This is a genomic window from Rhizobium sp. Leaf371, from assembly GCF_001424045.1.
Classification (GTDB): domain Bacteria; phylum Pseudomonadota; class Alphaproteobacteria; order Rhizobiales; family Rhizobiaceae; genus Ferranicluibacter.
The window spans coordinates 453,496-542,661 of record NZ_LMQB01000012.1 but is presented as its reverse complement, the minus strand read 5'-3'; the positions used below and the strand labels follow the sequence as shown (position 1 = coordinate 542,661).

Below are 89,166 nucleotides of genomic sequence, written 5' to 3'. Positions count from 1 at the left end.
CCTGGCAAGGCGGCGGCAAGCCGCGCCGTGACTGCCGGACGCGCTCTCGGGTGAAGCCGAGGGAATCCTCTTCGAGACGGCCGGGCTGCGGGAAAAACCACCGAACGAGGCGCTGGAAGATGTCATCTTCCAACTTCTACTCCACGCGGCAGCTTCCAGCGCCTCGTCCGAACTGTTTTCCCCCACGGCGCGTCCCGCGTGCGTGGTTCTCCGCGCGTCGGGGCGGATCGCTTTACTGGATTAACTGGGACGACACGCCGCACCGGCGCGATTTTGCCTCGCTCTGCGGCCATGCTAGAAGACGCGCCACAACCGGAGGGCTCCCGGGTGATGTTGCGGATTGAACGGCGCGCCTGAACGGTCCCGCCGTTTCGGATTCTCAGAAACCGCCGCCCATTCCCTGCCCCACCACCCGCCCTTTGTCTCAGGGCCGCAAGCATTGGAAAGATCCCTCTCATGACCGACAAGACCGACATCGTGGACCTCGTCACCGGACATCGCCGCATGCGCCGCAATCGCAAGGCGGACTGGACGCGGCGGATGGTGCGGGAGAACCAGGTGACGGTGGACGACCTGATATGGCCGATCTTCCTCGTGCCCGGCACCAATGTCGTGGAGCCGATCGCCGCCATGCCGGGCGTCATGCGCCTCAGCGTCGACAAGGCGGTGGAGGCGGCGCGCGAGGCGGCCGATCTCGGCATACCCGCGCTCGCCACCTTCCCCAATGTCGAGATGGCGCTGCGCGACGACACCGGCTCCAACAGCCTCGAGGCCAACAATCTGATCAACCTGGCGACGAGGGCCATCAAGGCGGCGGTGCCCGGCATCGGTCTCATCACCGACGTGGCGCTCGATCCCTTCACCAGCCACGGCCATGACGGCATTCTGCGCCAGGGCGAGATCGTCAACGACGAGACCGTGTCCCAGATCGCCCGCGCGGCGGTGATGCAGGCCGATGCCGGCGCGGATATCATCGCGCCCTCCGACATGATGGACGGCCGCATCGGCGTCATCCGCCAGGCGCTCGATGCGGCCGGCCACCAGAATGTCGGCATCATGGCCTATGCCACCAAGTTCGCCTCGGCCTTTTACGGTCCCTACCGCGAAGCCATCGGCACCAGCGGGCTCCTGAAGGGCGACAAGAAGACCTATTACATCGACCCCGCCAACGGCACCGAAGCCCTGCGCGATGCCGCCCTCGACGTGGAGGAAGGCGCCGACATGATGATGGTCAAGCCCGGCCTGCCCTATATCGACATCTGCTGGCGCATGAAGGAGGCCTTCGGGCTGCCGGTCTTTGCCTATCAGGTCTCCGGCGAGTATGCGATGATCAAGGCCGCCGGCGCCAATGGCTGGATCGACGAGGAGCGCGTCATGATGGAAACCCTGCTCGCCTTCAAACGCGCCGGCTGCGACGGCATCCTGAGCTATTTCGCGCTCGACGTGGCCCGATTGCTGGCCCGCAAGGGATAGGCCCCATGACGGACGCGACCGACCCCACCCTGTCCTTTTACGACCGCGAAGCCGAAGCCTATGCCGAATGGTCGGGCCGGGATCGCGACGGCGAGGCTCTGGAGAGCTTCATGGGGCTGCTCGGCAAGGGCGCCCGGGTGCTGGAGCTCGGCTGCGGCGGCGGCCATGACAGCCGTCGGCTCCTCGATCGCGGCTTCGATGTCCTGCCGACGGACGGCGCGCCGGAGATGGCGCGGCAGGCGGAGCGACGCCTCGGACGGCCGGTCCGGGTCATGCGGTTCCTGGAGCTCGACGCGGTCGATGCCTTCGACGGCGTCTGGGCCTGCGCCTGCCTGCTGCATGCGCCGCGGGCCGACCTGGCGCCGATCCTGCAGCGCATTCACCGCGCGCTCAGGCCCGGCGGCGTGCTTTATGCAAGCTTCAAGGAAGGCATCGCGGAAGGCGCGGACAGCCTGGGGCGCCATTTCAACTTCCCCTCGATCGACTGGCTGCGCGCTGCGTTCGAGCAGGTGCCCTGGACCCGTCTCGACATGGATCGCCGATCCTCGAACGGCTATGACGGGGTCGACGTTTCGCTGATCACCGTCTGGGCGCACAAATAGGCTGGGCGCACAGATCGGCTGGCATTCCCATTGCAGAGAGAAACGCTCATTCCCATATTCGGGATATCGAATTGGAGACCGAGATGACCATAAGCCATGATGACGTTCGCTTTCCCAGTACCGACTGGCGCGCCTATCGCGGCGTTCTCAGCCGTCGGGTCATTGCGTTCTGCGTCGATTATCTGTTCGTCGCCCTGCTCTGGATCCCTGCGGCCGTGGTCGTCTTCTTCCTCGGCATCCTGACGCTCGGCTTCGGCTTCCTGCTCTATCCCGCGCTGTTTGCCATCGTCGCCATGCTCTATTTCGGCATCACCGTCGGCGGCCGCTCTCAGGCCTCGCCCGGCATGGCCATGATGGGGCTCGCCATCGCGCGCACCGACGGTCGGCCGATGGATTTCATGACCGCCATCGTCCATCTGGTGATCTTCTGGATCGCCAATGCGTTCCTGACGCCGTTCATCGTGCTGATCGGCCTGTTCACCGATCGCGGCCGCCTGCTGCATGACTTTCTGATCGGCACCGTGACCGTGCGCCGCGACAGCTATCCCCTGCGCTGAAGACCCGCGGCGCTGAGATGGCGCCGACAGCGCTCTTGCGGACACACCGCAGCACATTCCGAGATGTTTTCGACCGGCCGCGTTAACGGCCGGTTGACCTTTTCCATTCTTGAGCCATGCTACTGCATGGTCCCTCAAATCGGAGTCGATTTCAGGATGAGGTTACGCCGCAGGTCTAAAAGTGCTATAGCGAACCGGAGTGCGTCATACAGGACGCGCGGCGCTGTCGCGCGATCCTATGGTCATGAAGTGTGATCGCCGCCCCAGATGAACATGAACACCCACACCGCCCCGTCTCCGCAGTTCTACCTCACGGCACCGGCGGCTTGCCCCTACCTGCCGCATGAGATGGAGCGGAAGGTGTTCACCCATATGGTGGGCGAGCGGGCGCCGGAACTGAACGACCTCCTGACCCAGGGCGGCTTCCGCCGCTCGCAGAACATCGCCTATCGCCCCGCCTGCGAAAGCTGCCGGGCCTGCGTTTCCGTGCGGATCGTCGCCGGCGAGTTCAAGCCGACGCGCTCGATGAAGCGCGTGCTGGCCGAGAACACCGATATCGTCTCCACCGAATATCCGGCCGAGCCGTCGAGCGAGCAATATGCCCTCTTCCGCCGCTATCTCGACCACCGCCACCAGAAGGGCGGCATGTCGGACATGTCGGTGCTCGACTATGCGATGATGGTCGAGGACACCCATGTGAACACCAAGATCATCGAATATCGCCTGCGCGTCGAAGGCGACGGCATTGCCGGACGGGCAAACGGCCCGCTGATCGGCGCCGCCCTGACCGACAAGATGGGCGACGGCCTGTCGATGGTCTATTCCTATTTCGACCCCGCCTTTTCCGACCGCTCCCTCGGCACCTTCATGATCCTCGATCACATCCGCAAGGCCCAGGACCGCGGCCTGCCGCACGTCTATCTCGGCTACTGGGTCAAGGGCTCGCGCAAGATGGACTACAAGACCAAGTTCCTGCCGCAGGAGCACCTGATGGCCCGCGGCTGGGAACGCTATGCCGGGCTGGACGGCGAGGACGCGGCGGGCTAAGGCGCCTCAGCATCCGACGGCGGATCGCCGACGGCCTCTCGTCCTGCTTCTTGTATGTGATCCTGCTTTTTGTTATAACGATTGTTATAACAAGGAGGCCCCATGAACGTCACCATTCGCAAGATCGGAAATTCCGAAGGCGTCATCCTGCCGAAAGACGTGCTGGATCGCATGGGCGTGAAGGCCGGAGACACGCTGACCATCCGCGTGACGAATAACAAACTGGAGCTCACTCCGGAAACGGCGTCCTTTTCGGAGCAGTTGAAAGCGGCTCGGATCGGCATGGAAAAATACAGGAATGCGCTCAGAGAACTGGCCAAGTGACGGACTACAAATGGCTCTCCCGCGAGGGTATCGAGGCCATACACGACGAACAAATCGCCGAACATGGCGGGTTGGCCGGCTTGAAGGATGAAAACGCCCTGGAAGCCGCGCTGGCGCGTCCGCTGCATAAGCACGCCTATGGCGAAGACGATATCTTCGTCCTCGCCGCTGCCTATCTGTATGGCGTTACCCGGAACCACCCCTTTTCGGACGGCAACAAGAGAACGGGCTTCCTGGCTGCCTTTACGTTCCTGTTCATCAATGGACAGCTGTTGAACACCGAGGAAGCCATGGCCGTAGAACTCGTCCTCGGTGTCGCCTCAGGAGATATCGCGGAAGATGGGGCCGCAAGGTTCCTCAAGGATTATTGCGAGACCCTCCCCGCCTGACCGATCAGGTTGGAAGCGCTTCGCCCCCATCACACCCCTCACCCCCCGAACTTCCCGCTCCGCGGAAAGCCCTTGGGAACCACCCGGCCGGCCGTGCCGCGGTCGGCGATCCATTCGGCGAGTTCGGCCGGCGTCTTGGTGAAGCTGCGGCCGGCGCTGTCGCTCCAGGTGAGGCCGTCGGCGAGCGTGAAGCAGCGGATGTCGGACACGCCGCCGTCCTTGTAGCGCTGCAGGCGCACGCCCTTGCCGCGCGTCATTTCCGGGATCTGCGTGAGCGGGAAGACGAGCATCTTGCGGTTTTCGCCGATGATCGCGACCTGGTCGCCCTTCGCGGTCACGACCATCTTGGCCTCGTCCGGCATGGCGACGTTGAGGATCTGCTTGCCCTTGCGGGTATTGGCGACCATCTCGCTCTCGGCGATGACGAAGCCGTTGCCGGCGGCCGAGGCGAGAAGCACCTTGCGGGCGGGATCGTGGACGAAGGCCGTCAGCACGTCCTGATCGTTTTCCATATCCACCATGATGCGCAGCGGCTCGCCATGGCCGCGCCCGCCGGGCAGCTTGTCGCCGCCGAGCGTATAGGCCTTGCCCCCCGTCGTCACGATCAGGATCCGGTCCGTGGTCGAGGCCGGGAAGGCGAATTTCAGCGCATCGCCCTCCTTGAACTGCAGCGTGGCGGTATCGGAAATGTGCCCTTTGAGCGCCCGGATCCAGCCCTTCTGCGAGAGAACGACCGTGATCGGCTCCTTCTCGATCATCGCCTGCTGGATGGCCTCGTCGTCGGTGTCCGGCGCATCGGCAAACAGCGTGCGGCGGCGGCCGAGCGCGGTCGCCTTGGCGAATTTTTTCTTCACCTCGCCGATTTCCCAGGCCACCGTCTGCCACTGCTTTTCGTCGGAGGCGAGCAGCGCGTCGATCTCGGCCTTTTCCGCCGTCAGGCCGGCGAACTCGGTGCGGATCTCGAATTCCTCGAGCTTGCGCAGCGAGCGCAGGCGCATGTTGAGGATCGATTCGGCCTGAAGATCGGTCAGCGTGAAGCGCGTCATCAGAGCCGGCTTCGGCTCGTCCTCCTCGCGGATGATGCGGATCACCTCGTCGAGATTGAGATAGGCGATCAGATAGCCGCCGAGAATTTCCAGCCGCCGCTCGATGGCCGCAAGCCGGAAGCGCGACCGGCGCTGCAGAACCTCGCGGCGGTGCTGCAGCCACTCGGTCAGGATATCGAAGATCGACATGACGCGGGGCACGCGGCCCATGGACAGGACGTTCATGTTCAGCGGAAAGCGGTTTTCGAGATCCGTCAGCCGGAACAGCGATTCCATCATGATGGTGGGATCGACGCTGCGGCTCTTCGGCACCAGCACGACGCGCACGTCCTCGGCCGATTCGTCGCGCACGTCTTCCAGCAGCGGCAGCTTGCGGGCGATCAGCAGTTCGGCGATCTTTTCGATCAGCCGCGATTTCTGCACCTGATAGGGGATTTCCGTGACGACGATCTGCCAGACGCCGCGGCCGAGATCCTCGACCGCCCATTTGGCCCGCACGCGAAAACCGCCGCGTCCGGTCCGGTAGGCCTCGGTGATGCTTGCCGTGTTGTCGATGATGATGCCGCCGGTCGGGAAATCCGGGCCGGGCACCAGTTCCACCAGCTCCTCGATCGACGCGTCCGGCTTGCGGATCAGCAGCAGCGCCGCGTCGCACAGCTCGTGCGCGTTGTGCGGCGGAATGGAGGTGGCCATGCCGACCGCGATGCCGGACGAACCGTTGGCGAGCAGGTTGGGGAAGGCGCCCGGCATGACCACCGGTTCCTCGTCCTCCTCGTTATAGGTGGCGCGGAAATCGACGGCATCCTGGTCGATGCCTTCCAGAAGCAGCGCCGCGACCTCGGTCATGCGGGCTTCGGTATAGCGGTAGGCGGCGGCATTATCGCCGTCGATATTGCCGAAATTGCCCTGCCCGTCGACCAGCGGATAGCGCTGCGAGAAATCCTGGGCGAGCCGCACCAGCGCGTCGTAGACCGACTGGTCGCCATGCGGGTGGAACTTACCGATGACGTCGCCGACGATGCGGGCGCATTTCTTGAAGGCGGTGTTGGGGCGAATGCCCATCTCGCTCATCGCATGGATGATGCGGCGATGCACCGGCTTCAGGCCGTCGCGGACGTCCGGAAGGGCGCGGTGCATGATGGTGGACAGCGCATAGGCAAGGTAGCGCTCTTCCAGCGCCGCCTTGAGATCGACGGGTTGAATGTGATCGTCCCCGCCCGACGGCGGCAAAAGGCTCTGTCCCATGGGTCGTAGCTACCTCAACAAACCGTGAACATCAAGTTGTCTCGCCGGCGCTATCCCCAGCAATCCGCCGATGAGCGGGCGAAGGACCGAATTAAGCCTGCCGCGAAATAATGCGGGGTACCGACCTGACATTTCCCTGACGCCCGCATATATTTCCGCCCCAATCGCCCTGGAGACATCGACCCCGATATCACAGGCTTTGCAAGGACCCAATGATGATGCAGTTTCCACGACTTCGCTTTCTGCTGGCAGGCGTCGCCTTTACCGCCCTCGCCTCTCCCGCCTTCGCGCTCGACGGCACGGATTTCGCTGCCAAGCTGAATGCGGCCTATGCGATCAACGGCGCGACGCTTGCCTATGAAGCGGTCGATGTCAACGACGACAGCGTGGTCCTGAAGGGCGCCAGCATCAAGAGCACGATGGAGAAGGCGGACGAGCTGAAGATCGGCGACCTCACCTTCGATGGCGTCGAGGAACTGTCGGATGGCGGCTACACGGTCGAGACCGTGGCCTTCCCCGATATCGACAGGACGGCCGACGGCGCCCGGCTCACCGCCAAGGACATCTCGATTGCCGGCCTGCGCATTCCCGCCAAGGCGGGAACCGGCGGCATCGACGACCTGCTTTATTACGAATCGGCCGGCACCGGCCCCGTGACGGTGGAGATGGGCGGCAAGACCGTGTTCTCGATCGAAAAGTCAGAAAGCAATCTGAGCCGCCAGGATGGCGACAAGGGCATCGATTTCGACGGCATCGTCAGCGGCGTCAAGGCGGACCTGTCCGAGGTCAAGGACGCCAAGGCGAAGATGGCGATCGACAAGCTCGGCCTGCAGAACCCGACCGGCGAGTTCACCATGGAAGGCAGCTGGGATCTGGCCTCGGGCGTCTTCGACATTCGCGACAACTCGTTCAATGTCGACAATGTCGGCCGCCTGTCGATCGGCCTCAATGTTTCGGGCTACACGCTCCAGCTCCTGAATTCCTTCCAGGAGGCCTTCAAGGCCGCCGAGGCCAATCCGAACAAGGAGGCCGCCAACCAGGCGCTCGGCCTGTCGGCCATGGGCCTCATGCAGCAGCTCAGCTTCACCTCGGCCTCGATCCGCTTCGAGGATGCCTCGATCACCAAGCGCCTGCTCGACTATTTCGGTGCGGAGCAGGGCGTGACCGGCGAGCAGCTGGCGCAGTCGATCAAGGGCCTCGCCCCGATCATGATCGCGCAGCTCAACCTTCCCGACCTGCAGAACGAGCTGACGGCGGCGATCAACACCTACCTCGACGCGCCGAAGAACCTGACGATCACGGCCGAGCCGGAAAAGCCCGTCCCCTTCCCGATGATCATGGGTGCCGGCATGGGCGCGCCGAACACGCTGCCGAGCGTGCTGGGCGTCAAGGTCACCGCCAACGACTAAGGCCATCCTCGGTCATCTGAAACACCAAGCCCGCCGTTCCCCTTGCGAGACGTCTCCTCGCGAGACGACCTCTTGCAAGACGGCCGGCGGGCTTTTTCATGTCCGAAGCCGGATGCCTCCCGAAGCCGCGCGGCGGTCGGGAAGCACCCGCTGCGAGGCCGCGATCAGTGCGAGACGTGCGGCAGCGCCGGTGCGTCCGGCTTGTCGTGCACGGCGAAGCGGTCGAGCATCGTCGCACTTGCGGCGTTGAGGCCGATCACCTCGACAGGCACGCCGGAGCGGCGGAATTTGAGCACCACCTTGTCGAGTGCGCCGACGGCGGTGATGTCCCAGAAATGCGCGGCGGAGACGTCGATCGTCACGCTTGCGGGCGTTTCGGCGAAGTCGAAGGCGGCGATGAAGCTGTCGGCCGAGGCGAAGAACAGCTGTCCCTCGACGCGGTAGATCCGCCCGCTCGCATCGCCTAAGGGCACCACGCGGAAGAGCTTTGCCACCTTGCCGGCGAAGAATACGCCCGACAGCAGCACGCCGACGATGACGCCCTTGGCGAGATCGTGGGTCGCAACCACGGTCACGACCGTCGCCAGCATGACGACGGAAGATGGCAGCGGGTTCGTGCGCAGATCGAGGATCGAGCGCCAGGAGAAGGTGCCGATCGAGACCATGATCATCACCGCGACCAGCGCCGCCATCGGGATGATGCGCACGATATCGTCGAGAACGAGGATGAGGAACAGGAGGAAGGCGCCGGCCACGAAGGTGGAAAGGCGCCCGCGGCCGCCGGAGGAGACGTTGATGACCGACTGGCCGATCATGGCGCAGCCGCCCATGCCGCCGATCAGCGCCGAGGCGATGTTGCCGGCGCCCTGGCCGACGCATTCCTGGCTCTTGTTGCTCGGCGTGTCCGTCATGTCGTCGACGATCTGCGCCGTCAGCAGCGATTCGAGCAGACCGACCGCCGCCAGCGTCACGGAATAGGGAAAGATGATCCGCAGCGTTTCCCAGGTCAGCGGCACGTCCGGCAGGCCGAAGACCGGCAGGCTGGAGGGCAGCTCGCCGAGATCGCCGACGGTGCGCAGGTCGAGCCCGCCGAAGACGGCGACCGCGGTCAGCACCGCGATGGCGACGAGCGGCGACGGGATGGCCTTGGTCACGTAGGGAAAGAGGTAGATGATGCCGAGCCCGATCGCGATCATCCCATAGGTCAGGGCGGGCACGCCGATGAGTTCGGGCAGCTGCGCCATGAAGATGAGGATCGCCAGCGCATTGACGAAGCCGGTGATGACCGAGCGCGACACGAAGCGCATCAGCCGCCCGAGCTTCAGGAAGCCGCCCGCGATCTGCAGGATGCCCATGAGGATGGTGGCGGCAAAGAGATACTGCAGCCCGTGGTCGCGCACGAGGCTGACCATGACGACGGCGGTGGCGGCGGTTGCCGCCGAGATCATGCCGGGTCGGCCGCCGGTGAAGGCGGCGACGCAAGCGATGGCAAAGGAGGCGAACAGCCCCACCTTCGGATCGACGCCGGCGATGACCGAAAAGCCGATGGCCTCGGGAATGAGCGCCAGCGCCACGACGATGCCGGACAGAATGTCGCCGCGAATGTTGGAAAACCATTCGTGACGATAGGTGGACAGTGAGATCATGGAGGGTACGTTTCGCAAACAGGAACGCACCAGCCGGGACGAGGTCCGAAGCGGTTATCAGGGCTGATGCTGTGCGTTGTCCGGCGGATCGGCGGCCGGAAGAGCCACCCGGGGATCACACCCGGGTCCGTTGTGATGGCGTTTCTTAGCCCGCAAAGGCCCGCAACGCAATGCCGAACTCCCCCGCGTCCTTGAAACCGGCGAGGGTGAAGGCTGCGGCAGCGAACGGAGAAGGGCGGCACATGGCCGCCCTTCATCGTCTCAGATCCCGATCCGCCTGACGCGGCTCAATCCTTTTTCGGCTGCGGCACGACGCGGAGGGCGAGTTCGCGCAGCTGCGTCGGGGAGGCTTCGCTGGGGGCGTTCATCAGGAGGTCCTGAGCCTGCTGGTTCATCGGGAACAGCGAGATCTCGCGCAGGTTCTTGGCGCCGACGAGCAGCATGACCACGCGGTCGACGCCGAAGGCGCAGCCGCCATGCGGGGGGGCGCCGTACTGGAAGGCGCGGTACATGCCGCCGAAGCGGTCTTCCACGTCCTGCTTGGACAGGCCGACCAGCTCGAACGCCTTGACCATCAGCTCCGGCGACTGGTTCCGGATGGAGCCCGACGCGATCTCGAAGCCGTTGCAGACGGCGTCGTACTGATAGGCCTTGATCGTCAGCGGATCCTGGGTTTCCAGCGCCTCGAGCCCGCCCTGCGGCATGGAGAAGGGATTGTGGGCGAAGTCGACCTTTTTCTCTTCCTCGCTCCATTCGTAGAAGGGGAAGTCCACGATCCAGCAGAGCTCGAACCGGTCGCGATCGACGAGGTTCAGCTCCTCGCCGGCCCGCGTGCGGGCTTCGCCGGCGAACTTGTAGAACTTGGCGGGATCGCCGGCCACGAAGAAGCAGGCATCGCCCGCCTCGAGACCGAGCTGGACGCGCAGCGCCTCGGTGCGCTCGGGGCCGATGTTCTTGGCCAGCGGGCCGGAGCCTTCGACCGTCTCGCCTTCGGCGCGCCAGAAAATATAGCCGAGGCCCGGCTGGCCGGTGGACTGCGCCCAGGCGTTCATCCGGTCGCAGAAGGCGCGGCTGCCGCCGGTCTTGGCCGGGATCGCCCAGACCTCGACCTTGGGGTTGGAGGCGATCATGTTGGCGAAGACCTTGAAGCCGGAACCGGCGAAATGCTCGGTCACGGCCTGCATCTCGATCGGGTTGCGCAGGTCCGGCTTGTCGGAGCCGTATTTGCGGATCGCGACGTCATAGGGAATGCGCGGCCAGTCCTTCGTGACCGGCTTGCCCTCGGCGAACTTTTCGAACACGCCTGATATGACCGGCGCCATCGTGTCCCAGACGTCTTCCTGCTCGACGAAGCTCATTTCCATGTCGAGCTGGTAGAATTCGCCCGGCAGGCGGTCGGCGCGCGGGTCTTCGTCGCGGAAGCAGGGCGCGATCTGGAAATAGCGGTCGAAGCCGGCGACCATCAGCAGCTGCTTGTACTGCTGCGGTGCCTGCGGCAGCGCGAAGAAGGTGCCGGGATGGATGCGCGACGGCACGAGGAAGTCGCGCGCGCCTTCCGGCGAGGACGCGGTGAGAATCGGCGTCGTGTATTCGGCGAAGCCCTCGGCGTTCATGCGGTTGCGCATGTCGGCGACGATCTGCGTGCGCTTGACGATGTTGCGGTGAAGCGTCTCGCGGCGCAGGTCGAGGAAGCGGTATTTGAGGCGCACGTCCTCGGGATAATCCGGCTCGCCGAAGATCGGCAGCGGCAGTTCCTTGGCGGCGGAGAGCACCTCGATGCCTTCGGCATAGAGCTCGATCTCGCCGGTCGGCATGGTCTTGTTGACCGTCTCGGCGGTGCGGGCCTTGACCCGGCCGTCGATGCAGATGACCCATTCGCCGCGCACGGCTTCCGCCGCCTTGAAAGCCGGGCTGTCGGGATCGACCACGACCTGGGTCAGGCCGTAATGGTCGCGCAGGTCGATGAACAGCACGCCGCCATGGTCGCGGACACGATGCACCCAGCCGGAAAGACGGACGTTCTGGCCGACATCGGTCTGGCGAAGGGCGGCGCAAGTGTGACTGCGGTAACGGTGCATGGGCGTGTCCTGGAACTGGCAAATGCCGCACACGGGAGAACGTTTCCTTGTCCCGGCGGCGTCGAAATCGCGCGGAAAAGCGCATGACGGGTCCGATTTGTCAAGGCGGAGCCTGCCCGGAAGGCCCGATCTTGCACCGCGACCGGACCTGCGACACCCCCCGACGGCTCGCAAAGCAGGCGGGAAAGATGGACGCCGCAATTGCTGAACGGGCCGATCAAGTTTATGGAGGGGTCCTCCTCGCTTCCGGACGAAATCATGCCCGCCCTCACCCGCCGAACGCTCCTCAAAGCCAGTGCCGCAACGGCGGCCTCCTTCGCGCTCGGCGCCGGCCTTGCCGCGCGTCCGGGCACCGCCGCACCTTTGACGCTCGACGCCCGATTCGGTGCCGCAAGGCTTGTCGAAGGCGGCGCGGAGACGCGGGTCATGACCTGGGCGCTCAGCGACGCGCCTTCGGCATCCGGCGACGCGCCTTCGGCATCCGGCGCACCGCCGATCCTGCGGATGAAACAGGGCCAGCCGTTCGCGGCAAAGCTTTTGAACAGCCTCGACGAGCCGACCACCGTGCACTGGCACGGGCTGCGCATTCCCAATGCCATGGACGGCGTGCCGGAGATGACGCAGGCTTACGTCTATCCCGGCGACAGCTTCGACTATGCCTTCACCCCGCCCGATGCCGGCACGTTCTGGTATCATCCCCATTGCAACACGCTGACCCAGATGGGCCACGGCATGACCGGCGTCATCGTCGTGGAAAACCCGTCCGATCCGGTCTTCGATGCCGAGATCGTGCTGAACCTGCGCGACTGGCGGCTCGGCGCCGACGGCGGCTTCATCGCGCCGTTCAAGCCGCGCGATGCGGCCCGTGGCGGCACCTATGGCACGGTGCGTACCGCCAACTGGCAGCGCGCCCCGCAGTTCGAGGCCCCGGCCGGCGGGCTGGTGCGGCTGCGGATCGCGGCGACCGACGTCACGCGCATCTATACGGTCGGCATCGACGCGCCCGCCGCAGTCCTCGCGCTCGATTCGAATGCGCTCACGCTTCCCTCGGTGCTGGAGACGCTCGATCTCGGGCCGGGGCAGCGGGCCGACATCGTGGTGCGGATGCCGGATGGCGAGGGCGCGATCGTCACGCTCGGCAATCTGCGCGGCTCCAATCCCTGGACCATCGCGACGCTGGTCGCGCGCGGTTCCTCGCTGAAACGCGACCTGCGCGAGGCCGGGGCGCTCGCCGCCAATCCGATCGCGCGGCCGGATATCGCGGGCGCCCGGCGCATCCCGCTCGATGTCACGGCCACGGCCGAGCATAAGGCGGGGACAAGTCTCTGCGGCTCGCTCGGCTATACGTTCTGGGCGATCAACAAGGTGCCATGGCCGGGCGACACGCCGGACCCGATCGCGCCGCTGGCGGAGCTGAAGCTCGGGCAGAGCTACGTGTTCCAGATCGCCAACCGCACCCCGCATGCGCATCCGATCCACCTGCACGGGCTGACGTTCCACGTCCTCTCGTCCAACAAGCGCAGCGTGCTGCCGCCGCCGACGGATACGATCCTGCTGCAGCCGGACGAGCAGGCGGAACTCGCGCTCGTCGCCGACAATCCCGGCGACTGGATGCTCCACTGCCACATCATCGAGCACCAGAAAACGGGCATGTCCTCCTATCTCAGGGTCGTCTGAGACGGATCGGGGCCGGTGCGGAATCGCGGCTTTTTCATGTCGCTCGGTTGACATCCCCGCACCAAAAGAGAAGAGAAAGAAAACCCGCCTCCATATCCCCGGAGATCCGATGGACATTATCGATACGACTGCGGCGCTGCAGGCAGCCTGCGACACGCTGGCGACGGCACCTTATCTGACGATCGACACCGAGTTTCTGCGCGAGACGACGTTCTGGCCGCAGCTCTGCCTGATCCAGATGGCCGGCCCCGACATCGCCGTGATCGTCGATCCGCTCGCCAAGGGCCTCGACCTCGCCCCCTTCTTCGCGCTGATGGCCAATCCCGACATCATCAAGGTCTTCCATGCCGCGCGGCAGGACATCGAAATCATCTTCCATCTCGGCGGCCTCATCCCGCACCCGATCTTCGACACGCAGGTCGCGGCGATGGTCTGCGGCTTCGGCGACAGCGTCTCCTACGACCAGCTCGTCAGCCGCATCAAGGGCGAGCATATCGACAAGTCCTCGCGCTTCACCGACTGGAGCCGCCGGCCGCTGACGGACAAGCAGCTCGATTATGCGCTGGCCGACGTCACCCATCTGCGCGACGTCTACCACCACCTGAAGGCCGAGCTGGAGCGCGAAGGCCGCTCGCTGTGGCTGACGGAGGAGATGGCGGTGCTCGAATCGCGCGAGACCTACGACATGCATCCGGACGATGCCTGGCAGCGGCTGAAGATGCGGTTGAAGAAGCCGATCGAGCTTGCCGTGCTGCAGCGGATCGCCGCCTGGCGCGAACGCGAGGCACGGTCCCGCAACGTGCCGCGCGGCCGGGTGCTGAAGGACGACGCCCTCTACGAGATCGCTCAGCAGCAGCCGAAGGACGCCGAGGCCATGTCGCGGCTGCGCACGGTGCCCAAGGGCTGGGAACGCTCCAGCGCCGGCGGCGCCATCATCGAGGCGGTCAACGAGGCGCTGGCTCTGCCCAAGGCCGACATGCCCCGCCTGCCCCGCCAGAACCAGACGAGCGAAGGTGCCGCCGCGGCGATCGAACTGCTCAAGGTCCTTTTGAAACTCGTCGCCGAGAAACAGGGCGTCGCCGCCAAGATCATCGCCAACAGCGAGGACATCGAACGCATCGCGTCCGAAGGCGAGAAGGCCGATGTCGGCGCGCTGAAGGGCTGGCGGCGCGAACTGTTCGGCGAGATCGCGCTGAAGCTGATCAATGGCGCCGTGGCGCTGCGCTTCGTGGACCGCAAGATCGAGACCGTGGAACTCTGATCGCAGCCGCCCGCGCCGGGCAGACCGGCCTTACGAATGCAGCTTTGCGCCCTTGATGATCTTGTCGGCGATCTTCTTGTCGGCATTTAAAGCGAGACCGACGATATTGGCGGTATCCGGTGCGAAATCCGCAAACACCGCCCGGTTGGCGGCGTCGTGCCCGGTCGCAAACATCTCCTCGATATAGAGCGATGTGCGGACCTCGCGTTGCAGCGTGCGGGCGAGAATCGTGCGCAGCAGGTCCGGCCCCGCCGACAGGACGATGACGGGCTGGACGCTCAACGCGTTGTAGACGTTGCCGGTCGCATCGCGGTAGGCTTCGCCGATCAGATCGGGCTTTGCGCCGACGATGCCGCTTGTCAGAAACGCGGTCACGTTCAGCTTCTGCCAGACGGCGAGATCCTCGCGCAACACGATGACGAATTTGGTATCGAACATGACGGCGAACTCCATTCTCGGCTACAGGGCGCCGGATGCGCCCGATGCGTCTCTAGCCGATCGCGCGGGCGACGATCTTGAACGTTCGTGCGGATCGCCGGTGACCGACCGCATCCGGATCGCGGAGGGCACCGGGATCGAGCGCATCGAGGCCGCCTTTCGCGGCAATGCCTTTGCGCCGCACCGGCACGACACCTATGCGCTGGGCCTGACGCTGCACGGCGTCCAGACGTTCCGCTATCGCGGCGAGGTGCGCTACAGCGCGCCGGGCAACATCATCGTGCTGCATCCCGACGAGGTGCATGATGGCGGGGCGGCGACGGAGGACGGGCTGCGCTACCGGATGCTGTATCTGCCGCCGGAACGGCTGATCGATGCGCTCGGCAGCCGGGACCTTCCCTTCGTGGCCTCGCCCGTGTTGTCCGACCCGTCGCTTGCGGCAAGCCTTGCGGATGCGATGCGCGATCTCGATGGCGAACTCGACGACCTCCACTGCGCCGAACTGCTCAGCGCGGTCGCCGACGGCCTGTCGCGGCATGCGCGACGGGGGACCGCCGCGGGCGTGCGGATCGACGCGGCGGCCGTGCGGCGGGCTTGCGACTTTCTCCACGGCGCGCACGACCGGCCGGTCACCTCGGCGGATCTGGAAGCCGTGACCGGGCTCGACCGCTTCGCCCTCGCCCGCCAGTTCCGCGCCTGTCTCGGCACGAGCCCGCATCGCTACCTGATCATGCGCCGGCTGGAGCAGGCGCGCGCGCTCATCCGAAAGGGGCGTCCGCTCGCCGACATCGCGCTTGCGACCGGCTTTGCCGATCAGGCGCATTTCACCCGGCACTTCAAGACGGCGCATGGACTGACGCCCGGCCGCTGGGCCGCCCTGTCGCGGGGGTGAGGCCTCGATCGCCGCGATGGCGAAGTGCGTCCCTACGCTTGCCCTGCGCTTGCCCGGATCGGGGCGTCACGCATCTGTCACCAAACCGTCGCGCCAACATCATCCGGCCCACGTACTCGCTGTCCCGTTGATTTCATGACCGAGGGCACCACGATGCGTTACCTAGCCACCGCGACACTGGCACTCCTGCTGGCCTCCACGGCCCAGATGACGACGGCCCGGGCGGACGACCGTCCATTCCCGGCTAAGCTTGCCGGACAGGCCGTGCTGCCGGCCGACACCATCATCAAGGCGCCGGCCGATGCGCCGGAGCATCTGCAGACCTCCGGCAAGTTCACCACCGCGGATCGCAAGCGCGCCACGGCGCTCGCAACGGTTCCCGGCAAGGACGGCGTTCGGCCGACCGGGCTGTCGCTGCCGTTCGACGGCCAGCCGATGCAGGGCTTTTCCGGCATCAAGTCGGTCGGCGACGGCACGTTCTGGACGCTGTCGGACAACGGCTTCGGCTCCAAGCTCAATTCGAGCGACGCCATGCTGATGCTCCACCATATCCGCATCGACTGGGCCGACGGCACGGTCACGCCGCTCGAAACGGTGTTCCTGTCCGATCCCGACCGGAAGGCCCCTTTTCCGATCGTCCTGGAGGGCGCCGCGAAGCGCTATCTCACCGGTGCCGATTTCGACATCGAATCGATCCAGCCGGTGGCCGACGGATTCGTCATCGGCGAGGAATTCGGCCCCTGGGTGCTGAAATTCACCCGCGACGGACACCTGACCGACGTGGTGCCAACGGTCTCCGAGGCGACGCCGGTGACGTCGCCGGACAATCCGGTCCTGACCGTGCAGGCCGATCCGTCGAAGCCGATGCCCGCCTTCAACCTCAAGCGCTCCGGCGGCTTCGAGGGCCTCGCCCTGTCGCCGGACGGCACGAAGCTCTACGGCCTGCTCGAAGGCCCGATCTGGACCGACAAGGCGACCGTCGAGCAGGCGGACGGCCATCCGGCCCTGCGCATCCTGGAACTCGACGCCGCCAGCAAGGCCTGGACGGGTCGCAGCTGGCTCTATCCGCTCGCCGCCGGCGGCGAGGCGATCGGCGATTTCAACATGCTGGACGACAAGACCGCGCTGGTGATCGAGCGCGACAATGGCGCGGGCACGCCCGACAAGGCCTGCGCCGACCCCAAGGCGCCGAAGCCCGACTGCTTTGCCACCCCGGCCAAGGTGAAGCGCGTCTACAAGATCGAGATGAGCGCGGCGAATGTCGGCAAGGCCGTGCGCAAGATCGGCTATATCGATCTGTTGAACATCGCCGATCCCGACGGCAAGAACCGGCAGGGCGGCACCAAGGGCGTCTACGGCATGCCGTTCGTCACGATCGAGAATGTCGACCGGATCGACGAGACCCATATCATCGTCGGCAACGACAACAACCTGCCCTTCTCGGCCGGTCGCGCGCTCGACAAGGCCGACGACAACGAGTTCGTGCTGCTCGACGTGGCCGAATTCCTCAAGGCCGAATAGGGTCCCCATCGGTCTCGAAAACAAGGGGAGGACGGTGCTGCACCGTCCTCCCCCTTTTTGTCTGAGACGATCCCCTATTCGAACCGGAACGCGATCCGCTTGCCGGTCTGCTTGGCCAGCTGCTGCAGGCGGCCTTCCAGGCGTTCGCCGGCAAATTCGCTATAGGCCGCGGGCACCACGAAATCGAGATCGGTATTTGCAGCGGCGGACGGCTTGATGGTGAGGTTGCGGACGACGCCCGGCATGGAGGCGGAGAAGAGATAGGCGACGCGCAGCAGCGCGCCGAGGATCTTCGCCAGTTCCAACATGCGCGCCGGGGTGATGGCCGACAGCGGGCTGGTGGCGCCAGTGTCGTTGAGGCCGTCGTGCCGGTAGTAGTTGGCGAGCGCGATATAGGCGCGGCCGGCATGGGTGATGCCGGAAAAGGTGGAATGGGCGATGATATTGAGCGCCTGCAGGCCGCGATAATCGGGATGCGCGCGCCAGGAAATGTCGGCGAGCAGGCAGGCGGCCTGCCGGTAGCGGGCCTCTTCCTCGGTCTCCTCGACGCCGAAGGCCGGCAGCACCCGGCCCGTCCACTGTGCCAGCTCGCGGGCATGTTCGGGCGAACGGGCGCGCAGGATCGCGAGTTCGGAGGCGGCGGTGAGCAGCGGATCGGCATTGCGGGCCTGTTCGGACAGCAGCGAGAACAGGTAGCCTTCGCGCACGCCGAGCGCGGAGAACGAGATGCGGGCGGGCTTCAGCAGCGCGATCGTCTCCTGCAGCGCGATCGCGCCATAGGGCAGAAGATTGCGGCGGCTGCGGGAAATCGCGGCGAAGGCCGGGATCTTGATGTCCTTCGGCTCGATGACCTCCGGCAGGAAGCTCATCGCCTCGTCATAGCTCATCTCGTAGCCCTGCATCATGTGCAGCGGATAGTCGCTGAGTTCCATATGCAGCTTGGCGATGGAGCGCCATGTGCCGCCGACGGCGTAGAAATTGCGCCCGGCGCCGCGTTTCAGCACCTCGACGTTCTTCACCGTCTTGCGGACATAGGCACGGGCCCGCTCCAGCGAGCCCCCGGCATGTTCCGACAGGCGGATGCCGCCGAGCGGCAGGGTGATGCCGGTGCCGATGGTGCGGCCGACGACATCGACCAGCTCCAGCGAGCCGCCGCCGAGATCGCCGACGACGCCGTCCGGATCATGATAGCCGCTGACGATGCCGAGCGCGGAGAAATAGGCCTCTTCCTCACCGGAGAGGACGCGGATCTTCTGGCCGAGGATCAGCTCGGCGCGGCGGATGAAATCGGGACCGTTGGAGGCATCGCGGGCCGCCGCCGTCGCCAGCACGAAGCCGGTGGAGGCGCGCGCCTGGGTCGCCAGCGCCTTGAAGCGATGCAGCGCCTTCAGCGCCCGCTCGACGCTTTCGGCATCCATCTGGCCGGTGGCATCGATGCCCTTGCCAAGACCGCACATGACCTTTTCGTTGAAGAGCACGGCCGGCGAACGGTTGAGCCCCTCATAGATCACGAGCCGGATCGAGTTGGAGCCGATATCGACGACGGAAACAGGAGCGATGCCAGGCAAGCGCCCCTGAGCTTCGGATTCTACCATACGGGTCCAGCTTTACTTTCTGCGGTCGCTGTCCCAGCCGGCGATAACCTTGGGCGCACTCGACTTCAGGGCCTCGCCCCGGCCCGACAGGCTGGGATTGGTCATGAAATAGACTTGCGCATTGAACGGCTCGCTGTCCTTGGACACCGAGATCCGTCGCGAGGTGCCGTCCTCGAGAATTTCGTAGCTCTGCTGGTTATCGATGAGATTTGCCAGCATGATCTGCGACAGGACCTGTTCGTGCACGGTCCGGTTGACGAGAGGTACGAGGGTCTCGACACGCCGGTCCAGGTTGCGCGGCATCATGTCCGCCGAGCCGATATACACAAGCGCATGCTCGGAGGGAAGAGCGTGGCCGTTGCCGAAACAGAAGATGCGGCTGTGCTCCAGAAACCGTCCGACGATCGACTTGACGCGGATATTGTCCGACAGGCCGGGCACCTGCGGACGCAGGCAGCAGATGCCGCGCACGATCAGCTCGACCTCGACGCCGGCGCGGCTTGCCCGGTAGAGCGCATCGATGATCTCGGGATCGACCAGCGAATTCATCTTCATCCAGATCGACGCCGGGCGACCGGCACCGGCATGGACGATCTCCTCCTCGATATGCTGGAGGATGCGCGGACGCAGCGTGTGCGGCGAGATCGCCAGCTTCATGCCGGCCTCGGGCTCGCCATAGCCGGTGATGAAGTTGAAGATGTTCGCCATGTCGTGGCCGATCACGGGCGAGCAGGTGAAGAAGGACAGGTCGGTATAGATCTTGGCGGTGACGGGGTGGTAGTTGCCGGTGCCGAGGTGGCAATAGGTGCGCAGCTTGCCCTCCTCGCGCCGCACGACCATCGACATCTTGGCATGGGTCTTCAGCTCGATGAAGCCGAAGACGACCTGCACGCCGGCGCGCTCAAGGTCCCGCGCCCAGCGGATGTTGGCCTCCTCGTCGAAGCGGGCCTTGAGCTCGACCAGCGCCGTCACCGACTTGCCGGCGTCGGCCGCGTCGATCAGCGCACGCACGATCGGGCTGTCGTTGGAGGTGCGGTAGAGCGTCTGCTTTATCGCAAGGACGTCAGGATCGCGCGCAGCCTGATGGAGGAACTGGACAACGACGTCGAAGCTCTCATAGGGGTGGTGAACCACCATGTCTTTTTCGCGGATGGCGGCGAAGCAGTCTCCCATGTGCTCTCGGACTCGCTCGGGAAATCGCGCATTGTAGGGCGCGAAGCGCAGGTCCTCGCGCGGCGCCTTGGTGATTTCCGACAGCGTGTTCAGCGCCAGCAGGCCGGGCAGAACGGCCACGCGGTTTTCCGGCACGGCAAGTTCCGAGATGACGAAGCGGCGCAGCTCCAGCGGCATTTCCGAATCGATTTCGATGCGGATGACCGAGCCGCGACGGCGGCGCTTCAGCGCGGTCTCGAAGAAGCGCACCAGATCTTCCGCCTCTTCCTCGACCTCGATATCGCTGTCGCGGATGATGCGGAACGTGCCGGCGCCCTTGACGTCGTAGCCGGGGAACAGACGGCTGATGAACATGCCCACCACGTCTTCCAGCGTGATGTAGCGAATGGTCGAATGCACGTCCGGCAGGCGCACGAAACGATCGAGCGCCACGGGCAGGCGCAAAAGCGCCGTCATCGGCTCGCGGCCGGAGCGGCTGACGAGCTGCAGGCCCATGGTGAAGCCGAGATTGGGAATGAAGGGGAACGGATGCGCCGGATCGATGGAGAGCGGGGTGAGGACCGGGAACATCGACTGGTCGAAGGTCGTCTCCAGCCAGGCCCGGTCGTCGGCCGATAGCGAGACCGGCCGCACGATGAGGATGTCCTCCTTGGCGAGATACTGCTGCAGCACGGCGAGCGAGGCCTGCTGCTCCATCTGCAGCGTGTTGATCTCTTTCAGGATGTCGCCCAGCTGTTCGGCCGGCGTCTTGCCGTCCGGACTGCGCACGACGACGCTCTGGCGCACCTGCGCCTCGAGACCGGCGACGCGGACCATGAAGAACTCGTCGAGGTTGGCGGCCGAAATCGACAGGAAGCGGACGCGTTCGAGCAGCGGATGGGCGGTGTTGAGGGTTTCCTCCAGCACGCGGCGATTGAACTGCAGCCAGGAGAATTCGCGGTTGATGAAGCGTTCCGGGCTGTTCAGGAGGTCGATGCCGTCCTCGACGCCGTCCTTCGCCGTCGCGCTTTTCGAGGCGCCCGCTTTTTCGGCCGAAGTTTTGTCGGCATGCGCTTTGGCGGTCTTGTCGTTCGGGTTGGCCGGCGCGGTGCTCGTCTTTGCCGCAGCTGTCGTCGTGTCCATGTCCCGCTCCCTCATACGCTTTTCTCAAAAGCTGCTAGACGAGTTTGACGACAGAACTGTGACAGTCAATCGTCCGCGTCCGGGATTTCCTGAGTATCCCCTGCATTACCAATTTTTTCAAGCACTTCGGCAGCCAGTGCGCGGTTGATCCGCGTCTGGCGGGCGAGCGCCAGCCGGTCCATCTCGGCCACCGCGCGATGGGCGGTTTCGAGCGAGCGCTCCATGCGGGCGACGAGATAGGCGATGAGCCTTTCGTCGGGGAAGAGCTGGCGATCGGCAAAGAGCTTCATCAGAACCTGGCCGAGAAGATCGTCGTCCGGCTCGCTGGTCTCCACGACCGTGACCGCCTTGAGGCGCGAGGCGAGATCCGGCAGGCGCACGCCCCAGGCGGCGGGCCGGCTGCGGGCGGTGACCATCAGAAAGGTGCCGTTTTCGCGTACGCTGTTGATGACGTGGAACAGGGCCGTCTCGTCGAAGCCGTGCCGGTCGGCGTCCTCGAAGAGCACGGGGCCCTTGGCGGCGATCCCGGGCGCCTCGGTTCCGGGCTGGAGATCGATCGCGGTGGCGCCGCTCGTGCCGGCCCAGATGGCGGCGAGATGCGACTTGCCGGACCCCGGCGGCCCGACCAGCACCACCACGGGCGACGGCCATTGCGGCCAATGATCGACGATCGCCACCGCCGCCTCCAGCGAGGGCGAGACGAGCAGGTCGTCGCGGCTGATCTGCGGCGCATGCCCCAGAGGCAGCGGCAACTGGTCGTCGCGGCGGTTCATGTCAGGCTGTGCGGCACGTTCGGCTGGGCCTCGATGGTCGTGTGCGTCGGCGGGCTGTGGTAGACGTCGCTTTCAAGGTAGCGCGCCAGAGCGAAGCGCACGAGGACGCCGAGCGCGGCAGCCGCGGGCACGGCCACGAGCAGCCCGACGAAGCCGAACAGCGAGCCGAAGGCGAGCAGCGCGAACATCAGCCAGACCGGGTGCAGGCCAACGCTGCTGCCGACGAGTTTCGGCTGCAGAATGTTGCCTTCGAGGAACTGCCCCGAGAAGAAGATGCAGGCGACGACGATGACCCAGAAGTAATCCGGCCAGAACTGCACCAGCGCCACGCCGACCGCCAGCACCAGGCCGACCATGGAGCCGACATAGGGAATGAAGCTGATGATGCCCGCGAAGAAGCCGATGAGCAGGCCGAAGTTGAGGCCGGCGACGGTCAGCAGGATGCCGTAATAGAGGCCGAGAATGATGCAGAGCGAGCCCTGCCCGCGCACGAAGCCGGCGATCGAGCTGTCCATGTCGGACGCGATCTGGCGGACGGTGGAGAGCTGGCCGCGCGGGATCCAGCTGTCGACCTTGGCGACCATGCGATCCCAGTCGAGCAGCAGGTAGAAGGCGACGACGGGGGTGACGACGAACAGCGAGATGATGTCGAGCAGCGCAACGCCGGAGTTCCAGAGTTGCTGCACCAGCGTGCCGAGGAAACTTGCGCCCTGGGCCAGCAGGCGCGCCGAATTCTGACGGATCGCCGGCAGCTGGCTCTGCAGCCAGTCCGGCAGGATTTCGGCATGGGGACTTGCCAGAAAGTCCTGGAAGCTCGCGACATAGTCCGGGATCTTGGCGATGAATTCGGAGGCCTGCGTGAAGATGATCGGGATGATCAGCACCAGCGAAAGCGCGAAGATGACGATGAAGCCGACGAGAATGACGATGGTCGCCATCATCCGGCTCAGGCCCCATTTCTCCAGCCGATCGGCGATCGGATCGAGGAAATAGGCGAGCGCCATGCCGGCCAGGAACGGCAGGAGGATGGAGGAGAACACGAACAGGAAGGCGATGAAGAGGACGAAGAAGGCCGCCCAGAAGACGGCCTGGCGGCGAAGTCCCTTGCCGCTGAAAATGGTGGCCATCTGACGCTCCGATCCTGTTGACACCGCGGTGGCCCCGCGGGGGTCCGGGGCTCGCTTCACCCGGGTTCGCATGGGGCCCGGGGTCTTCCTGCAATGAGATAGGCTGGAGATAGGACGGTGCAAGGCAGCCGGTCAAGCGCCCGCGATTGGCTATCCCCGCGGCGTGAACGCGAGACGACCGGTGCGTGAGGCCGCATCGGGACGCGATCCGTGCGGGAAAAAGCCCCGTGGCGCCCCTTGTGCGCTTGCACTTGGCCGCACCACATGCCAATCGCAGGGCTTGAACGGGTGCGTGGAGAGCCAAACATGAGCCAGTCGGGAAAGAACGGTCTGACCTACAGCGATGCGGGCGTCGATATCGATGCCGGAAACCTGATGGTCGAGAAGATCAAGCCGCATGTCCGCTCCACCCGCAGGCCGGGCGCCGATGGCGAAATCGGCGGCTTCGGCGGCCTGTTCGACCTGAAGGCCGCAGGCTTCACCGATCCGGTTCTCGTCGCGGCCAATGACGGCGTCGGCACGAAGCTGAAGATCGCCATCGACGCCGACAAGCACGACACCGTCGGCATCGATCTCGTGGCCATGTGCGTCAACGACCTCGTGGTGCAGGGCGCCGAGCCGCTGTTCTTCCTCGACTATTTCGCGACCGGCAAGCTCGACCCCGACCAGGGCGCGGCGATCGTCGCGGGCATTGCCGCGGGCTGCCGGGATGCCGGCTGCGCGCTGATCGGCGGCGAGACGGCGGAAATGCCGGGCATGTATTCGGGCGGCGACTACGACCTCGCGGGCTTTGCCGTGGGCGCTGCCGAGCGCGGACGGCTGCTGCCGGCGGGCGATATCGCGGAAGGCGACGTCATCCTCGGCCTCGCCTCCTCCGGCGTCCATTCCAACGGCTATTCGCTGGTGCGCAAGATCGTCGGGCTCTCGGGCCTCGCCTGGGACGCGCCCGCCCCCTTCGACGCCGGCACGCATGGTGCGACGCTTGCCGACGTGCTGATGACGCCGACGCGCATCTATGTGAAGTCGTTGCTGAAGGTCATTCGCGAGACCGGCGGCATCAAGGCGCTCGCCCACATCACCGGCGGCGGCTTTCCGGAAAACATCCCGCGCGTGCTGCCCAAGCATCTCGCGGCCGAGATCGATCTTTCCGCCGTCAAGGCGCCGCCCGTGTTCGCCTGGCTGGCCCGCACCGGCGGCGTGGCGGCGACCGAAATGCTGCGCACCTTCAACTGCGGCGTCGGCATGATCGCCGTCGTCCCGGCCGATGTCGCCGACAGCGTGGCGGCGGCGCTGTCCGCCGAGGGCGAGACGGTGTTCCGCCTCGGCCGGATGATCGCCCGCGACGAGGGCGCACCGGGCGTGGTCTACCAGGGAACGCTGGCGCTGTGAGCGAGACGCTCGTGAGCGGAACGGCGCCGCGCAAACGCGTCGTCGTGTTCATCTCCGGCGGCGGCTCCAATATGCTGGCGCTGAGCCACGCCTGCGCCGCGGACGATTATCCCGCCGAGATCGTCGGCGTGGTGTCGGATCGCGCGAGCGCCGGCGGACTGGCAAAGGCCGAGGCCCGCGGCATTCCCACGGCCGCCTTCGAGCGGCGCGACTACGCCGACAAGGCCGCGCACGAAGCCGCCATTCTCGATCATGTGGAAACGCTGAAGCCCGATCTCCTGTGCCTGGCCGGCTATATGCGGCTTCTGAGCGGCGCCTTCATCAGCCGCTACGAGGGCCGCATCCTCAACATCCACCCCTCCCTCCTGCCCGATTTCCCCGGCCTCGACACGCATCGGCGCGCGCTCGACGCCGGCCGAACAGAGGCCGGCTGCACCGTGCATTTCGTCACCGAGGGCATGGACGAAGGCCCCGTGATCCTGCAGACGCGCGTGCCCGTGCTTGACGGCGATACCGCGGAAACGCTGGCGGCCCGCGTGCTGACGGTGGAGCATCGCACCTATGCGCAGGCCCTGCGGATGGTCGCGGGCGGCGCGGTCAGGATGGGCGACTGAAGGGTCGCCCGACACTGGCGGCACGTCCGTTGCGGCTCTTGGTCGTTCCTGTTGTCAAAGCCTGTTTTTCGCTTGCCCTCGCCGCAACCCAAACGTTAATGACTATCATCTGATATGTTCATCTGGGCGGGCGATTCATGACCATCGGGCGTGTTGCGGTACTGGCGATCCTCGGCGTTTTCGCCGCCCTTTCCTCGACGCGCGCGGCCGAGCCGATCACGCAATCGGCAGACGGCTCCATCCGCCTGTCGGGCGGCATCGGTCTCCTCGATCTCAAGGCGCACGAATTCGTCTACGACGGCGCGAGCAAGCTCAGTCAGCTCGACTGGGAAAGCCGGGCGGTGACGCTCTACACCGTATCGGTCGGCGCCGACCTCGATCCCGACTGGACCCTGCAGGCGTCGCTGCGCTACGGCGACGGCGGCGACGGCGGGATGACCGACTACGACTGGATCGAACCCTTCAATAACGGCACGTCGAAAGACGGCTGGAGCGACCGCTCGATCCACCCGGATACACGGCTGAAATACTATATCGACGGGGATGTCTCCCTCGCCCGCTCCGTCTACCGGACCGATACGGCCACGCTCGGGCTGACCGGCGGCTTTCGCTACACCGATGTCCGCTGGGATGCCTATGGCGGATCCTACATCTACAGCGTCCTTTCTCCACGCGACTCGATCGGAAATTTCGACGACGACGAGCGCGGCGTCAGCTATCGCCAGCGCATCCCGGTTTTCTTCACGGGCATCACCGGCGCTGCGACGGTCGATCGCTTTGGCTTTTCCGGCAGCGCGAAGGTGGGGCTCACGCCGGGGATCAACGATATCGACTATCACTGGATTCGCGATCTCAGGTTCGATGATCGGATGAACCCCGCCCCGGTCGCCCTCCTCTCGGCCGAAGTGACCTACGCCCTCACCGGCGAGGCCGGCCTGTATCTCGGCGCGAGCTTCGAGAACGTGTTCCGCAAGAGGGGCGATGTCCAGATGCGCGACCGCGTGATCGGCGATAGCGCCTTTTTCGAGAACGAAGCCGGTGCCTCGTTCCGCAGCATCGCGGTGTCGTTCGGGGTCAAAGGGGCGTTTTAGCTTGTCACGGGGCCGAGCGGGAGACCGGATGGGGTCGCCCGCACCGCATCCGGCGATGCGGCATCAGGCCCCATGACGCTCATGGAGCGGCTGACGTCGCAGCCTTCAGGCTCTCCCGGTTCATCACCGCCCATTGCAGCAGCATGATCGTCTTGCCGTCGCAGATCTCGCCGGAGGCGATCATGGCCATGGCGGCGTCGAGGCCGAGTTCCACGACCTCGATGTCCTCGTCTTCGGAGGCGAGACCGCCGCCCTCTTCCACGCGATCCTCGATGTCGATGACGGCGGCGAAGCAGTGGACGATTTCGGTGACGGCGCCGGGCGACATATAGGCCTTGAACAGCGAGCGGACGGCACCGACGCGGTAGCCGGTTTCCTCCATCGCCTCGCGGCGGATCGCATCCTCGGGCGCATCGCCGTCGAGCAACCCGGCCGGCGTTTCCAGCATCCAGCCAGTGCCGCCATTGACATAGGTCGGCACGCGGAACTGGCGCACGAGCACCACGAGATCGCGCCGCGGATCGTAGAGCAGGATCGTCGCGCCATTGCCGCGATCATAGGTCTCGCGCTTCAGCACCTTGGCGCGGCCCTCCGCGTCCGTGTAGCGGAAGGTGATGTTGCGCAGGTGGTACCAGTTTTTAGAAAGCGTCTCGTCCTTGAGGATCTCGATCTGCGCGGTCTCGAACTTGGTCATGCAGGCTTTCTCGTCAGCGTGGTCGTGCTCTCAATCGCGGTCACGTCTCGCTTCAGCCAGATGCGGTTGTCGTGGAAGGCGGCGCCGCCATAGGGCGCGACGCTGTCGGCACCGGTAAGCACGTTGATGCCCTCGCCGTCGAGATGGGCGCCGTTCGGCCAGAGGCCCTCGGCGATCACGACGCCGGGACGCGTTCCCCCGCCAAGGCGGGCGTGGAGACGGATCTCGCCCCTGACATTGCCGATCCGGACGATATCGCCCTCGAGAATGGCAAGCCGGGTGGCGTCCTCGGCATGGATCATGACCTCGGGACGGCCTTCCTTCTGCACCGAGCCCGGCGTTTCGGCAAAGCTCGAATTGAGGAAGGAGCGCGCGGGCGAGGTCGCGAGGCGGAACGGGTGATCGGCGTCGGTGGCCTCGATCAGGTCGGCATGGTCGGGGTAGACCGGCAGGCCTTCGACCGGGCCGAGCATGCCCATGGCGGCCGGCGGGCGATTGGGCGCCGGCGTGCCGGTCCAGTCGGCGCGGAAGCGGAAGCGGCCGTCGGCGTGGCCAAAGCCTTCGATGAAATGGGCGGTGGCGAAATCCGGCTGGACATCGAGCCACTTCGCCGCCTTCAGGTGACGATAGCCGCTGTCGTAGTTGACGAGGATGCGGTCGATATGATCGCGTTCGCTGCGGCCGAAGCCGGGGCGATCGGCGATGCCGAGGCGTTTTGCCAGTTCCTCGATGACGAAGAGATTGGTGCGCACCGTCGATGGCGGCTCGACGAGCTTCGGCCCGAGCAGGATGTGCTGGTGCCCGCCGCCACGGTAGAGGTCGTCATGCTCCAGAAACATGGTGGCCGGCAGCACGATATCGGCAAGCTTGGCCGTGTCGGTCATGAACTGCTCGTGCACCGCGACGAAGAGGTCGTCGCGCAGGAAGCCGCGTTTCACCAGCCGCTGCTCCGGCGCGACATTGACCGGATTGGTGTTCTGGATCAGGAGCGCCGTCACGGGTCCGCGATGGCGCAGGGCCTCGGCATCGCCGGTCAAGACGCGGCCGATCTGCGACTGGTCGAGCATGCGGATGTCCGGGTCCACCATGGCGGTGCCCGTCAGTTCGCGCTTGTCGAAGCGGAAGATATCGTTGTTGGAGTGGAACGCGCCGCCGCCCTCGTGCTTCCAGGCGCCGAGCACCGTCGCGATGCTCGCCGCGGCGTGGATCGCCACCGCGCCGTTGCGCTGGCGGGTGAAACCGTAGCCGAGGCGGAAATAGCTCTTCGGCGTCGTGCCGACCAGACGGGCGAAGGCCTCGATCTCCTCGACGGAGAGGCCCGTGATCGCGGACGCCCAGGCCGGGTCGCGGCTTTTCAGGTGGGCTTCCAGACCTTCGGGATCGTCGGAATGGGTGGCGAGATAGGCGCGGTCTGCATAGCCGTCGCGAAAGGCGATGTGCATGACGGCGCAGGCGAGCGCCGCATCCGTGCCGGGGCGCACGGTCAGCGCCATGTCGGCCTGTTTCATGGTCGGGTTGTCGTAGATGTCGATGACGACGATCTTCGCCTTGCGCTCCTTGCGGGCGCGGATGGCGTGGGTCATCACGTTGACCTGGGTCGAGACCGCATTGGTGCCCCAGATGACGACGCAATCCGAAAGCGCCATTTCGCGCGGATCGGGACCGCGCAAGGCACCGGTTCCCATGGTGAAGCCGGTCCAGGCGGGATTGGTGCAGATCGAGCCGAAGAAGCCGGAATAGCGCTTGGCGTGGCGCAGACGCTCGATGCTGTCGCGCTGCACCTGCCCCATCGTGCCGGCATAGAAATATGGCCAGACGGCCTCCGAGCCGTGCCGTGCTTCCGCTTTCAGGAAGGCTTCGGCGATCTCGTCGAGTGCGGCCTCCCAGGCGATCTCCTGAAAACCGCCCTCGCCCTTGCCGCCCACGCGGCGCTGCGGCACCAGCAGGCGGCCGGGATGGTAGATGCGCTCGGAATAGCGCGCCACCTTGGCGCAGATGACGCCGGCGGTGTAGCTATTGGCGGACGCGCCGCGCAGCCGGCCGATCCGGCCGTCCGGCGTCAGGTCCACCTCCAGCGCGCAGGCCGAGGGACAGTCATGCGGACAGACGGAATGTCCGATGGTGTTTTCCGCCTGGACGGGGTTTTCCGCTTTGATGGGGGTCGCAAGGTTCATGGGTTTTCTATAGGACATCGCCAAAGCGGCACAAAGCGCTTTGCCCGTCGCATCTCAACATTTCATCAAGGCGATCACCAGAGATCATGAATTATCGGCACATCTATCATGCGGGCAATTTTGCCGACGTGCTGAAGCATGCGGTGCTCGCCCGTCTCGTTACGTATCTCAAGCAGAAGGACAAGGCGTTCCGCGTGCTGGACACCCATGCCGGCATCGGGCTCTACGACCTGTCCAGCGAGGAAGCGCAGAAGACCGGCGAGTGGCGCGACGGCATCGGCCGGCTGCTGGCAGACCCGGTGCCGCCCGCCGTCCAGCCGATTCTCGCGCCCTATCTGGAGGCGATCGCGGCGCTCAACCCGGAGGGCGGGCTTGCACAGTATCCGGGCTCGCCGAAGCTGACGCGTCTCCTGATGCGGCCGCAGGACCGGCTGTCGGCGATGGAGCTGCACCCCGACGACTACGAGACGCTGCACCGCCTGTTCGACGGCGACTATCAGAGCCGCATCACCGAACTCGACGGCTGGCTGGCGCTCGGCGCGCATCTGCCGCCGAAGGAAAAGCGCGGGCTGGTGCTGGTCGATCCGCCGTTCGAGGAGGTGGGTGAATACGAGCGGCTGGAAAAGGGTCTCGCCAAGGCCTATCGCCGCTTTCCCGGCGGCACCTTCTGCCTCTGGTATCCGCTGAAGCAGGGCGCGCCGATCGCCGAATTCCACGAAAGGCTGGCGGCGCTGAACATTCCGAAGATGCTCTGCTGCGAGCTCACGGTGAAGAGCGACCGCGGCACGACCGGGCTGACCGGCACCGGCCTCATCATCGTCAATCCGCCCTTCACGCTGAAGGGCGAGCTGGACGTGCTGCTACCCTTCCTGAAAGACCGCCTGAAGCAGGACCGCTTCGCCTCCGCCCGCGCCCTCTGGCTTCGCGGCGAGGAACGCGACGTGGTGGCCGACGACGACCTCTGAGCCGAGTGGAGGCGGCGAAAAATTTCGCGCGGCGGCGAAAAATTTCGCGCGGCGGCGAAAAATTTCGCGCGGCGGCGAAAAATTTCGCCGCGGGTTGACGCGATGCACCTCGGCGACGCAATCTCCCGCGGCGCAACGAAGCGCCCGGTGGCCGAGACGGGAGACGACGATGACGAAGGTTCTCCCTCTCCGCAGCCGTCACGTGCCCTGCGGTTCGGCTTGCGGGTTTGCGGTGTGACAGGCCGGCCGTTTCCCCTTTTGACGATGGCGGCGCTCCTCGCCACGCTCCTCGTGTCCGGCTGCGGCGACGAGCCTTCGGCAGAGCAGACGCGCGGCCCGGCGACGGCGACGCCCCCCATCCTGCAGACGGTGCCCGAGCGTTCGGCAGAACCGTCTTCCCGCCCTGCGTCGCCGATGCCGGACAGGCGGGCCCCTGAAGAGAGAGCGCCGACAAAAAAACGTCCCGATGTCGCCCGAAAGGTTCCGATGGGCAGCGGCTTCGATTTCTACGTCCTCTCGCTCTCTTGGTCGCCGAGCTGGTGCGCGGAAAACGACCGGGCGGGCAAGACGGCGCAGTGCAATGGCCAGCGCGATTATCGCTTCATCGTCCACGGCCTCTGGCCGCAGAACGAGCGCGGCTTTCCCGCCTTCTGCCCGTCGCGCGACGGCGACCGGGTGCCCGACGCGCTCGGGCGCGGCCTGTTCGACATCATTCCCTCCATGGGTCTGATCGGCCATCAGTGGCGCAAGCACGGCACCTGCTCGGGCCTCGGCCAGCGCGATTACTTCGCCGTGCTGCGGGCGGCCCGCGAGCGGGTGCGCATTCCCTCGACCCTCGAGACTGCCGACGCGCGCCGGCGGATGAGCCCGGCCGCCATCGAGACGGCGATGGCCGAGGCCAATCCCGGCATGAGCCCGCAGGGCGTCGCGGTGACCTGCGGCGACGACCGGCTGGACGAGATCCGCATCTGCCTGACCCGCGACCTTGCCTTCCGGGCCTGCACGGAGGTGGATCGCGGCGGCTGCCGGGCGCGCGACCTGACCATTCCCTCCGCGTCGCGCCGATGACGGGCGCGACCACCATCATCTCCCCAATCCTCCTCAGAAGACCCATGGTGCACAGATGAAGATCCTCTATTCCCCCGCCTCCCCCTATTCCACCAAGGTGCGCATGGCCGCGCATTATGCCGGCCTGCCGGCCGAGAGCGTGCTCACCGACACCAATTCGAACCCGCCGGACCTGATCGCCAGCAACCCGCTCGGCAAGATCCCGACGCTGGTGCTGGACAGCGGCCAGGCCATTTTCGACAGCAGCGTCATCATGCACTTCATCGACCGCGAGACGAAGGGCACGCTCTATCCGCGCAATCCGGAAAAGCGGGTGCAGGCCGAGGTGCTGGAAGCGCTCTGCGACGGGATCTGCGACAGCCTGCTCGCCATCGTCTACGAAAAGCGCTTCCACCCGCCGGAGAAGGTTCACGAGCCCTGGATCGAACGCCAGTGGGAGAAGGTCGAGCGGGCGCTGGACCATCTGGACGCCAACCTGCCGAAGACCGGCGCGAAACTCCATGCCGGCCATTTCGCGCTCGCCGCCACGCTGCGCTACATCGAACTGCGCTTTGCCGGGGAATGGCAGAAGGGCCGCCCGAAGCTCAAAAGCTGGCCGGAGAAATTCGAGAAGCATTTTCCGGACTACAAGCTCTTCAAGGCCTGAGACTCGCGTTCGACGCGCCGGGCAACTGCGCCGGGCAATTGCGCCGGGCAGACCTCCGGCACTTCCCCTTCTGTCCAGACCGACCGACCCGGCCCGCATCTGCGGGCCGTTGTTTTATGATGTGATGCGAAAAATTTGTAACGCACGCGGCGATTTACGGGAATTTAATCGTCCACGGATATTTATTTCAAGCCCTACCTAATTTAGCTGGAAATATCACGGTGTCGGAAGCGGTCGATCTCAGGATTGTCGGGAGCGTATTCCTTACGTTTCTCGTTCTGATGCTTGCGGGCATCGCGATCCCCAAGGGGAATACCGTTCTCGTTGTGGGATATCCGGGGACCTCCGAAGCGCGGATGATGCAGATCGTCGCTGCCGCGAATGGCAGTTTCGTCGAGCGCGGCGGCCAGAGCTGGCTCGCCGTCGTCTATTCCGACGCTCCGGGTCTTTCCTCAAGGCTGATGACCGAAGGCGCCATGCTTGTTCTCGACCACGCGCTCGCCGTGGGATGCTCAAAAGAAAATTGAATGAACGCGCTAGACAGTCTTCGCATCAGGGCATCCTACGGGACGACGGCTCTGCTGTGGCTCAATGTGGTTCTGATCGGGCTCGGGAGCAGCTTGAGCGCCGGCGGTCTCTCGACCGGAAGCCTTGCCGCCGCCGCCCTGATCGCCGCCGTTTCCACCGGTTTCTGGCTCGGCAGCAAGGCAGGGCCGACCACCCGCGTGGTGAACGCGATGGCGCTGGCCGCCCAGGTGGGCATGCTCGTCTTCGTCTCGGCCGGCTCGGCCTACCAGATCGACATGCACATGTATTTCTTCGCGACGCTTGCCATGTGCGCCGTGTGGATCGACTGGCGCGCGATCGTCGCCTATGCCGCCGTGGTGGCCGTCCATCACCTCTCGCTCTACGTCGTCATGCCGACGGCCGTGTTCCCCGGTCAATCCGATTTCAGCCGCGTCGTCCTGCACGCCGTTATCCTCGTTCTCCAGGCCGGGGCGCTGATCGGTCTGACCAGTGCGGTCGTGCGGTCCTTCACCGCTGCCGCAGCGGCGTCCGCCGAATCGATCGCGGCGCATGAAGAAGCGGCCGCCCTGTCCGCCGAGGCGCACAAGGCCAGCGAGACCGCGGCACGCCAGCGCGCCGGCTTCGAAGCCGAGCGGCAGTGTGTCGCCCGCGAGACCGAAAAAGCCGTGCGCGTGATTGCCGGCGCGCTGCGGGCGCTGTCGTCCGGGGACCTGCACTTCCGGATCGAGGAGCAGCTCCATGAAGAGGTGGACGAACTGCGCGTGTCCTTCAACGAATCGGTCAGCAAGCTGGAAACGGCGATGACCCATGTCGGCGTCGTCGCATCCGCGGTCCGGGGCGACGCCGTCGCGCTCGGCGGATCGAACGACGAGCTGTCGCGGCGCACCGAGCGCCAGGCCGCTTCCGTCGAGGAGACCTCGGGGGCTCTCGCCGAAGCGCTCTCCGCCGTCGAGAGCACGGCCACGCTCGCCGCCGATGTCGGCCGGCTGGTCGACACGGCGAAATCCGGTGCCGAGAAATCCGCCGCCGCGGTGACCGAGGCCGTTTCCGCCATGGGCCGGATCGAGGAATCGTCGCAGCAGATCAGCCAGATCATCGGCGTCATCGACGAGATCGCCTTCCAGACCAACCTGCTTGCGCTCAATGCCGGCATCGAAGCCGCCCGCGCCGGCGAGGCCGGCAAGGGCTTTGCAGTCGTGGCGCAGGAGGTGCGCGAACTCGCCCAGCGGTCCGCCAACGCCGCCAAGGAGATCAAGGGCCTGATCGGCACCTCGGCGGCCCAGGTCCAGCACGGCGTCCTCCTCGTCGGCGAAACGGGCAAGGCGCTGCGCACGATCGAAGAAGAGGTCCGCCACATCGCCGACCAGATCGGCCTCATCTCCAACGCGGCCTCCGACCAGTCGGCCGGCCTCGGCCACATCAACTCGGCGATCAATACGATCGACCAGGAAACGCAGCGCAATGCCGCGATGGTCGAGGAGGCCACGGCCGCCGTCCACTCGCTGGCCGGCGAGGCCTCCAAGCTGGAGGACCTGCTGTCGCAGTTCCATCTCGGCAAGGCCCCCGGAAACGTCGCGACGATGGTCGGCCGCCGCGCCGCCTAGCGTTCGGCTGACGGGGTCGTCGGGTCCGCCGTCTCCGAACAGGCTTCAACGAAAAAGGCGCCACCCGCGAGGATGGCGCCTTTTTCTGTGTCGACACGGCCTGTTTCGAGGCGCAACGGGCGCGGATCAGCTTTCCTCCTGGAACACCGCTTCGCGCTTGGCCTTGATGCTGGGCAGGAAGACGACGACGAGGACGGCGGCGGCCAGCAGCAGGAGGCCGGCGCTGATCGGCCGCGTGACGAAGGTGGAGGGATCGCCGCGCGAGAGGATCATGGCGCGCCGCAGGTTTTCCTCGAGCAGCGGGCCGAGCACGAAGCCGAGCAGCAAGGGTGCCGGTTCGCAGCGCAGCTTGACGAGGAGATAGCCGGCGATGCCGAAGAAGGCGACGGCATAGAGGTCGAAGACGTTGGCGTTGACGCTGTAGACCCCGATGGCGCAGAAGGCCATGATGATCGGGAACAGCACGTAGTAGGGCACCGTCAGCAGCTTCACCCAGAGGCCGATCAGCGGCAGATTGAGCACCACCAGCATCAGATTGCCGATCCACATGGAGGCGATGATGCCCCAGAACAGCGCCGGCTGCTCGACCGCGACGTTCGGACCGGGGACGATGCCCTGGATGATCATCGCGCCGACCATCAGCGCCATGACCGGATTGGCCGGAATGCCCAGGGTCAGGAGCGGGATGAACGAGGTCTGGGCACCGGCATTGTTGGCCGATTCCGGACCGGCGACGCCGGCGATGGCGCCCTTGCCGAACTCTTCCGGATGCTTGGAGAGGCGCTTTTCCACCGTGTAGGAGGCGAAGGCCGCAAGGATGGCGCCGCCGCCGGGCAGGATGCCGAGCGCCGAGCCGATGCCGGTGCCGCGCAGGACCGGGCCGACCATCTGGCGGAAATCGTCCTTCGTCGGCAGCAGGCCGGTGACCTTGCTGATCAGCACGGTGCGCGTCATCTCGCCTTCGAGATTGCGCAGGATTTCGGCGACGCCGAAGACGCCGACCGCGACGGCCACGAAGTTCAGCCCGTCGGCATATTCGCGGATGCCGAGCGTGAAGCGCGGCGTTCCGGTGTAGATGTCCGTGCCGACGAGGCCGAGCAGCAGGCCGAGCGAGACCATCGCCAGCGCCTTGACGATCGAGCCGTGGGCGAGCGCGATCGAGGAGACGAGGCCGACCACCATCAGCGAGAAATATTCAGCCGCGCCGAACTGCAGCGCGACGGCCGTCAGCGGCGGGGCGAAGATGGCGACGAGGAAGGTGGACACGGTGCCGGCGAAGAAGGAGCCGAGCGCCGCGATGGCGAGCGCCGCACCCGCCCTGCCCTTGCGCGCCATCTGGTAGCCGTCGATGGCGGTGACGGCGGAGGAGGATTCGCCCGGCATGTTGATGAGGATGGCGGTGGTCGAGCCGCCATATTGGGCGCCGTAATAGATGCCAGCCAGCATGATCAGCGACGAGACCGGCTCGAGCTGGAAGGTGATCGGCAGCAGCATGGCGATGGTGGCGGTGGCGCCGATGCCCGGGAGAACGCCGATCAGCGTGCCGAGGAGAACGCCGATGAGGCAGAAGAGCAGGTTTTCCGGCGTGCCGGCGGTCGCGAAACCCAGCGCGAGATTGCTGAAGAGATCCATGGTCGAAGATCCTTAAAACCGCAGCCAGGGGCCGAAGCGTTCAAACGGAAGGCCCAGCGCGTAGCTGAAGACGGCGACGGAAAAGAGCGTGATGGCGATCGACAGGACGATCGCGCCGACCGGCTTCATGCGCTGCGAGGCGAAGCAGGCGATGAAGGCGGCGAGGAACAGCGAGGGCACGAAACCGAGCCCCCGGACCGTGAGGCCGAAGACGATGGGTGCCGAGAGAATGAAGAGCATGCCGCGCCAGGCCAGCGGCTCGATCGGATCGCTCTGCGTGCGGGTCGCCTGCACGAGGATGACGAGGCCGAGCGCGGTCAGGAACAGCGCGAGGACCAGCGGGAAATAGCCCGGGCCCATGCGGAACGTCGTTCCGAGGTCGAGCGACAGCGACTGCGCCACGAAGAAGAGGCCGAGGGCGATGAACAGAATGCCGCAAAGGGCATTCGTCCGGTCGAGACTGAGTGGTTTCATGATCGTTCCCCAATGAGCCGAACCGCGGACGGCCTTGCGGCGGGATGCGGCAGGCGATGCTTGTGTTGGCTGGCGATGCTCGTGTTGGCTGGCGATGCTTGGTGCTGGCGATGCCTTAGTGCTGGCTGGGCGCGCGATCCCCTCGACGCCCCCTGCCATCTCCCGGATGCCGCGGCCTCCCGACGGGCCCCTGAGAGAGCCGTCCCCGCTGCCTGCCCGGGCTTCCTGCCTGAGCAGGTGCCTGCCGCCACGCCCTGCCTGTTGATGGCGGAGCGTGGCGGCAGGCGGGTGTTGGGCTGCCGGCAAAGGCAGCGTGCATTCGGTCGAAAACGGCCGCTGAGAATCAGTCGGCGTACTGGCCGGCCTTCTCGATGATCGGCTTCCAGCGGGCGATTTCGCTTTCGAGCTTGGCCTTGAGGGCCGCCGGCGTCGCGTCGGCGTCCGACGAGGGCTTGGTGCCGAGTTCGGCGAAGCGGGCAACGACGTTCTCGTCCTTCAGGGCCTTCTGCAGCGAGCCCTCAAGCTTGGCGATGGCTTCCGGCGGCGTGCCCTTGGGGGTGTAGACGCCGTGCCAGATGCCGACTTCGAAGCCCGGCAGACCGCCTTCGACGGCGGTCGGAATGTCCGGGAAGATGTCGAGGCGGGCCGGCGAGGTCACGGCATAGGCCTTGATCGTGCCGCCTTGGATCTGCTTCGTCGTGTTGGTCGTCTGGTCGCACATGATATCGACCTGGCCGCCCAGAAGATCGGTCATCGCCGGGCCGGTGCCCTTGTAGGGCACGGTGACGAGCGGCGTCTCGATGGCGCTCATGAACAGCATGCCGCAGAGGTGGGAGGCCGCGCCGATGCCGGCATTGGCGACCGTGACCGTGTCCTTGTTGGCCTTGGCATAATCCACGAGACCCTTGAGGTCGGTCGCTTCCAGATCCTTGCGCGCGACGATGGTCATCGGCACTTCGGTGACGAGGCCGACATAGTCGAAGGCGTTCAGCGTGTCATAGGCGAGCTTGCGGTAGAGCGTGGCGCTGGTGGCCATGCCGATATGGTGCAGCAGCACCGTGTAGCCGTCGGCCTCGGCACTCGCCACGCGGCCGGCACCGAGCGTGCCGCCGGCCCCACCGACATTTTCCACGATGACCTGCTGGCCGAGATCCTTCGACATCGATTCGGCCACGAGGCGCGCCACGGTGTCCGTCGGTCCGCCGGCCGAGAACGGCACGACCATGGTGATGGTGCGTTCCGGATACTCCGCCTGTGCGGCGCCGGCAAAAACGGTTGCGGCAAGCGCTGTGGCTGCCAGAAGCGACGTGAAACGCGTCATGAAGTCCTCCCGAGTATGATCGTCATGCCGGCAGGGCTCCTCCCCCACCGGTCATGGAATGAGCGTCAGTCTCGCGTTCGCGGGCAGGCGTGCAACCGGATAGTGCGGCCTTTACCGGACTCGATGACGCTTTTGCGGTGCATCATGGGTGGAAACGGCCCCCTCACCCCTGTCGATGGGTGGAAACATACCCAAAGCGGGCTCACTCCGGGAAGGGCGGCCCGTCGTCGAAGGTCGCACGCTTGTCGAGGCCGTATTTCTGCATCTTCTCGTACAGCGTCTTGCGGGAGATTCCGAGCTCCTCATAGACCGGACGGAGCGCGCCGCCATAAGCGGCCAGCGTGCGGGCGATCAGGCCGCGCTCGAAGGCGGCGACGCGGGGCGCGAGCCGGCTTTCCTCCTCGCGGTCTTCCCCCACCGTATCGAGGCCGCGGGCGTCGAGCCCGAGCACGAGCCGGTCGGCGGCATTGCGCAGTTCGCGGACATTGCCCGGCCAGCGCCGGTGCGCGACTTCGGAGACCACGGCGGGCGGCACGTCCATGTCGTCGCGGCCGTAACGGGCCGACGCCTCGCGCACGAGCTGGAGAAAGAGCAGCGGAATATCGGCCGCGCGCTGGGCGAGCGACGGCACATGCAGCGTCACGACATTCAAGCGATAGAACAGATCCGCCCGAAAGCGGCCGGCCGAGACTTCCGCCTCCAGATCGACCTTGCTGGTGGCGATGAAGCGGACATCGAGCGGCACCGTCTCGTTGGAGCCGAGGCGGGTGATGGTGCGCTCCTGCAGGACGCGCAGGAACTTCGCCTGGAGCTCGACCGGCATGGAGCCGATTTCGTCGAGCAGGATGGTGCCGCCGCGGGCATGCTCGAACTTGCCGTAGCGGGCGCGGATCGCGCCGGGAAAGGCGCCTGCCTCATGGCCGAAGAGCTCGCTCTCGATCAGCGTTTCGGGCAGAGCGGCGCAGTTGATGGCGATGAAGGGCCGGTTGGCCCGGGCGCTGATATCGTGCAGGGCGCGGGCGGCGACCTCCTTGCCGACGCCGGTCTCGCCGATGATCAGAGTGTCCGCATCGGTGGCGCCGATGGCGCGCAACCGGTAGCGCAGATCGACCATGACGGGCGTGCGCCCGGGCATGCGGGCCTCGATGTCGTCGCGCTTGCCGGCCACCGCGCGCAGGCGCCGGTTTTCGAGCACGAGGCCGCGCCGGTCGTGGGCGCGGCGGATGATCCCGGCCAGCGCCTGCACGCCGAACGGCTTCTCCAGGAAGTCGTAGGCCCCTTCCCGCATGGCTTTCACGGCGAGCTGGACGTCGCCATGGCCGGTGACGAGAATCACGGGAATCTCATGGTCGATCTCGCGGATGCGCTGCAGCAGCGTCATGCCGTCCATGCCGCGCATGCGGATATCGCTGACGACAACGCCGGCAAAGCCGTAGCCGACGCGGGCGAGCACGTCCTCGGCGGCGGCAAAGGTTTCCACCGTCAGGTCCTGAAGCTCCAGCGCCTGCGCCGTCGAGCGGCGCAGCTCCTCCTCGTCATCGACCAGGAGAACGGTGGCGACGTCACTCATCACTCTGCTGCCTCGCGTCTGTCGTCCATGCGGTCGAGCTCGATGCGGAAGGTCGCACCGCCGCCGGTGTGATTGTCCGCCGAAAGGCGACCGCCGAAATCCTTGACGATGTTGTAGGAAATCGAGAGCCCCAGACCAAGCCCCTTTCCCACGCCCTTGGTGGTGAAGAACGGATCGAAGATGCGCTCGGCGATGGCGTTGGGAATGCCCGGCCCGGCATCGCGCACGGTGATCGCGACGCGGTCGCCGGTCGTCGTCGCGGTCAGGAAAATACGCCGGTCTTCGAGGCCTTCCACGGCGTCGGCCGCATTGGAGATGATGTTGACCAGCACCTGTTGCAGGCGGACGGAGCCGGCGCGCACGAGCGGTGCGGGATCGCCGAGCGCGACGACCAGCTCGGCATCCGCGGAGGCAAGCCGGGCCGAGACGATCTCCAGCGTGTCGCGCAGCACGTCGTCCAGCGCCACCGGGCCGAGCTTCTCGTTGGGCTTGCGCGCGAAATTGCGCAGATGGCGGCTGATCGACGCCATGCGGTCGATCAGCTTGGCGATCCGCTGGAGATTGTCCTTGGCCTCGTCGATCCGGTTGCGCTCGATCAGCAGCGAGGCGCTCTCGGCATAGGTCCGGGCAGCGGCGAGCGGCTGGTTGAATTCGTGGCTGAGGGCGGCCGACATCTGCCCGAGGCCGGCCAGCTTGCCCGCCTGCACGAGATCGGCCTGCGTGCTGCGCAGCTGGGCGTTGAGATCGGCAAGGTCGGCCGTGCGCTCCTCGACGCGCCGTTCCAGCTCGGCCTTCGCCTCGACCTGCATCTGCATGCGCTCGTTGCGGCGCTCGTGCCGCTGCAGGAGCACGGCGAGGATCAGACCGGCAAGGCAGAGGAACAGGAACACGGCGGCGACCGCGACATGGGTCTGGGAGCGCACCCAGCTCATGTCCATGAGCACCCGGACCGTCCAGTCGGCATCGCTGACATATTCGGAGAGAACGAGGTAATCGCGCGTGACGCCGTTCGTCGGGATCGCCATCAGGGTGTGTTCGCCGAGCCGGGACCTGACGACGCCGAGGTCCTTCAGGTCCGCCTCGGCATAGCGGCGCGAGGCTTCGGTGCGGCGCAGGCGCTCGGGCGTCAGCGGCAGGATGCTGGAGAACAGCCATTCCGGATTGCTGGTCATGAAGATCACGCCTTCCGGGTCGGAGACGAAGATCTCGTACTCGCCGCCGCGCCAGGAGGACTCGATCATGTCGATATCGACCTTGAAGACGATGACGCCGGCGACCCTGCCATCGATGTCGATCGGGGCCGCGAAGAAGTAGCCGCGCTTGAACGATGTCGTGCCGCGGGCATAGAAGCGCGAGCGCTTGCCCTCCGCCGCCTGCCGGAAATAAGGCCGATAGCTGAAATTCTCGCCGACGAAGCTCGTCGCCCGGTCGTAATTGCTGGCGGCGATGGTCGCCCCGTCGCGGGTCATGACATAGATGTCGGAGGAGCGCAGCAGGCCGTTGATCGCCTTCAGATAGCGGTTGGCGCTGTCGCGGAGCGCCTGATCCCGCGGATTGGCGACGAGCCGGCGGATATCGTCGTGATCGGCAATCAGGGCCGGCAGGGCCTCGTAGCGCCGGAGATGGCCGGAGAGCGCGGACACGGCAAGGCGCAGCGCCGTTCCCGCCTGCAGCGATGCCTCGGCCATGAAGCGGCGGGTGGCATAGGCATTGCTCCAGACGGCAAGACCCGTGGCCGCCACGACGACCAGGATAACCGGAACGAGCAGACCGCGGCGCAGGCTCCTCAGCATCTCCTCGCAGTCCTCCCCAATGCGGCTCCCCTCACCTTGGCCGACCGGAGAGGTTCAAAGCTCCTGCGCAGGCCCTCTCCCTGTCATGGGCAGCCTATAGACCCGGGGGCGGGTTTCCAAGGGGTTGCTCACGGTGCGGCTCGCGCGAGGCGACGCGCACGTCGCGAAAACCGCCCGCCGCGATGCCGTCGCAGAGGCTTTTCCATTCGCAGCCCGCACAGGCCGTTCGAATGCTGCCGGTGGCGAACTGTGTCCGCAGACGCGTGATCTCGGTCGTGTCGAGCAGCAGGGTCACGCCGGCCCCGATCGTCCGGCCGAGCAGCGTCGCCACGTCCGCTGCCGCCTGTCGGTCGCGTTCAACGACGCTGTCGTTGTAACAATGCGGGTTCGGCGTTGCCAGCAGCGGCTGACAGATATCGTCGGGACCGTCCACCACCTCGAGCGCCTCGCCCGCGCCGATCCGCGCGGCGATGGCGTCGTAGTTGCGGGTGAAATCGGGGCTGTAGCCCTTGCCGATATAGGTCAGCATGCAGAGGAGATGATGCGGTCGCAGGCGGATGGTCATCGGGCGGCTCCCCACCGGCGGACGGCACCGCCTCACCGGAGGCGGCACGTCGCCAAAGGCTCCTACGAAAAAACCGCCTGCAGCGAAAGCTGCAAGCGGTCTCGATCGTCCCGAATTCGACCTTGCGGCCGGATCGGTCGATCAGAACTTCACGCCCATACCAACCTTGACGCTGTGTTCGTCATAGCCGGAGGAGAAGTTGTTGCCGGGAACGTCGAAGCTTTCCTTGCCGTAGTCGGTGTAGCGATATTCGACGCGGGCCGTGACGTTGTCGGTGACGAAGGCTTCGGCACCGGCACCGGCCGTCCAGCCGATGGCGGTCTTCTTGTCGGAGCCGCCGAGCTGGTTGGCCTTCAGGCTCGACGCGGCAACACCGGCCGTGCCGTAGAGGAGGACGGGGTTCAGATCGTAGCCGAGACGGCCGCGGATCGAGCCGTTGACGCCCTGTTCCATGCTGCGGCCCGGACGGCTCGCATCGTTGTCGCCGTAGTTGACGTCGGCTTCAGCACCGTAGACGATCGGGCCGTCCTGCATGTTGTAGCCGCCGTAGAGACCGCCGCCGAAGCCGGCTGCACTGCGATCGCCGGTGCCGTTGAACTTGCCGTGGCCCCAGTTCGCGGTCCCACCGACATAGGCGCCTGCCCAGTTCTTGACGGCCGGAGCCGTGTAGTCTGCAGCAGGTGCTGCGGGAACTTCGTCGATGGCGTCGGCTGCGTTGACGGCCGAGAAAGCGACGAGAGACATGGCGGACGCCATGAGAGTGGTGATGAGAGTACGCATACTAGATCTCCTTATCAGACCGGCGCTGGACCGATTTCCTGTGTCCGATGCGGCGCCGGTAATTTCGTTCAACCCCGCTCGGTTGAGGTGAAATTGATGTCCAAATGCGGAATTCCAAGAGCCGAATTGTGAAATGATTGAGGCAACGGCGTGGCTGAAAAACGATGTTGTTTGAATGCAACAGGGATTTGATTAACCATGTGCGCACTATACTACTGCGACTACTTTGTTCCGTGTAATTTTCATCGAAATCACCCTTTTTCGTTCACCTTGGATTAACGAATGATCCGGCGGTTTTGGCGTGCGTAAGCTGTTCTTTTATGATCTGGCTCCGACGCCGATCAGAATCGTGAAGGACCGACACGCGTGAGAGATTCCCCGGAAATGGCTCTGGCTCCGAAAAAGGCTCTGGCCCTGAAGACGGCACTGGTGACGGGTGGGGCAAAGCGGATCGGGCGCGCGATCGTCGAGGATCTGGCGCGGCACGGCTTTGCCGTCGCCATCCATGCCAATGGCTCGCTCGACGAGGCGCATGCGCTCCGCGCAAGCCTTGCGGCCGAGGGCGCGACGGCGGCGGTCGTCCAGGCCGATCTCACGGATGCCTCCGATCTCGGCCGGCTGGTGCGGGAGGCGTCCGCGGCCATCGGCCCGCTCGGCCTCCTCGTCAACAATGCGTCGGTCTTTGCCAAGGACACGCTGGAGACCTTCGACGAGGCCGTCTGGGACCAGCACTTCGCGCTGCACGTCAAGGCCCCCTCGGTTCTCGCCGGCCATTTCGCCGCCCAGATGCCGGCGGAGGCGACCGGGCTGATCGTCAACATGATCGACCAGCGCGTCTGGTCTCCCAACCCGCGATTTTATTCCTATATGTTGTCGAAGTCGGCGCTCTTGACGGCGACGGTGACGATGGCGCAATCGCTGGCGCCGGCCATCCGCGTCAACGGCATCGGGCCGGGCCCGACCCTGCCGAACGACCGGCAGAACGAGGCCGACTTCCGGGCGCAGGTGGACTCGGTGATGCTGAAGGTCGGCCCTGGGCTGGAAGATTTCGGGCGCACCATCCGGTATATGTTCGACACGCCGTCGATGACCGGGCAAATGATCGCGCTCGACGGCGGCCAGCATCTGGCCTGGCAGACGCCGGATCAAATGGAGATCGTGGAATGAACGGACGGACGCCGCAGGATGGCGGCATCTTGTACGACGAGACGGCAAACGACGATGACGAGGATGCGATCGAAACGGTCGAGGCGCCCTCGCCCGTCGCCGATATCGACTGGGCGGAAACCTCCGCCGTGCCCGACGGCCTGCGCGGGGCCGAGCTGATCCAGGCCTTCGTCAAGCTCTTGCCCAACAGCCCCGGCGTCTACCGCATGTTCAACGAGGCCGGCGACGTTCTCTATGTCGGCAAGGCGCGCAGCCTGAAGAAGCGCGTGAGCAACTATGCCCAGGGGCGCGGCCATTCCAACCGGATCTCCCAGATGATCCGCCAGACGGCGAACATGGAGTTCGTGACGACACGCACCGAGATCGAGGCGCTGCTGCTCGAAGCCAACCTGATCAAGCGGCTGCGGCCGCGCTACAACGTGCTTCTGCGCGACGACAAGTCGTTCCCCTATATTCTCGTGACCGGCGACAGCCGGGCGCCGGCGCTCTACAAGCATCGCGGCGCGCGCAGCCGCAAGGGCCAGTACTTTGGCCCCTTCGCCTCGGCCGGTGCGGTGGGGCGCACGATCAATTCGCTGCAGCGTGCCTTTCTGCTGCGCACCTGCACCGACAGCGTGTTCGAAAGCCGGACGCGGCCCTGCCTGCTGCACCAGATCAAGCGCTGTTCCGGCCCCTGCACCCGCGAGGTCAGCGACGAGGACTATGCGGAGCTGGTCACGGAAGCCAAGGACTTCCTGTCGGGCAAGAGCCAGGCGGTGAAGGCGACGATCGCCTCGGCCATGAGCGAGGCCTCCGACAATCTCGACTTCGAACGCGCCGCGCTCTACCGCGACCGGCTGGCGGCACTGTCGCATGTCCAGAGCCATCAGGGCATCAACCCCTCGGGCGTCGAGGAAGCGGACGTTTTCGCCATCCACCACGAAGGCGGCGTCTCCTGCATCCAGGTGTTCTTCTTCCGCACCGGGCAGAACTGGGGCAACCGCGCCTATTTCCCCAAGGCGGACCCGTCGCTCGCTCCCGCCGAGGTGCTGGCGGCGTTCCTGGCGCAGTTCTACGACGACAAGCCCTGCCCGAAGCAGATCCTGCTCTGCGAGATCGTGGCCGAACAGGAACTGCTCGGCCAGGCGTTGTCGGAGAAATCCGGATTCAAGGTGACGATACTCGCGCCGCAGCGGGGCGAGAAGAAGGATCTGGTCGATCACGCCATGACCAATGCGCGCGAAGCGCATGGCCGCAAGCTGGCGGAGACGGCTTCGCAGGGGCGGCTGCTCGAAGGCTTCATGCAGACCTTCAAGCTCGACCGCGTGCCGCGGCGCATCGAGATCTACGACAACTCGCACATCATGGGCACCAATGCCGTGGGCGGCATGGTGGTGGCGGGGCCGGAAGGCTTCGTGAAGGGCCAGTATCGCAAGTTCAACATCAAATCGACCGACATCACCCCCGGCGACGACTTCGGCATGATGCGCGAGGTGATGACGCGGCGCTTTACCCGACTGCTGAAGGAAGAGGGCAAGCCGGACCGGAGCGTGGAGCCCGGCGAGGATGCCGGCTTTCCCGCCTGGCCGGACGTGATCCTGATCGACGGCGGACAGGGACAGATGACGGCGGTGCGGACCATCCTGAAGGAGCTCGACATCGAGGACTGCGTCATCGCGATCGGCGTCGCCAAGGGCGTCGATCGAGAAGCGGGCCGCGAGCGGTTCTTTCCGCCGGTCAAGACGGAGGGTGGCCTGACGGTCGGGCGGGACGGGTTCACCCTGCCGCCGCGCGATCCCGTGCTCTACTTCGTCCAGCGGCTGCGGGACGAGGCGCACCGTTTCGCGATCGGTAGCCACAGGGCGCGGCGCAAGCGCGAGATGGTGAAGAACCCGCTCGATGAAATCGCCGGCATTGGCCCGACGCGCAAGCGGGCTCTGCTTCACCATTTCGGCACGGCCAAGGCCGTCTCGCGCGCCGGCATGACCGATCTCGTCGCCGTCGACGGCATTTCGGAAGCCGTGGCGAAGCTCGTCTACGACCATTTCCACGAGGACAGCGCGGCTGCGTCGCGCGGTTAGAGCTTCACCCGTCGTTTACCCCGCTACGACGTCGTCGCCCTCTTCCTTGGCGGCATCGAAGCGGGCCTCGAACTCGCGCCGCAGGGTGCGTCGGATGTCGGCGGCCTTCTGGCGGCGCCGGCCGGCGGCATCGCGCGGCGCGAGCGAGGGGATGGCGGCCGGACGACCGTCCTCGTCCACCGCGACCATGGTGAAATAACAGGAATTCGTATGCCGGCGGACGCCGGAGCGGATGTCCTCGGCCTCGACGCGAATGCCGACCTCCATGGAGGTGCGGCCGGTCTGGTTGACCGAGGCGCGGAAGGTCACGAGTTCGCCGACGAGAATCGGCTGGCGAAACACGACCTGATCGACCGACAGCGTCACGGCATAGCGCTGCGAATAGCGCGAGGCGCAGGAAAAGGCGACGCGGTCGAGAAGGTTGAGCAAGGCGCCGCCATGGACCTTGCCGGAGAAATTCGCCATGTCGGGCGTCATCAGTACGACCATCTCCAGTTCGCCCTTCTCATGCGTCTCCTGCGTTCCGTCCATCGCGCGTCCTTTCCCCGATTGCCAGGCGAGTGCTCTGCCTATTAGAGACAGACACTACAGCGCCCGGAAGCTTCCGCAACACGTGATCCGCGGTCATCCGTCATCACTGGCACGCGGTTTTCCGGGGAAAGGTCGCAGATCAGGGTGGGCATGTCGCGGTGGTTCACGGCCTGTTCAGAGGAATTCCGCCACAATTGCCGCTCAATCATCAAAAACCGGTTGACCTCCGGGTCACGACGTCTTTCATCCCGCCTGTACGAATTGCGTACGAAGTCCAGAGACCGAGTTGACATGCGAACCGTGCCCGTCGCCTACAATATTCCCAATCTCCTCACCTACGGGCGCATTCTCGCGGTTCCGCTGATCGTTCTCTGCTTCTTTATCGAGGGCAAGCTGCAAAGCTCCGATATCGCCCGCTGGACGGCGCTCGGCCTGTTCGCGGTGGCCTCGATCACCGACTTCTTCGACGGCTATCTCGCGCGGATCTGGAAGCAGACCTCCAATATCGGCCGGATGCTCGACCCGATCGCCGACAAGCTGCTGGTCGCCTCGGTGCTGCTGCTGGTGGCGGCCGACGGCACCATTGCCGGCTGGTCGATCTGGGCTGCGATCATCATCCTCTGCCGCGAGATCCTGGTGTCCGGACTGCGCGAATATCTGGCGGCGCTGAAGGTCAGCGTGCCCGTGACGCGAATCGCCAAGTGGAAGACGACGATCCAGATGGTGGCGATCGCCTTTCTGCTGGCGGGTCCGGCGGGCGACAAGGTTCTGCCCTATACGACCGAGATGGGCATCGCCTTGCTGTGGATCGCCGCCGCCATCACGCTCTACACCGGTTACGACTATTTCCGCGCCGGGCTGAAGCATCTGGTGGACGAATGAGAGAGGTCCGCCTCGTCTACTTCGCCTGGGTGCGCGAGCGGATCGGCCTTGGCGACGAAATCGTCTCCCTGCCGGACGACGTGGTCACGGCCGGCGATCTCATCGCGTTTCTGAAAAACCGTGGCGAGGACTACGCCGCGGCGCTGGAGCACGAGAACGTCATTCGCGTCGCCATCGACCAGGAGCATGTCGAGCATGACGAGCCGCTCGGTTCGCCGCGCGAGATCGCCCTCTTTCCGCCGATGACCGGCGGCTGAGGGCATGGCGTCCGTTACCGTTCGCGTGCAGGCCGAGGATTTCGACACGGCGGCCGAGATCGAGGCGCTTTCGGCCGGACGCACCGATATCGGTGCGGTGGTCACCTTCTCCGGTCTCTGCCGGGAGGAAAAGGGCCTGCTCTCCGCGCTGGAGCTGGAGCATTATCCGGGCATGGCCGAGGCCGAAATCCGGCGGATCTGCGAGGAGGCCGTTGCGCGTTTCGACCTGCAGGGGGCGACCGCCATCCACCGGTTCGGCCGGATCGATCCCGGCGGCCGCATCGTCCTCGTGATCGCGGCCTCCACGCACCGTCAGGCGGCCTTTGACGGCGCGTCCTTCATCATGGACTATCTGAAGACCGCCGCGCCCTTCTGGAAGAAGGAACACCTGAAGGACGGCACCGCCCGCGGCTGGGTCTCGGCGAAAGACGCAGACGACACGGCGCGGGATCGCTGGTCTTGACGATCTGCGACGGCCATCCTTTCAGGGAACGGGCCGATCTCCCCGGCCGGCGACGACGATGATGACGATCAGCAGTGTCAACACGAAAGGATCGCGCCAGGCCATGGGCCCGAAGGCGCTCCAGAGCGTTTCCGCCAGCCCGAGCAGCGCAGCACCCGCCGCCGCGCGGAGCGGATGCCCGGCGCCGCCGATGCCGGCGATCATCACCACCTTCAGCCCGAACAGCAGGCCCGCGCCGAAATCCATGTTGCCGTAATAGGACGTGGCGAGAATGCCGCTGACAGCGGCGATCAGGGTGGCCACGAGATAGGCGCCGAGGAAGACGCTGCGGGCATCGACCCCGCAGAGTTCGGCGGCGCGCGGATCGTCGTGGACGGCGCGCCACAGGCGGCCGGCCCTTCCGAAGCGCAGAACAAGCGCGCCAAGGCCGACGATCGCCAGCATCACCGCGATATTGCCGAGCTGGATCAGCGTAAGGCTGACATCGGCAGCCCGCTCCGACCAGAGCGTGACCGGCGCGTTGAGGAACGGCGGCAGCCAGAGGCTGCGCGTCTTCGCGGCAAGCCGTGCCGTCTCCATCAGCACGAGCGACACGCCGAGGCCGGCGACGATGACGGCGTTGGGCGATGCGCTCAGCAGCCGCGCCATCACGACGCGGCCGACGAGGAGGCCGGCACCGGCGGTGTAGGCGAGAGAACAGGCAGCCCCGAGCGCAAGACAGGCCGGCAGCACCAGCCAGAGGCGGTTCCAGCCGACATCGGCAAACAGCACGAAGATCTGCCCCGCAAAGGCGAACAGCGCGCCATAGGTCAGGTCCACACGCCTGGTGACGCCGAAGGCAATCGCGTAGCCGAAGGCGAGGACGGCATAGAGGGCTGCGACCGGCAGGGCATTGGCAAGCTGTTGCAGCAGATACATGCGCCGCCCTCCTCCCGATAAAATATAACTGGTGAAATGGCTTTTACCAGTTATATTTGATCATGGACTTCCTCTGGACCCCGCATCGCTTTTCCGGCGGCCTCCTCGCCCTCGACGTGGCCAACAGCGTCATTTTGCGTGCGACGCCGGAGCGATCGATCGACCGGTTTGAACACGCCGATGGGCTCGCGGCCTTTGCGTCCGCGGCGACGACGCTCTGCGCCGAGCCGCTGCCGACGCGCCTCCTGATGCCACCGGCAGACCGGGCAGCGTTCCTCGCCTTGCGCGAGGCGATCGACCGGTATTTCCGGCAACGGGTCGAGGGTGCGGATGACGCCGGCCTGCTGGCCGACCTGCTCGACGCGGCGGCGCGGACGCTGCGGCTGTCGCCGAACGGGGCCGATCTCGGCGCATCGACGGCACGCTCCGCGCTTCGGCTTGCCGCGCGCGCGGATGACGGGCGGCTGAAGATCTGCGCGAATTGCGGCTGGCTGTTCTTCGACCGAAGCAAGAACCGGAGCCGGGCCTGGTGCGACATGACCGTGTGCGGCAACCGGCGCAAGGCCAGCCGGCACTATCGCCGTGCGAAGGATGGGGGCGCGGCGTGAATAGTCCTCGATGCGCCATCGTCGTGCTCGGCCTGCTTGCCGCAGCTCTTTCGGCCGGATGCCAGCGCGAGACCGGATCGGGACCGACGGAGGTATCCGGGCGCCTCTTCGTCTTCAACTACCGCATCGCCCGGGCGCACTACATGATCACCCTGCGCCGCACCGGCGTCCTGCCCGACCCGGCCCTGGCCGTCGCGACCTTCGAGGACCCGCGCGGCGGAGCGCCGCTGGTGACGCGGACGAAGATCTTCCCGTTCTGGGACACGATCGTGCTGGAAAGCCCGCCGATCCACTGCGTCCGGAAGGACCGACCCTACACGGTCGGCATCCGCATCCTCGACGGTGCGGGCAAGGTCGTGCAATCGATCGAGACCACCGCGATCTCGACGGTCGACCAGACCGTCCTCACGGCAAAGCCGCTGGTGGTCGGCCCCGGCTACGCCATTAACCCGGATATCCTGCGGGAAGACGGCAGCGTGGACTATGCGCCGGAAACGGGGTGTCCGATCTGATTGCCGCGCCGCGTCTGCCGAGATACCGCAAGCCAGACCGGCGACAACACAAAAGGCCGGAGCATCGCTGCTCCGGCCTTTTATGTTGTCAGTTCGTTGACGCGGTATCAGCCGACGATTTCGGTGGCCGAGAACCAGTAGGTGATTTCTTCGGCAGCGGTTTCCGGGGCGTCGGAGCCGTGGACGGAGTTTTCGCCGATCGACAAAGCGTGCGTTTTGCGGATCGTGCCTTCGTCGGCATTGGCCGGGTTGGTGGCGCCCATGATTTCGCGATTCTTCAGGATGGCGTTCTCGCCTTCGAGAACCTGAACGATCGTCGGGCCGGAGGTCATGCCCTGAACCAGTTCGCCGAAGAAGGGGCGATCCTTGTGAACGGCGTAAAAGCCTTCGGCTTCGCGCTGGCTCATCCAGACGCGCTTGGAGGCGATGACGCGCAGGCCGGCGTCTTCGATCATCTTGGTGATCGCGCCGGTCAGGTTGCGCTTCGTTGCGTCCGGCTTGATCATCGAAAAGGTGCGTTCAATCGCCATGGTGTCAAATCCCTAGGAGTTGCGTTCGTTTGGACGGTTCCTTAGCGAGACGCCGCACGCAAGACAAGGGGAATGCGCCGCATGGCCCGATTTCGAAAACGGCAGAGCCGCGATCAGGCCGCCTCGGCGGTTCCGGCGGAGGGGATCGCGCGGCCGAGACCGTCGTGAAGATCGAGGCAGCGCTCGAACCAGCCGGAGACGGCATCGTCCGGCTCCAGCAGCGGCTGCGGCGAGACGATGCGGGCCCATTGCAGGGCGCCGAAGACGATGTAGTCGGCAAAGAGCGGCGTCTCCCCGCCGATGAAGGGCTGCTTTTTGAGCAGGTAGCGCAGCGGATTGAGCTTGTCGGCGAAGCCCGCCCGCTCCGCCGGGGCGGCAGCCGCGACATCTTCGAGGCTCTTGCCGAACGCGGCCTCGCGGCTTTTGCGGAAATAGGCGCGATCCTCCGGGCCGAGCCGGTCGTGGATATCGAGGAGGATCATCCGGGTGATGGCCGGATGCAGAACCGTCTGCGAGAAGGCTTCGACAAAGCGTGCCGTGGCGCGTCCGCCCTCGCCTGCAAAGAGCGTCGGCCGGTCCGGATAGGTCGCATCCAGATACTGGGCGATGGCGAAGCTGTCGACGACTGCCTGATCGCCATCGATGAGATACGGCACCATCTTCGTCGCGCCGCCTTCCACCTTGGGAATGTCCGTGAAGCCGAGCGGCACCACGCGACAATCGAGCCCCTTATGGGCAAGCGCCATCTCGACCTTCCAGACATGCGGCGAAAAACGCCGCGCCCGGTCTTCGCCGCACAGCCCGTAGAGCAGTCTCGTCATCGCAGGTCTCCCGTATCCGGTGTCGCGGTCATCTCAGCCGGGCCATCTGAGCGCGGGAAAGGCGGGAAAGCAAATCAGCAAATTTCATGGATGGCATCATGCCTGTTGAACTCATGGCGAGATAAGATCGGGCCTTCCAATGCGCAGGAGCCGCCATGATCGACCATTTCCGCATGTTTGCCGCCTATAACAGCTGGGCCAACGGTCGCATCTATGCCGCGGCGCAGGCGCTCGGCACGGAGGGTCGCCACCGGGAGACGGGTGCGGCCTTCGGCTCGCTGCACGCAACCCTGAACCACCTGCTGGCCACCGACCGGATCTGGATGAAACGCTTTACCGGACAGGGCGAGGCACCGACCACGCTCGACGCCGTGCTGTTCGATGATTTCGCGGACCTGACGGAAGCGCGGGTGGCGGAGGACCGGAGGATCGCCGGCTGGATCGACAGCCTCACCCCGGACGATCTCGCCGGCGTCTTCACCTACACGCCGATCAGCATTCCCGAGCCGATCAGCCAGAGGCTCAGCCCCTGCCTCGCGCACCTCTTCAACCACCAAACCCATCATCGCGGCCAGTGCCACATGATCCTGACCAGCCTCGGGCAGCCGAGCGTGGTGCTGGATCTGGCCTTCTTCTTCCGCAGCGATCGGGCCTGATGCGTCAGAGCGTGTAGATGTGCAGCTGGGTGTGGCGGGCATCGTCGACATCGAGGATGCGGTCGGCTGCACGGCCGGGCACGGTGAAACTGTTGCTGACGAAGAGCGTGCCCGGGCGCATCTCGCGCCGGGCCTTTTCGAACAGGCGGGCCATCGGCACCGGCGAGAGGAAGCAATAGACGACGTCATAGGTGCCGAGATCCGCATCCCACAGGCTGCGATAGACGATGCGGGCATTGGGAAGGCGGCTGAAGGCGATGCGGAGCTTGGAGGCGGCCACGACCAGCGGCGCCGTTTCCAGGCCGCTCACCTCGACGGCCGGATGGGCGCGGGCGAGGAAGGTGACGACGCCGCCCATGCCGCTGCCGAGATCGACCACGCGCCTGGCCTGCGAGGCGGCGACGAGGTCGGCCAGTGCCTGCCAGGTCCGCCGGTTGGTGAGGTAGAGCGGCACCTGCTCGGAGGCGCTGTTCCAGTAGACGAGCGCGCAGAGCACGAAGGCCACAAGATAGGCCCAGGCCGGCACCGCATCGCCATAGACGACCGCAACCGGCAGCAGAAACTGGACCAGAAGCCAGATGCGCGGCATCCGCAGGAGCAGCCCGAGGCCGGCAGCGGCTGCACCCTGCCCGAGCAGAACGGGAAGCGTGCCCGGCGTGAGAGAGCCCGGCGTGAGAGAGCCCGACAGCGAAAGAACGATCGCGAGAACCAGCGCCTGGCAGGCGAGAACCTTGATCCAGGGCACGATCTGGTTGCGCAGGACGCTCATGGCGGAGTTCCTTTCCTCTCGGTCGGCACAGATCCCCGCGCGCGGCGCCGTTGCGGCACCTGATTCGCAGGAGAACGGCCTGTCGGACCAGCTATCGCAGGTTCTTGGGTTTTCACGAGGGGGGATCGCTGGATTTACACGGAGAGCGGATCACGGAGAGCACCGACGGCCACGAAAACTGTCAGGATCGGACAAACATCCAGAGGTTGAATGCCACTTAAGCATTTTTGAATGTTTTCGCTATTATGTGTGTCGGGTATGGCAACGCAGGAGGGGGTGGGGCTCGGCGATGAAAGAACAGATGAGTTACAGCGGCATGGCGTCGAAACTTGAGAGACATTTCTCCGAACAGCCCCACGGCACGGCCCAGCGGATTGCGCAGGCCATGGCGCAACGTGGCGTCGAGCCCTTGCCGCGCAATTACGAGCTGTTTCACGCCGCGTTCTCGGGAAGTCCCGCCACGCTTTCCAGCGATCTCGCGGCGCTCGGCAACGCCCCCTCGCAAAAGGCGCTCGATGCGATCGGCCTCAAGCGCAAGCTGCCGGGATATCTGGCTCAGGAGTTGGGCGCGGCCCAGCAGATGGCCATCGCGGCGATCCAGACCATGACGTCGGCGATCTCGCGGGAAAGCCGGCCGATGACGGACGCACTCGCCACGCTGGACGCTTTCCTCCAGAGGCTCGACACGGACCCGGTGATGTCGATGTCGGATTTCGCCGCCGAGGCACGGACGCTTCAACAGACGCTGGCGCATCTGCGCACCTGCGAAAAGCGTCTGGCGGACGCCGTCAAGACGACGGCGGCGACGCTCGGCGATGCGCAGACGCAGATCGCAGCCGACCAGCGGGCCGCTCTTCGCGACGGCCTGTCCGGGTTGCCGAACGGCGCCGCGCTGTCGATGACGATCGCCGCCTTGTTCGACGAGCAGGACGTGAGGACGAAGCCCGCCGCACTGGTTCTCGTCAGCGTCGAGCATTTGCGGGCGCTGGCCGAGCGGCATGGGCCGGAGGTCGGCGCCAAGGCCGTGAAGAAATGCGCCGCCATCTTCCGCAAGTCGGTGAAGAAGAGCGATGTCGTCGCCCGGATCGGCTACGACGCGTTCGGCTTCCTGCTGCACGATGTCAGCGAGCAGAACGCACAGTCTATCGCCACACGCATCCGCGATGCCATTCAGTCGCTGCAGATCCGTCTTCCCAGCCGCGAATTCGCCGGCCAGACGCTGTCGCTTTCGGCCGGCATCGCGACGACCGCCACCGTCGGCGGGCCGCGGGACCTCATGCGTCATGCGGAGATGGCCTTGACCATGGTGCGGACGGACGGGCGGCAGGGCATCCTGCGCTGCACGCCGATGATGTGCGCGCAGATCGCCGGTCTGCAGGAGGCGTAACGGCCCCCTGCCCGGCCGGCATATCCGGCCGGCGGCTTCTCTTGCCTTCCGGCCCCACATCGGCCAAAACGCCGGCATGATTACGATATCCAATCTCTCGGCCCGCATCGCCGGACGCCTCCTGATCGACCACGCCAATATTTCGCTGCCCGAGGGCACGAAGGCCGGCCTCGTGGGGCGCAACGGTGCCGGCAAATCGACGCTGTTTCGCATCCTCACCGGGCAGATGGAAAGCGAGAGCGGATCGATCTCCATTCCCAAGAATGCCCGCATGGGCCAGGTGGCGCAGGAAGCCCCGGGCACCGAAGAGCCGCTGATCGAGATCGTGCTGAAGGCCGACAAGGAGCGCGAGGCGCTGCTCGCCGAAGCCGAGACGGCGACCGACCCCCACCGGATCGCCGATATCCAGATGCGGCTCGCCGATATCCAAGCGCATTCGGCCGAAGCGCGCGCCGCGTCGATCCTCGCCGGCCTCGGCTTCGACCACGAGGCGCAATTGCGCCCGGCCTCGTCCTTTTCGGGCGGGTGGCGCATGCGCGTGGCGCTGGCCGCCGTGCTGTTCTCGGAGCCGGACCTGCTGCTGCTCGACGAGCCGACCAACTATCTCGACCTCGAAGGCACGCTGTGGCTGGAGGATTATATCCGCCGCTATCCCCACACCGTCATCATCATCAGCCACGACCGCGACCTGCTGAACACCGCCGTCAACGCCATCATCCATCTCGACCAGCAGAAGCTGACCTTCTATCGCGGTTCCTACGACCAGTTCGAGCGCCAGCGCGCCGAGGCGAACGAGTTGCAGGCGAAGGCCAAGGTGAAGAACGATGCGGCGCGCAAGCACCTGCAATCCTTCATCGACCGCTTCAAGGCCAAGGCGTCGAAGGCCCGGCAGGCGCAGAGCCGCGTCAAGGCGCTGGAGCGCATGGGCACCGTCGCCTCCGTGATCGAGGACCATGTCCAGCCGATCACCTTTCCGGTTCCCGAGAAGCAGCCGGCCTCGCCGATCATCCAGCTGCAGAACGCCTCCGTCGGCTACGTCACGGGCAAGCCGATCCTGAAGAACATCACACTGCGGATCGACAATGACGACCGCATCGCGCTGCTCGGCTCGAACGGCAACGGCAAATCGACCTTCGCGAAGTTCGTCTCCGGCCGGCTCGATGCGGATGGCGGCGAGATCAAGCTGGCGCCGAACCTGAAGATCGGCTTCTTCGCGCAGCACCAGATGGACGATCTCGTGCCGGCGGACTCGCCGGTCGAGCATGTCCGCCGGCTGATGCCGGGCATTGCCGAGGCGAAGGTCCGTGCCCGCGTGGCGCAGATGGGCCTTGCGACCGAGAAGATGTCGACGGCGGCCAAGGACCTTTCCGGCGGCGAGAAGGCGCGCCTGCTGATGGGGCTTGCGGCCTTTCATCACCCCAACCTCCTGATCCTCGACGAGCCGACCAACCATCTCGACATCGACAGCCGCCGCGCGCTGATCGAGGCGCTGAACGATTACGACGGCGCCGTCATCCTGATCTCGCACGACCGGCACCTGATCGAGGCGACCGTCGACCGGCTGTGGCTGGTCAACAACGGCACGGTGACCAATTTCGACGGCGATATGGAGGAATATCGCGGCCTCATCGTCTCCTCGGGCAAAAAAAAAGACGAAAAACCTGAGGTGATCGAGGACGCGACGTCGAAGGCGGAGCAGCGCAAGGCGAATGCGGAGAAGCGGGCAACGCTCGCGCCGCTGCGCAAGAAGATCAATGATCTCGAGTCCTTGACGGCAAAGCTTGAGAAACAGATTCAGGCGCTTGATGCAGAACTTGCGGACCCGGTGCTCTACGAGAAGTTTCCCGCCAAGGCCGCCGAGAAGGTGAAGCAGCGCGGCGAGACGGCGGCGAAGCTGGGCTCGGCCGAAGAGCAATGGCTGGACCTGTCCGCACAATATGAGGAGGCGATGGCCGGCTGACGGTCCGCCTTCTTTTCATATCCTAAGACCGGCTTCCACGGAAAGGCAGACCCCCATGCACCTTTACCTCGAGACCGACGACGATGCCCGCACGCTCGACTTCGTGGCGCGCGAGAACGCACGCTCGGACGCGGCTTTGAAGACCGAGGCCTTTGCGGCCGATGCCGCGGCCTTCAAGGCGATGATGGAGCGGGAAGACAAGCTGATCCACTTCACCCGGCGCGGCGACTGGCTGACGACGTTTCGCAAGACCGCACGCAACCCGATGGGCGTCTGGCAGAGGCTGCCGGCAGACCAGGCCCCCGTGCCGGAAGCGGCGTGGGAGACAATGTTCGATCTCGACGCCTATAACGCCACGACTGGGCGAACCTGGATCTGGCGCGGCGCCGTCACCTGCCCGTGGGAGCCCTCGCGCGTTCTCCTGTCGCTCTCGGACGGCGGATCGGACCTGCGCCTCTTTCGCGAATTCGACTGCAAGAGCCTCTCCTTCGTCGCGGGTGGGTTCGAGACCCCGCTTGCGCGTTCGCACGCCAGCTGGGAAAGCCTCGACAGCATCCTCTATTTCGGCTCGATCGACCGGGCGTCGGCCACGCAGTCGAGCTGGCCGCGGGTCGGCCGTCGCGTGGCGCGGGGGCAGGATGTGGCGTCGGCCGAGCCGGTCTTTGCCGCCGATGACAGCGACGTGACCGCTTATGCGACGGTCTACGGCTCCGAGATGGCCGGGCAGAGCGATGGCCTCTCGGCAGACGACCGGTTGGCGATCTTCACGGCGGTCCACACGATCGGCACGGCGAGCCATGTGATCTCGAAAAACGCCGCACCGCCGGTGCCGGTCGATATCCCGCGCGAGAGCGATGCCGGCTTCAACCATCGCTTCTGCCTGTGGCGGGCAAAGACGGACGAGCGCGTTCCGAGCGGCTCGCTGGTACTGCAGGAATTGCCCGTTCGCCTCGGCAGCGACCGTCCGCCATCCCCGGCGCGCGTGCTGTTCACGCCGTCGGACCGCCGGTTCTGCACCGATTTCGCGCTGCTGCGCGACTGGTGCGTCTTCACCATCGCCGACAACATGACGCCGCGCCTGTTTCTGATCGATCTCGGCAATGCGGAGGCCGAGCCGTTCGAGCTCACGCTGCCCGACGGCGTGGAGACGCTGTCCTATTATCCGCTCTATTCCGACCTGCATCTGGGCGACGACACGCTGATCGTGTCCGGACAGGGCTTCCTTCGTCCGCCGACGCTCTACAGGCTCGCGCTTTCCGACCGGACGAGGCCGCTGGTGCTTCAGCCCATCGCGGCCTCGCCCAGCTATTTCGATGCGAGCGGCATGTCGAGCCTGCTGCTGGAAGCGACGTCCGAGGACGGGACGGCGGTGCCGTATCGGCTCGTCTTGCCCGCAAAGTTCGAGATGGGCGCCCTCCCCGTGCTCCTCTATGGCTATGGCGGCTTCGAAGTGCCGCTGCAGCCCTATTACTCCGGCGTGACCGGGCGCTGGCTGGACCAGGGCGGCGCCTATGTGCAGGCCTATATCCGCGGCGGCGGCGAATTCGGGGCGGAATGGCACCGCGCGGCCAAGCGCGAAGGGCGGCACCGGGCCTTTGCGGATTTTGCGGCGATCGCCAAGGATCTCGTCGCCCGCGGCTACAGCAAGCCCCGGCACATCGCCTGCAATGGCGGCAGCAATGGCGGGCTTCTGACCGGGGTCATGCTGACGCGGTACCCTGCGCTTTTCGGCGCGGTCTGGTGCCAGGTGCCGGTGCTCGACCTGCTGCGCTTCCACACGTTTCCGGCCGGGCGCGCCTGGATGGACGAATACGGCGATCCCGACAATGCGCAGGACCGCGAGGCGATGCTGGCCTATTCGCCGCTGCAGGCGGTGCGCCCGGCCGCGGAGGTTGCCTATCCCCCAATCTATATCGAGAGCTCCAGCAATGACGACCGGGTGCATCCCTCGCATGCCCGCCGCTTTGCCGCGCAGCTTCGAGAGCTCGGCCACGATCCCGTCTTCCACGAGTTCACCTCCGGCGGCCATGGCGGCGAAGGCGACACGGCGGCCTCCGCCGCCCGCGTCGCGACCGGCTACAGCTTCCTGCGGCAGACCATCATGACGCCGGAGGCGTGACGCAGCCTATCCGAGTTCGAAGGTCGTGATGCCGAAGATGCGGGCGAGCGGCAGATCGGGCACTGCGCCGCGATACATCCGGGCCGTCTCGAACACGGGTTTGAGATTGTAGCGGTCGCAGAGCGCCTTTGCGGCCCCGTTCGGCTCGGGTATATCGAGGAAGATCTGACCGTCGCCGCCCATCTCCAGGCCGGTCGCGACCAGCTTCCGGAAGAGCAGATCGGCGCCGGTCTCCGTATCGGCAAAGAGCGGGCCGATCTTCTGGCCCTCGCGGCAGGTGCGAATCGTCCCATAGCCCTGGATCTCGGTGCCGCGCAGCAGCGCCACGCTCTGGCGGGTCGGCTGCGCCTTCAGCCACTGGGCGAGGAAGACGTTGCGACGCGCGGGCGAAAAGCGGGCGTCGTACGCGACCAACAGCGGCAGATGCACCGGCGCGACCTCGACCAGATCCGTGCCGGGCGGCGGGGTGACCTGCGGCGTGCCGCCATAGCGCATGTTGGCATGCGCATAGACGAAGCCCGAACGCTGGTAGCTCGCCTGCTGGGCGACGACGCCGTCGAGGCCGACGATGCGCGACCCCTGCGCGGACAAGGCCGCCTGCCACAGAGCATAGCCGAGCCCCTGGCCGCGAAAGTCGGGATGGGCCATGTAGAAGCCGAGGAAGGCGTAATCGAGCCCGAATCGAACGACCGAAATCGCGGCGGCCAGCGCACCGCCCTCCTCCGCCACCCAGAAACCGTCCGGATCGGCCGCGTGGAAGGCGCTCGCATCGTCGAGACCGGGGTTCCAGCCTTCGCGCGCGGCCCATTCGATGATCTGGTCGATCTCTGGTCGGGTGGCGGTGCGTATCGTCGGGGCCATGCGATCTCCTCTGTCTGTTTCCGCAAGCGTTGATCGGGCCGGTCCGGTCCGGCGTCGCCTTTCGGGACGTGGCGCGAAAAGCGTCCCTATCGGACAGCCGGAGCGCCTTGCCCGCCCCGGCCTTTCTGGTACAAAGCCGGACATAAGTCATACAATCTGGCGGAACACCATGAACCCCATCTCTATTGCTGTCGTCGGCGTTGGCAAGATCGCACGCGATCAGCATCTGCCGTCCATTCACAACAATCCCGGATACCGGCTGGTTGCCGCTGCAAGCCGGCACGGCAGCGTCGATGGCGTCGAGAATTTCACGTCGATCGAAGACATGCTGGCGGCCATGCCGGAGATCGAGGCGGTTTCGCTCTGCATGCCGCCGCGGGTCCGGTTCGATGCCGCGCACAAGGCGCTGGATGCGGGCAAGCACGTGTTCCTGGAAAAGCCACCGGGTGCGACGCTGAGCGAGGTCGCGATTCTCGAAGCGCTGGCGAAGGAGAAGAACGTCACGCTGTTTACCAGCTGGCATTCGCGCTTCGGACCCGCGGTCGAGCCGGCCCGGGCGTTTCTCGCCGACAAGACCATCTCGCGCGTCGATATCCTCTGGAACGAGGACGTGCGGCGCTGGCACCCGAACCAGGACTGGATCTGGGAAGCCGGCGGCCTCGGCGTGTTCGATCCCGGCATCAATGCCCTCTCGATCATGACGCATATCCTGCCGATGCCGGTCTTCGTCACCCGCTCGACGCTCGAAATTCCCGAAAACCGCGATGCGCCGATCGCCGCCCAGATCGATTTCCAGAGCGCCTCCGGCATTCCCGTGACCGCCGACATGGACTGGCGCCGCCAGTCGAGCGACGATCGCTGGGACATCATCGTCGAGACCGATGCGGGAACGATGATTCTCGGCAATGGCGGCGCGCGGCTTTCGGTCGATGGCGTCATGCGCGCCGATGAGCAGGAGACGGAATATCCGACGCTCTATGCCCGCTTCCACGATCTTGTCCGCTCGGGTCGCTCCGAGGTCGATGTCGCGCCGCTGCGCCATATCGCCGACATCTTCATGCTCGGCAGCCGCAAGACGGTCGAAGCGTTTCACGATTGAGATCGGCCGGGCGACGCGGCCGGTCGATTGCGATCAACCGGCCGCCCTCGCCCTGCGCTCAATCCGTCAGGCGGATGTCGAAGGCGGCATCGCCCCGCAACGTGTTGCTGACGGTGCAGATCTCCTCTGCGGCGTCCGCCAGTCGATGGCGGGTGGCTGCATCCAGATCGCCCGAAAACGTGAACACCACGTCGAAGCGGGCGATGCGGCTTGGCTCGTCCTTCGTCTTTTCGCCCGTGACCTCCGCCCGGATATCGGTGATCGCACCGAGAATGCCCATGCGGCTCGCGGCGATGCGGGCGCTCAGCACGAGGCAGGCGGAGAGCGAGGCGTAGAGAAGATCGATGGGATTGAAGCCGGGCTGGGAGGCGCCGGTGACGATATCGAGCGTACCGCCGGTCATGCTGGTCAGATGCGGAAAGCCGGTGCGGCCGACGCTTGCGGTGACGCCCGTCGGGCGGATGCGGGCCTTGAGCGGCGGCGTTTCCGGCGCGTCGCTCACGCCTTCTTCTCCCACCGTCCCTCGCTCGTCTGCTGCCAGTAGGTCAGCGCGTGGCCTTCGCCCTTCAGCCGTTTCCACTGCGCGCGCGCGCCTTCCAGCTGCGGCTGGTCGTAGCCGTCGAACATGAAGACGACGCGGTCGTAGGCGGTAAGATCCGGGGGCACGGCGCCGTCCACCAGAAAGCGGACGGTCGCCTTGTTGGCATTGCCGTCGCCGGTCGTCAGCAGCACCGGCTGGTCTGCCGGCGATACGGCGGCATGCGGGCCCTCATCGGTGGCATGCGGGAGAAAGCTGTCCTCCCGAAAGGTCCAGAGCTGTTCGTCCAGCCTGTCGCGCCGTTCCTCGTCCGCCGTCTGGACGACGACCCGCCAGCCGCGCTCGACACTCTTGTCGACCAGCGGCGGCAGGGCATCTTCCAGCTTCGATTCGGTCAGGTGATAGAACAGGATGTCCGTCACGTCGGGGCCATGCCTTCCAGGGTTGCTCAGCTCTCGTAGTTCGCGCGCACCAGTTCGTTCAGCAGGCGCACGCCGTAACCGGAGGCCCAGGACTGGTTGATCTCGTCGTTCGGCGAGCCCATGGCCGTGCCGGCGATATCGAGATGCGCCCAGGGCGTATCCTTGACGAAGCGCTTGAGGAACTGCGCTGCGGTGATCGAGCCGCCATAGCGCCCGCCGGTGTTCTTCATATCGGCAAACTTGCTGTCGATCATCTTGTCGTATTCCGGGCCGAGCGGCATGCGCCAGACCCGCTCCTGCGTCGCGAGCCCCGCCTGCGTGATCTCGGCGGCCAGCGCGTCGTCGTTGCAGAAGAGGCCGGCATGATGGCTGCCGAGCGCGACCATGATGGCGCCCGTCAGCGTGGCGAGATTGATCATGAAGCGCGGCTGGAAGCGCTCGTTGCAGTACCAGAGCGCATCGCAGAGCACGAGCCGGCCTTCGGCATCGGTGTTGATGATCTCGATGGTCTGCCCCGACATCGAGGTGACGATATCGCCCGGGCGCTGCGCGTTGCCGTCCGGCATGTTTTCGACCAGGCCGATGATGCCGACGACGTTCGCCTTCGCCTTGCGGGCGGCCAGCACGTGCATGAGGCCGGTGACGGCGGCGGCCCCGCCCATGTCACCCTTCATGTCCTCCATGCCGGCACCCGGCTTGATGGAGATGCCGCCCGAATCGAACACGACGCCCTTGCCGATGAAGGCGACCGGCTTTTCCTTTTTCGTGCCGCCGTTCCAGCGCATGACGACGAGCCGCGGCGGACGCACGGAGCCCTGCGCGACGCCGAGAAGAGCGCCCATGCCGAGATGTTTCATCTCGCTTTCGCCGAGGATCTCCACCTCGACGCCGAGGTCCTCGAGCGTCTTGGCCTTGGCGGCGAACTCGATCGGGCCGAGCGCATTCGGCGGCTCGTTGACGAGGTCGCGGGCGATGAAGACGCCGTCCGAGACGGCCTCGGACAGGGACAGGCCCTTCTTGGCCACGTCGGCGATCGCGGTGACGATCGTTACCTTCGTGCGCTGCGGCGTCGGTTCCTCGTCGGGCTTCTTCGTCGTCTTGTAGCTGTCGAAGCGATAGGCGTTCAACTCCATGCCGAGCGCGAAGTCGGCGGCCGCCTTCGGCGTGATCTCGACGCCGGGCGCATCCAGGAACACCGTGGCCTCGCCCGCGCCGCGCAGCTTGGAGGACGCCGTGCCGCCGAGTTTCAGCCAGTCGTGCGCCGTCTGCTTCTGCGGATCGCCAAGCCCGAGCAGCAGGATCCGGTCGGCCGGCGAGCCTTCGGGTGCGAGAATGTCGAGCGTGGAGAGAGCGCGCGCCTTGAACTTCCCGGCCTTGGCGGCGCGCGGGATGATGCCGGCGGGATCGACGGTCGCGGCACCCGCCGCCTCGTGCTCGGCAGCGACGAGGCACAGGACCGTGCCTTCCGTCTTCTTGCGCTGCTCCTTGAAGACAATCTCGAACATTCCGGCCATTTTCGCTCCGATTCTCCCGCAGCCCGGACGTTCAGCCGGGCACCGTCCCAAAGGTAAGATTTTCCACAGGCACGACGTCGGCAACCGTTCATCGCGTCTTCGCTACCGACGTAGCGTGACGGAACGCAAAGGCCAAGCGAAACCCGCAGACCGTTTGCCTCCGCCGTTGCCAGCGCCCCGAAACGCGCCCGTTCGACAGCGTCGCCGGCGCGGATCGAGGCGTCACCAAAAAGACACCAAATGGGAAAATCTAGACGCCGATGACGGTGTGAGCGTTGCGGGCCCTCAGTAACTTGGCTACTGCGATATCGATGATGATCAAAGCCCAACAGCGCTCATGCGCCAGAGCAGCCCGCCGGACGGACCCGTCCGCGCCGGCCTGCGCCCGGAACAGGCTGCGATGACCATTCTCCAAAGCTATATCTTCCGCCGTGTCGTGCAGATGTTCCTGTCGGCATTGCTGCCGGTTCTCGGCATCATCTGGACCACGCAGGCGCTGCAGCGCATCAATCTGGTGACCGATACCGGCCAGTCGATCGGTGCGTTCGTCCAGCTCGCGACCCTCATTCTTCCGACCGTCATTCCGCTCGTCCTCCCCTTCGCGCTCGCCATCGGCATCACCCAGGCGCTCGCGACGATGAACAGCGATTCGGAACTGACGGTGATCGAATCAGCCGGCGGCAGCCGCGGCATCATCCTGCGACCGATTCTCGGCCTGGCTCTTGCCGTGAGCGCGATCTCCTTCACCGTCGACAACTTCCTGGAGCCGGTGGTGCGCCAGGAGGTGCGCCAGATGATCGCGAGCGCCAATGCCGACCTGCTCTCGTCGGTGGTGCAGGAAAACACGTTCCGCAAGATCGCGGACGGCCTTTACATCCAGATCGGCGGGCGGCGCGGCGGCGGCGTTCTCACCGGCATCTTCGTCGGCGATGCGCGCGACCCCAATGTCGAGTTCGTCTATTATGCCCGCGAGGGCGCCATCGACGAGGCGAGTTCCGCCCTGGTCATGAAGGACGGCGAAGTTCACCGGAAGCTGCCGGACGGCGGCGTTTCCATCATCAAGTTCGACAGCTACGCCTTCGACCTGACCGAGATGACCCGCAAGGTCGGCGCGGCCACCCTGCGCGCCCAGGACCAGGATCTCTTCACGCTTCTGCATCCCGACCCCGCCGACAGCAACTATCAGCGCCGTCCGCAGACCTATGTCGCCGAGCTGCACCGCCGGCTGACGGAGTGGACCTTCCCGATCATCTTCGCGCTGATCGCCCTCGTCGTCAGCAGCGACGCGCGCTCGCACCGCGAGGCCCGCCTGCACCCGACGGCGACCGCTTTGCTGCTGATGCTGCTGTTCCGCTGGATGACCTTCTATGCGGCAAACGGGGCAGAGGATACCGGACTGTTCGTGCCGTTGATGTACATCATCCCCGCGATCACCACGATCCTGTGCATTCGCCAGCTCTCCAGCAACAAGCGGCTTGTGATTCCCAAGACCTTCCAGGAGAAGTTTGCCGACCTGACCGGCCGGATTCGCCTGCTGCGTTTCGGCAATTCCGACCGGGAGGCGCGCTGATCCGATGAGCACGCTCAAGATCTACTTCTTTCGCCGCTTCATGGTGACGATCGGCTGGTTCCTCATCGGCGTGTTCTCGCTCGTCTTCATCATCGATTTCAGCGAGCTTTCCAACCGCATGTCCAACCTGCCGGGCTATTCGCTCGCCGGCGCGCTGCTCATGACGGCCATGCGCATTCCCATGATCATGCAGCAGACGGTGCCCTTCATCGCGCTGTTTGCCGGCATGGTGACGCTGATCGCGCTGAACCGGCGCTACGAGCTGGTGGTGACGCGGGCGGCGGGCATTTCCGCCTGGCAGTTCCTGCAGCCCTTCGTGATCGGCGCCCTGCTCTTCGGCGCGCTCTCGGTCGCGATCCTCAACCCCATCGCCGCCTGGGGCTCGCGCAGTGCCGAGCTTCTGGAAACGAACTGGGGCAGCTCGTCCTCCCGCGGGTCGAAGACCATCCCGTGGCTGCGCCAGATCTATGGCGACGACGACAGCATCATCGGCGCGCGGGCCGTCGAGGACCAGGGCCGGACGCTCGTGACGGTCACGGTGATCCATCTCGACAAGCAGGGCCGCATCGTCTTCCGGCAGGATGCGCGCACGGCAAAACTCGAAGACGGTTACTGGTTGCTTAACGGCGTGACCGAAACGCGCAACGGTGTGCTGCCGAAGCGTTACGAAACGGCACGACTGCCGACCAATCTGAAGGCGGAATTCGTTCAGGAATCGCTTGATAAAGTTGAATCCATTCCGTTTTTCGAATTGCCACATAAAATTTCGATCGCGAAATCCTTCGGGTTTCCGACCTATGGCATGCAGACCCAGCTTCACTCGCTGCTGTCGCTGCCGCTCCTTCTCGTCGCCATGACGCTGATCGCTGCAAGCGTGTCGCTGAAATTCAGCCGCTTCCACCAGTCGCGTTCGGTAATTCTCGGTGGAATCCTGGCAGGCTTCGTGCTTTATGTCGTGACCGTACTGGTCAGAGCATTTGGGAGCAGCGGCATCTTGCCTCCGTTCGTTGCAGCCTGGTTGCCGGTTGTTGTCGCGATGGCGCTGGGGTCCACGATTTTGTTGCATCAGGAGGATGGCTAGTGGCGGGCTGTGACCGCAATCATACAAGGCTACTGGCGGCCGTACTGCTTTCCAGCGTTGCATGCCTTTCCGTATCCCCCGTCGCATCCGGCTCGGCCTGGGCCCAGTCCGCGCCGACGACGCTTGCACCCAAGCTGCCCGACGATGCCAAGATGGTGCTGTCGGCAAACGAGCTCGTATACAATCGCGATGCCGAGCGCGTCATCGTGCGCGGCGGCGTGCAGATCAACTATGGCGGCTACCAGATGGTCGCCCAGCAGGTCGAATACAGCCAGAAGACCGGCCGTATCGTCGCGACCGGACAAATCGAGCTGATCGAGCCGAGCGGCAACAAGATCTATGCCGAGAAGATGGACGTCACGGACAATTTCGCCGATGGCTTCATCGAGACCATGCGCGTCGAGACGACCGACCTGACCAAGCTTGCCGCCGTGAACGGCGAGCGACGCAATGGCGACGAGATCATCCTCAACCAGGCGGTCTACACCGCCTGCACGCCCTGCGCGACCAATCCGGACTATCGCTCGCTCTGGCACATCAAGGCGCAGCGCATCATCCAGAACGGCAAGACGCACACGGTGCGGCTGGAAAACGCGCGCTTCGAGCTGTTCGGGAAGCCAATTCTTTATCTGCCGGTTCTGGAGGTTCCCGACGGCACGGTGAAGCGCAAGAGCGGCTTCCTGTTCCCGAAATTCCGCTACACCCAGAAGCTCGGCGCCGGCGTCAGCGTTCCCTATTACTGGGCGATCTCGCCCACCATGGACGCGACCGTGACGGCGACGGGCCTTTCGCGGCAGGGTTTTCTGCTGGAAGGTGAGTTCCGCCAGCAGTTCGAAACCGGCCAGCATGTGCTCCGCATGGCGGGCATCAGCCAGATGAACCGCGGCTCGTTCACGGAAGGAACCGTGGATGCGCTGGAAACGGAGCGCGGTCTCGTCGGCTCGCGCGGCGATTTCAAGATCAATCCGCGCTGGTCGTTCGGCTGGGACGTGCTCGTCCAGACCGACAACAATTTTGCCAAGACCTACGAGCTCTCGACCTTCGACGGCACGACGCATACGAACCAGGCCTATCTGACCGGCCTCGGCGCGCGCAATTACTTCGACCTGCGCGCCTTCTATTTCGACATCCAGGATGCCGATCCGGACAGCGTGGCCGAGCGGGAGCAGGCCTATGCCCAGGTTCTCGATTACGACTACACGGCGCCTCAGGCGGTTGCCGGCGGCGAACTCTCGGCCACGGTCAATCTGACGAACGTCAATCGCAACCGGGAAGACTCCGTCGACGTGTTCGGCGTCGACCGGTTCCGCGGTCTCGAAGGCACGGCGCATCGCCTGTCGGCGGAAGCCGAGTGGAAGAAGACCTTCATCGTGCCCGGCGGCCTGTCGCTGACGCCGCTTCTGGCGGCGCGGGGCGATATCCTCGGCCTGACGATGAACAATCCCGGCCCGACCTATACCGGCGACTACAATGGTGACGACGCCTCGACGCGCGGCATGGTGACGGCCGGGCTGGAGGCGCGCTATCCGATCCTGATGGCGACCGCCAACAGCAGCCACATCTTCGAGCCGATCGCGCAGGTCTATGTCCGTCCGGACGAGAGCAATCCGGGCAGCCTTCCGAACGAGGACGCGCAGAGCTTCGTGTTCGACGCGACCAACCTGTTCGAGCGCGACAAGTTCTCGGGCTTCGACCGCATCGAGGGCGGCTCGCGCGCCAATCTCGGCATGCGCTACACGGGAACGCTCGGCAATGGCTACGGCGTTCGCAGCATCGTCGGCCAGTCCTTCCACCTCGGCGGCGTCAACTCGTTTGCGACCGACGATCTGGTGAAGGTGGGGGCTGATAGCGGCCTCGAGACGGACCGGTCCGACTATGTCGGCATGTTCGGCATCGACGCGCCCTCCGGCTTCACGGCAAGCCTGAGCGGACGGCTGGACGAGAAGAGCCTCGATCTGCGCCGGACGGACTTTGCCGTCGGCTACGAGGGCATCTCCTGGCAGTCGGCCATCACCTATACCAGCATCAAGGCACAGCCGACCTACGGCTCGCCCTTCGACCAGGATGAAATCCAGACGGCGGCCGCCTGGCGCTTCCGCGAATACTGGTCGGTGTTCGGCTCGGTCACCTACGACATCAACAACAGCCTCGTCACCCGCAACGGCCTCGGCATCACCTATGACGACCAGGACACGCTGTTCTCGCTCGTCTACAAGAACGAGCGCGACCCGGACCAGGCGCTGGCCAATGACTGGTCGATCGGTGCGCGGATCTCGTTCCGCACGCTCGGCGACATCAATGTGGGCGACAGCTCGTTCAACGCGCTGGACTGACGGCAGCGGGCATGCGACGTCAACGGGGATGCGGCCGCCATGGCGGCTGCATTCCCGCCATATTGCGGGCTTGTCATCATTCGGCCGCATGGTTTATGCATCCAGCGGGAAACAAGCGCGGCCGCTGGCAGGGCGCTTCATGGAGCGTTGCGAGTCCCCTCACCGTGCGGCTCGCTCTGAAGGGGATGTCTGATGGGCAACAGAACCGTCGAAAAGCGATCGTCAGTGCGAATGGTGGCCGGTATCCTGCGGGCGGGTCTGCTTGCCGGTGCGCTCTGCCTTCCGACCACCCTGCCCGCTGCCGCAGCGGGTTCGGGCACGGCGGTGGCCGTCGTCGTCAACGGAACCGTGATCACGACCGGGGATATCGCCAAGCGCGCGGCCTTCCTGAAGCTGCAGCGGCAGAACCCGAGCACGGCGCGCGAGCAGATGATCGACGAAGCTCTGAAGCGCGCCGAAGTGCTGCGTCTCCAGCAGTCCGTCAGCACCGATGAAGTCGATGCCGCGGTTCAGCGATTTGCCGCGGGCAACAAGCTGACCATCGCCCAGCTGTCCCAGGTTCTCTCGCAGGCCGGCGTCGGCCTCGACCATTTCAAGGGTTTCGTTGCGGTGTCCATGAGCTGGCCGCGCGCGGTCCGCGTGCGCTTCGGCAGCGGCGGCGGACGCCTGTCGAACGAGGAACTGGTGCGCCGCATGCAGGAAAATGGCGGCACCAAGCCGGTGACCACCGAATACTTCCTGCAGCAGGTGATCTTCGTGGTGCCCGCCGCCAAGCGCAACGCCATCATCGGCAAGCGGCAGGCCGAGGCCAATGCCTCGCGCGCGTCCTATCCGGGCTGCGACGATGCAAAAACCTTCGCCGCGACGATGCGCGACGTCTCCATCCGCAATCTCGGCCGCATGATGGTGCAGGAAATTCCCGAGGACTGGCGTCCGCTGGTCGAGAAGGCCGGCGACGGCAAGACGACCACGACCCGCGTCACCGAAAAGGGCGTCGAATATCTCGGCATCTGCAAGAAGCGCCAGGTCTCCGACGATCTGGCTGCCGAAGTCGTCTTCCGCGCCGAGGATCTCGGCAAGCAGAAGGGCGGCGAAGACCCCAATAGCGTGAAATACATGGAAGAACTGCGCAAGCGCGCGCAGATCGTCACGAAGTAACCGGACCATCATGACCGACGAGACCCGGGCGCCGCTTGCCCTGACCATGGGCGATCCGGCGGGCATCGGGCTCGATGTGACGCTGGACGCCTGGGCACGCCGCGAGGACCTCGGGCTTGCCCCCTTCCTGTTCATCGGCGACCCCGAGGCGCTGGCCGCACGCGCGCGCCTGCTCGGCATCGACGTGTCGTTGTCGGAGGCGGACCACCGCTCGGCCGCGGATCTCTTCGCCCACAGCCTTCCCGTGTTCCCGATACGCTGCCCGGCGCCCGTGATCGCCGGTGCGGCCGACAGCGCCAATGCGCCGGCCATCATCGGTGCCATCGAGGCGGCGGTGCAGATGACGCTGGCGTCGCAGACCGCCGCCGTCGTCACCAATCCGATCGCCAAATCCGTGCTCTATGCCGCAGGCTTCCGCTTTCCGGGACACACGGAGTTTCTGGCCGAGCTTGGCAGCGTCGCGCGCAACAGGCCGCTGCTGCCGATCATGATGCTGGCGGGGCCGAAGCTGAAGGCCGTGCCCGTCACGATTCATATCCCGCTCAAGGACGTGCCCGCGCTTCTCACGGGCGACCTCATCTACCGCACGGCCATCATCACCGCCGCCGATCTGAAGGCCCGCTTCGGCATCGCCGCGCCGCGCCTTGCGATCGCCGGGCTGAACCCGCATGCCGGCGAGAACGGTGCGCTGGGGCTCGAGGACGATGCGGTGATCCGGCCGGTCGTCGAGCGGCTGCGGGCGGAGGGAATCGATGCCGTCGGCCCGCTGCCGGCCGACACGATGTTCCACGACCGGGCGCGCGCGACCTACGACGTCGCACTCTGCATGTATCACGATCAGGCGCTGATCCCGGCGAAGGCGCTGGGCTTCGACGACAGCGTCAATGTAACGCTCGGCCTGCCTTTCATCCGCACCTCGCCGGACCACGGTACGGCCTTCGGCATTGCCGGACAAAGGGCGGACGGGCGCACCGTCGCGCGGGCGGACAGTCTGGTCGCGGCGCTTCGCATGGCGCGGGAACTCGCCGATACCGAGCGCGCCGCGCTCGAGAGCGCCTCCTGATGGCCGCCATCGACGGACTGCCGCCGCTGCGCGACGTCATCCAGCGCCATGGGCTGGATGCCAAGAAAGCACTCGGCCAGAACTTCCTTCTCGATCTCAACCTGACGCAGAAGATCGCCCGCACGGCCGGCTCCCTCGAAGACGCGACGGTGATCGAGGTGGGCCCCGGACCCGGCGGCCTGACACGCGCGATCCTGTCGCTCGGCGCGCGCAAGCTGATCGCCATCGAGCGCGACAGTCGCTGCCTGCCGGCGCTCGCCGATATTTCCGACCATTATCCCGGCCGCCTCGAGGTGATCGAGGGCGATGCGCTGAAAGTGGATTTCGCGGAACTGGCGCGCCAGTCCGGCGCGAAAGGACCGATCCGCATCATCGCCAACCTGCCCTACAATGTCGGCACGCAGCTTCTGGTCAACTGGCTGACGACCGAGACGTGGCCGCCCTTCTACGCCTCGATGACGCTGATGTTCCAGCGCGAGGTGGGCCTGCGCATCGTGGCCGACGAAACGAACGACCATTACGGCCGGCTCGGCGTTCTCGCAGGCTGGCGCACCGAGGCGCGCATGGCCTTCGACGTGCCCCCGCAGGCCTTCACGCCGCCCCCCAAGGTCACCTCGACCGTGGTGCATCTGGAGCCGCGCGAAAACCCGATCCCCTGCTCCCTGTCCGCCCTGGAACGCGTGACGCAGGCCGCCTTCGGCCAGAGGCGCAAGATGCTGCGCCAGAGCGTCAAATCGCTCGGCGGCGAGACCCTTCTCGCCAAAGCGGAGATCGACCCGCAGCGCCGGGCGGAAACGTTGTCGGTGGAAGAGTTCTGCCGCTTGGCGAACTGCCTCTAGAGTTTCGGCGTTTCCGTGAGCAAATCCTTGACGAATTCGAACAGGCCCGGGCGGCGGTCGCGGCGCAGGCGCTCGGCTTCGACGATCGCGCGGACAGCGGCAAAGGCCGTGTCCAGATCCTCGTTCACGACGATATAGTCGTATTCGACCCAGTGCTCGATCTCGGCGCGGGAATTGGCGAGGCGGGTGGCGATGACCTCCTCGGTGTCCTCGGCCCGGCGGTGCAGCCGCGACTGGAGTTCGCCCATGGTCGGCGGCAGGATGAAGATCGAGACGACGTCGCCCCCCATCTTCTCCTGCAACTGCTGGGCGCCCTGCCAGTCGATGTCGAACAGCATGTCGCGGCCGGCCGACATCGCCTCCTCCACCGCATCGCGCGGCGTGCCGTAGAAATTGCCGTGCACCTCGGCCCATTCGAGCAGGGCATCCGTCTGGCGCAGGCCTTCGAATTCGCGGATCGTCTTGAAATGATAGTGACGACCGTCGATCTCGCTCGGACGACGCTTGCGCGTGGTGACGCTGACGGAGATGCTCATCTCCGGATCGGCTTCCAGCAGATTGCGCGCGATCGTGGACTTGCCTGCGCCCGACGGCGAGGAAATGACGAGCATCAAGCCACGGCGGGAAATGTCGGAGGCCTTTTTCGGTGTTTCGGCGGGGCGCATCATTACTCCAGATTCTGGACCTGTTCGCGGAACTGGTCGATGACGACCTTGAGATCGACGCCTGCGGCCGTCACGGCGGCGGAGGTCGATTTCGAGCAGATCGTGTTGGTTTCGCGGTTGAATTCCTGGCAGAGGAAGTCGAGCTTGCGGCCGATCGGCCCGCCCTTCGACAGAAGCGCGCGGGCGGCGACGATATGGGCCCGCAGCCGGTCGATCTCCTCGCGCACATCGGCCTTTGCCGCCAGAAGCGCCGTTTCCGCATGAAGGCGATCACGGTCGAGCGTGGCGGCATGGCTCGTCAGCCAATCGATCTGCTGCACCAGCCTTGCCGCAATCGCTGACGGCGTGCGCGACGGGTCGGCCTCGATCGTCGTCAGCAGCATCTCCATCTCGTCGATCTGACGGAGCAGCACCTGTTCAAGGGCCGCCCCTTCGCTCTCGCGCATGGCGGCGAGATCGGCGAGTGCGAGATCGAGGCCGGTGAGAACAGCCGTCTCGCGCGCCGCTTTGTCGGCCTCGCTCTCTTCCGGCTCCTTGAAATCGATGACGCCGCGGATGGCGAGCAGGGTATCGAGCTTCAGCGGCGCGGGATCGATCACGTCCGACAGCTGCTCGCGCAACGACAGGACGGAGGCGAGTGCCGTCTGGTTGATCGTCGTCTGGATCTGGGTTTCCCCGGCATTGAGGCTGAGACCGACCTGCATGTTGCCGCGCGAGAAACAGGCGGCGATCCGCCGGCGCACCTCGGCATCGAGCGCCTCCAGCCCGCCGGGCAGGCGCAGCTTGACGTCGAGGCCCTTGCCGTTGACCGAGCGCAATTCCCAGGCCCAGCGGCTTTTCCCGGACGTACCCTCCCGGCGGGCAAATCCGGTCATGGACTGCAAGGGCATGGGAACTCCTCGGGGAAATGCCGCAGGGACGAGCGAGCATCCTGTTTAAGGCCGCAACGACTGTGCCTGCAAGGCCTATTGCACCGGCCGGCCCGGCCCCGGCGCGTCATCCACAAGGCGACGGGCCGCAACAGGCCGGCGACGGCCTCTGCCTGTCCTCGCCCGCGCCGCTGCTCAATTCTGGACAGGCGTTTCCTCGGCGTCCACCTGCGGACCGGTTGCGCCGGCCGCCTTGGCGGCGCTCGCCTTCTCCGCCTCGTGCTTGCGCCAGCGGCGGACATTGGCATTGTGATCGTCGAGCGTGGTCGCGAACACATGGCCGCCCGTGCCGTCCGCCACGAAATAGAGATCGGCGGTGCGCGACGGATTGGCCACGGCTTCCAGCGCCGCACGCCCGGGATTGGCGATCGGCGTCGGAGGCAGGCCCTTGATGACGTAGGTGTTGTAGGGCGTCTTCTTCTCGAGATCGGAGCGCAGGATCGGGCGATCCGCCGGCTTCCCCTCGCCGCCGAAGATCCCGTAGATGATCGTGGGATCGGACTGGAGACGCATGCCCTTGTCGAGGCGATTGAGGAAGACGGAGGCGACACGCGAGCGCTCGTCGGCAATGCCGGTTTCCTTCTCGACGATGGAGGCGAGCGTGACGAACTCGTCGCGCGTCTTGATCGGAAGTTTCGGATCGCGCTTCGCCCAGATCTGGTCGACGATCGTCTTCTGCGCGCCCATGGCCTGGGCGACGATCTCGGCACGCTTGGTGCCGCGCGAGAACTTGTAGGTATCCGGCCGCAGCGTGCCTTCGGCGGGAAGGGTCGCGGGCAGATCGCCTTCGAGAACGGCGTCGTCCTGTAGCTTGCGGAACATCTGCTTGACGGTCAGGCCTTCGGGAAGCGAGGCCGAATAGAGGATCGACTTGCCCGACTTCAGGAGTTCCATGATCTCCTGCATCGAGGCGCCGGCCTTGATCTCGTACTCGCCGGCCTTCAGTGTCTCGTCATCGAGATAGGCTTCGGACATGAAGCGGAAGACGCGGCCGTCGGAGACGATCTGGTTGCGCTCCAGGCTCGAGGCAATCTCGGCGATGCCGGCGCCGTTGCGGACGATGAAGTTGGAATTGGCCGACAGGGGCCCGCGCGCCTCGTAGGCCGTCATGGCGTAATAGGCCATGCCGGCTGCGGCCAGCGTCAGCACGACGATCACCGTCATCAGGAAGTTGAGGAAGATCACGACCTGGCTGCGCGCCTTGCGGGAGCGCTTGGGCGGCTGCGGAACCTTTTCGGGGCGCAAGGCCTCGATCGGCGATTTCGGAATGATCGGCCCCTTGGTGCCGCCGTCTTTCCGGCCGCTCGGAGCCGTGCTGTTTTCTTGTCCGTCGCTCACGCCTGTCCTGCATCCGGAGTTCGCATCTTGCACGCCCCGCTTCCCCGATGCGAACTCCGGAAGAGGTTCGGGACAGCGAAAAATTGAACGAGACAGCCTGCCTCAACGAAGGCGCCGCCCGCGTGAAGGGATCGCCATGCGCAAGCGCGGCAACCCCGACGACACCAGCCCTGGCCGAACGGCGCACGCACGTGCGGCTCAGCGCTCTGACCAGGTTCCTGTCCCCGGATCGTCTCCGACGTCGGGACGTCTGCAGTAGCATGTCTTTCGCCGAAAGACGACACCGACCGGCGGCGACGGGATTCCCGCAATCTCACGCTGCCGACATCGCGTTTGAACACTCGACGGCGATGGATCAGACAGCTGTTTTGTAACGAGCAATGCGGCGAAAACAGGATCGGATGCGGCGCACCGGACATTATCGCCCGATGCCGTGCACCGGGCGCGCGCGCCTGCGCGCGACGCCTCAGGCGTAGCGCTGGATGATCAGCGTCGCATTGGTGCCGCCGAAGCCAAAGGAGTTCGACAGGGCAACGTCGATCGTCTTCTTGCGGGCCGTGTGCGGCACGAGATCGATCGCGGTTTCGACCGAGGGATTGTCGAGATTGAGCGTCGGCGGCGCGATGTTGTCGCGAATGGCGAGCGCGCAGAAGATCGTCTCGACGGAACCGGCAGCCCCCAAAAGGTGGCCGATCGCCGACTTGGTCGAGGACATGGCGATGCTGGACGCGTGCTCGCCGACGACGCGCTCGACCGCACCGAGCTCGATCGTGTCGGCCATGGTCGATGTGCCATGGGCGTTGATATAGTCGATGTCGGAGGGCTGCAGGCCGGCACGCTTCAGTGCCATCTTCATGCAGCGATAGGCACCGTCTCCGTCCTCGGACGGCGCGGTGATGTGGAAGGCATCGCCCGAAAGGCCGTAGCCGACGATTTCCGCGTATATCTTCGCGCCGCGGGCCTTGGCATGCTCCAGCTCTTCCACGACGACGATGCCGGCGCCCTCGCCCATGACGAAGCCGTCGCGGTCCTTGTCATAGGGGCGCGAGGCCTTGGTCGGATCGTCGTTGTGCTGTGTCGAGAGCGCCTTGCAGGCGGCAAAGCCGGCCAGCGCGATGCGCGAGATCGGCGATTCCGTGCCGCCGGCCACCATGACGTCGGCATCGCCCAGCGCGATCAGCCGGGCGGCATCGCCGATGGCATGCGCGCCGGTCGAACAGGCGGTCACGACGGAGTGATTGGGGCCGCGCAGCTTGTGACGGATGGAGACCTGGCCCGACGCAAGGTTGATCAACCGGCCGGGAATGAAGAAGGGGGAAACGCGGCGGGGGCCCTTGTCGCGCAGCGTATAGCCGCCTTCGACGATGCCTTCGAGGCCACCGATGCCGGATCCGATCATCACGCCGGTGGCGATCTGGTCCTCGTCGGTCTTCGGGTGCCAGCCCGCGTCGTTCAGCGCCATTTCGGCCGCGGCCATGGCATAGATGATGAAGGGATCGACCTTGCGCTGTTCCTTCGGCTCCATCCAGTCATCGGCATTGAACGTGCCGTTGGAACCATCGCCGAAGGGGATGCGACAGGCAATCTTGGCCGGGAGATCGGAAACGTCGAATTCCGTAACGGTGCGGGCTGCGTTGTCGCCGGCGATCAGTCTCGCCCAGCTGGCTTCCGTTCCGCAACCGAGCGGCGATACCATGCCGGTACCGGTGATAACGACACGTCTCATGAACCGCGATCCATCCTCGTAAGTCTCGATATGCTCCGGCGCGGAGGATCGCGGCCGGTCGATGGAGCCGGTCCCGTGGCGGGACCTCGTCGCATCTACCCTCGGCTATCGCGGTCCGGATGGCGCCGCTGGAGAGCGTTTCCGAGCCCGGATGATGCGGCCGGCCCTGCGGACAGGGCGAGAAGCGGCATCACGGGGCGTGAGTGGGCGGGCTGCTTTTGCGCCCGCCGCAACCCGTTCGATCGTGCCTGGCGATTAAGCCTGGGCCTTTTCGATAAACTTGACGGCATCGCCGACGGTCAGGATCGAATCTGCAGCGTCGTCAGGAATTTCAACGCCGAATTCTTCTTCGAAGGCCATGACCAGTTCGACCGTGTCGAGCGAATCCGCGCCGAGATCGTCGATGAAGCTTGCGCCTTCAGTTACCTTTTCGGCATCGACGCCAAGATGATCAATGACAATTTTCTTTACGCGTTCTGCGATGTCGCTCATGTCGGATTCCTCGACCTTCGTTTTCTCTTTATCAGGAACGCCCGAAGGCGCTCCCTTGCCAAAGCCTGTTAAACCACTGCGGTTCAACCGGCAATCCTTCAAACCGGGAGAGCCCCGCCTTCAAACCTGAAGCAAGACCGGGCGCCAGCGTGCCGGCATCCGCATCGTCTCCGTGATCCGTTCGGACCGTCCGGCAGGGGAAAAGACCCCGCACCGTCCGGACCACCACGGCCCGATTAACACGGTTTAACGGCGGCGCAAAGTCCGAATTTGGGACGCCAATCCTTGCTCAACAAGCATTTACGGGCAATTCGAGCGCCCGGGATCGACCCGTCCCGCACCCGACTCAGATCATCGCCATGCCGCCGTTGACGTGGATCGTCTGGCCCGTGACATAGGCCGCCTCGTTGGAGGCGAGATAGGCGACGGCGCTTGCCACCTCGGCACCGGTGCCCATGCGCTTCATCGGGATCGCGCCCATGATCGCGTCCTTCTGCTTGTCGTTGAGCTTGCCGGTCATGGCGCTTTCGATGAAGCCCGGCGCGACGCAGTTGACCGTGACGTTGCGGGTGGCGATCTCCTGGGCGAGCGACTTGGAGAAGCCGATCATGCCGGCCTTGGCGGCGCAGTAGTTCGCCTGGCCCGGATTGCCGGTGACGCCGACGATGGAGGTGATGTTGATGATGCGGCCATGGCGGCGGCGCATCATCGGATGTGTCAGTTCGCGGGTCAGGCGGAAGACGGCGGTCAGGTTGACCTCGAGCACCGCGTCCCAGTCGGCGTCGCTCATGCGGACAAACAGGCCGTCCTTGGTGATACCGGCATTGTTGACGAGGATGTCGACGCCGCCCAGCTCGCTCTCGGCCTTTTCGCCGAGCGCCTTCACCGCGTCGCGATCCGAAAGATTGGCCGGGAACAGATGCACGCGCTCGCCGAGCGCATTGCCGAGTTCTTCCAGCTTCTCGACGCGGGTGCCATGCAGCCCGACGGTCGCGCCCTGGGCGTGGAGGATACGGGCAATCTCTTCGCCGATGCCGCCGGAGGCACCGGTTACCAGGGCTTTGCGGCCTGTCAGGTCGAGCATGATCATCTTCCTTTATCTTCGTTTCCCGAGCCGGCACCCGGCCGGTCCTCGGGATCTGGTGTCTGCACCGCAGGGGTCTAGAGCAGAGCGGCGAGGACGGCCTCGATATCGGCCGGCGCATTGACCGCAAGTCCCGTCACGGATTTGTCGATGCGGCGGGCCAGTCCGGTCAGCACCTTGCCGGAACCGACCTCATAAAGCGTCGTCACCCCGTTTGCGCCGAACCATTCCACGGTTTCGCGCCAGCGGACCTGACCCGTCACCTGCTCGACCAGGAGATCGACGATCTCGTCGGCCGAGGTGACCGGCGTCGCGCGGACATTGGCAATAAGCGGCACGACCGGATCGCGACGCTTAACCGTCGCCAGCGCCTCGCGCATGGCGTCGGCCGCCGGCGCCATCAGGGCGGAGTGGAACGGCGCGGAGACGGGCAGGATGATGGCGCGCTTGGCGCCGCTGTCGCTCGCCTGCTTGGCGGCTTTCTCCACGGCTTGCCTGTCGCCGGAAATGACGAGCTGTCCGCCGCCATTGTCGTTGGCGATCTGGCACGGGCCGATCTCCGACATTTCGGCGCAGAGAGCCTGCACGGCCTCGTGATCGAGCCCGATGATCGCCGCCATCGCGCCCTTGCCGACGGGCACGGCCGCCTGCATGGCATTGCCACGGATGCGCAGAAGCCGCGCGGTGTCGGCGAGCGAAAACGTGCCGGCAGCGCAGAGCGCCGAATATTCCCCGAGCGAGTGGCCGGCCACGAAATCGACATGCTTCAAGAGATTGAGGCCGCGCGCTTCCAGAACCCGGATCGCCGCGAGAGAGACGGCCATCAGCGCCGGCTGCGCATTCGCCGTCAGCGTCAGCCGATCTTCCGGTCCGTTCCACATGACGTCGGACAGCTTTTCGCCGAGCGCATCGTCCACCTCGGCAAAAACGGCGGAGGCTTCCGGAAAGGCTTCCGCCAGATCCCGCCCCATGCCAACAGCCTGGCTACCCTGCCCCGGAAACGTAAACGCGATCGCCATGAAGCATCTCCTCTGTTTTGGCATCTCCATTCACACTCGGGCCGGGTAAGTCAAGGCGCGAAGGGAAATGGGCTGGCGAGAAACCGTGGCCGGATAATCCTCACGGCCTTCGATGGCGGCAAATCCCAAGCGCTTGACCTTGTCCCCATGCCGATTATGTTGCGTCGCAGCAGGGACGCCCGTCTCTTTTCGCGGATCACAGGGGCCGGGTCTCCGGTCTCGTACGACAAGGTCAATCCTTCATGCAGTACAAACAACTCGGCCGCACCGGCATCGAGGTCTCCACCATTTGCCTGGGGACCATGACCTGGGGATCGCAGAACACGCAGGACGAGGCTTTCGCCCAGCTCGACGCCTCGGTCGAGGCGGGGGTCAATTTCCTCGACACGGCGGAACTCTATCCGACGACGCCGCTGTCGGAGGCGACCTATGGCGGAACCGAGCGGATCATCGGCAACTGGATGGCCGAGCGCGGCAACCGCGACCGGATCGTGCTCGCGACCAAGATCGCCGGCTCCGGCCGCAACTATATTCGCGGCGGCGGGCCGATGACGGCCGACAGCATCGTGATGGCGCTCGACGCCAGCCTCGCGCGGCTCCAGACGGACCATGTTGACCTCTACCAGCTGCATTGGCCGAACCGCGGGCATTATCACTTCCGCAATGCCTGGAGCTACGACCCGACCAAGCAGGACAGCGACAAGGTGGTCGAGGATCTCGGCGCGCTGCTGCATGCGCTGGATACCCAGGTGAAGGCCGGCAAGATCCGCGCCATCGGCCTCTCCAACGACACGGTGTGGGGCACGCAGAAGCTGATCGATCTTGCCGATCGTCACGGCCTGACGCGCGTGGCCTCGGTCCAGAACGAGTACAATCTTCTCTATCGCCCGCACGATCTCGACTTTGCCGAGCTTTCGCATCACGAATCGGTCGGGCTTCTCGCCTATTCGCCGCTTGCGGCCGGGCTTCTCTCCGGCAAATATATCGGCGGCGCGCGGCCGGATGGCAGCCGTCTGTCGATCAACGGCGATCTCGGCGGTCGTTTCACGCCGCATCAGGAGCCGGCGGTCGAAGCCTATGTCGCGCTGGCGCGCGATCACGGCATCGACCCATCGCAGCTCGCGCTCGCCTTCGTGCTGTCGCGCCCCTTCACCACGTCGGCCATCATCGGCGCGACGACGACGGAGCAGCTCGACATCAATCTCGGCGCTGCCGACCTCGTGCTGACGCCGGAACTGCTCAACGGCATCCGCCGGATCCACCGCCTCTATCCGATGCCGATCTGAACGATATCGCGCGCGCGCCGATCCAACACTTGGGAAACCCGCTTTTCGCACGGGCTGAAAGCGGGTTTCGCGGTCCGGCGTTGTTTCACCCCCCCCCGCGGTCTTGCAATCCGGGTCTTGCATTCTCCGGGAATCCGCGTATAAGCCGCCGTGTTCGAAACACCCGGTCTTCTGGCTGGTGGCTGAACGGAGGGCCGGCGCTCTTGTGGTGCCTGTCGGGATCCTGAAGGGATCCAGCCTCCCGTGTCTCCGCTCTCGACCGTCTCGAAACAACACTTTCTTGCCGATGCCATGCGCGTCCTTAAGAACAGTCGTTGAGGCTTAGCGCCGTTGCCGGGTGACGTTAAACGCAAGAAAGGTAAGCCAATCATGGCTCTCTATGAACATGTGTTCCTGGCCCGCCAGGACGTGTCCGCACAGCAGGTCGAAGCCCTCGTCGAACAGTACAAGGGTGTGATCGAAGCCAATGGCGGCAAGGTCGGCCGGGTGGAAAACTGGGGCCTCAAGTCCCTCACCTACCGCATCGCCAAGAACCGCAAGGCTCACTACGTCCTCATGGACATCGATGCTCCGGCACCGGCCGTCCACGAAGTCGAGCGCCAGATGCGCATCAACGAAGACGTTCTTCGCTACATGACCATCGCTGTCGAAAAGCATGAAGACGGCCCGTCCGCCATGATGCAGAAGCGCGACCGCGACGACCGTCCGCGCCGTGACGGCGACCGTCCGGACCGTGGCTTCGGCGACCGTCCTCGCCGCGATGGCGACCGTGAAGATCGCCCGCGCCGTCCGCGCGAAGACCGCGCTTGAAGTTTGAAGGGATTATAGACAATGGCTGACATCTCCTCCGCTCCGGCACGCCGCCCCTTCCATCGCCGCCGCAAGACCTGCCCCTTCTCGGGCGCAAACGCTCCGCGGATCGATTACAAGGACGTCCGTCTCCTGCAGCGCTACATTTCCGAGCGCGGCAAGATCGTACCCTCGCGCATCACCGCCGTTTCCCAGAAGAAGCAGCGCGAACTGGCCCAGGCCATCAAGCGCGCCCGCTTCCTCGGCCTCCTGCCCTACGTTCTGTCGTAAGTCAGGGTTTCGTTGCCAGGCTTTGATTGCCAGGCTTTGATCGAGGGGGGCGGCCGGTTTTTGATCGGCCGCCTTCTCCCTTCCACGATGGGCGTGGATCGGAACGGTCGCTTTTCAGCGATCAAACCCATGTTGGGGACGGCTTCGATCGTCCTCTAACTGCCAGTGAGCAGGACAGCGACACGTGACAGCCATCAACAGGACATCGATGCTGACCGGCATTCTGGCCGGCGTGACCGCCGCGTTCCTGTCGTTCGGCGCCACCACGCCGTCTTCTCTCGCCATCGTTCTTTATGCCGCCTCCGCGCTGCCGGTCCTGATTGCAGGGCTCGGCTGGGGCAACCGGGCTGCCATCGTCGCCGTGGTCGTTGCGGGCTTTCTCGCCGCCGTTGCCGTCTCGCCCTATTTCGCGCTGCTGATCCTCGTCGTCACGCTCATCCCCGCCGCCTGGCTGTCGCACCTGGCCAATCTGGCGCGTCCGGCGAGCGAAATCGGCGGGCCGGACGATGCCATGGCCTGGTATCCGCTGTCCGACATCCTCACGCATCTTGCAGGCCTCGTGACCGCGGGCATGCTGATCATCGGCGTGGTGCTCGGCTACAGCACGGAAACCGCCGCCGGCATGGTCGACATCGTCATCGAAGCGCTGAAGAGCCAGGAGCCGACCTACAATCCGGATCCCGCCGCGCTCGCGCAGATCAAGGCCGTGTTCAGCGTGGCGCTGCCGATGGTCCAGGGCGCGCTGTGGGTGCTGATGCTGTTTGCGGCCTATTACACGGCCACCCGGATCGTCCAGATGTCCGGCCGCAGCCTGCGTCCGCGCGAGGATATTCCCTCGACGCTGCGGATGCATCGCTTCGCCATCTTCGCCTTTCTCGGCGGGCTGGTGCTGACCTTTGCGGGCGGCGCTGCGGGCGCCGTCGGCGCGCTCGTCTGCGGCACGTTCGGCGCCGGCTTCCTGCTTTCGGGCTTTGCCGTCTTCCACTTCCGCACCCGCGGCAAATCCTGGCGGCTTCCGGTGCTGTGGCTCGGCTACCTCTCGGTGCTGCTCTTCACCATCCCCGCCTTCTTCTTCCTCCTGTCGGGCCTCATGGATACACGCCGAGCGATCGCGCTGTCTCCGACCCAGAAAAAAACGGGCGAGACGCCGACGGGAAAGACGCCTGACTAAACCATTCCAGACACAGACACCTGAAAGGATACTACCATGAATGTCATTCTTCTCGAACGCGTCGCCAAGCTCGGCCAGATGGGCGAAACGGTCAAGGTCAAGGACGGCTTTGCCCGTAACTACCTGCTGCCGCTCGGCAAGGCGCTGCGCGCCAACGCCGCCAACAAGGCCCGTTTCGAAAGCGAGCGCGCAACGCTCGAAGCCCGCAACCTCGAGCGCAAGTCGGAAGCCCAGACGGTTGCCGAACAGCTCGACGGCAAGAGCTTCAACGTCGTCCGCTCCGCCGGCGAAACCGGCCAGCTCTACGGTTCGGTCGCAGCCCGCGACGTTGCCGAAGTGCTTGCTGCCGAAGGCTTCAACGTCGGCCGCAACCAGGTCGACCTCAACAACCCGATCAAGTCCATCGGCCTGCACGCGGTGAAGATCCACCTGCATGCCGAAGTCGAGATCACGGTCACGATGAACGTCGCCCGTTCGGCCGACGAAGCCGAACGTCAGGCCAAGGGTGAAAACCTCAACTCCGCCGATGCCATCTACGGCGTCGACGAAGATGCCCTGCGTCCGGAAGACTTCTTCAACCCGGAAGCCGAATTCGAAAACGAAGACGAATAAGCCTTCGCGATCAATCGCAAAAGGGCCCCGGAGCGTTCGCCGCTCCGGGGCCCTTTTCGTTTCAACCCCGCCGTCTCAGCCCAGCCATTTCTGGCTGTCATTCCGCATCGGCGATCTTCGCATCGGGATCGAGCGATTTGTCGATGCGCACCACGACGGATAAGCCCGGCGCCAGCCGTTCGGCCGCCGCCTGTCCAGGATCGATCGAGATCCGGACGCCGACGCGCTGGGCGATCTTGGTGAAATTCCCCGTGGCATTGTCGGGGCGGATGACGCTGAATTCGGAGCCGGCGGCCGGCGAGAAGCGCTGGACATGGCCGGTCAGTTTCTGGTGCTCCAGGGCATCCACCGTGAAGGTGACGGGCTGGCCGACCTTCATGCCGTCGAGCTGGGTTTCCTTGTAGTTGGCGACCACCCAGAGTTCGCTCGGGACGACCGACATCAGCTGCGTGCCGGCCGTGACATATTGCCCGAGGCGAACGCCGACTTCGCCGAGATGCCCATCGCGCGGCGCGCGGATCGCCGTGTTGGCGAGATCGATTTCGGCAAGCTCCACAGCGGCCTCGGCGCCGGCCACGGCGGCCTGCAACGAGCCACGGTTGACGATGATGGTGGCGAGCGCCTGCCGGTTGACCTCGACGGCGGCTTCGGCCTGCGCCTCTGCGGCCTTGGCCTGCTCGAAGGTCGCCTGTGCCGCCTCGACCTCGCTGGTGGAGGCGACGCTTCGGGCGGCGAGCTGGCTGACGCGCTCGGAGGCCAGTTCCGCCCGGCGAAGGGCAGCCTTGGCGCCGAGCACCTGCGCGTCGCTGGAGGCGATGCTGGCCTTGGCGGAGGCTTCCTGCTGGCGGGAATTGTCGAGCGCGGCCTTCTGTCCCGCGAGCGTCGCCCGCGCCTGCGCCACCTTCTGCTGGTAGATGCGCTCGTCGATACGGGCGAGCACGTCGCCTTCCTTCACCGCCTGATAGTCGCGGACCGGCACCTCCACCACATAGCCCGCCACCTGCGGGCTCATGATGGTGACATAGCCTTTGACATAGGCATTGTCGGTGGTTTCCACGGCGGTGACGAAGGGCGGCAGGCGCCAGGCGTAGAGCACGAGCAGGACGCCGACGGCGCCGGCGATGAGGACGAGGATGGTGACGGGAGAGCGGGTGAGCTTGGACATGGCGGACTCTGCTGGAAGACGGCTTCAGTGAAGGGTTGGCGACATCAGGCCGGGACGGCTGCCGGGTCGGGAGGCGCCACCAGCCGGCGCCAGATCAGGTGGCCGACAAGGATGGCGAGCGAGACCGCGCAGCCGATGAAGATGACGAAGAAAGCATCATTATAGGCAAGGACATAGGACTCGCGGCTGACCTGCTGCGTCAGGAGCTGCAGCCCCTCCGCATTGAGGAGCGTCTTGTCGGTGATAACCTTGCCGTAGGAGCCTGCGAGCTGGGTCACGCGGTTTGCGACCAGCGGGTCCGACAGCATGATCTGTTCGGCGAGCAGGTTGGAGTGGAATTTCTCGCGGATGGTGACGAAGGTGCCGAGGGCGGCCGAGGCCATCAGGCTGCCGAGGCTCTGGGTAAAGAGGAAGATGACGATGAAATTGACCACGTAGATCGGCCCCTTGGCGAGCGCTGCGCCGAAGCCGGTCGTCATGACCGGCGGCAGGAACATCGCGGCGCCCGCCCCCACCAGGGCCTGGCTCAGAAACATCTGTTCCGGCCGCGTGAGGTTGGTCGACTGGCTGTCGAGCCAGGCGCCGGCACCGATCAGGATCAGCGCGATGACATGGGCGAGATCGAGCTGCTTCTTGACCATGAGGAAGGTGCAGAACAGCCCGCCGGCGATCGAGGCGGCAAGCACGATCGCGTAGAGCGTCATCGTCTGGTCGTTCTGAAGGCCGATCTGCTGGTAGAAGCCGGACACGGTCGCCGACTGCTCGGACGAAACTGTGCGGAACAGGATGAGGACGCCGGCCATGTGGATGTTCGGCCAGGAAAAGATCCAGCGCAGGTCGAGCATCGGCTGGGAGCGGTTGATCTCGATGGCGACGAAGACCGAGAGAAGGCCGACCGCGCAGGCCAGCAGCACGCCGAGCCATGGCGCTTCGAACCACCAGTAGAAGCGGCCGAGCGACAGGATGATCGCGAGACAGCCGAAGCCGCCGGCGAGGATGAGATAGCTGAAGATGTCGAGCGTCTGGATGACCTTGGCGCGGGGCGGCGCGGTGACCGGCAGGAGGTAGATGAAGGGCAGCGCGATCAGCGCCAGCGCCACTTCGAACGTGTAGAGCGCGCGCCAGCCGCCAAATTCCATCAGCGCCGGCGAAAGGATGCGGGCGAGCGGCGCCGACAGCAGCGTGTTGGTGACGGCAAGGCTGAGGCCCATCGACAGCTTCTTTTCCGGCGGAAACGCTTCCAGCATGTAGAGGATGCCGATGGTGGAAAGCGGTGCGGCGGCGACGCCGTTGACGAAGCGGATGATCAGCGCGGAATGCAGGTCGGAGACGAAGAGATTGGCGAAGGCGGCGAAGACGAAGCAGAGAATGCCGAGTTCGGCGAACCGGCGCAGGCCATATTGCGTGCGGATCTTGAAGAGCGCCACCGACAGGCTGGCATAGGGCGCCATATAGGCGGCCGACAGCCAGGCCAACTCGTTGACGGTGGCTGAAAACGCTCCCTGTAGCTGGTAGAGATTGGCGTTCAGCAGGTTCATGCCGAGGCCCTGCGTCAGGAACATCAGCACCGAGGTGAACATATAGAGCGAGGCGCGCCCGCGCGAGATATGGACGGCCGGCTGGGGCACGGTTGCCGGTAGGGTCGGCACCGATTCTGGCAACCGGGGCTCGGACGCCGTCTGCTCTTCGATCGATCGCGTGAAGCTGTTTGTCACGAGACGCTCTCCCGGCCGATCTGCATCATGTTGTCCGCCATCGTCGTCATGACCGACAGCGCGGTTTCCTTGTCGGCAAGGCTGACGCCGGACAAAAGGTCGGCGCGGATGCCGGTCGCAATGACCTCGATCTCGCGCGCGAGCGCCCGCCCCTTCGGCGTCAGGTGGATCTGCTTGGCGCGCCGGTCGGACTTTTCCACCCGACGCTCGATGAAGCCCTGTGCCTCCATGCCGTCGAGAAGCCGGACGATCGTCGGCGTCTCGATCGCCAGCTCCTCGGCAAGCTCGCGCTGGTTCTGGCCGTCCCGGCGCGACAGGGCGAAGAGCGCCCGGGCCCGCGACAGCGTGAGGCCGCGTTCCTTGACCTTGGCATCGAAGACGGCGCGCAGCTTCCGGTTGACGGATTGCAGGGCGTCGAACAGGGCCCGATTTGCGAGATCGCTCAACTGCTACTCTTTTCATAATAGTAGTATGCTAACTATATGTGTTCGACGTAATACAGATCGTCGGTCATTTCAAGCCGTCGCTTCGACTTCGCGCGCGTTTCATGCCGCCGGTGTTTCGCGTATCCTGGCAAAACGATTCGCTGCCGTGACAGATCCGGTGGCCGGTCAAGCAGAGATGGCGCAGACGGGGCGGATTTCCACCGGACCGTACCCGCGGCTGTGGAGAGCGGTAACAGGCCGCTCCATCGCTTGACTCGGTGCCTCGGTCAGCCAATCACAGGACCCTCAAGCGGCCAAGACGAGAGATGACGATGAATGAAGCAGCGCGCAGAGTGGCGGCGATGAGCCAGCAGCCGATGGAACCCCAGTACCGGGAGGCTCCGAGCAATATCGAGGCGGAACAGGCCCTGCTCGGCGCGATCCTCGTCAACAACGATGCCTTCTACCGCGTCTCGGACTTCCTGAAGCCGGTTCACCTGCACGAGCCGCTGCACCGCAAGATCTACGAGGTCGCGGGCGACATCATCCGCATGGGCAAGACCGCCCATCCCGTGACTGTCAAGACGTTCCTCGCGCCCGACCAGAAGGTCGGCGACATGACGATCTCGCAATATCTGGCGCAGCTTGCAGCCAATGCCGTGACCATCATCAATGCCGAGGATTACGGCCGGGCGATCTACGATCTGGCCCTGCGCCGCTCGCTAATCACCATCGGCGAGGACATGGTCAACATCGCCTTCGACGCGCCGCTCGACATGCCGCCGCAAGGGCAGATCGAGGACGCCGAACGGCGCCTGTTCGAACTGGCCGAAACCGGCCGCTACGACGGCGGCTTCCAGGCGTTCAACGATGCCGTGGCGCTGGCGATCGACATGGCCGGCCAGGCCTTCGAGCGCGACGGTCACCTCTCCGGCATCTCGACCGGCATCCACTCGCTCGACGGCAAGATGGGCGGCCTGCAGCGCTCCGACCTGATCGTGCTTGCCGGACGCCCGGGCATGGGCAAGACCTCGCTTGCCACCAACATCGCCTACAACATCGCGGCGTCTTACGAGCCCGAGATCCAGGCGGACGGCTCCTACAAGGCCAAGAACGGCGGTGTCGTCGGGTTCTACTCGCTCGAAATGTCCTCCGAGCAGCTGGCGACGCGTATCATTTCCGAGCAGACGGAAGTCTCCTCCTCCAAGATCCGCCGTGGCGAGATCACCGAGCACGACTTCGAAAAGCTCGTCGCCTGCGCCCAGATGATGCAGAAGGTGCCGCTCTATATCGACCAGACCGGTGGTATCTCCATCGCCCAGCTTTCCGCCCGCGCCCGTCGCCTGAAGCGCCAGCGGGGGCTCGACTGCCTGGTGGTGGACTATATCCAGCTAATGACCGGCGCCGGAAAATCCGGCGAGAACCGCGTGCAGGAAATCACCCAGATCACCACGGGCCTCAAAGCGCTCGGCAAGGAGCTGAACGTCCCGATCATCGCGCTGTCGCAGCTTTCGCGTGCGGTGGAAAGCCGCGAGGACAAGCGCCCGCAGCTCTCCGACCTTCGCGAATCCGGCTCGATCGAGCAGGACGCCGACGTGGTGCTCTTCGTGTTCCGCGAGGAATATTACGTGAAGAACATGGAGCCGCGCGACGAGTTCGATCCGAAATACGAGGAATGGAAGCAGACCTTCGAAAAGGTGAAGGGCACCGCCGACGTGATCATCGCCAAGCAGCGCCACGGACCCACGGGCACCGTGAAGCTCGCCTTCCAGTCGGAATATACCCGCTTCACCGACCTCGCCGACCCCTCGTTCACGCAGTACGAGGAGCATTGATCGGGCCGGCTCTCTAGATCCCAGCCGCCCGCAGAAGGGCGACGGTCAGGACGCCGGCTGCGACCGCGGCCAGAAGCGGTAGCCGGGTCGCGGCAAGGGCGGTGACCATGGTTGCCGCCGTTTCCGCGGGGCCCGTCGCCAGCGCCGTCGGCGCGATCACCGCCATGAGAACGGCCGGCGGGATGGCATTGAGGGCGCGCCGCATGCGGGGACCAATCGCGACGTGGCGGATCAGGACGAGGCCCGCCAGTCGCGTCAGCACGGTGGCGACCGCCATGGCGGCGATGGCGAGAAGCGTGGGCGCACTGAGCGCAAAGAAGGGCACGGTCTCGAGCGCGGGCGTCATGATGCCAGGGCCTCCTCGCCTGTCGTCTGAAAAGCCGAGACGACCAGACCGGCCGCAGCACCGGCCGCGATGTACCAGACGCCGGGAACGAACTTCTGCACGACCAAAGCGGCGACGGCACTCGCCGCGAGCACGACGCCGGTCTGGCGGTCTTTCCAGAACCCCATGACCAGAACGACGAAGACGGCGGGAAACGCGAAGTCGAGCCCGAATGCTTTCGGATCGCCGAGAAACGCGCCGAGCGTCGCACCCAGCAGCGTGGACAGCACCCAGGCGGCATAGAAGGGAACGACAAGGCCTGCAAACCAGCGCACGGTCAGCGGCGCAAGCCGGCTGCGGGCCTCGGCCATCGCCCAGATCTCGTCGGCCAGGAACAGCATGGCGACCCCGCGGGCGGTGGGCGAAAACGGCTGCAACCGCCGGCCGAGGGATGCGCTCATCAGCACATGCCGGATATTGACGAGCAACGCCGCAAGCCCGACCGCGCTCCATGATGCAGGATGGGTCCAGATATCCATGGCGACGAATTGCGACCCGCCGGCAAAGACGAAAGCGCTCATCAATGTCGCCTCGAGCGGCGACAGGCCCTTGGTGGCGGCCACCGATCCGAACACCATGCCGATCGGCAGGACGGCGACGATCAGCGGCGTGATCGTCCGCATGCCGTCCAGAAAGCCGTCGTCGTCTCGTGGTCTCGTCGCGCGCATCGTCTGGGCACCTCCATCATCGTGGACGCGTCTTAGGGTGCCGGGCGCGGCGTCGTCTTGAACGAAAGTGACATGGCGAGCGAGCGGGCGGTTGGGCGGGCGGCAGGACGAGGCATCAGCGGGCGCGGAACTGCCCCGGCGTCAGGCCGCTGCGCGCCTTGAAGTGCCGCGTGAAATGCGCCTGGTCGGCAAAGCCGCAATCGAAGGCGACAGCCGACGGCGTGACCCCGAGGCGGAGCAGCCGGCGCGCTTCCCGGATGCGGCAATCGGTGAGATAGGCATGCGGCGTGACGTGATAGGCCCGACGAAAGGCGCGGATGAGATGGGCCCGGCTGAGACCGGCGATCCGCGCCAGCTCGACCAGCCCGACATCCTGCCGGAAATGCGCCCTGAGATAATCGCGCGCCCGGGCGACGGCCGTCGCCTCCTGCGTGTCGATCGGCTGAAGAATGAGGCTTCCATGGCGCAGGAACATGGCGGCGAGCACCGTATAGATGCTCTCGTCGGCCTCCAGCGCGCCGACGCGCCTTTCGAGCGTGCGGTGCGCGTGGTGAAAGGCTGCAGCCAGCGGCGCATCGTGGAGGATCTGTCGCGAAAAGGCGGGGGACGGGTGAAGCGCACGGCCGGTCACGTCCTCGAGGATTTCGTGCAGCAGGCCCGCGTCGGGATAGATCATCCGGTATCGATAGCCCTCGCTGCCCGGCACGCCGTCGTGAAACTCGCCGGGGTTGATCAGATAGAGGTCGCCCGGACCGGAGGCTTCGCGCGTTCCGCGGATCGTCGCGATCTGGCTGCCGTTCTCGATCGCGCCGATGCTGAACGTGTCATGCGCGTGCGGCGCGAAGGCATGCGTCACGAAGGTCGCGCTGAGGCATTCCATGCCCATGAGGCTCGGCTCGCGCCAGAAGACGGTCCGCTCGACCTGCGAAAGCGGCATCACCTCCGCGGCCTGTTCCTGAGAAACGTTCTGCATGGGCAGAGACTAGCGCAGGATCGGCGCCCGATCTTGAACAAAAGTGACGCGCCGGCACTTCTGCTTGCCCTGTCCTTCCGATTGCCTGGCCTTCCGCTTGCGATGGCCTTCCGCTTGCCATTTCCTTCCGCTTGCCCTGGCACGTTGTCGGGACTATCTGGTTTGCAGCGCCAACAT

General features: G+C 65.5%; 81 protein-coding genes, 1 pseudogene and 1 other annotated feature. Of the genes and pseudogenes, 43 read left to right on the top strand and 39 right to left on the bottom strand.

All coding sequences use genetic code 11. From position 1 onward, the window contains the following. The first annotated feature begins 456 nt into the window (after positions 1–456). The 6 genes from hemB to ASG39_RS10435 all read left to right on the top strand — a co-directional run bounded on the left by hemB (position 457) and on the right by ASG39_RS10435 (position 4,392). Positions 457–1,473, top strand: a complete 1,017-nt coding sequence (gene hemB, locus ASG39_RS10460) for a porphobilinogen synthase (protein ID WP_062594897.1) — start codon at positions 457–459, stop codon at positions 1,471–1,473. 5 nt (positions 1,474–1,478) lie between these two features. Next, a complete protein-coding gene (locus ASG39_RS10455; protein WP_062594896.1) occupies positions 1,479–2,075 on the top strand; it encodes a class I SAM-dependent methyltransferase in 597 nt (198 codons plus the stop codon). An 83-nt stretch (positions 2,076–2,158) separates the two neighbouring features. After that, positions 2,159–2,632 carry an RDD family protein gene (locus ASG39_RS10450; RefSeq protein ID WP_062594895.1) on the top strand — a complete coding sequence of 158 codons (474 nt, stop codon included), beginning with the start codon at positions 2,159–2,161 and terminating at the stop codon, positions 2,630–2,632. A 273-nt stretch (positions 2,633–2,905) separates the two neighbouring features. After that, positions 2,906–3,679, top strand: coding sequence for an arginyltransferase (locus ASG39_RS10445; RefSeq protein WP_062594972.1), 774 nt, complete (start codon positions 2,906–2,908; stop codon positions 3,677–3,679). Positions 3,680–3,781: 102 nt separating this feature from the next. Beyond that, positions 3,782–4,003, top strand: coding sequence for an AbrB/MazE/SpoVT family DNA-binding domain-containing protein (locus ASG39_RS10440; RefSeq protein ID WP_062594894.1), 222 nt, complete (start codon positions 3,782–3,784; stop codon positions 4,001–4,003). Next, the gene (locus tag ASG39_RS10435) at positions 4,000–4,392 is read left to right on the top strand and encodes a type II toxin-antitoxin system death-on-curing family toxin (protein ID WP_062594893.1); all 393 of its coding nucleotides are present in this window, start codon (positions 4,000–4,002) and stop codon (positions 4,390–4,392) included. The genes ASG39_RS10440 and ASG39_RS10435 overlap by 4 nt, the downstream gene beginning before the upstream one ends. Before the next feature lie 38 nt (positions 4,393–4,430). Here ASG39_RS10435 and parC read toward each other — a convergent pair whose 3' ends face one another. Then, positions 4,431–6,683 carry a DNA topoisomerase IV subunit A gene (parC, locus tag ASG39_RS10430; RefSeq protein WP_062594892.1) on the bottom strand — a complete coding sequence of 751 codons (2,253 nt, stop codon included), beginning with the start codon at positions 6,681–6,683 and terminating at the stop codon, positions 4,431–4,433. Between the two features lie 215 nt (positions 6,684–6,898). On the opposite strand from parC, the gene ASG39_RS10425 reads away from it, so the two are divergent. After that, complete coding sequence (locus tag ASG39_RS10425) at positions 6,899–8,092, top strand: hypothetical protein (protein ID WP_062594891.1); 1,194 nt, start codon at positions 6,899–6,901, stop codon at positions 8,090–8,092. A gap of 164 nt (positions 8,093–8,256) precedes the next feature. On the opposite strand, the gene ASG39_RS10420 is transcribed toward ASG39_RS10425, so the two are convergent. Beyond that, a complete protein-coding gene (locus ASG39_RS10420; RefSeq protein WP_062594890.1) occupies positions 8,257–9,738 on the bottom strand; it encodes a SulP family inorganic anion transporter in 1,482 nt (493 codons plus the stop codon). 74 nt (positions 9,739–9,812) lie between these two features. Then, positions 9,813–9,870: a sequence feature (sul1 is cis-regulatory element that is thought to sense ions involved in sulfur or methionine metabolism; They are found in Alphaproteobacteria), on the bottom strand. A 155-nt stretch (positions 9,871–10,025) separates the two neighbouring features. After that, on the bottom strand, positions 10,026–11,816 hold the full coding sequence (gene aspS, locus ASG39_RS10415; RefSeq protein WP_062594889.1) for an aspartate--tRNA ligase: 1,791 nt from the start codon (positions 11,814–11,816) through the stop codon (positions 10,026–10,028). 258 nt (positions 11,817–12,074) lie between these two features. Between aspS and ASG39_RS10410 the strand changes: the two genes are divergently transcribed. Together ASG39_RS10410 and rnd are read left to right on the top strand one after the other, a co-directional pair. After that, positions 12,075–13,493, top strand: coding sequence for a multicopper oxidase family protein (locus tag ASG39_RS10410; RefSeq protein ID WP_062594971.1), 1,419 nt, complete (start codon positions 12,075–12,077; stop codon positions 13,491–13,493). A 115-nt stretch (positions 13,494–13,608) separates the two neighbouring features. Continuing rightward, positions 13,609–14,754, top strand: a complete 1,146-nt coding sequence (gene rnd, locus ASG39_RS10405; protein ID WP_062594970.1) for a ribonuclease D — start codon at positions 13,609–13,611, stop codon at positions 14,752–14,754. 30 nt (positions 14,755–14,784) lie between these two features. Here the strand turns inward: rnd and ASG39_RS10400 are convergent, their stop codons facing one another. Continuing rightward, the gene (locus ASG39_RS10400) at positions 14,785–15,192 is read right to left on the bottom strand and encodes a DUF2000 family protein (RefSeq protein WP_062594969.1); all 408 of its coding nucleotides are present in this window, start codon (positions 15,190–15,192) and stop codon (positions 14,785–14,787) included. Between ASG39_RS10400 and ASG39_RS10395 the strand changes: the two genes are divergently transcribed. Both ASG39_RS10395 and ASG39_RS10390 read left to right on the top strand, forming a co-directional pair. Further along, positions 15,191–16,084: an AraC family transcriptional regulator gene (locus ASG39_RS10395; protein ID WP_244481202.1), complete on the top strand. Its 894-nt coding sequence runs from the start codon at positions 15,191–15,193 to the stop codon at positions 16,082–16,084. The genes ASG39_RS10400 and ASG39_RS10395 overlap by 2 nt on opposite strands. Before the next feature lie 207 nt (positions 16,085–16,291). Beyond that, the gene (locus ASG39_RS10390) at positions 16,292–17,605 is read left to right on the top strand and encodes an esterase-like activity of phytase family protein (protein WP_244481208.1); all 1,314 of its coding nucleotides are present in this window, start codon (positions 16,292–16,294) and stop codon (positions 17,603–17,605) included. Between the two features lie 74 nt (positions 17,606–17,679). Here the strand turns inward: ASG39_RS10390 and ppx are convergent, their stop codons facing one another. The 4 genes and pseudogenes from ppx to ASG39_RS10370 all read right to left on the bottom strand — a co-directional run bounded on the left by ppx (position 17,680) and on the right by ASG39_RS10370 (position 23,395). Beyond that, entirely contained in the window at positions 17,680–19,200 is a 1,521-nt protein-coding gene (gene ppx, locus ASG39_RS10385) for an exopolyphosphatase (RefSeq protein ID WP_062594888.1), read from the bottom strand. Between the two features lie 12 nt (positions 19,201–19,212). After that, positions 19,213–21,372 (bottom strand): annotated as a pseudogene (locus ASG39_RS10380) (RNA degradosome polyphosphate kinase); the annotation flags it as partial. Positions 21,373–21,560: 188 nt separating this feature from the next. Then, the gene (hdaA, locus tag ASG39_RS10375) at positions 21,561–22,268 is read right to left on the bottom strand and encodes a DnaA regulatory inactivator HdaA (protein WP_062594887.1); all 708 of its coding nucleotides are present in this window, start codon (positions 22,266–22,268) and stop codon (positions 21,561–21,563) included. Continuing rightward, positions 22,265–23,395 carry an AI-2E family transporter gene (locus ASG39_RS10370; RefSeq protein ID WP_062594886.1) on the bottom strand — a complete coding sequence of 377 codons (1,131 nt, stop codon included), beginning with the start codon at positions 23,393–23,395 and terminating at the stop codon, positions 22,265–22,267. Before ASG39_RS10370 ends, hdaA begins: the two co-directional genes overlap by 4 nt. Positions 23,396–23,701: 306 nt before the next feature. Between ASG39_RS10370 and purM the strand changes: the two genes are divergently transcribed. The 3 genes from purM (at position 23,702) to ASG39_RS10355 (ending at position 26,489) form a co-directional block, all read left to right on the top strand. Further along, complete coding sequence (gene purM / locus ASG39_RS10365; RefSeq protein ID WP_062594885.1) at positions 23,702–24,784, top strand: phosphoribosylformylglycinamidine cyclo-ligase; 1,083 nt, start codon at positions 23,702–23,704, stop codon at positions 24,782–24,784. A gap of 71 nt (positions 24,785–24,855) precedes the next feature. After that, entirely contained in the window at positions 24,856–25,398 is a 543-nt protein-coding gene (gene purN / locus ASG39_RS10360) for a phosphoribosylglycinamide formyltransferase (protein ID WP_062594965.1), read from the top strand. 137 nt (positions 25,399–25,535) lie between these two features. Beyond that, the gene (locus ASG39_RS10355; protein WP_062594884.1) at positions 25,536–26,489 is read left to right on the top strand and encodes an omptin family outer membrane protease; all 954 of its coding nucleotides are present in this window, start codon (positions 25,536–25,538) and stop codon (positions 26,487–26,489) included. A 79-nt stretch (positions 26,490–26,568) separates the two neighbouring features. Here ASG39_RS10355 and ASG39_RS10350 read toward each other — a convergent pair whose 3' ends face one another. Both ASG39_RS10350 and ASG39_RS10345 read right to left on the bottom strand, forming a co-directional pair. Next, positions 26,569–27,183, bottom strand: a complete 615-nt coding sequence (locus ASG39_RS10350; protein WP_062594883.1) for an NUDIX domain-containing protein — start codon at positions 27,181–27,183, stop codon at positions 26,569–26,571. Then, entirely contained in the window at positions 27,180–29,375 is a 2,196-nt protein-coding gene (locus ASG39_RS10345) for a molybdopterin oxidoreductase family protein (protein ID WP_062594882.1), read from the bottom strand. The genes ASG39_RS10350 and ASG39_RS10345 overlap by 4 nt, the downstream gene beginning before the upstream one ends. Before the next feature lie 68 nt (positions 29,376–29,443). On the opposite strand from ASG39_RS10345, the gene ASG39_RS10340 reads away from it, so the two are divergent. The 5 genes from ASG39_RS10340 (at position 29,444) to ASG39_RS10320 (ending at position 34,168) form a co-directional block, all read left to right on the top strand. Continuing rightward, on the top strand, positions 29,444–30,322 hold the full coding sequence (locus tag ASG39_RS10340; RefSeq protein WP_062594881.1) for a 23S rRNA (adenine(2030)-N(6))-methyltransferase RlmJ: 879 nt from the start codon (positions 29,444–29,446) through the stop codon (positions 30,320–30,322). 486 nt (positions 30,323–30,808) lie between these two features. After that, entirely contained in the window at positions 30,809–31,390 is a 582-nt protein-coding gene (locus ASG39_RS10335; RefSeq protein ID WP_062594964.1) for a ribonuclease T(2), read from the top strand. A 55-nt stretch (positions 31,391–31,445) separates the two neighbouring features. Continuing rightward, a complete protein-coding gene (locus ASG39_RS10330; protein ID WP_062594880.1) occupies positions 31,446–32,036 on the top strand; it encodes a glutathione S-transferase in 591 nt (196 codons plus the stop codon). Positions 32,037–32,257: 221 nt separating this feature from the next. After that, positions 32,258–32,563 carry a hypothetical protein gene (locus tag ASG39_RS24325; protein ID WP_062594879.1) on the top strand — a complete coding sequence of 102 codons (306 nt, stop codon included), beginning with the start codon at positions 32,258–32,260 and terminating at the stop codon, positions 32,561–32,563. After that, complete coding sequence (locus ASG39_RS10320) at positions 32,564–34,168, top strand: methyl-accepting chemotaxis protein (RefSeq protein WP_062594878.1); 1,605 nt, start codon at positions 32,564–32,566, stop codon at positions 34,166–34,168. A gap of 126 nt (positions 34,169–34,294) precedes the next feature. On the opposite strand, the gene ASG39_RS10315 is transcribed toward ASG39_RS10320, so the two are convergent. The 7 genes from ASG39_RS10315 to ASG39_RS10285 form a co-directional block, all read right to left on the bottom strand. Beyond that, positions 34,295–35,800, bottom strand: coding sequence for a tripartite tricarboxylate transporter permease (locus ASG39_RS10315; RefSeq protein WP_062594877.1), 1,506 nt, complete (start codon positions 35,798–35,800; stop codon positions 34,295–34,297). Positions 35,801–35,812: 12 nt separating this feature from the next. Continuing rightward, complete coding sequence (locus ASG39_RS10310; protein ID WP_062594876.1) at positions 35,813–36,274, bottom strand: tripartite tricarboxylate transporter TctB family protein; 462 nt, start codon at positions 36,272–36,274, stop codon at positions 35,813–35,815. Positions 36,275–36,617: 343 nt separating this feature from the next. Continuing rightward, positions 36,618–37,595: a tripartite tricarboxylate transporter substrate-binding protein gene (locus ASG39_RS10305; protein WP_062594875.1), complete on the bottom strand. Its 978-nt coding sequence runs from the start codon at positions 37,593–37,595 to the stop codon at positions 36,618–36,620. A gap of 202 nt (positions 37,596–37,797) precedes the next feature. Next, entirely contained in the window at positions 37,798–39,165 is a 1,368-nt protein-coding gene (locus tag ASG39_RS10300; RefSeq protein ID WP_062594874.1) for a sigma-54 dependent transcriptional regulator, read from the bottom strand. After that, positions 39,165–40,958, bottom strand: a complete 1,794-nt coding sequence (locus ASG39_RS10295) for a sensor histidine kinase (protein ID WP_062594873.1) — start codon at positions 40,956–40,958, stop codon at positions 39,165–39,167. The genes ASG39_RS10300 and ASG39_RS10295 overlap by 1 nt, the downstream gene beginning before the upstream one ends. A gap of 94 nt (positions 40,959–41,052) precedes the next feature. Next, positions 41,053–41,523: a DUF1284 domain-containing protein gene (locus ASG39_RS10290; protein ID WP_062594872.1), complete on the bottom strand. Its 471-nt coding sequence runs from the start codon at positions 41,521–41,523 to the stop codon at positions 41,053–41,055. A 141-nt stretch (positions 41,524–41,664) separates the two neighbouring features. After that, a complete protein-coding gene (locus ASG39_RS10285; protein WP_062594871.1) occupies positions 41,665–42,303 on the bottom strand; it encodes an outer membrane protein in 639 nt (212 codons plus the stop codon). 384 nt (positions 42,304–42,687) lie between these two features. Between ASG39_RS10285 and ASG39_RS10280 the strand changes: the two genes are divergently transcribed. Further along, positions 42,688–43,470, top strand: a complete 783-nt coding sequence (locus ASG39_RS10280; RefSeq protein WP_062594870.1) for an SDR family oxidoreductase — start codon at positions 42,688–42,690, stop codon at positions 43,468–43,470. Next, positions 43,467–45,530 (top strand): excinuclease ABC subunit UvrC, encoded by a 2,064-nt coding sequence (gene uvrC / locus ASG39_RS10275; RefSeq protein ID WP_062594869.1) that lies wholly within the window; start codon positions 43,467–43,469, stop codon positions 45,528–45,530. The genes ASG39_RS10280 and uvrC overlap by 4 nt, the downstream gene beginning before the upstream one ends. A gap of 15 nt (positions 45,531–45,545) precedes the next feature. Here uvrC and ASG39_RS10270 read toward each other — a convergent pair whose 3' ends face one another. Next, the gene (locus tag ASG39_RS10270; RefSeq protein WP_062594868.1) at positions 45,546–46,061 is read right to left on the bottom strand and encodes an acyl-CoA thioesterase; all 516 of its coding nucleotides are present in this window, start codon (positions 46,059–46,061) and stop codon (positions 45,546–45,548) included. A 291-nt stretch (positions 46,062–46,352) separates the two neighbouring features. Between ASG39_RS10270 and pgsA the strand changes: the two genes are divergently transcribed. From pgsA to ASG39_RS10255, 3 genes are read left to right on the top strand one after another with little or no spacing between them, the layout of a single operon-like run. After that, a complete protein-coding gene (gene pgsA, locus ASG39_RS10265; RefSeq protein ID WP_062468772.1) occupies positions 46,353–46,943 on the top strand; it encodes a CDP-diacylglycerol--glycerol-3-phosphate 3-phosphatidyltransferase in 591 nt (196 codons plus the stop codon). After that, the gene (gene moaD / locus ASG39_RS10260; RefSeq protein WP_062594867.1) at positions 46,940–47,200 is read left to right on the top strand and encodes a molybdopterin converting factor subunit 1; all 261 of its coding nucleotides are present in this window, start codon (positions 46,940–46,942) and stop codon (positions 47,198–47,200) included. Before pgsA ends, moaD begins: the two co-directional genes overlap by 4 nt. 4 nt (positions 47,201–47,204) lie before the next feature. Next, complete coding sequence (locus ASG39_RS10255) at positions 47,205–47,663, top strand: molybdenum cofactor biosynthesis protein MoaE (RefSeq protein WP_062594866.1); 459 nt, start codon at positions 47,205–47,207, stop codon at positions 47,661–47,663. A 21-nt stretch (positions 47,664–47,684) separates the two neighbouring features. Here the strand turns inward: ASG39_RS10255 and ASG39_RS10250 are convergent, their stop codons facing one another. After that, positions 47,685–48,581, bottom strand: coding sequence for a branched-chain amino acid ABC transporter permease (locus ASG39_RS10250; RefSeq protein ID WP_062594865.1), 897 nt, complete (start codon positions 48,579–48,581; stop codon positions 47,685–47,687). Positions 48,582–48,643: 62 nt separating this feature from the next. Between ASG39_RS10250 and ASG39_RS10245 the strand changes: the two genes are divergently transcribed. Continuing rightward, on the top strand, positions 48,644–49,189 hold the full coding sequence (locus tag ASG39_RS10245) for a CGNR zinc finger domain-containing protein (protein ID WP_062594864.1): 546 nt from the start codon (positions 48,644–48,646) through the stop codon (positions 49,187–49,189). Continuing rightward, the gene (locus tag ASG39_RS10240; RefSeq protein ID WP_062594863.1) at positions 49,186–49,701 is read left to right on the top strand and encodes a hypothetical protein; all 516 of its coding nucleotides are present in this window, start codon (positions 49,186–49,188) and stop codon (positions 49,699–49,701) included. The genes ASG39_RS10245 and ASG39_RS10240 overlap by 4 nt, the downstream gene beginning before the upstream one ends. A 107-nt stretch (positions 49,702–49,808) precedes the next feature. Here the strand turns inward: ASG39_RS10240 and ndk are convergent, their stop codons facing one another. Both ndk and ASG39_RS10230 read right to left on the bottom strand, forming a co-directional pair. Continuing rightward, complete coding sequence (gene ndk, locus ASG39_RS10235) at positions 49,809–50,231, bottom strand: nucleoside-diphosphate kinase (RefSeq protein WP_062594862.1); 423 nt, start codon at positions 50,229–50,231, stop codon at positions 49,809–49,811. Positions 50,232–50,344: 113 nt separating this feature from the next. Then, positions 50,345–51,052, bottom strand: a complete 708-nt coding sequence (locus tag ASG39_RS10230; RefSeq protein ID WP_062594861.1) for a glutathione S-transferase family protein — start codon at positions 51,050–51,052, stop codon at positions 50,345–50,347. Positions 51,053–51,207: 155 nt separating this feature from the next. Between ASG39_RS10230 and ASG39_RS10225 the strand changes: the two genes are divergently transcribed. Further along, complete coding sequence (locus ASG39_RS10225; RefSeq protein WP_062594860.1) at positions 51,208–51,708, top strand: DinB family protein; 501 nt, start codon at positions 51,208–51,210, stop codon at positions 51,706–51,708. A 4-nt stretch (positions 51,709–51,712) separates the two neighbouring features. On the opposite strand, the gene ASG39_RS10220 is transcribed toward ASG39_RS10225, so the two are convergent. Next, positions 51,713–52,477, bottom strand: coding sequence for a class I SAM-dependent methyltransferase (locus ASG39_RS10220; protein ID WP_062594859.1), 765 nt, complete (start codon positions 52,475–52,477; stop codon positions 51,713–51,715). Positions 52,478–52,778: 301 nt separating this feature from the next. On the opposite strand from ASG39_RS10220, the gene ASG39_RS10215 reads away from it, so the two are divergent. The 3 genes from ASG39_RS10215 to ASG39_RS10205 all read left to right on the top strand — a co-directional run bounded on the left by ASG39_RS10215 (position 52,779) and on the right by ASG39_RS10205 (position 57,943). Further along, positions 52,779–53,864: a GGDEF domain-containing protein gene (locus ASG39_RS10215; RefSeq protein WP_062594858.1), complete on the top strand. Its 1,086-nt coding sequence runs from the start codon at positions 52,779–52,781 to the stop codon at positions 53,862–53,864. A 76-nt stretch (positions 53,865–53,940) separates the two neighbouring features. Then, positions 53,941–55,824, top strand: coding sequence for a ribosomal protection-like ABC-F family protein (gene abc-f, locus ASG39_RS10210; RefSeq protein ID WP_062594857.1), 1,884 nt, complete (start codon positions 53,941–53,943; stop codon positions 55,822–55,824). A gap of 55 nt (positions 55,825–55,879) precedes the next feature. Next, the gene (locus tag ASG39_RS10205) at positions 55,880–57,943 is read left to right on the top strand and encodes a prolyl oligopeptidase family serine peptidase (protein WP_062594856.1); all 2,064 of its coding nucleotides are present in this window, start codon (positions 55,880–55,882) and stop codon (positions 57,941–57,943) included. A 6-nt stretch (positions 57,944–57,949) separates the two neighbouring features. Here ASG39_RS10205 and ASG39_RS10200 read toward each other — a convergent pair whose 3' ends face one another. After that, a complete protein-coding gene (locus ASG39_RS10200; protein WP_062594855.1) occupies positions 57,950–58,804 on the bottom strand; it encodes a GNAT family N-acetyltransferase in 855 nt (284 codons plus the stop codon). Positions 58,805–58,973: 169 nt separating this feature from the next. Between ASG39_RS10200 and ASG39_RS10195 the strand changes: the two genes are divergently transcribed. Further along, complete coding sequence (locus tag ASG39_RS10195; protein WP_062594854.1) at positions 58,974–59,903, top strand: Gfo/Idh/MocA family oxidoreductase; 930 nt, start codon at positions 58,974–58,976, stop codon at positions 59,901–59,903. Positions 59,904–59,961: 58 nt separating this feature from the next. Here the strand turns inward: ASG39_RS10195 and ASG39_RS10190 are convergent, their stop codons facing one another. The 3 genes from ASG39_RS10190 to ASG39_RS10180 are packed head-to-tail and all read right to left on the bottom strand — an operon-like array spanning position 59,962 to position 62,377. Next, entirely contained in the window at positions 59,962–60,405 is a 444-nt protein-coding gene (locus ASG39_RS10190; RefSeq protein ID WP_062594853.1) for an OsmC family protein, read from the bottom strand. Continuing rightward, entirely contained in the window at positions 60,402–60,863 is a 462-nt protein-coding gene (locus ASG39_RS10185; RefSeq protein WP_062594852.1) for a DNA polymerase III subunit chi, read from the bottom strand. Before ASG39_RS10185 ends, ASG39_RS10190 begins: the two co-directional genes overlap by 4 nt. A 26-nt stretch (positions 60,864–60,889) precedes the next feature. Then, positions 60,890–62,377 carry a leucyl aminopeptidase gene (locus ASG39_RS10180; RefSeq protein ID WP_062594851.1) on the bottom strand — a complete coding sequence of 496 codons (1,488 nt, stop codon included), beginning with the start codon at positions 62,375–62,377 and terminating at the stop codon, positions 60,890–60,892. Between the two features lie 400 nt (positions 62,378–62,777). On the opposite strand from ASG39_RS10180, the gene lptF reads away from it, so the two are divergent. From lptF to rsmA, 6 genes are all read left to right on the top strand, one after another. Further along, entirely contained in the window at positions 62,778–63,947 is a 1,170-nt protein-coding gene (lptF, locus tag ASG39_RS10175) for an LPS export ABC transporter permease LptF (RefSeq protein ID WP_062594963.1), read from the top strand. A 4-nt stretch (positions 63,948–63,951) separates the two neighbouring features. Then, positions 63,952–65,028, top strand: a complete 1,077-nt coding sequence (lptG, locus tag ASG39_RS10170) for an LPS export ABC transporter permease LptG (RefSeq protein ID WP_062594850.1) — start codon at positions 63,952–63,954, stop codon at positions 65,026–65,028. Further along, a complete protein-coding gene (locus ASG39_RS10165; RefSeq protein WP_062594849.1) occupies positions 65,028–67,361 on the top strand; it encodes an LPS-assembly protein LptD in 2,334 nt (777 codons plus the stop codon). The genes lptG and ASG39_RS10165 overlap by 1 nt, the downstream gene beginning before the upstream one ends. Before the next feature lie 192 nt (positions 67,362–67,553). Next, positions 67,554–68,519: a peptidylprolyl isomerase gene (locus tag ASG39_RS10160; RefSeq protein WP_062594848.1), complete on the top strand. Its 966-nt coding sequence runs from the start codon at positions 67,554–67,556 to the stop codon at positions 68,517–68,519. Positions 68,520–68,529: 10 nt separating this feature from the next. Further along, positions 68,530–69,582 (top strand): 4-hydroxythreonine-4-phosphate dehydrogenase PdxA, encoded by a 1,053-nt coding sequence (pdxA, locus tag ASG39_RS10155; RefSeq protein WP_062594847.1) that lies wholly within the window; start codon positions 68,530–68,532, stop codon positions 69,580–69,582. Continuing rightward, positions 69,582–70,421 carry a 16S rRNA (adenine(1518)-N(6)/adenine(1519)-N(6))-dimethyltransferase RsmA gene (gene rsmA, locus ASG39_RS10150; RefSeq protein WP_062594846.1) on the top strand — a complete coding sequence of 280 codons (840 nt, stop codon included), beginning with the start codon at positions 69,582–69,584 and terminating at the stop codon, positions 70,419–70,421. The genes pdxA and rsmA overlap by 1 nt, the downstream gene beginning before the upstream one ends. On the opposite strand, the gene gmk is transcribed toward rsmA, so the two are convergent. From gmk to fabD, 7 genes are all read right to left on the bottom strand, one after another. Next, complete coding sequence (gene gmk / locus ASG39_RS10145; RefSeq protein ID WP_062594845.1) at positions 70,418–71,086, bottom strand: guanylate kinase; 669 nt, start codon at positions 71,084–71,086, stop codon at positions 70,418–70,420. The genes rsmA and gmk overlap by 4 nt on opposite strands. A 2-nt stretch (positions 71,087–71,088) precedes the next feature. Then, positions 71,089–71,976 carry a YicC/YloC family endoribonuclease gene (locus ASG39_RS10140; protein WP_062594844.1) on the bottom strand — a complete coding sequence of 296 codons (888 nt, stop codon included), beginning with the start codon at positions 71,974–71,976 and terminating at the stop codon, positions 71,089–71,091. A gap of 174 nt (positions 71,977–72,150) precedes the next feature. Continuing rightward, the gene (mltG, locus tag ASG39_RS10135) at positions 72,151–73,353 is read right to left on the bottom strand and encodes an endolytic transglycosylase MltG (RefSeq protein WP_062594843.1); all 1,203 of its coding nucleotides are present in this window, start codon (positions 73,351–73,353) and stop codon (positions 72,151–72,153) included. Positions 73,354–73,819: 466 nt separating this feature from the next. After that, positions 73,820–75,079: a beta-ketoacyl-ACP synthase II gene (gene fabF, locus ASG39_RS10130; RefSeq protein ID WP_062594842.1), complete on the bottom strand. Its 1,260-nt coding sequence runs from the start codon at positions 75,077–75,079 to the stop codon at positions 73,820–73,822. A 255-nt stretch (positions 75,080–75,334) separates the two neighbouring features. Continuing rightward, the gene (locus ASG39_RS10125) at positions 75,335–75,571 is read right to left on the bottom strand and encodes an acyl carrier protein (protein ID WP_062468856.1); all 237 of its coding nucleotides are present in this window, start codon (positions 75,569–75,571) and stop codon (positions 75,335–75,337) included. A 346-nt stretch (positions 75,572–75,917) separates the two neighbouring features. Beyond that, positions 75,918–76,655, bottom strand: a complete 738-nt coding sequence (gene fabG, locus ASG39_RS10120) for a 3-oxoacyl-[acyl-carrier-protein] reductase (protein WP_062594962.1) — start codon at positions 76,653–76,655, stop codon at positions 75,918–75,920. A gap of 77 nt (positions 76,656–76,732) precedes the next feature. Further along, on the bottom strand, positions 76,733–77,674 hold the full coding sequence (gene fabD / locus ASG39_RS10115) for an ACP S-malonyltransferase (RefSeq protein ID WP_062594841.1): 942 nt from the start codon (positions 77,672–77,674) through the stop codon (positions 76,733–76,735). A gap of 242 nt (positions 77,675–77,916) precedes the next feature. Between fabD and ASG39_RS10110 the strand changes: the two genes are divergently transcribed. The 5 genes from ASG39_RS10110 to rplI all read left to right on the top strand — a co-directional run bounded on the left by ASG39_RS10110 (position 77,917) and on the right by rplI (position 81,823). Continuing rightward, complete coding sequence (locus tag ASG39_RS10110) at positions 77,917–78,960, top strand: aldo/keto reductase (protein ID WP_062594840.1); 1,044 nt, start codon at positions 77,917–77,919, stop codon at positions 78,958–78,960. Positions 78,961–79,329: 369 nt separating this feature from the next. Continuing rightward, on the top strand, positions 79,330–79,770 hold the full coding sequence (gene rpsF, locus ASG39_RS10105; protein ID WP_062468864.1) for a 30S ribosomal protein S6: 441 nt from the start codon (positions 79,330–79,332) through the stop codon (positions 79,768–79,770). Positions 79,771–79,791: 21 nt separating this feature from the next. Then, positions 79,792–80,040 (top strand): 30S ribosomal protein S18, encoded by a 249-nt coding sequence (rpsR, locus tag ASG39_RS10100; RefSeq protein ID WP_062468866.1) that lies wholly within the window; start codon positions 79,792–79,794, stop codon positions 80,038–80,040. 184 nt (positions 80,041–80,224) lie between these two features. Further along, positions 80,225–81,211, top strand: a complete 987-nt coding sequence (locus tag ASG39_RS10095; protein ID WP_156468100.1) for a DUF2232 domain-containing protein — start codon at positions 80,225–80,227, stop codon at positions 81,209–81,211. Between the two features lie 36 nt (positions 81,212–81,247). Then, positions 81,248–81,823, top strand: coding sequence for a 50S ribosomal protein L9 (rplI, locus tag ASG39_RS10090; RefSeq protein WP_062594838.1), 576 nt, complete (start codon positions 81,248–81,250; stop codon positions 81,821–81,823). Between the two features lie 97 nt (positions 81,824–81,920). Here rplI and ASG39_RS10085 read toward each other — a convergent pair whose 3' ends face one another. From ASG39_RS10085 to ASG39_RS10075, 3 genes are all read right to left on the bottom strand, one after another. Next, positions 81,921–82,988 carry an HlyD family secretion protein gene (locus ASG39_RS10085; RefSeq protein WP_062594837.1) on the bottom strand — a complete coding sequence of 356 codons (1,068 nt, stop codon included), beginning with the start codon at positions 82,986–82,988 and terminating at the stop codon, positions 81,921–81,923. Positions 82,989–83,032: 44 nt separating this feature from the next. Next, positions 83,033–84,568: an MFS transporter gene (locus ASG39_RS10080; protein ID WP_062594961.1), complete on the bottom strand. Its 1,536-nt coding sequence runs from the start codon at positions 84,566–84,568 to the stop codon at positions 83,033–83,035. 131 nt (positions 84,569–84,699) lie between these two features. After that, on the bottom strand, positions 84,700–85,149 hold the full coding sequence (locus ASG39_RS10075; protein WP_062594836.1) for a MarR family transcriptional regulator: 450 nt from the start codon (positions 85,147–85,149) through the stop codon (positions 84,700–84,702). A gap of 311 nt (positions 85,150–85,460) precedes the next feature. Here ASG39_RS10075 and ASG39_RS10070 point away from each other — a divergent pair, with 311 nt between their 5' ends. After that, a complete protein-coding gene (locus tag ASG39_RS10070) occupies positions 85,461–86,963 on the top strand; it encodes a replicative DNA helicase (RefSeq protein WP_062594835.1) in 1,503 nt (500 codons plus the stop codon). A gap of 13 nt (positions 86,964–86,976) precedes the next feature. On the opposite strand, the gene ASG39_RS10065 is transcribed toward ASG39_RS10070, so the two are convergent. From ASG39_RS10065 to ASG39_RS10055, 3 genes are all read right to left on the bottom strand, one after another. Further along, positions 86,977–87,309, bottom strand: coding sequence for an AzlD family protein (locus ASG39_RS10065; RefSeq protein ID WP_062594834.1), 333 nt, complete (start codon positions 87,307–87,309; stop codon positions 86,977–86,979). Further along, positions 87,306–88,016 carry an AzlC family ABC transporter permease gene (locus tag ASG39_RS10060; RefSeq protein ID WP_062594833.1) on the bottom strand — a complete coding sequence of 237 codons (711 nt, stop codon included), beginning with the start codon at positions 88,014–88,016 and terminating at the stop codon, positions 87,306–87,308. Before ASG39_RS10060 ends, ASG39_RS10065 begins: the two co-directional genes overlap by 4 nt. 115 nt (positions 88,017–88,131) lie before the next feature. Beyond that, a complete protein-coding gene (locus ASG39_RS10055; protein ID WP_062594832.1) occupies positions 88,132–88,989 on the bottom strand; it encodes an AraC family transcriptional regulator in 858 nt (285 codons plus the stop codon). Positions 88,990–89,166 lie beyond the last annotated feature (177 nt).

What these genes read in the sequence shown, in the direction of transcription:
- ASG39_RS10370 (WP_062594886.1), bottom strand. Translation starts at nt 23,395, where the DNA reads ATGGCCACCATTTTCAGCGGCAAGGGACTTCGCCGCCAGGCCGTCTTC.
- ASG39_RS10080 (WP_062594961.1), bottom strand. Translation starts at nt 84,568, where the DNA reads ATGTTCACCTCGGTGCTGATGTTCCTGACGCAGGGCCTCGGCATGAAC.
- rpsF (WP_062468864.1), top strand. Translation starts at nt 79,330, where the DNA reads ATGGCTCTCTATGAACATGTGTTCCTGGCCCGCCAGGACGTGTCCGCA.
- ASG39_RS10335 (WP_062594964.1), top strand. Translation starts at nt 30,809, where the DNA reads ATGGGCAGCGGCTTCGATTTCTACGTCCTCTCGCTCTCTTGGTCGCCG.
- rplI (WP_062594838.1), top strand. Translation starts at nt 81,248, where the DNA reads ATGAATGTCATTCTTCTCGAACGCGTCGCCAAGCTCGGCCAGATGGGC.
- fabG (WP_062594962.1), bottom strand. Translation starts at nt 76,655, where the DNA reads ATGCTCGACCTGACAGGCCGCAAAGCCCTGGTAACCGGTGCCTCCGGC.
- ASG39_RS10125 (WP_062468856.1), bottom strand. Translation starts at nt 75,571, where the DNA reads ATGAGCGACATCGCAGAACGCGTAAAGAAAATTGTCATTGATCATCTT.
- rpsR (WP_062468866.1), top strand. Translation starts at nt 79,792, where the DNA reads ATGGCTGACATCTCCTCCGCTCCGGCACGCCGCCCCTTCCATCGCCGC.
- ASG39_RS10285 (WP_062594871.1), bottom strand. Translation starts at nt 42,303, where the DNA reads ATGCGTACTCTCATCACCACTCTCATGGCGTCCGCCATGTCTCTCGTC.
- ASG39_RS10395 (WP_244481202.1), top strand. Translation starts at nt 15,191, where the DNA reads ATGACGGCGAACTCCATTCTCGGCTACAGGGCGCCGGATGCGCCCGAT.
- ASG39_RS10085 (WP_062594837.1), bottom strand. Translation starts at nt 82,988, where the DNA reads ATGTCCAAGCTCACCCGCTCTCCCGTCACCATCCTCGTCCTCATCGCC.
- ASG39_RS10440 (WP_062594894.1), top strand. Translation starts at nt 3,782, where the DNA reads ATGAACGTCACCATTCGCAAGATCGGAAATTCCGAAGGCGTCATCCTG.
- uvrC (WP_062594869.1), top strand. Translation starts at nt 43,467, where the DNA reads ATGAACGGACGGACGCCGCAGGATGGCGGCATCTTGTACGACGAGACG.
- ndk (WP_062594862.1), bottom strand. Translation starts at nt 50,231, where the DNA reads ATGGCGATTGAACGCACCTTTTCGATGATCAAGCCGGACGCAACGAAG.
- ASG39_RS10215 (WP_062594858.1), top strand. Translation starts at nt 52,779, where the DNA reads ATGAGTTACAGCGGCATGGCGTCGAAACTTGAGAGACATTTCTCCGAA.
- ASG39_RS10450 (WP_062594895.1), top strand. Translation starts at nt 2,159, where the DNA reads ATGACCATAAGCCATGATGACGTTCGCTTTCCCAGTACCGACTGGCGC.
- ASG39_RS10270 (WP_062594868.1), bottom strand. Translation starts at nt 46,061, where the DNA reads ATGGACGGAACGCAGGAGACGCATGAGAAGGGCGAACTGGAGATGGTC.
- ASG39_RS10110 (WP_062594840.1), top strand. Translation starts at nt 77,917, where the DNA reads ATGCAGTACAAACAACTCGGCCGCACCGGCATCGAGGTCTCCACCATT.
- ASG39_RS10330 (WP_062594880.1), top strand. Translation starts at nt 31,446, where the DNA reads ATGAAGATCCTCTATTCCCCCGCCTCCCCCTATTCCACCAAGGTGCGC.
- ASG39_RS10055 (WP_062594832.1), bottom strand. Translation starts at nt 88,989, where the DNA reads ATGCAGAACGTTTCTCAGGAACAGGCCGCGGAGGTGATGCCGCTTTCG.
- ASG39_RS10300 (WP_062594874.1), bottom strand. Translation starts at nt 39,165, where the DNA reads ATGAGTGACGTCGCCACCGTTCTCCTGGTCGATGACGAGGAGGAGCTG.
- ASG39_RS10305 (WP_062594875.1), bottom strand. Translation starts at nt 37,595, where the DNA reads ATGACGCGTTTCACGTCGCTTCTGGCAGCCACAGCGCTTGCCGCAACC.
- ASG39_RS10310 (WP_062594876.1), bottom strand. Translation starts at nt 36,274, where the DNA reads ATGAAACCACTCAGTCTCGACCGGACGAATGCCCTTTGCGGCATTCTG.
- abc-f (WP_062594857.1), top strand. Translation starts at nt 53,941, where the DNA reads ATGATTACGATATCCAATCTCTCGGCCCGCATCGCCGGACGCCTCCTG.
- ASG39_RS10400 (WP_062594969.1), bottom strand. Translation starts at nt 15,192, where the DNA reads ATGTTCGATACCAAATTCGTCATCGTGTTGCGCGAGGATCTCGCCGTC.
- ASG39_RS10390 (WP_244481208.1), top strand. Translation starts at nt 16,292, where the DNA reads ATGACGACGGCCCGGGCGGACGACCGTCCATTCCCGGCTAAGCTTGCC.
- ASG39_RS10420 (WP_062594890.1), bottom strand. Translation starts at nt 9,738, where the DNA reads ATGATCTCACTGTCCACCTATCGTCACGAATGGTTTTCCAACATTCGC.
- lptG (WP_062594850.1), top strand. Translation starts at nt 63,952, where the DNA reads ATGAGCACGCTCAAGATCTACTTCTTTCGCCGCTTCATGGTGACGATC.
- aspS (WP_062594889.1), bottom strand. Translation starts at nt 11,816, where the DNA reads ATGCACCGTTACCGCAGTCACACTTGCGCCGCCCTTCGCCAGACCGAT.
- ASG39_RS10320 (WP_062594878.1), top strand. Translation starts at nt 32,564, where the DNA reads ATGAACGCGCTAGACAGTCTTCGCATCAGGGCATCCTACGGGACGACG.
- ASG39_RS10295 (WP_062594873.1), bottom strand. Translation starts at nt 40,958, where the DNA reads ATGCTGAGGAGCCTGCGCCGCGGTCTGCTCGTTCCGGTTATCCTGGTC.
- ASG39_RS10140 (WP_062594844.1), bottom strand. Translation starts at nt 71,976, where the DNA reads ATGCCCTTGCAGTCCATGACCGGATTTGCCCGCCGGGAGGGTACGTCC.
- ASG39_RS10455 (WP_062594896.1), top strand. Translation starts at nt 1,479, where the DNA reads ATGACGGACGCGACCGACCCCACCCTGTCCTTTTACGACCGCGAAGCC.
- hdaA (WP_062594887.1), bottom strand. Translation starts at nt 22,268, where the DNA reads ATGAACCGCCGCGACGACCAGTTGCCGCTGCCTCTGGGGCATGCGCCG.
- ASG39_RS10280 (WP_062594870.1), top strand. Translation starts at nt 42,688, where the DNA reads ATGGCTCTGGCTCCGAAAAAGGCTCTGGCCCTGAAGACGGCACTGGTG.
- ASG39_RS10195 (WP_062594854.1), top strand. Translation starts at nt 58,974, where the DNA reads ATGAACCCCATCTCTATTGCTGTCGTCGGCGTTGGCAAGATCGCACGC.
- ASG39_RS10410 (WP_062594971.1), top strand. Translation starts at nt 12,075, where the DNA reads ATGCCCGCCCTCACCCGCCGAACGCTCCTCAAAGCCAGTGCCGCAACG.
- ASG39_RS10250 (WP_062594865.1), bottom strand. Translation starts at nt 48,581, where the DNA reads ATGTATCTGCTGCAACAGCTTGCCAATGCCCTGCCGGTCGCAGCCCTC.
- ASG39_RS10180 (WP_062594851.1), bottom strand. Translation starts at nt 62,377, where the DNA reads ATGGCCGGAATGTTCGAGATTGTCTTCAAGGAGCAGCGCAAGAAGACG.
- pgsA (WP_062468772.1), top strand. Translation starts at nt 46,353, where the DNA reads ATGCGAACCGTGCCCGTCGCCTACAATATTCCCAATCTCCTCACCTAC.
- gmk (WP_062594845.1), bottom strand. Translation starts at nt 71,086, where the DNA reads ATGCGCCCCGCCGAAACACCGAAAAAGGCCTCCGACATTTCCCGCCGT.
- ASG39_RS10230 (WP_062594861.1), bottom strand. Translation starts at nt 51,052, where the DNA reads ATGACGAGACTGCTCTACGGGCTGTGCGGCGAAGACCGGGCGCGGCGT.
- purN (WP_062594965.1), top strand. Translation starts at nt 24,856, where the DNA reads ATGCTGGCGCTGAGCCACGCCTGCGCCGCGGACGATTATCCCGCCGAG.
- purM (WP_062594885.1), top strand. Translation starts at nt 23,702, where the DNA reads ATGAGCCAGTCGGGAAAGAACGGTCTGACCTACAGCGATGCGGGCGTC.
- ASG39_RS10355 (WP_062594884.1), top strand. Translation starts at nt 25,536, where the DNA reads ATGACCATCGGGCGTGTTGCGGTACTGGCGATCCTCGGCGTTTTCGCC.
- parC (WP_062594892.1), bottom strand. Translation starts at nt 6,683, where the DNA reads ATGGGACAGAGCCTTTTGCCGCCGTCGGGCGGGGACGATCACATTCAA.
- ASG39_RS10350 (WP_062594883.1), bottom strand. Translation starts at nt 27,183, where the DNA reads ATGACCAAGTTCGAGACCGCGCAGATCGAGATCCTCAAGGACGAGACG.
- rsmA (WP_062594846.1), top strand. Translation starts at nt 69,582, where the DNA reads ATGGCCGCCATCGACGGACTGCCGCCGCTGCGCGACGTCATCCAGCGC.
- ASG39_RS10060 (WP_062594833.1), bottom strand. Translation starts at nt 88,016, where the DNA reads ATGCGCGCGACGAGACCACGAGACGACGACGGCTTTCTGGACGGCATG.
- ASG39_RS10425 (WP_062594891.1), top strand. Translation starts at nt 6,899, where the DNA reads ATGATGCAGTTTCCACGACTTCGCTTTCTGCTGGCAGGCGTCGCCTTT.
- ASG39_RS10160 (WP_062594848.1), top strand. Translation starts at nt 67,554, where the DNA reads ATGGGCAACAGAACCGTCGAAAAGCGATCGTCAGTGCGAATGGTGGCC.
- ASG39_RS10255 (WP_062594866.1), top strand. Translation starts at nt 47,205, where the DNA reads ATGGCGTCCGTTACCGTTCGCGTGCAGGCCGAGGATTTCGACACGGCG.
- ppx (WP_062594888.1), bottom strand. Translation starts at nt 19,200, where the DNA reads ATGGTAGAATCCGAAGCTCAGGGGCGCTTGCCTGGCATCGCTCCTGTT.
- ASG39_RS10220 (WP_062594859.1), bottom strand. Translation starts at nt 52,477, where the DNA reads ATGAGCGTCCTGCGCAACCAGATCGTGCCCTGGATCAAGGTTCTCGCC.
- ASG39_RS10445 (WP_062594972.1), top strand. Translation starts at nt 2,906, where the DNA reads ATGAACACCCACACCGCCCCGTCTCCGCAGTTCTACCTCACGGCACCG.
- ASG39_RS10345 (WP_062594882.1), bottom strand. Translation starts at nt 29,375, where the DNA reads ATGTCCTATAGAAAACCCATGAACCTTGCGACCCCCATCAAAGCGGAA.
- ASG39_RS10290 (WP_062594872.1), bottom strand. Translation starts at nt 41,523, where the DNA reads ATGACCATCCGCCTGCGACCGCATCATCTCCTCTGCATGCTGACCTAT.
- ASG39_RS10065 (WP_062594834.1), bottom strand. Translation starts at nt 87,309, where the DNA reads ATGACGCCCGCGCTCGAGACCGTGCCCTTCTTTGCGCTCAGTGCGCCC.
- fabD (WP_062594841.1), bottom strand. Translation starts at nt 77,674, where the DNA reads ATGGCGATCGCGTTTACGTTTCCGGGGCAGGGTAGCCAGGCTGTTGGC.
- ASG39_RS10315 (WP_062594877.1), bottom strand. Translation starts at nt 35,800, where the DNA reads ATGGATCTCTTCAGCAATCTCGCGCTGGGTTTCGCGACCGCCGGCACG.
- fabF (WP_062594842.1), bottom strand. Translation starts at nt 75,079, where the DNA reads ATGAGACGTGTCGTTATCACCGGTACCGGCATGGTATCGCCGCTCGGT.
- pdxA (WP_062594847.1), top strand. Translation starts at nt 68,530, where the DNA reads ATGACCGACGAGACCCGGGCGCCGCTTGCCCTGACCATGGGCGATCCG.
- moaD (WP_062594867.1), top strand. Translation starts at nt 46,940, where the DNA reads ATGAGAGAGGTCCGCCTCGTCTACTTCGCCTGGGTGCGCGAGCGGATC.
- ASG39_RS10200 (WP_062594855.1), bottom strand. Translation starts at nt 58,804, where the DNA reads ATGGCCCCGACGATACGCACCGCCACCCGACCAGAGATCGACCAGATC.
- ASG39_RS10245 (WP_062594864.1), top strand. Translation starts at nt 48,644, where the DNA reads ATGGACTTCCTCTGGACCCCGCATCGCTTTTCCGGCGGCCTCCTCGCC.
- ASG39_RS10070 (WP_062594835.1), top strand. Translation starts at nt 85,461, where the DNA reads ATGAATGAAGCAGCGCGCAGAGTGGCGGCGATGAGCCAGCAGCCGATG.
- lptF (WP_062594963.1), top strand. Translation starts at nt 62,778, where the DNA reads ATGACCATTCTCCAAAGCTATATCTTCCGCCGTGTCGTGCAGATGTTC.
- ASG39_RS10205 (WP_062594856.1), top strand. Translation starts at nt 55,880, where the DNA reads ATGCACCTTTACCTCGAGACCGACGACGATGCCCGCACGCTCGACTTC.
- ASG39_RS10340 (WP_062594881.1), top strand. Translation starts at nt 29,444, where the DNA reads ATGAATTATCGGCACATCTATCATGCGGGCAATTTTGCCGACGTGCTG.
- ASG39_RS10225 (WP_062594860.1), top strand. Translation starts at nt 51,208, where the DNA reads ATGATCGACCATTTCCGCATGTTTGCCGCCTATAACAGCTGGGCCAAC.
- hemB (WP_062594897.1), top strand. Translation starts at nt 457, where the DNA reads ATGACCGACAAGACCGACATCGTGGACCTCGTCACCGGACATCGCCGC.